An 81,296-nucleotide genomic window follows, 5' to 3' on the forward strand; every position below is an offset into this window, starting at 1 on the left:
TGCCAGGAATCGCGTCGAGCAGCGTGCGCGTGTACGGATGTTGCGGTGCGCGCCAGATATCCCGATGATGCCCGCTCTCCACAATGCGCCCTGCCTGCATCACATGCACGCGGTCGGCGATATAACGCACCACTGACAGATCGTGCGAGATGAACAGATACGCGAGGCCGAGATCGCGTTTCAGATCGACCAGCAGGTTGAGAATCTGCGCCTGAATCGATACATCGAGCGCCGACACCGGCTCATCGCAGATCAGCAGATCCGGTTCGAGCACCAGCGCCCGCGCAATCCCGATACGTTGCCGCTGCCCACCGGAGAACTCGTGCGGAAAGCGGCCCAACGCCGAGCTGGGCAAGCCCACGCGATCCAGCATGCCGGCGATCCGCGCACGGCGCTGCTGCGCGTTGCCGATGCCGTTCACCACCAGCACAGTATCGAGAATCTCCGCGACCGTGCGGCGCGGATTGAGCGACGCGTACGGGTCCTGAAACACCATCTGCACGTGGCGCCGCAGCGGCCGCAACTCGCGCTCGCCCAACCGCACGAGATCGGTGCCGCGCAAACGGATCGCACCGCTCGCGGTCGGCACGAGCCGCAGGATCGCTTTGGACAGCGTCGATTTTCCGCAACCGGATTCGCCGACAAGGCCGACCGTCTCGCCGCGAGCAATCCGCAGCGACACCCCATCGACCGCGCGCAGCGTGCTTTTGCCGTGACGCTGCGGATAATCGATACGCACGTCCTGTAGTTCGAGCAACGGAGCCGCGTTGGCCGCCGTCAACCGATCGGTGGAATCCGAGTCCGCGACGTACTGCCCCGTGCGTACCGAGCGCGGCACCACCGCAAAAGTCGGTTTGCCGTCTTCGCCGAAACCGTGGCGGATTTCCGGCAGTTTCCAGCCGCGATAATGCAGGTCGTCCGCGAGATTCAGCGACGCGCCCAGCAAGCCGCGTGTATAAGCATGCTGCGGCGCGGTGAAGAGCCGCGCGACCGGCGCCTCTTCCACCTTCTCACCCGCCAGCATCACTGCGACCCGATCCGCGTGTTTCGCGACGATGCCGAGGTCGTGCGTGATCAGCAGCAACGACATCGACAACTCGCGCCGCAAACCGTCGAGCAGATCGAGAATGTGCGCCTGAATCGTCACGTCGAGCGCGGTGGTCGGTTCGTCCGCGATCAACAGACGCGGCCGGCATGCCACTGCCATCGCGATCATCACGCGTTGGCGCTGTCCGCCGGACAGCTCGTGCGGATAATCGAATACGCGCCGCTGCGGCTCGGGAATCTGCACCAGTTCGAGCAACTCGACCGCCCGCCTGAATGCCGCTGCTTTCGACAAACGCTCGTGCTGGCGCAGCGTCTCGACAATCTGCGCGCCGATCGACAGCACCGGATTGAGCGACGTCATCGGCTCCTGGAAGATCATCGAAATCTGTTGTCCGCGAATGTCGCGGATCTCGCGCGGCGACAGATCGAGCAGTTCGCGGCCGTCGAAACGCAGGCTGCCGGTCACGCGTCCCGGCGTCGGCACGAGGCGCATCAGCGACAGCGCGGTCGCCGATTTGCCGCAGCCCGATTCGCCGACCAGCGCCAGCGTCTCGCCTTCCGCGATATCGAAACTCAGGCCGCGCACGGCTTCGTGCGCGCCGAAACTGACGCGCAGGTCGCGTACTTCAAGCAGGTTTGCCACGGTGCTTCCTCGAATACGTTTATCGGTGCCGTTGTGATGCGCATCAGTCAGGCGGATCAGTCAGGCGGATCAGCCAGCGGCGCTTCTTCGTCAAACCCGTTCGCGCAGACGCGGGTTCAGCGCGTCGTTCAAGCCGTCGCCGAGCAGGTTCAACGCGAGCACTGCGAGCACGATCGCGGCGCCCGGCACCGCGGTCAGATACCACGCGGTGCGCAGCGAGTCGCGGCCGGAGCCGATCATGCCGCCCCAGCTCACCACGTTAGGATCGCCCATGCCGAGAAACGACAACGCCGACTCGATCAGAATCGCGCTCGCCACCATCACCGAAGCGGTCACGATCACCGGCGGCAAAGCGTTCGGCAGAATCTCGCCGAAGATGATGCGCGCGTTGCTGAAGCCCTGGCTGCGCGCGGCAAGCACGAAGTCCGACTTGCGCAACGTGCGGAACTCGGCGCGCACGATCCGCGCGACGGTCGGCCATGACGCAATGCCGATCGCCAGCGCGATGACCGTCACGCTCGGCCGGCCGATCGCGACGAGCACGATCACCAGCAGAAACGACGGCACCGTCTGAAAGAGTTCGGTGATCCGCACCAGCACATCGTCGATCATGCCGCCGAAGAAGCCGCCAGTCGCGCCGACCAGCGTACCGATCACGAGCCCGATTCCCGCCGACGCCGCGCCGATCAGCAGCGATACGCGTGTGCCGTGCGCGATGCCGGCGGCGACGTCGCGCCCCAGCGAATCGGTGCCGAGCCAGTATTGCGGATCGGCGCCCGGCCATTCGAACGGCGCCGCGACCATATCGAGCGGGTCGCCGGGAAACAGATGCCCCGCGCCAAGCGCAAGCGCAATGAAGGCCGCGAGCAGCACCAGGCCCGCAAGCGCCGACGGATTGCGCAGCAGCGCGCGCCAGACACCGCGTCCCGCGCCACGGGAGCCCGGCGTTGCGTTTGCGGTTGCGCTCGCGTTGCCACGGCGCAAGCCGAACAGCGTACCGGCCAGTTGACGCCGCCACGGCGAAGCCGCGGGCTCGGGCGGCGTCGAAATCAGATTTGAAGAATCGGAAGACATGTCATTCCTCGGAGAAGAAACGGGTGGCCTGAGCGTGGGCTAAGCGAGGCTCATCGTGACATCAGGCAACGCGCGGATCGAGCCACGCCTGCAGCAGATCGACCAGCACATTCGCGACGATCACGAGCAACGAAGACAGCAGCAGCACGCCCAGCAACACGCTGAAGTCGCGCGCCATCACCGCGTCGAGCGCGAGACGGCCGAGGCCGGGCCAACTGAACACAGTCTCCGTCACCGCGGCGCCGCCGAGCAGCGTGCCGAAATGAATCCCGACGATCGTCGTGAGCGGCATCAGCGCGTTGCGCAATACGTGGCGCACGGTCACGCGCCACGGATGCAAGCCCTTCGCCTGCGCGGTGCGCACAAAGTCCTGGCGTTGCACTTCGAGCATCGCGGCCCGCGTGAGCCGCGCGTAGATCGCGACGAAAAACGTCGCCAGCGTGGCCGCGGGCAGCAGCACGTGTTTCGCCGCGTCGACGAAATACGCGAAGCCGTGCAATTGCACGCCGAGCGTGATGTTGCCGCCGCTCGGCAGCCAGCCCAGGTGCACCGAGAACAGCACGATCGCGAGCAGGCCGATCCAGAAACCCGGCGTCGAATAGAACAGCAACGCCAGCACGGACAGCACGCGGTCCGGCCACTTGCCGGCCCAATGCGCCATCACCGCGCCGAGCACCACGCCCGCGACGATCGCGAACGACAACGCGACGCCCATCAGCAACAGCGTATTGGGCAGGCGCGACAGGATCAGTTGCATCACCGGCATGTCGTAGCGCGGCGAATAGCCGAGGCTGAAGTGCGACAGATGCGCAAGATACGACCACAACTGGTGCAGCACCGGCTGATCGAGGCCGAACTTGGCGCGCAACACCTGCATCGTTTCCGCCGTCGCCGAACCGGATTCGCCGGCGAGCACGTCGGCGGCGTCGCCCGGCATCAGCTTCAACAGGAAGAAATTCAGGATCACGATGCCGATCACCGTCGGCAGCGCCTGCCATGCGGTGCGCCGGAGAATCGCACCAAACCGCAAACCTCGACTCATCGTGCCGCTCCTGTCATGCGCTCAGATAGACATCCGCGAGATTGCCTTCGAGGCCTTGCGCGGACACGGTGTGGTTGTGGACGCGCCGGTTCGCGAGCGTGATCATGCGCGGCGCAACGAGATTCAGAATCGGCAGATCGCGATACACGATCTGCTGGAACTGCTGATACAGCGCGACGCGTTTGCTTTCGTCGGTTTCGATCGCGGCGCTTTCGAGCAGACGATCCACCTCGGGGTTGCTGTAATGCGGCGCGTTCGAAAACGGCACGCCGGGGCGAATGTTCTTCGACCAGTAAAGACGCTGAACGCCGACGCTCGGATCGAACAGCGTATTCACGCCGATGCTCGTGAAATCGAACTGACGGTCCGCATACACGCGCTTGAGGAACGCGGGCAGATCCTGCGAGCGCACGGTGACGTCGATACCCACGCGCGCCAAAGCCGACTTCACATAGTCGGCCTGGCGGCGGTACATGTCGCCATACGGCAGGAAATCGTGCGTGAGGCCGAAGCGCACTCCGCCGTCCTTGCGCGGATAGCCCGCGGCGTCGAGCAGTTTTTCCGCGTTGCCGGTATCGAACGCATAGGGTGCGATTTTCGCGTCGTGATAGGGCGAGCCCGGCGTGATCGGCGTGGGTGACAGATCGGCATAACCGTATGCGACCGTGCGTTGCACGACCTGCGGATTGATCGCATGCGCGATCGCCTGGCGCACGCGCAGGTCCTTCAGAATCGGATGATCGAGATTGAAGTCGATCTCCGACAGCGGTTCGAGAAAGCGATAACCACGCGTTTCGACGGCCAGTTGCGGCAATTGCGTGAGACGCGGCAGATCGGTGAGCGGCACCGGATTCTCGCCGCCCAGATCGAGCGCGCCGGTTTCGAACGCGGCGGAACGCGCGGCGGCATCTGGAATCACCTTGAAGACGAGTCCGTCGATATACGGCTTGCCGGCGTCCCAGTAGTCCGGATTGCGTTCGTAGACGATATTCGCGCCACGTGTCCACGATTTGAAGCGGAACGGCCCGGTGCCGATCGGTGCGTTGTTGTGCGGATTGGTCAGCGGATCGCCTGACTCGTACAGATGCTTCGGCACGATCGGCGATTCGCCCGCGGACAGCGCTTTCAGCAGATACGGCGCCGGCTTCGACAATTCAATGATCGCGGTACGCGCGTCCGGCGTCGCGACTCGTGTGACGTTCGCGAACGTGCTGCGGCCGCGCGGATGCACCGATTTGAGCAGGTCGATCGAGAACGCCACGTCGGCCGACGTGAACGGCTGGCCGTCGTGCCATTTGACGTTCTGCCGCAGCGTGAACGTGTACTTCAGACCGTCCGGGCTGACCGTCCATGCGGTAGCCAATTGCGGCTTCGGGCGCAGATCGAAGTCGTACGCGAGCAGCCCTTCCAGCACCTTGGAACTCGCGACGAGCGCGGGCCCGGTGGTCTGGAAGATCGACACGAGCACGGGCGGCTCCGGATTGATCAGCATGTTCAGCGTGCCGCCCCGTTTGGGCGTTTCGCCCTGCGCGAACGCCAGCGCCGGCATCCCGGCGGCCGCCAGTGCCGCGCCCGATGAAATCAGAAAACCGCGTCGATTCAGCCCTGCCATGTGATCCAGATCCTTTTTGCCGAGGGGTTCGGCCAGTAGTGCGGCGAGGAATCGCCCCAAGCCGGCCGAATGAAATGTCGTAGTGATGACGTCGGCAATGCTGCTGCCGCAGCGCTCACGATAAAGCCGCTGCGACAGCAAAAGAACCAATCGTTAAGCATATGCAAAGCACGGAGCGGACGAAAGGCTGCGCGACGACTGCCGGCTCGGTTCTGAGCCGCTCACGCTTCGTTCACGTCACGCGAGAAACACGTCGGCGAGATTGCCGTCGAGACCGTCCGCGGTGACCGTATGGTTATGTACCCGTTTGTTGTAGAGCGTCACCTGCTTGAGCGTGACCAGATCGACGATCGGCAGATCGCGCCCCACCACCTGCTGGAATTTGCGGAAGTACTCGACCCGCGCGCGGGGATCGTTCTCCACCGCTGCCGCTTCGAGCAAACGGTCGACCTCGGGATTGTCGTAATGCGACGCGTTGGAAAACGGCACGCCTTTCCTGAAGTTGCGCGACCAGTAGAGACGCTGCACGCCCACGGTGGGATCGAAGGTATTGCCGAGAAAATTGGCGTCGAGATCGAAATCGCGGTCGGTGTAGATCCGCTTCACGTAGGTGGCGAAATCCTGCGAACGCACGGTCGTTTCGATTCCGACGCGCCGCAAGGTTTGCCGCAAGTACTCGGCGAGGCGCGCGAACGTCGGATCGTACGGATTGAAGTCGATCGTCAATGGAAAGCGAAAGCCGTTGGCCTCGCGCGGCAAACCTGCCGCGTCGAGCAACTGCCCTGCTTTCGCGAGATCGTACGGCAAGGTCGGTGCATTCGGATCGTAGAACTGCGTCAACAACGGACTGATTGGCGACGGCGCCACGATCCCATAGCCGTACCACACCGATTTCAGAATCGCCTGCCTGTCGATACTGTGCGCGATCGCCTCGCGGACCTGCTGCTTCGCGAGATAGCGATTGTCGAGATTGAACTGCAACTGTGTTTGCGCGGCGTCGTAGCTATATCCGCGTGTTTCCAGCGCAAGATGAGGCAACGCTTGCAAACGCTGAATGTCGAGCAGCGGTACGGGATTTTCGCCGGCCAGATCCAGCTCGCCGGTTTCGAGCGCCACCGCTCGCGCGGCCGGATCGCCGATGAAGCGCACCACCAGTTCGTCGATATACGGTTTGGGCGCGTCCCAGTAGTCGGGGTTGCGCACGAACACTGCGTGACTGCCACGCTCCCAATGCTTGAAGCGATACGGCCCGGTGCCGACCGGATCGATGTTGTGCGGATTCTCCAGCGGATCGCCGCTGCCGTACAGATGAGCCGGCACGATCGGCGATTCGGACGCGGCGAGCGCATAGATCAGATACGGCGCCGGCTTCGACAACTTCAGCACCGCGGTGTGCGGATCGGGCGTCTGCACCTCGACGACGTTCGCGAAGGTCGAGCGCCCGCGCGAATGATATTGCTTGAGCAGGCCGATCGACAACGCGACGTCTTTCGATGTGAACGGCTGGCCGTCGTGCCAGCGCACGCCTTCACGCAATCTGAACGTGTACTGCAAACCGTCCGGACTGATCGACCACGCGGTCGCGAGTTGCGGTTGCGGGCGCACGTTGAAATCGTACGCGAGCAAACCTTCGGTGACCTTCGAACTGATCTTCTGTTCCGCGCCCGCCGTGGTCGCGAAATTGATCAGCACGTTCGGCTCGGGATTCACGAGCAACGTCAGGCGGCCACCCTGCCGCGGCACGGCACTGCTGCGTTGCGAAGCGGCATGCGCGAGCGGCGCGAGCGGCGTAAAAGGACCGAGCGCGATGCCAGCCGCACCGCTCGCGATACCCAATAACGCGTGACGACGCCCGGAGGCAAATCCCTTTCGATGGCTCATGCGCCTTTCCTTTCTATTGCGAGCACCTTGCATTTTCGCCAAGGCCGGTCGCGATGTGCGATGTGAATTGAACTGGATGCGTCGAAAGATATCAACCGGCGCGCGGCAAAAGAACAAATCAATTCAGGATTGCATATCTATCGACGAACATTGGTGTTATCGCTCAATTTCCGCCGTTTTAGCGGGTAATGGATGCAGATTGCCGATATCCATATCGAATTTGATTATTTGTTCGGTCGATTCGTTTTGCTTATCGTTTCTCGCCGACCTCACGGTGTTCTTCAGGCAATCACTTCTTCGCAGCTTCATCCATAACGATTCACACAATCATGAAAAAACTGCTTTTCGCTTTTAGCGTGTCCTCTCTCGTGATGGGCACGGCCAGCGCCCAGAGCAGCGTCACGCTGTATGGGATCGTGACCGGCAACGTCACGTACTCGAACAACTCGCAAACCGCCGCAACGTCGGCGTCGGGCAAACCGAAAGGCGGCGCACAGGTGGCGCAGCTCGACAGCGGTTCGTCGGGCCTCGCGTCGAGCCGTTGGGGCCTCAAGGGCATCGAAGATCTGGGTGGCGGAGTGAAAGCCGTGTTCCAGCTCGAGAACGGCTTCAGCGTGAATAACGGCGCACTCGGCCAAGGCGGCGCGGAGTTCGGCCGTCAGGCATGGGTCGGCGTCAACGCGAACCGCTACGGCACGTTCACGCTCGGCCGCCAGGGCGACGCGGCGGTCGAATTCGTGTCGCCGCTGCTGTACGGCTGGTACTGGGGCAATCTCGCGATCCATCCGGCCGACTACGACAACCTGAACTTCACGCACCGCATCAACAACACGATCAAGTACCTGTCCGACTCTTACAGCGGCTTGCGTTTCGGCGCGGTGTATAGCCTGGGCGGCGTGGCCGGCAACGTCACGCAGAATCAGTTCTGGTCGGGGGGCGCGAGCTATACGGGCGGCGCTTTCGCGATCGCCGCGTCGATCATCAACGCGCGCAATCCGAATGCCTCGCTGTACGGCACCAACCCGAATGCGAGCGCGACAGGCAATAACATCGGCTCGGCCGGCTCCGCGACCGGCGCCGAATCCAATCCGGCAATCGCCGGCTTCGCGTCGGCGAACACGCAGCAGACGGTGTCGGTGGCGGCCACGTATACGGCGGGCGGTGCGATCTTCGGCGCGGCGTATTCGAACACGCAGTTCCGCGGGCTGGGTGCGAACTCGTCGCTCAATACGCAGCACTACACGGGTTCGGCTGTGTTGAGCACGATCAGCGCGAGCCTGCGTTATCAACTGACGCCGTTCCTGCGTTTCGGCACGTCGTTCGACTATACGGACGGCCGCGCCACGACCGGCAAGGAAGGCGCGAAGTACGAGCAGTTCAATCTCGGCGCCGCGTATTCGCTTTCCAAAGCGACCGATCTCTATGTAACCGGCGCGTTTCAACATGCTAGCGGAACGGATTCGCTAGGACGTCCCGCGGTCGCGGCGATCGGCTATCTGACACCGTCCGCGACCAGCAAGCAGGTGGCCGTGTCGGCCGGTATCAAGCATCTGTTCTAACAAGACTATAAATGCGACGCCCCGGCACGCTGACGCGGCCGGGGCGTGATTGCATGTTGCTTCTCGATCAATGATCAATGCACTTTCGGGAAGCCGTGACGCTGCGCAAGCAGATCCAGAATGCGGCGCGTGTCGGTCACGAACCGCTTCTCGCCGAGCGTCTGTGCATCGGCGGGCGCCGGTTGTTCGTCGCCGAGAATCAGCACCGGCAAACTCTGGTGCTCGGCGTCGAGCGCTTCGACCACCGCGGCGCGCGGACGCGGAAACGGCAGCCGGCGAACGTCGAGGCGCGCGTTGAGCGTGGGATCGCTCGCGAGCAAGCCTTCGATCGGCGCCCCATCCGGGCAGATGAAACGCTCACCGGGATGATTCGGATCGGTGAAGCCCGGCTCCAGCAGTAACAGCAAATCTCGGCTCATGGTCTTGAAGGCTCGATGAATGGGTGAATGGAAAGCGGCGCACTGGCAGAGCCGCTCGTAGAACTTTTCAGAAGAACGTCAGAACACGCGCCCTTCGGTCAGATGCGTAGTAACGCCGTTCAACTCGTAATCGCCGATCACGCGCGCTTTGTGCAGCAGCGGGTTGTGGCTGAAGATCGTGCGCAGATTGCGCCAGTGACGATCGAAGTTATGCGCGCGCCCAGTGGCAGACGCACCACCCACTTCGAACAGACGCTCGCCCGCGTAGAGCGCGAGCTTGCTCACCACCAGTTGCGTTTTGGCGGTGGTCAGCGACCCTTCCAGCACGAGTTCTTCGGCATTGGCCGCGCCGCTGCGAATCGCATTGGCGGAACGGTCCAGCGTGCGCGCGTTCTGCGCGACCAGCGCGTCGATCGACAGGCTGTGCGCCGCGAGATCGCCTACCACCTGCTGCACGAAGCCGTCCTCGCGCGCCGACGGCGCCGGGCTATGCAGCACCGGCCGGCCGTATTGCGTCACATAGCGGCGTGCGTCCGCGAGAATATTGCGGACGATGCCCGCGGCTACAGTGACCAGATGCAACTGCCGCAGCGAGCTGCCATGACGGCCGGCAAGGCTCGTGTAGCCGCGCGTCGCGATCTCGTGAGCGAACACCTGCACGTTGTCGAGCACGAGGCTGCCGCTCGCGGTCATCCGTTGGCCCATGCCGTCCCAATCGTCGACCACCTTCAGCCCTTCACGCGAAACCGGGATCACGATCGACACTTTCTCGTCGTTCTCGTCCTGCACGTTGATCCGCGCATAGTCGGAAAACGCAGTGCCCGTCGAATAGTATTTCTTGCCCGACACGCGGTAATGCTCGCCGTCGCGCACGAGTTTCGTGACGATCTCGCCGGGCCGTGACGTACCCAGTTCCGTCGACGCACCGCCGAAAATCGCGCCGCCGCGCACGCGCTCGATCTGCGTGTCGTTGAAATCGGAACGCGGCGACAGCAGCAATTGCTCGGTCAGATCGTAGTGAATCCGCAGCGCGTGCGCGACATTCGACTCGTGCGCGCCGAGCGTCGCGATCACGTGAATCAGATCGTCGACCGAGCCGCCGAGACCACCCCACTCGACCGGAAAACGGAGTACGCCCAGACCGGATTCGCGAAACAGCGTGAAGCGGTCGAACGGCAACTCGCGCCGCACTTCCCGTTGCGCGGCGTCTTCGCCGATCGCCTGAGCGAGCGCCGGCAGCGCGGCGAGCGCCGCATCGAGTTTGGCCCGCGCCGCGGTGTCCTGAGAGGTCATGCGTAGATTCCTTGTAAGAGCGCACGGATCGCAGCGGATCCGGCGATATGCCCGAGAGTGCTTTGAAACATGCAACGACGCCCACGCGGGACGTGCCGATGCGACGGATCAGTATAGGGACGCGGCGGATCGCGCAAAACCAGCGATTCGAGCTATGCATATGCGCGATTCTGAAATGCGAATCGCCGATAAGGATCGATGAATCCGTTATTGGAGCAATGCACGCGCTTTTTTCTATACTCGATTCCGGTCAGCACTCACCAACGACGAGTGCCAAACTCACACGCGGAATTCGAACCATGAGCCTACGTCCCTTGCATGACCGCTTGATCGTCAAGCGTCTCGACCAGGAAACCAAAACAGCTTCGGGCATCGTGATTCCCGAAAGCGCGGCAGAGAAACCCGACCAGGGCGAAGTGATTGCGATCGGCCCGGGCAAGCGCGATAGCGACGGCAAGCGCATCGAACCCGATCTGAAGGTCGGCGAGCGCGTGCTGTTCGGCAAATACGCAGGACAGTCGGTCAAGGTCGACGGCAACGAGTTGCTCGTGCTGCGCGAAGAAGACGTCGTCGCAGTCGTTACTCAATAAAGAACGGAGCGTTCAATCATGGCAGCAAAAGAAATCATTTTCAGCGACATCGCCCGCTCGAAACTCGTCGAAGGCGTCAATATCCTCGCCAACGCGGTCAAGGTCACGCTCGGTCCGAAGGGCCGCAACGTCGTGCTGGAGCGCAGCTTCGGCTCGCCGGTCGTGACCAAGGACGGGGTATCGGTCGCGAAGGAAATCGAATTGTCGGACCGCGTGCAGAACATCGGCGCGCAGCTCGTGAAGGAAGTCGCGTCGCGTACCAGCGACGCCGCCGGCGACGGCACCACGACGGCAACCGTGCTCGCGCAGGCCATCGTCCGTGAAGGACAGAAATATGTAGCGGCGGGTCTGAATCCGCTGGACCTGAAGCGCGGTATCGACAAAGCCGTGGTCGCCGCCATCGAAGAGCTGAAGAAGATCAGCAAGCCGACCACCACCAGCAAGGAAATCGCGCAGGTCGCGACAATCTCGGCGAACGGCGAAGAGTCGATCGGCCAGCGCATCGCGGAAGCGATCGACCGCGTCGGCAAGGAAGGCGTGATCACCGTCGAAGACGGCAAGTCGCTCGATGACGAACTCGACGTAGTGGAAGGTTTGCAGTTCGATCGCGGCTACCTGTCGCCGTACTTCATCAACGACCAGGACAAACAGGTCGCCGTGCTCGACAACCCGTTCGTGCTGCTGCACGACAAGAAGGTGTCGAACATTCGCGATCTGCTGCCGATTCTGGAGCAGGTCGCGAAAGCCGGCCGCCCGTTGCTGATCATTGCCGAAGACGTGGAAGGCGAAGCGCTGGCCACGCTCGTGGTCAACAACATTCGCGGCATTCTGAAGACGGTTGCCGTGAAGGCGCCAGGCTTCGGCGATCGTCGCAAGGCGCTGCTCGAAGACATCGCGATTCTGACCGGCGGCCAGGTGATCGCTGAAGAAACCGGCCTGACGCTCGAAAAAGCCACGCTGGCCGAACTGGGCCAGGCGAAGCGCATTGAAGTCGGCAAGGAAAACACCACGGTGATCGACGGCGCCGGCGACAGCAAGAACATCGAAGCACGCGTTAAGCAGATCCGCACGCAGATCGAGGAAGCGAGCTCCGATTACGACCGCGAAAAGCTCCAGGAGCGTGTTGCGAAGCTCGCTGGCGGCGTGGCCGTGATCAAGGTGGGCGGTGCGACCGAGATCGAAGTGAAGGAAAAGAAAGACCGCGTCGACGATGCGCTGCACGCCACGCGCGCCGCGGTTGAAGAAGGCATCGTGCCGGGCGGCGGCGTCGCGCTGATCCGCGTGAAGCAGGCGATCAGCGGCCTCAAGGGCGTGAATGCCGATCAGGACGCGGGCATCAAGATCGTGCTGCGCGCACTGGAAGAACCGCTGCGCCAGATCGTCACGAATGCCGGCGAAGAAGCCAGCGTGGTGGTCGCGAAAGTGGCCGAAGGTACGGGCAATTTCGGCTACAACGCGCAGACCGGCGAATATGGCGACCTCGTGCAATCGGGCGTGCTCGATCCGACCAAGGTCACGCGCACCGCGCTGCAAAACGCGGCATCGGTTGCGGGTCTGCTGCTGACCACCGACGCGACCGTGCATGAAGCACCGAAGGATGCACCGGCAGCGGGTCAGCCGGGCGGTCCGGGCGCAGGCGGTCCGGGTCTGGACTTCTAACCACTGAGCTTCTAACAGCCTCACGAAAAGACACACGCCGGCATGCACCGGCGTGTGTCTTTTCAGCTTCGTTCACTTCGGAAAGAAACGGTTCTCCGGCCGCGGTAAACCGAGATTCTCGCGCAGCGTCGCGCCTTCATACTCGCGCCGGAACAACCCGCGCTTCTGCAATTCGGGAATCACCTTGTCGACGAAATCGTCGAGACCGGCCGGAAGATGCGAGAACATCACGTTGAAGCCGTCCGAGCCCTCTTCCACCAGCCACTGTTCCATCTGATCCGCGATCGTCGCGGCAGTGCCGACCATCTCCAGTCCCGAATAGCCGCCGATGCGTTGCGCCAATTGACGGATCGTCAGACCGTCGCGCTGTGCCCATTCGACCACCCGTTGACGCGCGGTACGGCTCGCATTGGTCTCGGGAATCTCGGGCAATGGGCCGTCCGGATCCAGACGGGACACGTCGTGCCCCAATGCGATCGACAACGACGCAATGCCGCTTTCGTAATGGACGAACGTATCGAGCCTCTCGCGTGTTTCGCGTGCCTCGTCCACCGTATCGCCCACCACCACGAAAGCCGCCGGCAGAATCTTCAGATGATCGCGTTGCCGGCCGAGCTTCTCCATGCGGCCTTTTACGTCGGCATAAAAGCGCTTGCCGCCGGCGAGATCGCTTTGCGCGGTGAACACCACCTCGGCGGTTTCAGCCGCGATCTGCCGCCCCGCTTCCGACGAACCCGCCTGCACGATCACCGGCCAGCCCTGCACCGGTCGCGCGATATTCAACGGCCCGCGCACCGAGAAGTTCTCGCTCTTATAGTTCAGCACATGCAGTTTCTGCGGATCGAAGAATGTGCCGGTGGCCGTGTCGCGAATAAACGCGTCGTCCGCCCAACTGTCCCAGAGGCCCGTGACCACGTCGAAGAACTCGCGCGCGCGACGGTAGCGTTCGTCGTGCTCCACATGTTCTTCGAGGCCGAAATTGAGCGCGGCATCGGGGTTCGACGTCGTCACCAGATTCCAGCCGGCGCGGCCGCCGCTGATATGGTCGAGCGACGCGAAACGCCGTGCGACGTGATAAGGCTGATCGAATGTCGTCGATGCGGTCGCAACGAGCCCGAGCCGTTCGGTGACCGCCGCGAGCGCGGGCAGCAGCGTGAGCGGTTCGAACGACGTGACCGTGTGACTGTGTCTGAGCGCATCGAGCGGCATGTTGAGCACCGCGAGATGGTCGGCCATGAAGAACGCGTCGAAGCGGCCGCGCTCGAGCGTCTGCGCGAAACGCTTCAGGTGTCCGAAATTGAAGTTGGCGTCCGGATAGGCGCCGGGATAGCGCCATGCGCCGGTATGAATCGTCGTGGGGCGCATGAACGCGCCGAGGCGAAGCTGACGTGACATGAAACGATCTCCATCGCGAAGTGGGTCGCGCCAGTGTAATCGTGCTTTGTCATGTCTGCTGGCAGCCTCGCCTGCTTGCGTGCTCAGGTCTGCGCGGCGTGTCTCACGCGATGCGCGGGGCGCCGCAAACCGAGGTTCTCGCGCAATGTACTGCCCTCGTATTCTTCGCGAAACAGCCCGCGCCGCCGCAATTCCGGCAACACCAGCTCGACGAAATCGTTGAGTCCATTCGGCAATACCGGCGGCATCACGTTGAAGCCATCCGCCCCATAGTTCACGAAGCGTTCTTCGAGTTGATCGACGATCTGCGCCGGTGTGCCGACGAGTTGCCAATGACCGCGTGCGCCCGCCACTCGCAAATAGAGCTGACGTATCGTCAGATTCTCGCGACGCGCGAGTTCGAGCGTGAGCAATTGCCGGCTCTTGCTCGCATTCGTTTCGGGCAACTCGGGAATCGGACCGTCGAGCGGATAGCCGGACAGATCGAAGCCGCCAGTCAGTCCCGACACCAGCGCGAGTCCCACTTTCGGATCGACCAGCGATTGCAGCTCTTCGAACTTCTCTTTCGCTTCGCTCTCGCTGCGCCCGACGATTGGAAACACGCCGGGCATGATCTTCAGATCGTCCGGATGACGGCCGTAGGATTCCAGCCGCCCTTTCACGTCTGCGTAAAAATCGATCGCGTCCTGCAAGGTCTGCTGCGCGGTGAAAATCACTTCGGCGGTTTTCGCGGCCAGCTCGCGCCCCGCTTCGGACGACCCCGCCTGCACGACTACCGGATGCCCCTGCGGCGAACGCGCGACATTGAGCGGCCCGCGGACCTGGAAGAAGCGTCCCTTGTGATCCAGCACGTGACGCTTCTGCGGATCGAAGAAACGGCCCTCAGCCTTGTTGCGAACGAACGCGTCGTCTTCCCAGCTATCCCATAGGCCCGCGGTGACTTCAGCGAATTCGGCGGCGCGCTCGTAGCGCTCGGCGTGGTCGAAATGTTTGTCGCGATTGAAGTTCTTCGCCTCGTGCTCACTCGACGACGTGACCAGATTCCAGCCCGCGCGACCGCCGCTGATGTGATCGAGCGACGCGAATTTGCGGGCGATGTGATACGGCTCGTTGAAGCTCGTCGACGCGGTGCCGACAAGGCCGATGCGTTCGGTGAGCGCCGCCAGCGCCGACAACAGCGTGATCGGCTCGAACTGCGCGACATAGCTGTGCGCGGTGCGGCTCAGAAAATCGACGTTGTCGCCGCGCGTGCCCACGCCGTCGGCGAGAAACACCAGATCGAACTTCGCGGCCTCGGCCGTTTGCGCGAGCTGCACATAGTGGCGGAAATCGACACCGGCGTCGGCTTTCGCGCCAGGGTGACGCCATGCGGCGATGTGATGCCCGGAAGGATAGAGAAATGCGCCGAGGCGCAGGTGCCCGCTACGTCTGCTCATGGAAGTCCGCGAATAGGAATGACGACAGGTGCGGTGCGCGGCGTCGAACCGGCCGCGCGCGCGATCTGTACGATTTTCGTTGGCCGCGCCGCTTCGCGCCACGAACAAATCCGCAGAACCATATTCGGCTGGGAACTAAAGAAGCTGGATTGAAAGGTGGGCAGGCGTGAGTAACATGGGTGGGGGAAATTCCCGACTTGGGTCAGCAGGTCTGAATCGGCCGGCCGGGTTGCGGAGCCACGCATGCGGCAATAACCCGGCACAACTGGTCATTCAGGAACGGGTTGGATCGCCTAACTCATCCGGTAAAAAAGCACGAACAAGCAGATCACCAAAACGATCCAGAAGACAACCGAAGCAATGAAGGCAAATTTTCTGGTTCCGACAACCCGCTTCCACCAATAAGTCGACCATTCGGACGCCAAGCCCCCTAGCACGAATATCACCAGCGTAAGAACGACAACGTAGACCCCCGTCTTGCCGGAATGATGGTACTGAATCGCGAGGCTTATCAAAGCAGCAGGAATCGACCACATCAAGGCTCGTTTGAAGAATACGCCAGGCATTGCTATTTCCTTATTTTGTTGAAACACGACTGGATTGTATGGTTTTGATTCCACTTGGCAAGGTAGCGAACCTTCGACAACCGCACGCTGACGCTGTCGACAGCGTCGAGAAATCGGCGCTGCCCCGCAGTTCCACCGATGAAATCCGCATGAAACGCCAGCATTCAATTTTTATCAGTAGAATGCTCCAATCGCAAAGGTCTGGATTGTTCCGAAACCGTCCTTCAGACCCGCCGGGCTAAAGAGAACGGGGCAACAACTGAAATACCGATGGCGACGCTTATTCACCAGGACCTGGGAAACCATCGACGCTGAACTGGCCGACCGACTGGCCCGGGTATGGCTCCAGATTTCAAACCAACTTGTCGTGGTACTTACCTGGCCGCAATTAATACTGTGTATTCCAAAACGCAAATCGATCCGGTAGTGAGCTTCCGCAACTCGCAAGGCGAGCAGGTGCGGGGCACGATTGTCAATCTTCAGCGAAAGTCGCTGGTGATGGAAGTCTATAACCCGTACTCGATTGTCCAGGTCAGTGAGGTGCTGAGCGAGCTATCGGTCAAGATGGGCGTGGAACACGCCTATTCGGGCAAGGCGGTCGTCATCAGCATGGTCAATACCGGTCTGACAGCCATTGTCTCGGTAACGCTGATCGACGAGTGGCGCGAACTGAGTAGCGGCGCGCTGGAAGCGCGCACGGTGGGGGAAGAAGCCAGCCGGTTCGTGCAGGACTGGTCCGAGCGTTTCAAGATTCGCCGTGACTACCAGATCACGGTCAACCAGATTCGGGCTTTTCTGTCGGACATGTCGCGCTGGGTCGAGCAGGCGGACCTCGCCGACACCATGCCGAAGGAAGGCAAAAGCCTGCGCGAGGACTTCTTCCTCGAACTGGCATCGCCTTTGATGGAAAAGACCAAGTCCTACTTCGACGAATTCGAAGGCGAAGCGCGCCTCGTCGACGAAGAACTGGCGCCGGCACACCGTGCCTTTGCCCAGGCCGCGCTACATCCGCTGCTGCTGCGCTCGCCGTTCGTCTTCCGCACCTTCACGAAGCCGCTGGGCTATGCCGGCGACTACCAGATGGTGAATCAGATGCTCGACGATCCGCGCCAGGGCCCGAGCACGTACTTCCAGATCGTCAACGCGGCGTTCCTGCAAACGGCCGTGGCGCGCGCGCACCGCAATCGCGTCGAACTGCTGGTGGACTATCTGACCCGGATGGCCAATGAAGCGCGCGCCGCGCAGCGGCCGTTCCGGGTGCTGAACGTGGGTTGCGGCCCCGCTCAGGAGATCCAGCGCTTCATCCATGAATACGACGAACCGGAGTGGCTGACGTTCGAACTGCTCGACTTCAGTCAGGAGACACTGGACTGGACGCGCGAGCGCCTCGCGGCCATCGCGCAGAAAACGGCGAGGCGCATGACCATCAGCTACACGCATGATTCGGTTCACCACCTGCTCAAGCGCCGGATAGATGCGGACGCAACGGACGTCCGCGAGTTCGATGCGGTCTATTGCGCCGGCCTGTTCGACTACCTGTCGGACAAGGTCTGTGCGCGGCTGAACCAGCATTTCGCGAGTCGCACCCGACCGGGCGGCCACCTGCTTGTCACCAATGTCCACGCCGACAACCCGGAACGCTTCAGCATGGAGCACGTGCTGGAGTGGTACCTGATCTATCGCAACGAGGCACAGATGGCCGAAATCATGCCGGAGAACTGCGGCGAGCCGCGTCTGTACACGGACTCGACCGGCGTTAATGTGTTCGCCGAGGTGGTGATCGGCCCGCAACACGTCGCCTGAGATGACAACGTCTCTCGCTGCGCTGCGTTCGAACTATCGTGACGAGTTGCGCGACTACCGGTTGCTGTGCAGCAAGGCTGGCGGCCTGACCGTGATCGTGCTGGTGCTGATGGGCGTGGCGCTGGACTATGTCGTGTATCCGGACGAGCAGACGCGCTTTGCCATCGTTCGGGTGCTGACCAGCGCAGCCATCGGCATCGCATTGCTCGCGCTCTACACGGAAGCGGGCAAGCGCCACGTGCAGGTCATCACCTTCTTCTGGCTGCTGCTGCCGCAGGCAATGATCTCGTGGATGATTTATGTCACGCAGGGCGGCGAGTCGCTGTTCTATGCCGGGCTGATGCTGACGATCTTCGCGGTCGGGATCCTGTTTCCTTCCGGCTACTGGCAGACGCTGGCATTCGGACTGGCCACGGTCGTGCTCTACTACATCGCGTGCAACGCACATCCGGGCGGCATACTGAACCCAAGCAAGTTTCAGTTCCAGCTCATCCTGATCTTCTTCTGCGCGTTGGCCAGCTCCATTTACACTTACTTCAACGAGAAGGGTCGTTTCCAGCTGTTCCGGCTGAAGGATGAGCTGGCGCACAAAAACGACCAGCTTGCGCGCACCAATGAAAGCCTCGCGCAGATCAAAGGCCAGTTGCTGCAGCAGGAGAAGATGGCTGCGATCGGTACGCTGTCCGCGGGGCTGCTCCACGAGGTCAACAACCCGGTGAACTTCTGCCTGATGGCTATCGAAATCGCAATGGAAGAACCGCTGGCCAAGGACAGCCCTTCGCTGATGGAGTGTCTGACCGATGTCAAACAGGGCATGCAACGCATCCAGCATATCGTGTCGGACCTGAAGACCTTCGCCTATCGCAAACCCGGCGCGGTGGCGGACGACGTCCCGTTCCTGTTCGAGAAGGCGCTTGATTCGTCGATCCGGCTGAGTGCCCATGAACTGCGCGGCGTGACGGTCACGCGCGAGCTGCCCGCCGACACCCTTGTGCTGGGCGATGAAGCTGCGATCATCGGCGTGCTGATCAACCTGTTCTCGAATGCCGCACTGGCCATGCACAAGGCCGCCACCGTGTCGCCGCAGGTCCATGTCACAGCGCAATGGCGCGACGAACGGCTGCACGTGAAGGTGCGCGACAACGGTCCGGGGATCGCCGCGGACAATCTGGCGCGGGTGTTCGAACCGTTCTTCACTACTCGCGAAGTCGGCCAGGGCCTCGGCCTTGGCCTGTCCATCAGTTACGCAGTGGTGGAGCGGCACGGCGGCACACTGTTTGCGGAAAGCCAGTTGGGCGAGTGGACCGCGTTCAACTTCGATCTACCGCGTGCCGAGTGATGTTGACATGACAGAAACCCAGCCAGCGCGACAGACTGTCGTCTATGTCGACGATGAGGAGTTGGCGCGCAAGTACTTTGCGCGCGCGGCCGGCAGCGATTATGAGGTGCTGCTCGCCGGCGGCGCGGACGAGGCCGAGTCGATCCTGCGTCGCGAAGGGGCACGCGTGGCGATCCTGGTGACCGACTTCCGCATGCCGGGCCGGCACGGCGACGACCTGCTGCGACAGGTCTCCCAGGAGTTTCCGCATATCGTGCGGATCCTGGTGACAGCCTACGCGGACAACAACGCGCTGCCGGGAGCCATCCATTCCGGCGAGGTGTTTCGAATCCTGGAGAAACCGCTAGGCGTGGGCACGGTCCGCGAGGTGCTGGCATCGGCGACAGCAGCTTCGGTGTTGCGTCCGAAGTGATGCAGCGCCTGCTGGCCGCCCCAGTTAGTACGAACGCCGGCGTGAGCGGCTTCGGCATGATTTTATGCAATCGCGTGATGCAATCCTTTGGCGGGAGTATGAGGATCGCATCCGCGTTCGGCGCCGGCACGACCGTGACGTCGGAATACTCAAATTTCAAGAATCGAATGCACAGGAGTTACCCATGAACGATACGATTGCCAACCAGGCACCGCCCCCGGCGATTCTGTTCGTTGACGACGAAGCCCACGCGGTCAAATACTTCGAGCGCGCCATCGGCTCCATCGCGCCGGTGGTGACGGGCGCCTCCGTGGAGGACGGCAAGGCCATGCTGGATGCCCACGCGGGCAGCCTGGCCGTGCTGGTGTCCGACCAGCGCATGCCCGGCGAACATGGCAACGAACTTCTGCGCTATGCGCGCGAGCGCTATCCCAACATCGTCCGGATCCTGACGACGGCCTATTCGGAGCTGGATCAGACCGTCGAGGCCGTCAACCAGGGCCAGATACATCGCTATATCAAGAAGCCGTGGGACATCACCGCGCTGCGTATGGAGATGAAGCAGGCGCTGGAGTTGGCGGGACTGCGCAAGGAACGCGATCAACTCGTGCGCGAGAAGCTGGGGGTGATGCAGACGCAGACGCTGGCTACCCGCATCGGCACGGTGCACACGCTGTGCGCGAGCCTGATCGGCCCGGGCCGCTTCCAGCCGGTGGAAACCTACCTGGCCGGCGCGGGATTGGCCGGTACGCGCAATGTGGAGCCGGACTGGCAGCGGATGGACTACGCCGATCTGGTGCATGCCGAGAGTGAATGCAGCGGCAGCTTCGGCCACGCGGTCAGCACGCGCCTTGCGGCATTGCGTACGCAGTATGCGGGGCGCAGCGCTGTCGATGCGGTGCAGGTCTTCGCTGAGGTGCTCGGCGCGACGATACGCGGCGGTGACGATGCGCTGATCTGGACTTCGCCGGCCACGCTGAGCGAGTTCCTCGCACGGCCGGTGGGTCAGGCCGTGTCGGCGGAGCATGCGGGCTGGCTGGCGGGTCTGCTGTGGCTGGAAGAAGCCGGCGGCGCGCTGCAGTTCGTGCGTGAAGGCGATGCCATCGTCAGCCGCGCCGGGACGCGCACGGCCAGTTTTGCAGCCGACCGCCTGGCGGTCTGGATCGAGCGGTTCTCGGAGCCGGCGTTCGAGCCGGCGAAGTAGATGACGATGCGGGGTTCGCTCACGCCTGGTCGTTGACGAGTCCCCCGACGGTTTGTCCCAGCTCCACCATCTTCGCAGCGGCCGCGGAAATCTGGCCTTGAATCGCGGACGCCTCGGTTTGTAACGCGCCGAGCGCCGGATCCGGCGAGCCTCCGGGTCCGTGCCGGGTGGCGGCCGCCGCGATTTGAGCCTCGACCTTCGCCAACATTTGCTGCAGACGCGCGATCAGTTGCCTGAGCATCTGGGCCGCAGCAGCCCCGGAACTGGAACTGGAGCCGCCCCCCGCGCCGCTCGCCCCCGCCGATGCGGTATGGGTACTCACGGCGTGCGGGCCTGACGTCGTGCCCGATGTGCCCGATGCGCCCCCTGATGTGCCCCCCGATGTGCCCCCACTCGCCGCCGTCGTCGTGGACGTGGTATTGCCAGAGAGAGGGTCGGTCGCGGTCGTTCCCGGAATGGATGCGCTGGCGATTACAGTGTCGATTGTTGTCATCGGTTAGTTCTTTTAACGTGCGATATATATTTATCGGACGGTACTGTACTTTCTGTAGTGCTGCGCGTCGCTCATTTCAAACCAGCGACTAAAATCAAACGCCCCTCCGCCCGCCCCCCCAAAAGCGCACCCGAAGAAAAGCAAAGCACAAAATCTTCGTTCGTCCGGCAACGCTCCGTCACTAGACTGTGACTCAACTTGTTATAACAAGTACCCAACCACCCCACTGTCATGACGAAATCCGACCCCGCCACGGTGCTGCCGCTCGCCGCGCCGCCGCTTTACGAGCAGATCAAGACTGAGTTGCGCGCGCGCATTCTCAACGGCACGTATGCGGCCCATTCGCAGATGCCGTCCGAAAACGACCTGTGCGCGATGTTCGACGTGAGCCGCATCACCGTGCGCCAGGCGCTCGGCGATCTGCAGAAGGAAGGTCTCGTGTTCAAGCTGCACGGTAAAGGCACCTTCGTTTCGAAGCCGAAAGCGTTCCAGAACGTCAGCGCATTGCAGGGCTTCGCCGAAGCGATGTCGTCGATGGGCTATGAAATCGTCAACCAGCTCAAACACATCCGCTTCATCCCGGCCACCGCGCAGATCGCGCAGCGTCTCGCGCTGCCCGTGGGCGCGAAAGTCGCCGAGATTCATCGCGTGCGGCTGCTCAATCGCGAGCCGGTGTCGCTGGAAATCACGTGGGTGCCGGAAGCATTGGGCAAGCGCCTCGCGAACGCGGACCTCGTCACGCGCGACATTTTCCTGATTCTCGAGAACGACTGCGCCGTGCCGCTCGGCCACGCCGACGTGTCGATCGACGCGATTCTCGCCGACGAAGACATTGTCGAAGCGCTGAATGTCGAAGAAGGCAGCCCGGTGCTGCGCATCGAGCGTCTCACGCATAGCGCGGACGGCACGCCGATCGATTACGAGTACCTCTATTTCCGCGGCGATGCGTTCCAGTACCGCTTCCGCATCGATCGTCAGAAAGAGAAGAAGAGCACGAGGAAGACGAAATGAACACACATGTAATCGAATACGACCTGATCGTCGTGGGCGGCGGCACGGCCGGCCCGATGGCCGCCGTGAAAGCGAAAGAGCAGAACCCGAATCTCAAGGTATTGCTGCTGGAAAAAGCCAACGTGAAACGCAGCGGTGCGATTTCGATGGGGATGGACGGCCTGAACAACGCGATCATCCCAGGGCACGCGACACCCGAGCAATACACGCGCGAAATCACGATCGCCAACGACGGCATCGTCGACCAATCCGCGGTCTACGCCTACGCGCGGCACAGCTTCAAGACGATCGAGGAACTCGACCGCTGGGGCGTGAAGTTCGAAAAAGACGGCACCGGCGACTATGCGGTCAAGAAAGTGCATCACATGGGTTCGTATGTGCTGCCGATGCCCGAAGGCCACGACATCAAGAAAGTACTGTACAGGCAGCTCAAACGCGCGCGCATCGCGATCACCAACCGGATCGTCGTGACCCGCGTGTTGACCGATGCGCAAGGACGCGCGTGCGGCGTGCTCGGCTTCGATTGCCGCACCGCGGACTTCTACGTGGTGCGCGCGAAAGCGGTGATTCTGTGCTGCGGCGCGGCGGGCCGGCTCGGCTTGCCGTCGTCGGGATATCTGATGGGCACTTACGAAAATCCCACCAATGCCGGCGACGGCTACGCGATGGCGTATCACGCCGGCGCGGCGTTGGCGAATCTCGAATGCTTCCAGATCAACCCGCTGATCAAGGACTACAACGGCCCCGCGTGCGCTTACGTGACCGGTCCGCTCGGCGGCTTTACCGCCAACGGCAAGGGCGAACGCTTCATCGAGTGCGATTACTGGAGCGGCCAGATGATGTGGGAGTTCTATCAGGAACTGCAAAGCGGCAATGGCCCCGTGTTTCTGAAGCTCGATCATCTCGCCGAGGAAACCATTCAGACCATCGAACAGATCCTGCACACGAACGAGCGCCCGAGCCGCGGACGTTTTCACGAGGGACGCGGCACCGATTATCGCCAGCAGATGGTCGAAATGCACATCTCGGAGATCGGCTTCTGCAGCGGTCACAGCGCGTCCGGCGTGTATGTGAACGAGCGCGCGGAAACCACGGTCGCGGGTCTCTATGCAGCCGGCGATATGGCGGCCGTGCCGCACAACTACATGCTCGGCGCGTTCACCTACGGCTGGTTCGCGGGCCAGAATGCCGCGCAGTACGTGGCGGGCCGCGACCATGCCGCGCTCGACAGCGAACAGATCGAAGCCGAACGCGCGCGCATCTACGCACCGCTCGAACGGGACACCGGGCTCGCGCCGGCGCAAGTCGAATACAAGCTGCGCCGCATGGTGAACGACTATCTGCAACCGCCGAAGGTCACGCGCAAGATGGAAATCGGCCAGCAGCGCTTTGCCGAAATCGCCGACGACATCGCGCTGATCAAAGCGGATAACCCGCACGAACTGATGCGCGCCGCCGAAGTGCGCGCGATCCGCGACTGCGCCGAAATGGCCGCGCACGCTTCGCTGTATCGCACCGAAAGCCGCTGGGGCCTGTACCACCATCGCGTCGACTTTCCGCAGCGCAACGACGATGAATGGTTTTGCCACACGCATCTGAGCAAGGACGCGAACGGCCGCATGGTGAGCGAAAAACGCGCGGTCGAGCCCTACGTCGTGCCGCTCGACGAACACGACAGCCACGCGTATCAGAACCTGCGCATCGGCGAGCCCGCGCTTGCCGAAGCCTGAGGAGCCACCATGCCTACGACACCGCACGACATTTTCCAGCGCAGCGCCGCGCCCGTCACGATCGACGAAGACAAATGCATTGCCGACAAAGGCTGCACCGTCTGCGTGGACGTGTGCCCGCTCGACCTGCTCGCGATCGATCTGACGAAGGGCAAGGCATATATGAAGTTTGACGAATGCTGGTACTGCATGCCTTGCGAAAAAGATTGCCCGACCGACGCGGTCAGGGTCGAGATTCCTTATCTGCTGCGCTAGTTGCCCATCGTCTAAAACGCGCGGCCTGTCATCAACCGGGGTTTAACTCATGAATATCCGTCATCTGCTGGCCACCACGCTCGTCGCGAGCGGCCTCTTCACGCTGACCGCGCTGACCGCGAGCGCGGCGCACGCCGAGACCCTCCGCATTGCGATCGGCACTCAGGACACGACGATCAACTGCGCGACCGGCGGCCTGCTGATCCGCGAACTGCATCTGCTCGACAAGTATCTGCCGCACGACGGCAAGTACAAGGACGTCAAATACGACGTGCAATGGAAGGACTTCACGTCCGGCGCGCCGATCACCAACGAGATGGTCGCAGGCAAGCTCGATTTCGGCTCGATGGCGGAGTTTCCCGGTTCGTTGAACGGCGCGGCGTTCCAGAAGGCCGGCAGAAAGAGCGAGTTCATCACGGTCCTGTCGGGCAGCATCGACGGTAGCGGCAACGGCATCGTCGTGCCGGACGACTCGCCGATCCGCTCGTTCGCCGACCTCAAAGGCAAGACAATCTCGGTGCCGTTCGCTTCCGCCGCGCACGGGATGTTGCTGCGGGCCGTCAAGGCACAAGGCTGGAATCCCGACACCGACGTGAACATCATCACGCAGTCACCCGAAGTGGCCGGCAGCGCGTTGAAGGCGCACAAGATCGACGCGCATGCCGACTTCGTGCCGTTCGCCGAACTGTTCCCGTTCCGCGGCTTCGCACGCAAGATTTACGACGGCGCGCAAACGCATGCGCCGACCTTCCACGGCACGCTGGTCGACGCGGACTATGCGAAGCGTTATCCGGAAGTGGTGGTCGCCTATCTGCGCGCGGTGATCGAAGCGAATCAGCTGTTCGCGCAAGACCCGGAGAAGTACAGCCAGTTGATCCAGAAAGTGACCGGCATCGACGCTGAAGTCGATTACCTGTTTCATGGGCCGCTCGGTCTGCAAACACGCGATCTGACCTGGAAGCCCGAATACCGTCAGGCGCTGGTCACCGCGATCGACACGCTCAAGCTGCTGAAGAAGACCGATGTCGATCTGGACGTGAACAGTTTCGTCGACGATCGCTATATCCGCGAAGCGTTCAGGCAATCCGGCCTGAACTACGACGCGGCGCTGAAGAACTACGCGAAAGCGCCGCTGGTCGCAAACGATGCGCAAACCGGCAAGCCGATCACGGATCTGCGCAACGTCACGCAGGTGTGGGTCGACGGCGAAAGCAAGGTGCGCGATTACGCGTCGGCTCAACAGGCCTTCGCCGCGATCAATACCCTTGAAAAAGGCGGCAGGAAAGTACGCGTCGTCTACGCGCAGGACCATTCGAGCGGACTGAAACTGTTTGCGAACCAGGCGTGGTTCGTGAAGGACGCCAAAGGCAATCTGAGCGCGTTCCTGCTGAAGGAAAGCGCGGACGGCTACGCGAAGCAGATCAACGGCAACGTGGTGGATTTCGCCGCCGCGAAAACCGATGCAGCACAGGCCGTCGCGGCGCGCTGAGCGCCCGCTTGCGGCGGGTCTTATCGAGTATTCGAGTCTTGAGGAGAGTCTCCGATGTCAGCCACTCTTGAAGCCGTGAACGGCGCGAGCGTTCAGCGCAGCACTGCCGGCCCGCGCATCCGGCAACCGGCGCGCATCGCGCGCGCCCTGGCCAGGGTCGTCGCCGTGCTGGTCTGCGTGGGCGTGTGGCAACTGCTCGCCGAACATCATGTGTCGTTCGGCTTCGTGACCTTCGCCAACGTGCCCGCGCCGAGCGACGTCGTACCGGCCGCGTGGGCCCTCCTCCATTCGCCGAAGCTGCCGATGCATCTGTTTTCCAGTGTGGTGCGCGTGCTGGTGGGCTTCGTCGCGGCGAGTGTCGTCGGCATCGGGCTGGGACTCGCGATCGGCCGCTATCGCGCGTTCGAAGACACCCTGCTGCCGCCGCTCGAAGTATTGCGGCCGATCCCTGCGGTCGCGTGGATTCCGCTCGCGATCCTGATGTTTCCTTCGTCGGAGATGAGCATGATGTTCATCACCTTCATTGGCGCACTGTTTCCGATCCTGCTCAACACGATTCACGGTGTGGAAGGCGTCGACCCGCGGCTCGTGGCGACCGCGCGCTCGCTCGGCACGCGCGGCGGCGCATTGTTCAGCGAAGTGATCCTGCCGGGCGCCGCGCCCGCGATCGTCACCGGCCTGTCGATCGGCATGGGCACTGCGTGGTTCTGCCTCGTGAGCGCCGAGATGATCGCCGGCCAGTACGGGATCGGCTATTTCACCTGGGAGTCTTACACGTTGCAGAACTACGCGGACATCGTGGTCGGCATGCTGCTGATCGGCGCATTGGGGATGGGCAGCAGCATGCTGGTGCGGCGCGTCGGCCTCGCGCTGATTCCGTGGTACCGGATGGAGGCGTCGCAGCGATGAGCATCGGACTGGAAGCGAAGCCACAAGCCGGGGCGCAATTGAAGCCGGAATCGAAACCGGCGGGCCGCGTCGACGTGCGCGCGTTGAGTGTCGAAGTCGGTCTGCGCGAAGAGCGTTTCACCGCGTTGGAGCACCTGGACTTCAGCGTCGAAGCGGGCGAGTTCGTGTGCGTGCTGGGTCCGTCGGGATGCGGAAAATCCACGTTGCTGGCGGCGCTCGCCGGCCACGTCGCGGCCAGTTCGGGCGAGATCGCCGTCGACGGTGAACGGGTGCTGCGCCCTCACCCGGAGCGCGGTCTCGTGTTCCAGCAGCACACGCTGTTTCCGTGGAAACGGGTGGTCGACAACGTCGCGTTCGGCCTGAAAATGCAGGGCCTCGGTGCCGACGAGCGGCGCCGGCAAGCAGGCGAGCTGCTCGATCTGGTCGGCCTAAGCGGCTTCGGCACGCGCTATCCGGCGCAGTTGTCGGGCGGCATGCAGCAGCGCGTGGAAATCGCGCGCGCGCTGATCAACCGGCCGCGCGTTCTGCTGATGGACGAACCGTTCGGCGCGCTCGACGCGCAAACGCGCCGGATGATGCAGGCGCTGCTGCTCGACATCTGGACCCAGGTGCCGACCACCGTGCTGTTCGTCACGCACGACATCGACGAAGCGCTGTTTCTCGCCGACCGGATTCTCGTGCTGTCGCAACGGCCCGCGCGGATCGTCGCCGATCTGCGAGTCACGCTGCCGCGTCCGCGCGACGACGAGACCACCACCGACGCGCAATTTGTCGAGATCAAGCGCCGCTGTCTTGCGTTGCTGCGCGAAGCGGCCGCTTGACGACCCGCATGATGGCGTCCACTCGCGCGACCTGCGTCGCCGGCGTACCGACTCACCCCGTAGCACACCCAACCTCATTGCACTCATGACCGATTTTTCGTTGCCGCTTCCGCTGACGTTCGACCCCGATTCCCTCGACCCGGAAGCCGCCGAACTCCTGCCGCGCCTCACGTCCCCGGACGCCGCCGTGCGCCGCATCGCGCTGCTCGCGCTCGCCGATCTCGAAGACGAAACGCTGCTCGGGCCGCTCGTCGCCGCGTTGCGTCAGGACCCGTCCGACGATGTGCGCGCCGAAGCGGCTCAGGTGCTCGGCGCATGGGAACGCGCGGACACGGTCGCCGCGCTTTGCGCCGCGTTGGCCGATCCCGACGCGAATGTGCGGGAGGCGGCCGCGCAGAGTCTGTCTGGTTTGAAAGACCCGCAATCCGGGCCGCTGCTCGTCGGCTGGGCCGCGCATCAGGACCCGTTCGTGCGCCAGGCGGCGCTGCGCGGACTTCGTGAATTGCGTTACGCGGGCGCGCTGGAGCCGGCGCTGAACGCGCTTGGCGCCGGCGAAGACCTCGTGCGGCTCGAAGCAGTGAGCGTGCTCGGCTGGTTGAAGAGCGAGCACGCGCTCGGCCCGCTCAGCAGGATTGCCGCGCACGATCCGAACGCCGCGGTGCGGCGCGCGGCCATCGGCGCATTGGGCGTCGGCGCTGCGGCGACGGAACGAACCGTCGACGCGCTGCTCGGCGCGCTGGGCGACAGCGCGTGGCAGGTCCGCGAAGAAGCGGCGGCCACGCTCGGCAAACTGCGCGCGGCGGCCGCACGCGACGCGCTGCTCGCCGCGCTCGGCGACGATTACTGGCAAGTCCGTCTGCAAGCGGTCCGGGCGCTGGGCAAGCTGCGCGACTCGGGCACTGGCACTAGCACTGACGCGAGCAACGCGAACACGAGCGCGGCGGTCGCGCAGTTGCTGACCCATGCAATCAGCAATTTGCGCAAGGAAGCCGCGCTGTCGCTCGGCGAACTGGGCGATGCCGCGTCGCTGCCGGCGTTGCAGGCAGCCGCCGCGGACCCCGATCCGGAAGTCCGCAAGGCGGCGCGGATCGCCGTCACGCAAATCGAAAGCGCGGCACGATGAACGCGCCCGAACAGATCACGGTCCACGCCGCGAGCGGCCGGCTGTCGCTGAGCTGGGACGACGGCCGCTCGCAATCGATCGGCAACGCGACGCTCAGGGCAATGTGCCCGTGCTCGAGTTGCCGTCGTCAGAAGCTGTCCGGCGTGCCGCGTCAAATCGCCCCGCCGGACCTCGCAATCGTCGACATCCAGCCGATGGGCTACGGCATCCAGATCGCCTTCAGCGACGGTCACGCACAAGGCATCTATCCGTGGGCGTATCTGCGGGACATGCCGGAAAGCGGCGAGACACGCGCCGCCTCCATCACCCGCCCGACGCTGCTTCCGCACGCCCCGCGCTGAAATTCCAGCGCAGCGCCGCGCCCGTATCGACCGGCGCAGGCAGCAATTTCGCCTTGTAGAACGTGTCGGCGATCTGCTGCTGTTCGCCGAAATTCTGCGCATCCACCGCGCGGACCGCATAGCTGCGGCGGCCGTTGGCCCGTTCGATCGTCGCCGCGTCGAGACCCCAGATCGGCGCGAGCAGCTTCGCGGCGTCGTCCGGATGTGCGCGGACCCACGTGCCCGCCGAACCCAGTTGCGCGAACAACGTCCGGATCACGTCGGGATGCGCGGCGGCAAAGCTGCTGGACGCGAGGTAGTAGCGCTGATACGACGCCAGCCCGTCGCCGTTGGCGAGGATGCGCACGTCCGGCGCCTTGTCCACCGAGGCGACATACGGATCCCACGTCACCCATGCATCGACACTGCCGCGTTCGAACGCCGCGCGTCCATCGGCGGGCGTCAGATAGCTGATGCGCACGTCGGCCGGCGCGAGCCCCGCCTTCGCGAGCGCCGCGAGCAGCAGATAGTGGCTGCCGGCGGCCTTGGTCACCGCGATGCGCTGGCCCTTCAGATCGGCCAGCGTATGCAGCGCCCCGTCGCGCTTGACGATGATCGCCTGCGCACCTGGCGACGGCGCTTCCTGCGCGACATAGACGAAACGCGCATGCGCGGCCTGCGCGAAAACCGGCACGGTATCGGCGACGTCGGCGCTGAAGTCGACCGCGTCGGCATTGAGCGCTTCGGTCAGCGGCAAGCCGCTCGCAAACTCGTTCCACGTGATGCTGACGCCGAGCGGCGCGAGCGCCTGCTCGAGCGACCCGCGCGCTTTCAGCACCGTGATGAGCGTCGACGATTTCTGATAGCCGATCCGCAGCTTCACGGGCGCGGGCGGCGTGCCAGGCTGAGTAGCGGTCTGAGTAGCGGTCTGAGTAGCAGGCTGAATAGCAGTCTGAGTTGCGGTCTGCGCATGAGCCGCACTCGCGATGAACAGCGAAGCGAGCGCCGGGCGCACGAGCAGGCGAACGAAGCGAACAAGGGATACGGTCACGGCGTGTTATTCCAATTGGGTAAAACGATCGAATCGCGATCGTAGCAATGCCCAATGCAATGGATAAACGAGCGTTTTATCTATGCTTAGCTGACGCGTGCATAAAGGACCGAAATGAGGTCCCCAATCAGCACCGGAATAAAGCGCCGAATGCATCGCTATGCCGGTGCGCACGAACACACGGACATCGCCCTGCGGATTTCTCTAGAGTTGAAGGGTTGCCAGTCAATTCCGACTGGCGGCATTGCGCTGACTTCTCTCAACGCGAATTCGACCCCAAGGGAAAAACCAATGAGAACTTCCGTTCAACAGCTAGCGTTGACCGGCCTGGAAGAGCCGGCCAGCCCTATTCTGCACGCCACCAGCGCGCCTTTGGCGCTCAAAAACACCATTCACCCGGAACAGATCCGGGACAGCCTGCCCGCCGGTCAAGGCGGAATCGGCTTTCTGTTTCACGCTACCGACTGGGATACGCTTTCATTTTCATTTCATAATGTAAAAACCCGCAATACCGCATTCGAAGAAGAGCTGTGGAAAACGCGGCCTTTTATTGCATCGCCGATCTATCAGGGCTCTCAGGTGATCGGCGCGAATATCGCGTGCCCGGTGCCGCTCGAGTTATGGCTCGGCAGTCCGCGCGGCATCAAGCGCTTTCGCGAAACGCAATTCTTTCCGGCTCTCGAACTGGCGCGACAGGCGGGCCTGAACATGGTGGCCATGGGTGCGTCCACCCCTTATGCGTGCAATTACGGCGCCTTGCCGCGTCCTGTCAAACCGCCCCATATCACCACCGGCCACGCGGCGACCGCGGCGATGCTGAAGGACTGGGCCGTGCATTGCTGCAACGAGCTCGACCTCGAATTCGGCAACACGCGGCTCGCGCTGTTCGGCGCAGCCGGCCGGCTCGGCACGACGGTGGCCAAGTATCTGCTGTACAAGGACGTGCCGAAGGAGCTGATCCTGATCGATCTGCCGGACAAGGTGAACCTGCTGAAGGAACAGGCGCGCGAGCTGCTGGCGGCGGACCTGCTCGCGCGCACGCGGATCTCGGTGCACACGTTCAGCCCCGACACGCCGTTGCCGAAGTTCGACGGTGCGATCCTCGCAAGCAGCACCAGCGTGCCCTACCTCACCGCCGCCGACCTCAAACGCGCGCAGTTCTGGATCGACGACTCGCATCCGCGGGCCGCGAGCGTCGAGGCCGAACTCGCGTCGCGCGGTCATACGCTATATATTGAGTGTTTCGCAAGGGGGCCCGCCGGCCTGAACACGCTGTTCCCGTTCCGGCTGCCGAGCACCCGCGACTGCTACACCTGTTTCGCCGAAGGCTACGCCGCCTGGCAGGAAGGGATCGCTTCCGATTTCATCATCGGCAGCCCGCCCGTGTGGTCGGTTTCCTATACCCACGGCCTGCTGAAGAAGTACGGGTTTTCGGTCGGACCGTTCCACGGCAAAGACGGTTCGCCGATCGTGCGAGAATCCCATCAGCGCGACAGGCATGAACTGATAGGGTCGTGAACATCATTGGAGGCCTGATGACGACACCGCGCGAGAGCATGCGGGACGTACTGGAACGAAGCCGGTTTGCAATTCGATGGGGAGGCGCACTGGGCCTCCTGTGCCACCCCATCTATTACATCGTGTGGACCTATGTCCTGCCGCAGCCTTACGACAATCTGCTGCTGCGCCTGAGCGCGGCGCTCGTCTGCATCCCGCTGATCTTTCAGGCGCGCTGGCCGAAGCGCTTCAACAGCTATCTGCTGATCTACTGGCATTGCTGCCTGATCTACGTGCTGCCGTTCGTCTGCACGTTCCTCGCGATCAGAAATTCATTCTCCACCATGTGGATGATGACCGAGGTCATGATGCTGTTCATCATGGCGCTGTGCATCGACAACCCGTTCCTGCTGATCGGCTGTATCGGTGCCGGGGTGTTGTCCGGCTCACTCGCCGCGATGTTCAGTTCGCCCACGCCGATCGTTCTCACCGCGGCCAATCAGTCGGATCTCGCGGTGCTGCCTGTCGTCGTGCTATGCAGCATGGCGTTCAGCCATGCGATCAGCAAAGGCCGCATCTTCGTCGAAAAAAATCGTGCGCTGAAGGCGCTCGCCGGGTCCATCGCTCATGAAATGCGCAATCCGCTCAGCCAGCTCAGGCACGTGCTGGATCGCGTGGAAGAGGCGCTGCCCGCCACCGCCGAATCGAGCCGCTCGCCGGTGTTGACGCAGGAGCGGGCCGCGTCGCTGTACCGTCATCTCGCGCACGGGCAGTTGTCGATCGAGCGCGGGCTGCGCATCATCGCGATGACACTCGACGAAGTCAGCGCCAAACCGATCCGCTCCGATCACCTCACCTATCTGGGCGCCGCGGCGACCACCCGCAAGGCGCTCGACGAATATGGTTTCGCCGACCAGAAAGAGCGCGCGAAGGTGCGGCTCGTGGTGATCGAAGACTTCACGTTCAAGGTCGACGAAACCGTCTATCTGTTCACGCTGTTCAACCTGATCAAGAACTCGCTGCATCATATCGCCGCGCATCCGTCCGCGACGCTCACGCTGACAGTCGATCGGCAAACGGTGATCGTGCACGACACCGGGCCCGGCATCGCGCCGGAGATCCTGCCGCATCTGTTCGAGCCGTTTCGCACCGCGGGCAACTCGGCCGGCACGGGGCTCGGGCTCGCCTACTGTCAGCGCGCGATGCGCGCGTTCGGCGGCAATATTGCCTGCCGCTCGGAAGTCGATAAATACACGCAATTCACGCTGCAATTTCCGCTCGTGTCGGAGAGCGAAGTCGCGCAGCACGAGCAAAAAATCTTCGACCACGCAAAGCCGTTTTTCAGCGGCAAGCACGTTCTGGTCGTCGACGACGAAGCCAGTCAGCGCATCCGCACGCGCCGCGCGCTGGAGAAGGTCGGCGCGCAGGTCAGCGAGGCGGAAGACGGCGAGCGCGCGCTCGCGATGCTGCGGCAAGCGGTGTCTTACGACCTCGTACTGATGGACATCAATATGCCGCTGCAGGACGGCTATACCACCGCGGAGACAATCCGCGCCGACCACCGCCAGCCGAACTGGAACGTGCTGATCGCCGCGTACACGGCGGAGCCCGGCAACGTGGCGCGCGTGCTTGCGCGGCGCGCCGGGATGGACGGCATGATCAGCAAATCGTGCACTGTGGTCGAGCTGATCACCGCGGTGCAGGCGCTGTTCGAAAACGGCAACCGCCATCAATTGAGCGAGCGCTTCGACGGCTTCGCCGACAAGACGATCCTCGTCGCGGACGACGACACCTACAGCCGCCTCATGGCCAAAAGCTATCTGGAACGCTGCGGTGCGAGCGTGATCGAAGCCGAACATGGGCGCGCCGTGCTGGCCCGACTGCACGAGCACAGCGGCATCGACGCGATCGTGATGGACATGAACATGCCGGGCATGGGCGGCGTCGAAACCACCGCGCTGATCCGCGTGCGTGCCGATGCGTACGCCAGAGTGCCGATCATCGCGCTGACCAGCCAGTCCGATATGGAAGCCGTGCAGACCTGCCTCGCGGCAGGCATGAACGAGGTGATGATCAAACCCGTGCAGGTCGGCGCGCTGTACGGCAGCCTGACGAGGCAGTTCGCGCAGCAGCGCGCGACGAACGCGCCGGCATTGAATGCGCCGACGCTGGCCGATCGTTCGCAGACCTCGTCCGAGCGGCCGGCGGCGAGAGTTGCACCGGTGACCGAAGGCCCGTTGCTCGACGACAAGCATCTCGAAGAACTGGTGTCGCTCGATCTGCTGGACCAGACTTTTCTGAACGGCATCGAACAGATTCGCTCGACCGTCGCGCGACTCACCACCAGCGCGGCTGCGGACGATCTGCAGACCGCGCACGCCGCGCTGCATCTGCTGCTCGGCGTGAGCGGCAATATCGGTGCGAGGGCGTTGCATCAGTTCGCGCGGCAGATCTATCCGCGTGTGGTGGAAGGCGAATGGCCCGCGGAAGCCGACTGGCTCGCGCGCATCGACTCGCTGGCCGCGCGCTCGGCCGATGCATTGCTGATGTATTTCGCGTCAGCGAAAGCGCACCAGGATCACCGGGACGCGTTGAGCGACTGACGGGCGCCGCACGGTTATTCGTCGTCTGTTGCGCTCAACCGGCCGTTGAGGTTCGGGAAACCCATCGTGACCGTTGTGCCCTCGCCCAGCGCGGAATCGATCCGCAAGCTGCCGCCGAAGGACTGCATGATGCGGTTGCAAAAGATCATCCCCATCCCGTGTCCACCCGAACCGGCGTGCGTCGTGACGGGGTCCAGCAGCAGCCGCGCCCTGATCTCCGGCGCGATTCCCGGACCGTTGTCGCACACGCGAATCTCGAGTTCGGGCTCGGCGACGACCTCGATACGCAACGAAGGATGAGGCGTGCCGGCCAGCGCGCGCAACGCATTCGACAACAACGAAGACAACACCAGCGCCACGCAATTGGGCATGGCATACACGACGAAATCGCCTTTGACGTCGAGCGTGATCCCGTCGCGCTGCGCAGCGGCGAACGGATAGGTGTCGAGCAACGTGGCGATCAGGCGCGTCGCGCGCACCGCGCGGCTCTCCACTGCCGCCGCCGATTGCGCCGCGCCGCTCTTGTGAACCGTCGCCCAGAAAGACGAAATCAGCGTCAGGCAGTACTGCGCGTTATTGAGCATCGACGCGGCCGCGCGGCCGATCTCTTTCTGGCGCTCGGGATCGTATTGCTCGGCCACGTCGGTTTCGACGGAGCGCGCGAACAGCGAGATCGTCGCGAGCGGCGTATTCAGTTCGTGGGCCAGAAACGCGAGTGTCTCGTCCATCGCGAGCAGTCGCTGCTGACGCGCTTCCCGTTCGGTGTAGCGCGCGATCGCCAGTTGCAGCACTTCGCGCACCGTATCGGTTCGGAGCGGCTTTTCGAGGATGCGGAAGATGTCGCCGGAATTGACCGTTTGCAGCAGCATGTCCTTGTCGGCGTAGGCGGTCACGAGTATGCGCACGATCTGCGGATACGCGTGCGCGACTTCGCGCAGCAGATCGTCGCCGTCGCGGCCCGGCATCCGGAAGTCGGTCACCAGCACGGCAATCTCGGCGCCATGTTCGCTCAGCACGGCCATCGCATGATCGGCGCCGTGCGCGACGTGCACGCGGTAGTCGCCGCCGATCGCTCGGGCAAAGTGGTTGCGCGACATCTCGTCGTCGTCGACGAAGAGAACGGAAAACGGCGCTTGCAAGGTGTCACTCATCGTATTCCCGGCAGATCGGCATTGTTCGCAATGACCGGTGTCGTTCAGGCGCCGCATGCCCGCTTTCATTGTGCTTGAATGGCGAACGGCTCGGTGAACGCAGACGATGTCACTGGACTGGCGCGGAGGGAAACGATTCTAGCATTGGGGTCCGGCGATACACGATGCGCGAAGCCTTGCCGCAGCGGCCTTACTCGGTGATCGAAAAATGCGCCGGCTTGCGTTCCGGCGCTTTCGCCGGACGCTTGACGCGCGGATTCGCGCCGCGGATGAACAGGATCGCGCAGAAGGCCACCATGGCCCAGATGCAGAGAAATACGGTTAAAGCGCTCATTTCAATCTTCTGAAGTAACACACTGCGATGAGTTCCGTCCGGCCGGTCGGCCAGCCCTTGCGTCTTTGTCAGGCCGGCACGGTGTAGCGGAAGCTCATCGGTCAGGCACACTTGGCACGATGTCAGTGTGCGCCGGTCCGGCCCCGTCCAATTGGCGGAACAGAGGCCGGTTTTGCGGGCAATCCCGCGCGGGTCGGGGCGAGGCCCGTTTCCTACGCGCCGCCGCAAGCCGTTTAGCGGCTTCGGCCCAGATGGTAACAGCAGCGCCGCGCAAAAACTGTCAAAGATCGGCTTGGGCCTGTGCTATTCGTCGCCGGTAAGCCGTGCTGCTAATAATCGTTGAGCGGCGGAAGCGGCCGCGTGGCGCGTCGCCGCGATTTCGCCTTTCTCTGCATGCGGCGCAAAGCGCGTGCCGTCGCCGCCCAATTCAACGGCAAAGCCGCGCCTCCCGCATAGTGCGCGTTCACGGCGAGCGCGAGTTGCGCGGCCGCGGCGTCGTCCGACTGCGTGAGATTTTCCAGCCGCGCCGGCCGGCCGAAGTCACCCGTTCTGTCCATCCATCGATACAGCGCCGGAACCATGCCTCGCAGTTCGCCGTTGCGCGCCACGGCTCGAAGCTTTCGCCACGCCATCGCGGCGCTCTCGCGGTAACGCCGTCTCGCCTCGCGCGCCCGCGCGCGGGTACCGCGCACGAACGTCGTGATCCGCGAACGCGCCCACAGCAGCACGCCGACCGCCAGAACGAGCGCGCAGCCAAGCAGCACCTCGCGGCTATGAATCACGACGATGCGGTGCGGAAAGCCCTGGCTCATCGCATCGGCGGGAATCTCGAACAACGGCTTCTCACGCGCCTTCGACGCGGAAAACGTCACGCCCGGCAACACCGCCGTTTCCTTCTTTTGCGTCTTCGTGTTCCACCACTCGACGCTCACCGGCGGCAGTTTGAAGCGGCCGTCGCGATCGGCGCTATAGGTCACGCTGTCGGTCCGCTCGCCGGCCACGAGACCGACCCGGTCCTGCACGATGTTGCGGGTGGTCGGCGGTTTTGCGTAGCGCTTCAGTCCTTCCACGTCGCCGAGACTGGCCGGCGGAATCAGCATCGCTTCGGTGCCCGCGGCGCGCTGCACGATCGTGCGCGTGATCGATTCGCCGACCTTCAGATGCGCGCTCGACGGCTCGATGTTCTGCGTGACCGTCAACGCGGAGGTCGCAAAAAACGTGGCCATCCCTTCGGCGCCGGGCGGCAGCGTCGCCACGAGTGTCAGCGCGGGCGTCATCACTTGCGCGGGCGCATTCGCGCCGCCGGGATACACGGTGATCGCGAACGGCGCGATCCGATAAGTTTTCCCGGCTTGCGGCGCGATCCGGTAGGCACGGCTCACGCCGAACCAGTGCACGCCGTCGATCTCTTCCGAAAGGTTGTCCGCCTGCTCGTCCGGCAAACTCACGATTGCGTCCGGCACGGTGAAGAGAGGCCAGTTCGGCGCTTCGGTGAACCACGTGGTGGTCAGCAGGTCGACTACGAGCTTGACCTCGCTGCCCGCGACCACCGGGCCAGCCGGCTCCAGATGCGCGCGGACCAGAAGCTGCGGCGCGGCATCGGCGAAAACGGGGGCGGCAGGCGCGAGGCCGAACAGTACGGCGAACGAAGCAAGCCGCACGTGTCGCATGAGCCAGAGCATCCAAAGACCCCGCGAAAACCGCAAAACCCGCAAAAATCCCGCTGTCATCGCGCCCCCGCTCCTTTCGCGTCCGACTCCTGCGCAAAACGTTGCTGCAAGAACACGGCCGGCGACGTGTTCAGGCTGCGCATCCAGACCTCTTCGCTCGGACGCGGCGCGCCCTCGATCACGACCGATGTGCCTCGTCCCTTCTTCTTGTCGACCTGCACCTGATCGGGCTGCTCCTCTTCCGGATCGTTCTCGTCCTGGTTGTCTTTCGCCAGCAGCCGAAGCAGATAAGCGCGGTTCGCCGCAGCCTCCGACAACCCCGGCTGAAGCGCGAGCGCATTGTCGTAAGCCTTGATCGCGCCGTGGTAATCGTCGAGATGCGCGAGCGTATTGCCGATGTAGAAATACGCGTGCGCGCTCTTCAGATGCGAAAAGCTGTCGAGCGCGCCCTCGTAATCGCCGGCCAGATATTGCGCGCGGCCCTTCCACATCGGGTCGTCGAAGCGTTGCGCCGCGGCCTTGTAGTCGCCGTGTTCAAAATGCCAGCGACCCTGCTGGTCGTGCGTCGCGAACAAGTCGAGCCATTGCCATTCGGCCGCCTGCGCGTGACGCGGCAACCCGCCGAACGCGAGCGAAAGCAGCAGCACGGGCAGCCATTTGACGGTCCAGCCGCGCCGGAAACTCCACAGCGCGAGCAGCAGCAAAAGCGGCAGCAACCAATAGCCGCTCTCCTTCCAGCGCGGCACGATCTTCGACTCTTCGGCCTGCTCGAGCCAGGTCTGCGCGCGATGCTGAACCCACACCACATCATCGTCGTCCGCCCGCATGCTGGCGAGCGGAATATTGGCCGCGTCGGCGGCCTTGCGGATCGCGCCCGCGTCGAACGTGCCCAGCAGCGGGTGCCCTTGCTCATCCATCGCGATCCTGCCGTCCGCGCTGCGGATCGGACCGCCCTGCTCCGTGCCGACCGCGAGCCACAGCAGTTGATGACGCAGCGACTTCGCCCTCTGCACGAACGCGTCCTGCTGGTTCGTATCGAAGCCGTCGCTCATGAACACGATCGTGCCCGCCGCCGGATCGTTCGCGAGAAGCCGCTCGGCGGCATCGAGACCGGCGGCGGCGTTCTTGCCGTCGCGCGGCATCAGTTCAGGCGACAGCGCCGGCACGTACAGTTCGAGCATCGCCGGATCTTCGGTGGGCGGCACGACGAGATGGCCGGTCGCGGCGAACACCACGAGTCCGGTGCGCGCGCCCTTGCGGGCACGCGCCAGATCGAGCACCTTCTGCTTCGCGCGTTCGAGGCGCGTCGGCGCGACGTCGGTGGCCTCCATCGAATGCGCGAGTTCCAGCACGACGACGAGCGGCGCCTTGTCCTGATTGAACGGCGGACGCTCCTGCTGCCAGGTCGGGCCGGCGGCGGCCAGCGCGCCGATGCCGAGCAACAGGCCGAGCGTGTGCACAGGCTGGATCACGCGCCGCTTCGTATCGCCGACGATCAGATGCTCCAGCAACGCGGGCTCGATGACATGGCGCCAGCGGGCTCGCACGTTGTTGCGGCGCAGCCATAAAAGCGGCAACGCGACTGCGGGAATCAGCAGCAGCAACCACAGCGGACGCAAAAAATGGAAGGCCGTCAGATCAATTTCCATCGCGGCCTCCGGTCGCCTGCGCGATTGCCGCTTCGTCGGCACGCGCTAAGGCCGAAGGCGAGCGACGCGGCGCGCGCAACCACGCAATCAGCAACGCGAGCACGTGGTACAACGCGAAAATCGTCACGGCCGCCGCGACCGGCACCCAGTAGAAATCGCGCTGCGGCCGGTAGATTTCGCGCTTCACCTTGTCGGGCGTGAGCTTGTCGAGCGTCGCGTAGACATCGGCGAGATCCTGCTGCCGGCCGAGCGCGCGAAACGCGCGGCCGCCGGTGATCTGCGAAATGCGTGCGAGCGCATCGAGATCGACCTTGTCTTCGCCGGTGGTATTCGGGTCGCCGATGCCGATCGTATGCACCACCAGCTTGTGACTCTTCGCGATCCCGGCCGCGCGCTCGGGCGGAATCGCGCTGCTGGTGTCGTTGCCGTCGGTCAGCAGGATCAGCACTTTTTCCTGTGCCTGCGACGGCGCCATCAGCTTCACCGTGAGGCCGATCGCGTCGCCGATCGCCGTGCGCGGCCCCGCCATGCCGATCTGCATCTGATCGAGCAACACCTGCACCGCGTCGTGGTCGAGCGTGAGCGGCGCCTGCGGATACGCGGCGTCGCCGAACACCACGAGGCCGAGCCGGTCGCCTTTGCGTTTTGCAATGAAGTCGCTCACCACGTGCTTGACCGCGCTCAGGCGGTCCATCCGCTCGCCGGTCGCGGCGACGAAATCGCGCGTCGCCATCGAGCCTGACAGGTCGATCGCCAGCATCAGATCGCGCGCGGGCTCTTCGCGCACGATCGGCGCTTCCACATAAACCGGCTTGGCCGCGGCGATCACGAGCAGCGTCCACAGCAGCGGCATCAGCAGACGCTGCAGCCCGTTGCGGCGCAGTCGCACGCCGCCCGGCGCCGGCTTTTCTCCCGCCGCCTCGGCCATTTCGTGAAAGAACGGCACGCGCACCGCGGCGGCCGTCGTGCGATACGCGGGGATCAGCCACCACACGAATAGCGGCAGCGGCAGCAGCGCGAACAGCCACGGAAAATCAAACTTCCACATGGTGATGCTCGATCCAGTCGCGCGCATGGGCGATCAGCGCCGTGGTGTCTTCAGCGGAAATCGCCGCAACCTGTTGTGCCGGCGCGTAGCTCGTGAGCGCGAGCAGCGCGCCGCTTCTCGCGTCGAAGCGGCCGCGTGTGCGTTGCAGAAACGCGAGCCATGCGTCGCCGCTGAGCGAGGCCACCTGATCGCGCGGCGCGACCGCGAGCGAGGTCCGTTTGAGCAGGCGAGCTATCGCGGCGAGCGCGCTTGCGCGTTGCACGGCATCCGCGCGCGCCGCGGCGAGGCTCGCTTCGATACCGGCCAGTTCCGCCAATGCGACGCGCCGGTACAACTGCCGGCGACGGCGCCGCCACACCAGCCATCCCGCGACGGCAAAAGCCGCGACCAGCAACACCGCGAGCACGATCCAGCCGACGGTCTGCGGCACATACGACACCACGTCGGGCAGCGGCAACTCCTTGAGCGGCGCGAGTTGCCCGGACCCATCCGGAGGCACCGGACCCTGCCCCGCGACCGAAGCGACCACGGCACTCATAACCCGCTCCCCGCCGACGGCCGCGCGCGTTCGCCGAACAGGCGCCTCACTTGCCCAACGGTCGGCTCGGCCGTCGACAACGCCATCAGCGGCACGCCGCTCGAACGCAACAACTCGGCGACTTGCGCGGTGCGGCCGCTGAACAGGCTCGACAGCGGCGCGCGCACGCGCTCCTGTTCGATCCGCAGCTCCACTTGCAAACGCCCTTCGCTGACCACGAGCGCGCGGTGCCCCGCATCGCGCTGCCGCAATAGATCGAACGCCGGATCGAAGACCATCGCCGCGACGACGTCGTTATGCGCGCAGAGCTGCCGCAACAGCCGCTGCGTGCGTTCGCTCGCGCCGGCAAAATCGCTGACGACGCAAATCAGATAATCGTGACCGGCCAGTTGCAGCACGCCTTCGAGCGCCGCGTCGAGTTGGGCGTAATTCGTGCGGATTTCGCTGCCGGCGTTGAGCGCGCGGTTCATCGTCGCAAGCGCGCCGAACAGCATCTTGATGCGGCTGCGGCTGCGCAACGGCCTCACGCGCACGACGCGGCTGTCGTCGAACAGCACGCCGCCGACGCGATCGCCCGCGGCGAACCCCATCCACACCGCGAGCGCGGCCACTTCGGCGGCGACCACCGACTTGAATGCGCGGCGCGACCCGAAGAACATGCTCATCCGCTGATCGACCACGACGAGCAATGGCCGGTCGCGCTCCTCCGTATAAGCGCGCACCTGGGGCTTGCCGAGCCGCAGCGAGACTTTCCAGTCGAGATGACGGACATCGTCGCCGGGCAGATACGCGCGGATCTCTTCGAAGTTCAGGCCGCGGCCGCGCAGCCGCGACGCGTGATTGCCGGACAACACGCTCGCCACCGGCGCGGGTGCGACGAAGCTCAGCCCGCGCGCCTGAAACTCGAGCCGCGCGAGATGCGCCGCGTCGACATACACGCTGCCGAGCGCGGAACTTGCAGTTTCGGACACCACGGCCACGCTGCTCCTCCCGCGTTGATGCGCTGCTTGATACGCTGCTTGATGCACGCGCCGTCAGGCCGGCACGGCGACCTTTTCGATCAGACGGTCGATCACCGCGTCCGCGCTGACGTTCTCCGCGTTGGCGTCGTAGGACAGGATCAGCCGATGCCGCAGCACCGGATGAATCACCGCGCGCACGTCGTCCGGCGTCACGTAGCTGCGCTCGGCGAGCCACGCCTGCACACGGCTCGCGCGATCGAGGCCGATCGAGCCGCGCGGACTCGCGCCGATCTCGATCCATTTGCCGAGCTCCGCGTCGAGCTCCTTGCCATGCCGCGTCGCATTGACGAGCGACACGATGTAGTCGTCGATCGCCGGTGCGACGGCAATTCGCCCGATCTCTTCGCGCACCGCGAAAATCACATCTTGCGCGAGTAAGCCGCTTGCATTCGCCGCCTGAGTACGTTCACTTCTAAGTAATCGCAACATGTCCGTTTCGCTTTGCGGCGACGGATAAGTAATCAGCACTTTGAGAAGAAAGCGGTCCATTTGCGCTTCCGGCAATGGATAAGTGCCTTCCTGCTCAATGGGATTCTGCGTTGCCATCACGAGAAAAAGATCAGGCATCCGATGTGTTTTTCCCGCCACGGAGATCTGCCGCTCTTCCATCGCTTCCAGTAATGCGGATTGCACTTTTGCGGGTGCGCGATTGATTTCGTCCGCGAGAATCAGATTGCCGAAGATCGGTCCCGGTTGAAAACTGAGCGAACGTTCGGTACCGCTTTGCAATAGCGTTTCCGCGCCGGTGATATCGGACGGCAATAGATCGGGAGTGAACTGGATACGGCTCATGGTGGCCGCGAGCCGCGTGGCGATCGCCTTGACGGTACGCGTTTTCGCGAGTCCGGGCAGGCTTTCGAGCAATACGTGGCCGTCCGCCAGCAGCGCGATCAACACCTGGCGGACTACGGCCTGCTGCCCGACTATTGCTTCATTGACGCCCGATTCGAAACGCAGGATGGTTTCGCGCATAGCCCTCGATTTCCCCAATCATTTTGTGTTGGACGACATGGGTGTCAATGCTTGCCGTCCCACACGTTAGTGCACTAGCGTCAATTCGTCAAAGTTTCGCGTGTGCTCAAAAAAAGCGTGAAATGTGCGGGAAAAGTTGTTAGCCTCCATGTGACGCATTATTACCGGCATCGAAACATTATTCCGTATCGCTAAGTTTCTTCTGTGCAAATTAGAACCGGACCCGCGCTTTTACGTGGCGCAAAAGGCGCAATACGCATAACGCGCGCTAGTGGACCGGCAGCAGTATCTGCCTACGAGAAAGGATGATGAGCACACGAAAACGTGAGTCGGTCAAAGCCGCCTCCGCCGGCGGCATGTCGTCTTCCAGCCGCCCTCCGGCCAATCGCTATCGCAAGCTCGCTTTATGGGCGGTGCTGCTCGTCATGCTCCCCGCATGCATCGGCGCGGCGGTCAGTTGGGCCGTTGCCGCGCGCACGCCGGCTCATCCGCCAATCGTCTATGGCGACGGCACGCATGGTCCGCGTGGCATGGCCTGGGTGCCCGGCGGCGAATTCCTGATGGGCAGCGACTCGAAGCAGGCGCAACCCAATGAGCGGCCCGCGCACAAGGTGCGCGTGCACGGCTTCTGGATGGATCGTCATCACGTCACCAATGCCGAATTCCGCAAATTCGTCGACGCCACCGGTTACGTCACGACTGCCGAAAAGAAGCCCGACTGGGACACGCTGAAAGTGCAATTGCCGCCGGGCACGCCGCGTCCGCCCGATAGCGCGATGGTGGCTGGCGCGATGGTGTTCGTCGGCACGAACCGTCCGGTGCCGCTGGAAGACTATTCGCAGTGGTGGCGCTATGTGCCGGGTGCGAACTGGCGTCATCCCACCGGACCGGACAGCAACATTGCCGGCAAGGACGATCACCCGGTCGTGCAGGTGTCCTACGAAGATGCGCAGGCATATGCGAAATGGGCGGGAAAACGCTTGCCCAGCGAAGCCGAATGGGAATTCGCCGCGCGCGGCGGCCTCGAGCAGGCCACTTACGCGTGGGGCAATCAGTTCACGCCGGACGGCAAGCAGATGGCCAACGTGTGGCAAGGCCAGCAGGTGCAGTCGTTCCCGGTGGTGAGCCCGAAAGCGGGCGGCGCGCTCGGCACGAGTCCGGTCGGCACGTTTCCGGCCAACGGCTACGGGCTCTCCGACATGACCGGCAATGCGTGGCAATGGGTCGCAGACTGGTATCGCGCGGACCAGTTCCGCCGCGAAGCGGTCGCCACCCGCGTGATCGACAACCCAGCCGGTCCGCGCGAATCGTGGGACCCCGCCGACCAGGGCGTGCCGGTGGATGCACCCAAGCGCGTCACGCGCGGCGGATCGTTCCTGTGCAACGAAGACTACTGCCTGAGCTACCGCCCGAGCGCGCGGCGCGGCACCGATCCGTACAACAGCATGTCGCATCTGGGCTTTCGCCTCGTGATGGACGAAGACACCTGGAAGGAGCCGCTCGCCCGCCAGGCGTCGGCCCGCGCCGCCGGTGCGGATAGCGCTAGCGCTGCCAGCGGGTAGGCCGCGTTTTCCTTGCGGGCTTTTTGGGCTAGGGCTATCTGCTTTTCGTGCCTGTTGCGCGCGTCTTCTGCCGTATCGCGGTATGCAGTTCATCGAATCGTACAAACCGGAATGGAGGTTGGATGCAATCGGACTGTGTGTCGGGAATGCAGCAACGCGCCACGCGTGCGACGCGCGCCGGATTAGCAGGCAAATTCACGGCTGGATTGGGCTCGACGTTTAGCGTAGCGCTTGCTGCGCTTCTTCTGGCGCTCGGCGTTGCCGGATGTACCGCGCCGGGCAACAACACGAGCGCGACGTCATCGCCGTCTTCATCTTCATCGACACCCGGTCAGGCGCCCGCACTGCCCTCCTGGCGCGACGGACCGGCGAAACAGACAATCGTCAAATTCGTCGCCGACGTGACGACTCAGGGTTCACCGAACTTCGTGCCGCCGGCCGAGCGCATCGCCGTATTCGACAACGACGGCACGCTGTGGAGCGAACAGCCGCTCTACTTCCAGTTCGTGTTCCTGCTCGATCAGGTGAAGGCCGCGGCGCCGAAGCATCCCGAATGGAAAGACAATCCGGCGTTCAAGGCGCTCGTCGCGAAAGACTATCCGGCGCTCGCGAGCCAGCAGAAACAGCTGCTGCAACTGGTGGCCGTCGCCAACAGCGGAATGACCGTCGACGACTACGACAAGACCATTCGCAACTGGCTCGCCACCGCGCGTCATCCGAAACTCAATCGCCCCTACACCGAGCTCGTGTATCAGCCGCAACTCGAATTGCTCGCGTATCTGCGCGCCAACGGCTTCAAGACCTTCATCGTGTCGGGCGGCACCATCGAGTTCATGCGTCCGTGGGTCGACAAGGTGTATGGCATTCCGCCCGAGCAGGTGATCGGTTCGAGCCAGCGCGTGGAGTACCAGATGCGTGACGGGCAGCCCGCGCTAGTGCGCCTGCCGAAACTCGATTTCGTCGACGACGGTGCCGGCAAACCGGTCGGCATCTATCGCAACATCGGCCGCAAGCCGATTCTCGCGTTCGGCAATTCCGACGGCGATCTGCAAATGCTGCAATACACGACGTCCGGCAGCGGCCCTCATCTCGCGCTGCTCGTGCATCACGACGATGCGGTGCGCGAATTCGCGTACGACCGCACGTCGAAGGTCGGCAAGCTCGACCGCGCGTGGGACGAAGCAATCGCCGACGGCTGGACCGTGGTGAGCATGAAGGACGACTGGCAAACCATTTATCCCGCGCCGAAGCAGTGAGTCTTAATGAACAGCAGCCGGACGCGGGAAAACGCGAGTCGCGCGCAGAGCGCGGCCGCTACGAGGCAACCCGGCGCGCAGGGAACGTGCAACGGGTGAACCGAAGTCAACTCCATTGGAGCGACACGATGAGAAAGTTCCTGCGCAAGGGGCGCTACGCAGTGGGGGCGGCAATCGTCGTCCTCGGTGCGTTTGCCGCACTGATTTTTCCATCCATCAACGCACCCGCGCAGACTCAGGCGCCGCCCAAAACCGCCGCGGCACCCGCCACCAGCGCGCCGCAACAACAGCAACAACCGCAACAACAGCCCGCCGCCAAAAATTCGGCCAAGCCCAACATCCTCGTGATTTTCGGCGACGACGTCGGCCAGGCGAACATCAGCGCGTATACGCGCGGCGTGGTCGGCTACAAGACGCCGAACATCGACCGCGTGGCCAACGAAGGGATGATCTTCACCGACTACTACGCCGAGAACAGTTGCACGGCCGGGCGCTCGTCGTTCATCACCGGACAGGTGCCGCTGCGCACAGGCTTGTCGAAGGTCGGTGCGCCGGGCGCGCCGGTCGGCCTGCAAAAGACCGACATGACGATCGCCCAGGCGCTCAAGCCGCTCGGCTACGCGACCGGCCAGTTCGGCAAGAACCACCTCGGCGACAAGAACGAATATCTGCCGACCAACCACGGTTTCGACGAGTTCTACGGCAACCTGTACCACCTGAACGCCGAGGAAGAACCCGAGCGTCCCTACTGGCCGAAAGACAAGAACGACCCATATGTGAAGAACTTTTCGCCGCGCGGCGTGATTCACAGCACGTCGGACGGCAAGGTTCAGGACACCGGTCCGCTGACGACCAAGCGCATGGAAACCATCGACGACGAAACCGGCGCGCACGCGGAAGAATTCATCCGCAAGCAGGTGAAGAACGGCACGCCGTTCTTCTTGTGGATGAACTACACGCGCATGCACGTATTCACGCATGTGCGGCCCGAGTTCAGAGGCAAGAGCGGGATGCCCGGCAACGAATACGCTGACGGCATGTGGGAGCACGACCAGGACGTCGGCAAACTGCTCAAGCTGCTGGACGATCTGAAGATCGCCAACAACACGATCGTCATCTACACGACCGACAACGGGCCGAACCAGTTCTCGTGGCCGGATGCGGCGACCACGCCGTTCCGCAGCGAGAAGGACTCCAACTGGGAAGGCGCGTTCCGGGTGCCCGCGATGATCCGCTGGCCGGGTCATATCAAGCCGGGCTCGACCTCGAACGAGATGATCTCGGGTCTCGACTGGTTCCCGACGCTGCTCGCCGCGGCGGGCGACACCGCCGTGAAAGACCGGCTACTGAAAGGCTGGGCGCCGAAAGCGGGCGGCGCGAGCTTCAAGAATCACCTCGACGGGTATAACCAGTTACCCCTTCTTACCGGTCAGACGACCAAAAACCCACGCACCGAGTTCTACTACTTCGACGACGACGGAGATCTGGTGGCAATGCGCTGGGATCAGGACGGCAACGCGTGGAAGGCGGTGTTCTGCGAACAGCGCGCGAAGGGCAACCTGAACATCTGGCAGGACCCGCTCATCTGCCTGCGTCTGCCGAAAATCTTCAACTTGAGGATGGACCCGTATGAGCGCGCCGACATCACGTCGGATCAGTACAACGACTGGGTCACGAAGAATGCCTATCTGACGGGCATTGCGACGATGAAAGCGTCGACATTCCTGCAGACTTTCGTCAACTATCCGCCGAGCCAGCGGCCCGCGAGCTTCAGCGTGGACGGCGTGCGCCGCCAGGTCGACCGGAAGATCGACGAGTCGTTCAAGAAGCGCGGACTCGAGTAGCGAGAGCGTGGCGTTGCGCCCGCCGGCCTTTAGCGGCGGTGGGCGCAACGCGCTGTGTGTTCGTTATCACTCGTGGTGCCGCTCGAAGTCCCCCTATCCCGCCTCGACGCCTTTTCCATCCGATGACCCAAACGCTGGCCCAACGTGCCAAAAGCTCACGCCGTGAGCGCCGCGCCGATGAGCGCGCACAACGTCGTGCCGAGCCGCATGAGCCAGGCTCGTCCGGGCCTTCCAGCCGCCCCGCGTCTTCTGATTTATCGATCGTGTGGCCGATGCTGTTGCTGTTCGTCTCGGGAGCGGCGTCGCTGGTTTATCAGGTGCTGTGGATCAAGCAGCTCGCGCTTGTGGTCGGCGTCGACGTGCTGGCCGTCACGACAGGTGTCAGCGCGTTTTTCGCGGGGCTCGCCGTGGGCGGCTGGTGGTTCGGGCGGCTCGCCGACCGGCACGCGCAGCCGCTGCGGCTCTATGCGTTGCTCGAAGCCGGCGTACTGGTGCTCGCCGTTGCCGCTACGTGGTTGCTGCCGCGTGCGGCGGCGCCCTTCGCGTTATGGCAGGACCATGTCGGGGCGCTCGCGTGGATCTTGCCGTTTGCGCTGGTCGGCCTGCCCGCCGTGCTGATGGGCGGCACGCTGCCGGTGCTGATGCGCTCGCTCGGTCCCGCCGCTGCGCAGATGGGCCGCACCGGCGCGCGTCTCTATGCGGCTAATACGGCCGGTGCGATCGCCGGTACGCTGGCGGCGAGCTTCGTGCTGATTGCGTCGCTCGGCGTGCAGCGCAGCGCGTGGATCGCCGCCGCGTTGAATGCAGGCGCGGCGTTGCTGGCCGCGCTGCTTGCGCGTGCGCGGCCGGCGTTGGCGCCTGCATCGACTTCCCTTGCCGCAACCACGGACGAGCCTTTGCCGACGCGCTTAGCCGCTGAAGACTCCCCCGCTGACCGCGCGACGGCGTCGAAAGCGCGTCTTGCGCTCGCACTGTATGCGATTGCCGGCGGCGTCGCGCTCGGTTACGAGGTCGTGTGGTCGCAGGTGATCGTGCAGTTCATCAGCACCCGCAGTTTCGCTTTCGCGGTCGTGCTCGCCACCTACCTGCTCGGCCTCACGCTCGGCAGCGCGTTCGCGTCGCGTTACGCGGACCGTGCCCGCGATCCGTGGGGGATGTTCGGCATCCTGATCGTATCGGCGGGACTGGTCGCGTTGCTCGAAGTGGCTGTGCTGGGCGAATGGCTGCCGCACTGGCAGAGCGTCGCGCGCGAAGCCGCGCTCGACGCCACCGGCAGTCTTCTCGCCGCGATGTGCGCGGGGTTCGCGGTGGCCGCGCTCTGCGTGGTCTTCATTCCGACGCTGCTGCTCGGCGCCGCGTTCCCGTTCGCATTACGCCTGAATGTCGACGCGCGGCACACCGGGCGCGATGTCGGCACCGTGGTGGCGCTCAATACCGCCGGCGGCATTGCGGGCACGCTGCTCGCGGGCTTCGTACTGGTGCCGCGACTCGGCGTGATCCATGCGCTCGCCGTGCTTGCGGCGGTGGCGGCCGCGCTGGGTATCGTCGCCGTGCTGCGCGGCGTGAACGTGCGGCGCGGCGCACGCTGGGGTGTCGCGGTGCTCGCTGTCGCGACACTCGCGAGCGTACTGCTCACGCCGACGAACCGGCTCGCGACGCTGCTCGCGCAAGCGCGCGGCGGCACGCTGAGCTTCTACGAGGAGAGCGCGGGCGGCACTGTCGCCGTGATCGAACAGAACGCCGGCAAGCGGCCGTTCCACCGGCTTTATATCCAGGGTGTCTCCAATTCCGGCGACACGCTGACCTCGCTGCGCTACATGCGCCTGCAAGCGCTGCTGCCGCTGATCATTCACCGTGACACGCCGCGTAGCGCGCTGGTCATCGGGCTCGGCACCGGCATTACCGGAGGAGCGCTACTGACGTGGCCCGGACTCGACCATCGTGTGATCGCGGAACTGCTACCGGCCGTGGTGCGTGCCGCGCCGCAGTTCAGCGGCAACTACGGGATGAGTACCGACCCGCGCATGGATATCCGTCTGCGCGACGGCCGCCGCGAATTGCTGCGTCATACGCAACGCTACGACCTGATCACGCTGGAACCGCCGCCTCCATCGGCGGCGGGCGTCGTCAATCTGTATTCTTCGGATTTCTATCGAATCGCGGCGGCGCGTTTGCAGCCGGGCGGCATCGTCGCGCAATGGCTGCCGTTGCCGACGCAAAACGAGGACGACACGCGCTCGCTGATCCAGAGTTTCATCGAGGTGTTTCCGCACGCCGCGTTGTGGACCACCGAGTTGCACGAGATGATGCTGGTGGGTTCGATGGAGCCGCTGGAGCTGGACGTGCCGCGCATCGAGGCGCGCTTTGCGCAACCGCCGGTCGCGGCGGCGCTGCGAGAGGTCGGCATTGCGTCGCCGGCCGCGCTCCTTGCGACGTGGATCACCGACCGCGCGGGCCTCGCATACTACGCGGCGGATGCACTGCCCGTCACCGACGACCGGCCGCGAATCGAGTACGCGCCATGGGTGCGCCGCGACGCGTTTCCGACGACGCTCGCTCATTTGCTCGCGTTGCACAGCGAGCCGCCGTTGCAGCATGCCGACGCGGCATTCCGTGCGGCGATGCGGGACTCGCGCGGCGCGTTGCAGAGCTTCTATGCAGCGGGACTGGATGCGTATCAGGGCGATCGCGACGCGTGGGCGCGAGACTTGGGCGAAGCATTGCAGGTGGATCCGGACAATGCTTATTACAGGTGGTTGGTCGGCGATAGAGGGTGAGTCGCGCGAGGGGCGCAAGCACCCCAAGTCCCCCCTCAAAAAAGCCAGGTGACGTCACCAAAGCACGACACCCGTTGCAAACCACTGGTTTGGGGAAGAACCGTTCCGGCGAGCACGAAGTGCGAGACGGGAAGAGCGATAGCCTTGTCACTCACGCGGAGTGCGCGACGAGCCGGATGCTCCGGGGCCACTACGGCAAACTTGCCGCTGATAACACATAGCACTGGCGGTGTGAGCGGCTTTCTTTGCTTACTTTCTTTGCCGCGGCAAAGAAAGTGAGTGCCGCCCCGCACAGGGGCAACACGAATAGACCACAAATCCCAGAAGAACCAGAACACCAGAAAAACCAGACCCGCCAACACGTCCCCGCGCCCCACCCCCACCCCGCATCCCCCTCCCAGGTAAAAACACGCAAATCAATCGCATTCCGATCACTTGCATTTCAATGCGATTTTTTTACTCCTATGCTTTTCCTCACGCGCAGCTAGCAGCCCCATCAGCCAGCAGCAGCCACCGCCCGACCAAGGAACTCTCAATGCCCTCAACCGCGCCTTTGCTAGCCCTCCTCCAGACCGAACTCGGCGCGGACGCGATCCTGATCGCCGAGGCGGACCTCGAAGGCTTCACCGAGGACTGGCGCGGCCGCTACAAGGCCCCTGCGCTGTGCGTCGCGCTGCCATCCACGACAGCGCAAGTAGCAGCAGTCGTCAAGCTATGCGCGGCCCACAACGTTCCGGTCCTGCCGCAAGGCGGCAACACCAGCCTATGCGGCGGCGCAGTGCCCGCGAGCGACGGCCCGCGCCCGGTGATCGTCAACCTGTCGAGAATGCGCCGCATCCGCTCGATCGACGCGGCCAACGGTTCAATGGAAGTCGAAGCCGGCTGCGTGCTGAAAACGGTACAAGACGCAGCCGCGGCCGAACAGCGTCTCTATCCGGTCAGTCTCGGCGCCGAAGGCTCGTGCCAGCTCGGCGGCAATCTGTCGACCAATGCGGGCGGCACCGGCGTGCTGCGCTACGGCAATACGCGCGACAACGTGCTCGGCCTCGAAGTCGTGCTCGCCGACGGCACCATCTGGAACGGCCTGCGCGCGCTGCGCAAGGACAACACCGGCCTCGATCTGAAACATCTGTTCATCGGCACCGAAGGCACGCTCGGCATCATCACCGCGGCGACGCTGAAGCTGCACCCACTCCCGACACACCATGCGCTCGCGTGGTTCGCGCCAGTCGACCCGGCCGCCGCGTTGCGCATTCTCGGCCTCTTCCAGGCCGCCTGCGGCTCGCGCCTCAGCGCGTTCGAAATGATCAACCGCCGCCAGCTCGAACTCGTGATCGAACACGTGCCCGAACGGCGCAATCCGCTCGGCGAACTGCACGAGTGGCACGTGCTGGTCGAACTCGCCGATACGCGCGGCGGCGATGAAATGACGGAACTGCTGCAACACACGCTGGAACAGGCGGCCGAAGCCGGCCTCATCGTCGACGCGGTGCTCGCGAGCAACGACACCCAGCGCGCGGCGCTCTGGGAAATCCGCCACAGCGTCTCCGAAGCGAACAAGAAAGGCGGCGTGGGCCTGACCACCGACTGTGCGGTGCCGGTGTCGGCAGTGCCCGCCTTCATCGAGCACGCGACTCGCGCAGTGCGCGCCATCGTGCCCGGCCTCGACGTACTAGTCGTTGCGCATCTCGGCGACGGCAACGCGCACTTCATCCCGTTCTTCAGCTTCGACGCGTGGCGCGAGCTCGCCGACCCCGCCGCCATGGCCGCCGCGCTGCGCCGCTCGGTCAACGACATCGCGCACGAATTGCACGGCACGTTCAGCGCCGAACACGGCGTCGGCCAGACCGGTCTCAGCGAAATGGCGCACTACAAATCGGCCGTCGAACTCACGCTGATGCGAGCGGTGAAGCAGGCGCTCGATCCGCAGCAGTTGTTCAACCCGGGGCGCCTGCTGCCATGACGTGCCGCCCTCCGCGCTACCCGAGCCCGATTCTTCGCGCAGCCGTTTAGTCGGCCTGAAGTCCCGCTTTCATCGCTTGCCACCTTCCCTGGAGTCGTCATGAAAAAGCAGCCCATCCGCGATCAGATTCAGCAACCCGGCCGTCGCACGGCCATCAAGACGGCGCTGGCAGGCACGGCGGCGCTCGCGTTTCCGTTTGTCTGGACACCGTCGCGCGCGGCCAGCAAACGGATCGTGATTCGCGACGACGGCGGCATCTACACGAAGGCCTACGGCGCGGTGTTCTACCGGCCGTTCACCGAGAAGACCGGCATCGAAGTGGTCGGTGTGCAGGCGAACGCCGAGCCGACCGCGCTGATCAAGAGCATGGTCGAGACCGGCAGCTACACGTGGGACATGGCGAAAATCAGCCAGCCGGCAATTCTGCTGCTGACCGGCGGCGGCAAGGACTACCTCGAAAAACACGGGCTCGAATCCGATCCGACGATCGCGAGGATTCCCAGGCAATACATGTCGCCGTACGGCGTGGGCACCAACATCTACACGACCGTGCTCGCCTATCGCACCGACGCGTTCAAGGGCCGCAAAGCGCCCACCTCATGGGCCGACATGTGGAACGTGAAGGACTTCCCCGGCCGCCGCGGCCTGCGCAAATACCCGTTCGACACGATGGAGCAGGCACTGATGGCCGATGGCGTGCCGACCGGCCAGGTCTATCCGTGCAATCTCGAACGCGGCTTCGCGAGTCTCTCGAAGATTTCGAAGCACGTCGACGTGTGGTGGACCACCGGCTCGCAAGTCGAACAGATGCTGGGTTCGGGCGAAGTCGACATGATCAGCACGTGGGTGTCGCGCGCGCAATCGGCGATCGCGAACGGCGCGCCGGTCGGCATCGTGTGGAATCAGAACATCTGGGGCGTCGACAACTGGTCGATCCTGAAAGGCACGCCGAACGCCGATGCATGCCGCGAGTTCATCAAGTTCGCCGCCGATCCGAAACGCCAGGCCGCGCTCGTCGAATACTTCCCGGCCGGCCTCACGCAGCCCGACGCGTTCAACTACGTCAAACCGGAAATCGCGAAAAACTGCCCGACGTTCCCGCCGAACATGACCAACGGCCTGCATATCGATGCGAAGTACTGGCAGGAAAACCAGAGCGTCGCGCTCGAACGCTTCAACCGCTGGATCCTCACGTAAGCGCGCCGCTGTTCCCTGCCACTTTTTCACGGAGGCCGATTCCATGTCTGCTTCGAATCTACAGATCGCGGGTCTTGGCAAACGCTATGGCGACTTCGTCGCGCTCGCGCCCACCACGCTCGACGTCGCCGAGGGCGAGTTCCTGACCCTGCTCGGCCCGAGCGGTTCCGGCAAGACCACGCTGCTCAGCCTGATCGCCGGCCTCGCAGTGCCCGACGAAGGACAGATCCGCATCAACGGCGCGGACGTGACCTATGGCGCGCCGTACGAACGCGACATCGGCATGGTGTTCCAGAACTACGCGCTGTTTCCGCACATGACGGTCGCGGAGAACATCGCGTTTCCGCTGCAAATGCGCAAGACCGACGCGAAGACGATTCAGGCCAAAGTGAAAGACGCGCTGGAGATGGTGCATCTGCCGCATGTCGCGCAACGCTATCCGCGCGAATTGTCCGGCGGCCAGCAGCAACGGATCGCGCTCGCGCGCTGCATGGTCTACCGGCCGTCGATCATTCTGATGGACGAACCGCTCGGCGCGCTCGATAAAAAACTGCGCGATCACATGCAGCTGGAGATCAAGCGGATTCATCGCGAGCTCGGCACGACGATCGTCTACGTCACGCACGATCAGGAGGAAGCGATGACGATGTCGGACCGCATCTGCCTGATGAACGCCGGCTCGATCGCGCAACTCGGCACGCCGGCTGATCTGTATTTCCGGCCCAATAGCGTGTTCGTCGCGGACTTCCTCGGCGAATCGAATCTGCTCGACGCGGTCGTCACCGGCCGTGCCGGCGATCAGGTGCAGATCAGCGTGCAAGGCGTTGCGAAAGGCGAAGCAATGGCCTACGACCCGGTGATCGCCAACGGCAAACCGGTCAAGCTGATGCTGCGTCCGCAGAACCTGCGCGTGCATGCCAGCGCGAACCATGTTGCGGATGCAGCGGGTGCGGCGAATGCGGGCAATGGCGGCGGCCTGTCAGCGAAACTCACCGACATCATGGTGACCGGCAGCATGACCAAGCTCTATCTTCAGCCGCATGCCGCCGATGCCGCGCCGCTCGTCGCCGCGTTCCCGACCAACCGCTTCGGCAGCCAGTACGAAGTCGGACAGACACTCGGCCTGTCGTGGCTCGCCACCGACGCCGTCGCGATCGCGGGGTAAGCGATGAATCATTCCGCCCTGAGCGCACAGCCATCGCAACCATCGCAGCCCGCGCAACCGCTCCAGCCCGCGCCGCGGCGTGCTGCGTGGCGCACGTGGTTGCGACCCGGCGCGAAAGGCGCGCCGCTCGTCGTGCTGCTGCTCGTGATGCTGGTCTACCCGGTCGGTCAGTTGCTGCTTCTCAGCATTCACAACGACACCGGCTTCACGCTGATCGAATACAAGCGGCTGTTCGCGTCGTCCGTGTATGTGGACGTGCTGCTGATCACGCTGAAAGTATCGCTGTGGACCACGTTTTTCTCGGTACTGACTGGCTATCCGATCGCGTACCTGATCTCGTCGACAACCCGTGCGCGCAAGAACCGCCTGCTGTTCTGGGTGCTGCTGTCGTTCTGGACCAGCTTTCTGGTGCGCACGTTCGCGTGGGTCGTTCTGCTCGGCCGCAACGGCGTGATCAACCAGCTTCTGTTGAAGCTCGGCATCATCGACGAACCGTTGAGCCTGCTTTATCACTTCGGCAGCGTGATCGTCGGCATGGTGCATGCGCTGATGCCGCTCGCGGTGCTGACCATGCTATCCGTGATGGAGAATATCGACCGGCGCCTGCCGAGCGCCGCGGCCACGCTCGGCGCTCGGCCCGGCACCGTGTTCTGGAAGGTGTATTTTCCGCTGTCGTTGCCGGGCGTCGCGGCGGGCGCGCTGATGGTGTTCGTCACCGCGATCGGCTTTTTCATCACGCCCACGCTGCTGGGCGGCCGTCATCAAACGATGATCACGCAACTGATCATCGATCAGGTGATGCAGGCGCTGAACTGGGGCTTTGCCGGCGCGATATCGGTGCTGCTGCTCGCGGTCGTGCTGGTCGTGTTCCTCGTGTACGACCGCATGGTCGGCCTGTCGACGATGGCGGGCGAAAGCACCGGCAAGACAGGCCCACGCGCCGGCCGCGGCTGGAGCCGCAAGCTCGGCGACCTGATTCTCAGCATGCTCGGCCATGCGACCGATGCGGTGCTTGCGGTGCTGCCCCGCTCACGCGATGGCCGCAAACGCGCTGCCGGCAACGGCGACAGCCTCACGCTGCGCGTGGTGGTGTTCCTGCTGCTGGTGTTTCTCAGCGCACCCGCGTTCCTGATGATCCCGCTGTCGTTCGATTCGGCGTCCGGGCTCGCGTGGCCGCCGCACGGATTTTCGTTGCAGTGGTATCGGCAGATCCTCGATTCGCCGCTGTGGATGCAGGCGATCACGCGCTCGATGCTGGTCGGCGTGGGCACCGGTTTGCTGTCGATGCTGATCGGCACGCCCGCCGCGTTTCTGCTGGTGCGCGGCGGCCTGCGCGGCAAGGCGGCAATGCTCGCTTTCGTGCTGTCGCCGATCGTCGTGCCGCGCATGATCATCGCGGTCGGCATCTTCTATTTCTTCGCGAAGATCGGCCTCGTGGGCTCGTCGCTCGGCCTCGTGCTCGCGCATACGACGGTCGCCGTGCCCTACGTCGTGATCACGATGATGGCCGTGCTGCGCAACTACGACACCCGTCTCGATCTCGCCGCGCAGAGCATGGGCGCGCGGCCGTGGGCCACGTTGCGCCGCGTGACGTTCCCGATTCTCGGCGCGGGCCTGATGTCGTCGTTCCTGTTCGCGTTCGCGACTTCGTTCGACGAACTGACGATCGCCCTCTTCACATCCGGCGGCTTGAGCACGACGCTGCCCAAACAGTTCTGGGACGAAATCACCATGCAGATCTCGCCGGTGATCGCGGCCGTCTCCACGTGCCTGTTCATTTTCATCGCCGCGCTCATCTGGGTCGCGGACCGTTTGCGCCGGCGCAGCCTCGCCACCTGAACCCATTCAATCACAGAGACTTCTTATGCTTTCAGCACAACAACTGCGGGGCGTTTTCCCGGCCATTCCGACACCGGTCAACGCCGACGACAGCATCGACGCCAGCGCCGCCCGCGCGTTGATGCAGTACCTGCTCAAGCAAGGCGTGGACGGCATCGTGCCGCTCGGCGGCACCGGCGAATACGGCGCGCTGGCGCGGGCCGAACGCATCCGCATGGCCGGCATCGTCGCCGAAGAGGCCGACGGGCGCATTCCGGTCATTGCCGGCGTGCTCGATCCGGGCTATCACGACGCGATGCAGGCGGGCAAGGAGTTCGCCGCCGCGGGCGCGGACGGCCTGCTGGTGTTGACGCCGTACTACACGAACCCGACCCAGGGCGGCATCCGCGATTACTTCCTGCGCTACGCCGACGAATCGCCGTTGCCGATCCTGATCTACGAGATTCCGTATCGCACGCGTATTTCGATCGCACCCGAAGTGCTGCACGAACTGTCGAAGCACGAACGCATCATCGGCATGAAGGCGTGCAATACCGACATGTGGCACTTCCTGCGCACGGTGGCTGGCGTCGACGATTCGTTCGCGGTGCTGAGCGGTGAAGACACGCTGTTTCCGCTGCACGTGGCGGCGGGCGCGCGCGGCGGCATCGTCGTGACGGCGAGTCTGTTGCCGAGCGCGTGGCGCGCGATCTACCAGCTCGCGGCCGACGGCAACACGCAAGACGCGCTCGCGCTGCACCGCTCGCTGATTCCGCTGATGAACCTCGCGTTCGCCGAAACCAACCCCGGCCCGATGAAATCGGTGATGGACCTGATCGGCGTGCATGCGCCGACGATGCTCGCGCCGCTGGTCCAGGCGGCGCCCGACTTGGCGGCGAGCCTGCGGATCGAACTGGACAAGCAGCTCGACGTGTTCGAGCGCCGGCTGTGATCGATCAGCGCTGATAACCGGTGAGCCGCGATTTCGAAATCGACGTCGCGGCCACCTGCACGTGCTGCGCGAGTTCGGCCTCTACCTTGTCGCGCGACCAGCGTGACGTGGGCACCGAAATATTGATTGCGGCCACGCCCATGCCGCCGTGATCGGTGACCGGCGCGGCCACCGAAATATCGCCGAGCACCGTTTCGTTTTCGACGACCGCATAGCCGCGCCGCGCGACCCGGCGCACGCGTTCGAGCAGTTTGTCGGGATCGGTTTCGGTGTAGTGCGTGAGCGGGTCGAGGCGCGTTTGCGCGAGGATGTCGCGCACGCGATCGTCGGACAGACGCGAGAGGATCGCGATGCCCGCCGCGGTGAACATGGCCGGCAAACGCGCGCCGACCACGATGTCGATGTTCACCAGATGCTGGCCCGGAAAGCGCGCGACGAACACGATCTCGTGACCGTCGAGCTCCAGCAGATTGGTGGTCTCGCCCAGACGCCGGCTGATGTCGAGCAGATACGGCGACGCTTTGTCGATCAGTTCGTTGGCGCGCACGTAGTTGTAGGAGAACTGCAGCACTTTCGTGGTGAGGCCGTAGCTGCGCGTATCGGGCACGCGGTACAGATAGCCGAGCACTTCCAGCGTATGCACGAGACGCTGCGTCGCGCTGCGGTCGAGCCCGGAGGCTCGGGCGATATCGACCAGCGTCATGTGCCGGTTCGGGCCGTCGAAAGCGTGCAGCACCTGAAACGCTTTTTCGGTCGAGCCGACGAACAGCGACGAGCGCGGCGTGTCGGTTTCAACCGAGTTGGGCTTGCGGGATGGGCGTGCGGCGTGTTCGGCCATGATGGTGTCGCGCTCTGTTGAAAGATCGGATAGCAGTTGTCTCGATTGTAATGCGATTGAATCGCACCTCAGCAGCAAATTTCGAATCCGTGGAGCGTTCATGCTTTCATGCGTAGCTGATTACCGGATCGCGGCACAGAAGCGTTTGCCGCGCTTGGCCTTCGACTATCTCGACGGCGGCGCGGAAGACGGCGATGCGCTGCGGCGCAACGCGCAGGTGTATCGCGAGTGGCTGTTCAAACCGCGCGTATTGACCGACGTGTCGCGCTGCTCCAGCGCCACGCGTTTTTTCGGGCGCGACGCGGCTGCGCCGTTGATCGTGGGGCCGACGGGTTTGAACGGGTTGTTCTGGCCGCGCGCCGACGAATTGCTCGCGCGTGCCGCGAGCGAAGCGGGCCTGCCCTTCGTGTTGTCGACCGCATCCACGTCGCTGCTCGAAGACGTGCGCGCGGCAGCGCCGCACGGCGACCTGTGGATGCAACTCTATGTGCAGCAGGACCGCGGCATCGCCGAGGATCTGATGCGGCGCGCGAGCGCGGCCGGCTATTCGACGCTCGTGCTGACCGTCGACGTGCCGGTCCACGGCAAACGCGATCACGATACGCGCAACGGTTTCGCGTTGCCGCTGCGTCTGTCGCCGCGACTGATCGCCGATTGCATCCGTCATCCGCATTGGTGCTGGCAGATCGCGCGGCACGGTTCGCCGCAACTGATGAACATCGCGCGCAGCGTCGGCGAGCGGGCCGATCTGTCGCGTCACGCGGCGATGCTCAGCCGGCAGATGGATCTGACGCTCGGCTGGGCGGATCTCGACTGGGTGCGCCAGCACTGGAGCGGCAAGCTGATCGTCAAAGGCATACAAGGGCGCGACGACGCATTGCTCGCGCTCGCACGCGGCGTGGACGGCATCGTGTTGTCGAATCACGGCGGCCGGCAATTGGGCAGCACGTTCGCGCCGCTGGAACTGTTGCCCGGTATCGTCGACGCGGTCGGGCAACGGCTCGATGTTTTCATCGACGGCGGCGTGCGGCGCGGCAGCGATGCGCTGAAGGCAGTTTCGCTCGGCGCGCGCGGTGTATTGCTGGGGCGCGCGCCGCTCTATGGGCTCGCGGCGCGCGGCGGCCCCGGCGTCAGCGAGGTGCTGACGCTGCTGATGCAGGAGATGGAGATTGCGATGCGTTTGCTCGGGTGTCGCGCGCTAAGCCACCTCGGGCCGGAGTCGGTCGAACGTGCGGCATGCCGGAGTAAGAATCGCTTTGAAACCGGAGATGAAACTCGGGTTGAAAGTGTGAGGGCTGCTTGAGTCAGACTGAATCTGCGATCCGCGTTTTCGATCCGTATCGGCGACGCGCCAATCGTTACCGTTACCGTTAGCGACCACCGCGGCCAGCGACGTGTTTGCGCGGCTCGTTTGTGCACACGCGGAAGTCGAAAGCAAGCCCGAGAATTCAGGCCTTCTCGCCGGCCCGCGCTTTCGCGCTGCCGCGGGTTCGAGTCGCAGCGGGCGCATTCTTCTTCAGGTTCTTGCGGTTGTAATCGATCGCGGCGCGCACCAGATCTTTCAGCGCCCGCGCATTGACCTTGTCGCCCTCGAAAATATCGATTGCCCGTCGCGCATTGCCTTCGAGACCCGCGTTAAACAGCCCATCAGGATCGGCAAGCTGCGCGCCGTGCGCAAAGGTCACCTTCACCTTGCCTTTATGCGCATTCGCAACCGCGATCATGCCGTCGCACGACCACACCGGGCTGCCCATCCATTTCCATTCCTCGATGATCTCGCCGTCGGCGTCGAGAATGCTCTTGCGGACGCCGGCGAAAATCTTGCCGCGCCAGTCCGTGAGTTCCGCGATCATCTGGTCAATACGTTCCGATGGATTCATGGGATTTCGCACCTTTTTTCTTATTGCGCATTTGTCGCCGTATCACGCGGCTCTGTAGCGACTAGACTGGCAAAAGTGAGACTCCGATAGTTCCGATAGTTCCAATAGCGAGGCATAGCGTGTCACAGCTCAGCCCTGATCGCAAGACGACGTTTGGCCGGCGCCTTTTATGGTTCGTCGGCTTGTGGCTGCTCGGCGTGGCGGGAGCGGTGTTGCTCGCGCTGCCGTTTCGTCTTCTGATCGCCGCGGCCATGCATTTTCAGCATTGAGACCCTGGCGGCCGCACGCTGCACCGCCCGCTCAGTGATAACCCGCGTCGCCTTCACGCACCTTGCCGCGGAAAACGCGATATTGCATCGCGTTATAAACCAGAATCACCGGCAGCACGATCACCGTGCCGACCAGCGCGAACAACTGGCTCGAATGACTCGACGACGCCTCCCAGATCGTCAGCGAAGGCGGCACGATATTCGGCCAGATACTGATCAGAAGCCCGCTATAGCCGAGAAAACACAACGCGAGCGTGAGCAGAAACGGCATCGCTTCATGCGTGAGACGCAGTGATCGAAAAATGCCCCACACGCATGCGACCACCAGAATCGGCACCGGCAGAAACCATCCGAGAAGGCCGCTGCCGAACCAGCGGTGCGCGACGGCGGGCAATCCGATCACGGTCCACAGACTGACCACGGCCATCGCGCCCAGCAGCACGCCGACGAGCGGCCGCATCACTTCGCGCATCTTGCGCTGCAACTCGCCGTCGGTCTTCAGGATCAACCAGCCGCAGCCGAGCGTCGCATACGTGGTGAGCACACCGATCCCGCACAGCAAACTGAACGGCGAGAGCCAGTCGAACGGATCGCCGGCAAAGCGGCCGTCGACGATCTTGATCCCTTGCAGCAACGAACCCAATACGATCCCCTGGCAGAACCCCGCGAGCGCGGAACCGGCCATGAACGCGAGATCCCACGCATGCTGGGTGCGCGTGGCTTTCGCGCGCAACTCGAAAGCCGCGCCGCGAAAGATCAGCCCCACCACCATCAGGATCAGCGGCAGATAGTTGGCCGGCAGCAGCGTCGAATAGACGACCGGAAACGCACCGTAAAGGCCCGCGCCGCCGAGCACGAGAAAGGTTTCGTTGCCGTCCCAGACCGGCGCGATGGTATTGAGCATCACTTGCCGGTCGGCTTTCTGCTCGAAGAACGGAAACAGCAGCCCGATCCCGAGATCGAAACCGTCCAGCATCACGTAAATGAACACGCCGAGTCCGATGATCGCGGCCCATACCACCGGAAGGTCGATTTGCATCGTGTTACTCCTTCTCCAATGCGTCGAGCGGACGATTGCGCAGCACCGGATGTTTGACGGACTCCGGGCGGTCGACATTCGCTTCCGGTCCGCGCGCCATCATCTTCAGCATGTAGTACACGCCCATGCCGAACACGAGGAAATACACCAGCACGAAGATCAGCAACGAAACGCCGGCCTGCTGCGCGCTGATCGGCGACAGCGAGTCTTCGGTGCGAAGCACGCCGTAGACCGTCCACGGCTGACGGCCGACTTCGGTGGTGATCCAGCCGGCCAATAGCGCGACGATTCCAGACGGCCCCATGCCCAGCACGAAAAGCTGAAACCAGCGTGTGTCGTACAACCGGCCGCGTACTCTCAACAGCAGGCCGAGCAACGCGGCGAGCAGCATCAGCATGCCGAGACCGGCCATGATCCGGAACGTCCAGAACACGATCGGCGAATACGGCCGATCCCGCGCGGGAAAATCTTTCAGCCCGCGAATCTCGCCGTCCCAGCTATGCGTGAGGATCAGGCTGCCCAGATGCGGCACTTGCAGCGTGTAGCGCGTCACTTCCGCGTTCATGTCGGGCAGGCCGACCAGATTGAGCGCGGTGCCGCCCTTCTCGGTCTCCCACAGTCCTTCGATTGCCGCGATCTTGGCCGGTTGATATTCGCGCGTATTGAGGCCGTGCGCATCGCCGACAAAAATCTGGACCGGCGTGAGCAGCAGCAGAATCCACAACGCCATCGAAAAACTGCGCGTGACGGGCGCGTCGCGCCGCCCCTGCAACAGATGCCACGCGCCGCACGCGGCGACGATGAAGCCCGCGACGATAAACGCGGCGATGGTCATATGCGCGAGACGATACGGAAACGACGGGTTGAAAATCACCTTCATCCAGTCGACCGGCACGAGGCGGCCGCTCTCCATCGCGAAACCTTGCGGCGTCTGCATGAAGCTGTTCGACGCGAGAATCCAGAAAGTCGAAATCAGCGTGCCCGCCGCGACCATCAATGTTGCAAAGAAATGCCCGCGCGGACTCACACGCTCCCAGCCGAACAGCATCACGCCGAGAAAGCCGGCTTCGAGAAAGAACGCGGTCAGAACTTCATAAGTGAGCAGCGGCCCCGTGATGTTGCCGGCAACCGACGAAAAGCCGCTCCAGTTGGTGCCGAACTCATAGGCCATCACCACGCCGGAAACCACGCCCATTCCGAAGCCGACCGCGAAGATCTTCGACCAGAACAGGAACATGTCCTTGTAGACCCTGTCGCCGGTGAGCAACCAGCGCCATTCGAGCACGGCGAGAAAACTCGCCATGCCGATGCTGATTGCGGGGAAAACAATGTGAAATGAAACGGTGAAGGCGAACTGTAACCTGGCGAGATGGAACGCATCGAAGAGGTTCATGATCGATCAACGACTCCGCCGCATCGACTGGCGGTAGCCGTAGTCGCAGATCGACCGGGATGTTCGTTCGCCGTTCTGCGCCACCGCGACACGGGCGACAGCAGGACGGGCATCGCAGATTGCGCAGAAAGCGGGCATCGTAGCGTCACCTTTTCCGGTGGGTTGAATCATCCGGCCTCGTGAAGGCGCAGAGAACACGCATGCCCGGTTAATTCTATGAGGTGAGAGCGGATCAGGCGATATTGGATTTTTCGATGACCGGCATCGGTGAGTGTGATCGACGCTATCGCTGGCGACTGGTGTCAGCGCCATATCCTGTTCATTGAGCGAGCGTATTGATTCGTCATACGAGTGCACGCTTTCACGCGCGATATATCGGCGCGGCCGCCGCGTATCGTGTCTATAGTGAATTGAGTCGCGCCCCGCGCTGCAACGCTAATGGAGAAAACGATGCCCGACAACACGGCTTTGTACGGCGGTTTCGAAATAGTCGTGCGCACCGAACTCAACCCGCGAGGCGCGTGGGTCGCGAAAGTCAGCCTGAAAAATGGCGAGCATGCCGTCGTCGACATTCGTCCGATGACGGTCCAACCCGAATGGCTCAATGAAGACGAAGCGATCCGGGATGCCGTCGACTGGGCCCGCCGTTATATCGATCGGGATCTCGACGCGCAGCCGCCCGAATCGTGGGTGGCGACGCGATCGCGAGCGGAAAACTGGTTCCGCGACGAGCAGGAACGATCGCGGGGTCCGGATATCAGCATGTAATCGCTACCTGATCGCACCTCGCCGCAATACGGGCCCTGCAAAGCGAGCCCCGCAAAGTTCTCCGCTTAAAGATTTTCCCGCATCCATGCTTCCATCCCGCTCACCGGAATGCCGCGTCGGGCATTGAAAGTCTCGTTCTTATCCCACGCGACACCGACGCCTTGCGCAAACACAGCCCGGTATTTCCTGAGCGAATTGCCGGGCTCGCGGGCCAGTTCGCTTTTCAGTTGCGGCACGCTCCATTCTTCGCGGTGCACGTTCAGATTCAATAGCGAGTCGACCGCATCCGCCACCTGCCGATAAGTCACGGTGTCGCCGGCCACGTACACCACCTCTCGCGCAATGCGCGGTTCGGCGAACACGATTTCCGCGGTCAACGAACCGATGTCCGCTGCGGTCGTGATGGTCACCGCGGTGTCCCAGCTTCCCAGCGCGCGGACGGTACGGTTCGCGAGGTCCACCACGCCGAACGACGGCTCGAACAGAAAGCTGGTGAACATGCCGGTCGACACGATCACCCATTCCGTGCGGTCTTGCGAGCGCAGCAGATCGCGCACGTCGAGTTGCTCGTCGAACAGATCCTGCGGGCTGCCACGACCGATCGCGTCATAGTCGACCCCGAACTGCCACGGGACATAACGGCCGACCTCGGCCGCGAGCACTGCCTGCGCGATCTTCACCTGCACCCCGCGGCCACCGACGAAGCCGGTGCAGGAGATAACCGTGTCGAAACGACGGAACACTTCGGCGAGCGCGTCGACCGATTGTTCGGCCAGATCGCCTGGCACCAGTTCGATGCCGAGCGAGCGCAACCCCGCGATGTCTTTCTGTTTGACCGGATCGCTCGACGCGATAGTCGATGCACGCACCAGTACCGCTAGCGACACAGTGGGTTGTTCCGCGGCGCGGCGCGCGAGACTGCGCAGGACGGCCATGCCGAGTTCGCCTGCGCCGAGAACGAGAATGGATTGATCTTGAGACATGAGTTTGAGCCTTTCGAAACCTGAATACAGTGGTCGGTAGCGTCCGCTTGCGCGAGCCGCCATCGCCGGCTCGATGCTTCGCGAGGGCTTCGGATCGAAGTCAGCCGGACGATCCGGAGTGTAGGTGCGCGACGCCGTGGCATTGTTCGCAGTAACGGAAATGACAACACGCGGATTTCGAATCGTGCGGTTTCAGCCGCGGTTTCAGGTGCGGCTTCAACGATCGTGGCGATGCCGCAATGCAAATCCCAGTGCGGGTAAGATGAACGCCCTGTCGCACAGGTACCCTTCTCATGGACAAGCTGCAAGCGATGACGATCTTCGTGCGTGTGGTCGACGCGCAAAGCTTCAGCAAGGCGGCCGAGACGCTGTCGATGCCGCGCTCATCGGTCACGACGACGATCAAGAACCTCGAACGTCATCTCGGCGCGGTGCTGCTACGGCGCAGCACCCGCACGCTCAGCGTGACCGATGCGGGCGAACGCTATTACGCGTCGTGCCGCGCGATCCTCGCTGAAATCGAGCAGGCGGAAAGCGCGGTCTCCACCGAAGCGACTGTGCTGCGCGGACGCGTGCGAGCCGACATGCCCGGCGTGATCGGCCGCGCGCTGCTGATCCCGAGGCTGCGCGAGTTCGAGCAGCGCTTTCCAGGCATCGAACTGGTGCTGGGTCTCAGCGACCGCCCCGCCGACCTCGTATTCGACGGCATCGACTGCGTGATCCGGACGGGAGAACTCGCGGACTCGACACTGGTTGCGCGGCGCGTCGGCCAGTTGAACTGGATCACGTGCGCATCGCCGCTATATCTGAAGGAACATGGCGAGCCCCAAACCGTCGGCGAGCTGGAAGCACACCGCGCGGTCAACTATCTGTCGAACGGGACGGGCCGGCCGCTCGACTGGCGCTTTCGTGTGGACGGCGAAAACCTCGTCCGGCCGATGCAAAGCCGCTTTGCCGTCAATGAAACCGAAGCCTATCTGCAATGCGCGCTGGAAGGTTTGGGGCTGATCCAGTTGTCCGAATTCGTCGCGTCGCCGTATCTGAAAACAGGACGGCTGCGTGAAGTGCTCGCCGAAGCGCGATCCGCACCGATACCGATTTCGATCGTCTATCCGAATGGCCGCAATGCGAGTGCGGCGACGCGCAGCTTCGTCGACTGGGTTGCGCAGATTGTCAGCGAAGACAACCTGCTCAACACGCGTTCAACGCGATGACGCGATGCGTTCCAACGCACGCGCAAGACGCACGGCGCCTTGCCCGATTGCGTCGACATCGACAGCGGCAAAGCCCAGCACCAACCCAGGAGGCACCGGACGCTCGAACCCGTAGTAAGACAGCGGGCGTGTTTCGACACCTGCCGCTGCCGCCTGCCGCGCGGCCAGCGTATCGTCCGTTTTGAGCGGCAGAAACGCCGGGGTATCGAGTCCCGTAGTGATCGCGGGCAACTCCAGCAGGCCGCCGAGATGTTTGTCGAGCGAATATTTGAGCGCTTGCGCGCGCTCGCCGTATAGCAAACGCATGCGCCGGATATGGCGGCCGAAATGCCCTTCGGCGATGAATGCATGCAGGATCGATTGCTGGTCGAGCGCGAGATGGCGCGAAGTCAGCGAAAGCGCGGCGACGAACGGGTCCACCAGCCGGTCCGGCACGACCGCATAGGCCGTGCGCAATGCCGGGAACAACAGCTTGCTGAACGTACCGCAATAGATCACGTGGCCGCTGTCGTCGAGGCTCTTCAGTGCGGCGAGCGGCCGGCCCTCGAAGCGGTATTCGCTGTCGTAGTCGTCCTCGAGGATCAGCGCGCCTTTTTCACGCGCCCACGCAAGCAGCGCGAGGCGGCGTTCGAGCGCGAGCGGTGCGCCGAGCGGTGCCTGCCTGCCGGCCGTCACGTAGGCGAGGCGCGCGTCGGGTGCATGACGGCGCGCCCAGGTCACGTCCATGCCGTCGCTGTCCACCGGCACGCCGACGATCTGCGCGCCGGCCGCTTCGAGCACGAATCGCGCGCCGGGATAGCCGGGGTCTTCCATCCACGCACGATCGCCGGGATCGAGCAGCAGGCGCGCGCTCAAATCGAGCGCCTGCTGGACGCTGGCGAGCATCACGACATTGCCGCCAGAACACGCGATGCCGCGCGCCGTGCGCACGTGTTCGGCGATCGCATCGCGCAACGGCGCGTAGCCTTGCGCTTCGCCGTCGGTCAGCAGATCGCCGCTAAAACGTGGCGCGCGACGCGAGCGGCGCGCGGCGAGCCTCGCCCACAACGCAAAAGGAAACGCGGCGAGATCGGGCTGGCTCGGCCGGAACGCCGGCGCGGGCACCGCACGCCCCTCAACCTGAAACGGCGTGCGCGACAGCAGTTCACCGCGCGCCGATAAACCCAGATGCGCGACGGCACTAAGCGCGGCGGGCTGCGGCGCCTGCGGACGACGTTTGCGGGCCACGAGACGCCGCTCGGGCAATTCCGCGGCGACGAAGCTGCCCCGCCCCACGGCCCCCGACACATAGCCTTCTGCGGTCAGTTGCGCGAAAACGCCCAGTACCGTGCCACGCGAGATCGTGAAGCGCGTGGCGAGATCGCGCGTCGCGGGCAAGCGGCTGCCGGGCGCGAAGCGGCCGGTGAGGATCGCGTCGCGGATTTCGTCGTACAGCCACTGTTGCAGCGAAACCCCGTCCGGCCGCGGCGCAAGCGCGATCTCGATGTCTTTGGCGCGTCTCAACGTTCACCTCAAAATGGCTCAATCAATTCTTCAATATTGGCTCTTTTGTCTCGCCAATATGATAGCTAATCTGCGAGTCAGGTTCTTGCGGCTTACGGATAAAGGAAAAGTCATGGCAGACACAGTCTTTCTCGCAGGCGCGACCGGTGCAGTGGGCAGCACGCTTGCGCCGCTGCTGATCGACGCGGGTTTCACCGTGTACGGCAGCACCCGGAAAGCACAGCGCGCGGGGCAACTGGAAGAGGCCGGCATCGTGCCGGTGGTCGTCGACGTATTCGATTCGGCGGCTTTGACAGGCGCACTGATGCGCATCAAGCCGCAAAGCGTGATTCATCAGCTAACCGACCTGCCGCGCGGACTCGATCCTTCGCAAATGGCGCAGGCGGTCGTCAACAATGCGCGCATCCGCAATGAAGGCACGCGCAATCTCGTTGGGGCCGCTCGCGCCGCCGGCAGCCGTCGACTGGTCGCGCAAAGCATTGCGTGGGCTTATCGCGCGGGTACGCGGCCTTACGACGAAACCAGTCCGCTCGACGTCGATGCCCCCACGCCGCGCAGCATCAGCGTGCAAGGTGTGGTGGCGTTGGAGAAATGGGTGCTCGAAGCGGACGGCGTGATCGGCACCGTGCTGCGTTATGGGCAGATTTACGGTCCGGGCACCGGCGCCGACGCACCCAACGGCGCGAGCCCGCTGCATGTCGAAGCGGCCGCGGCGGCGGCGTTGCTGGCATTGCAGCGCTCGCACGGCGGCATCTACAACATTGCCGAAGACGAAGCCGACGTGAGCAGCGCGAAGGCCAAACGGGAGTTGGGATGGTTGCCGTCGCTGCGCTCGGCGAGCGTCGCACGAACATGAGCGGGCTCGAGTCCGCGCGGCCGACGGCCCGATGAGCCGCTTGCCGGGTTAGCTTCAGGCCGCCTTCGCAAGCTCGGCGTCGATCGCGGCGACGAGGCGCGGATCGTCCGCGGCGACATCCGGCGAGAATCGGCCGACCACTTCACCATTGCGGCCGATCAGGAATTTTTCGAAATTCCACAGCACGTCCGTCTGATTCTCCGGATTCACGCCATAGCCTTTCAGTCTTTCGCGGAACGGGCCTTCGCCGGTTGCGGCAGGTTGCGCGTTGACGAGGCTCGCGTATAACGGATGGCGATCGTCGCCAAGCACCGAAATCTTCGAGAACAGCGGGAAATGCACGTCGTAATTCGTCGAGCAGAATGAAGCGATCTCGCTGTCGCTGCCCGGCTCCTGGCCTTTGAAATTGTTGGCGGGAAACCCGAGTACTTCGAGGCCCTTCGCGCGCTTGTCCTGATACAGGCTTTCGAGCCCGGTGTATTGCGGCGTCAGTCCGCATTGGGATGCCACGTTGACCACCAGCAATACCTTTCCTCGATAACTGCCGAGGCTCGTTTCGTTGCCGTCGATTGTCTTCAAAGGAATGTCGTACAAAGCCTGTGCCATGAATGAAAGCTCCTGGTGGTTGAGAGGTAGACCGCGACGTGCGCGAGCCAGCGGCAAGACTAACGGATTCGGCGCAGCGCTGCTGGCGCGTCCGAAACGCCGCGCGAGCTACCGGCCCAGCCGCTCCATCGGGAAGTCAACGAAACTGCGCACGCGCGCGGACAGGTGATCGGCGTGGCGCTCGGGCTGCATTCGGCGTTCTTCGTCACGGGGACGCTGCTGGTTGCCTGTGCGGGATGGTGCTCGCGGCGCAGCGGTCTTCGGCCGCTCAAGCGGTTTAAGGCGCCTTAAAAGGCACCTTAAAAGGCACCCTAAAGTGGTTACCTGAAAATAGGAAAAATCGGTCATTTAATCAAGCCAGTCGAGCGTTTAATCTGCACTCACCGCCTGACACGCAGGCGTCCATTCAGACCACGGAGTGCATCATGGAACAACGTCTCGACTTCTACAAAGCCAATCCCGCCGCGATCAAGGCGATGCTCGCCGTCGAAGAACGCATCGGCAAATCCGGGCTCGAAAAATCGCTCGCGGAACTGGTCCGTCTGCGGGCTTCGCAGATCAACGGCTGCGCGTTCTGCGTCGACATGCACGTCACCGACGCCCGCAAAGGCGGCGAAACCGAACGCCGTCTGGCCACGGTCGTGGTGTGGCGCGAAACGCCCTTCTTCACCGACCGCGAACGCGCGGCGCTCGAATGGACTGAAGCGCTGACGCTGGTCTCGCACGAGCACGTGCCCGATGCCGTGTGGCAAGCAGTACGCCCGCATTTCAGCGACGAAGAACTGGTCGACCTGTCGCTGCTGATCGCCGCGATCAACGCGTGGAACCGCTTTTCGATCGGCTTTCGCAAAATGCCGGCCTGAGCGCGCCACACCCAGCGCCGCTACTAATTTCCAGATTGAACCGGTTTGCCGAGGAAGCCAGTCATGAGAATCCTGCACGTCGACGCGAGCGCCAAACGCGAGCGATCCAACTCACGCGCGCTCGCCCGCTTTTTCCTGGAGCGCCTGCGCGATGAACACGTGAACGTCGAAGTCGATTATCTCGACGTCACAGTCGATACGCCGGCCCACGTGAACGAAGCGTTCGCGATCGCGACCTACACGCCGGCGGCGGAGCGCACGCCCGAGATGAAAGCCGCGCTGGCACCGTCGGATGCGTTGTGCCGGCGTCTGCTCGAAGCCGACGCGTGCGTGTTCGCGATGCCGATGTACAACTGGTCGATGCCGTCCGCGTTCAAGGCCTATGTCGACAACATCACGCGCGCCGGCCTCACGTACGTGAATGGGCCCGATGGCCGGATTCACGGCGTGCTGACACGGCAGAAAGTGCTGTTCATCACGAGTCGCGGTGCCGATCTGCGCGTCGAGCCGTATTCGTCGATGGATGCGTTGACCCCTGCATTGCGCGCGGCTTTCGGCTTTATCGGCGTGGCCGAGCCGGGTTTCGTCGATGCACAGCCATTGCAGTTTTCCGAGCCGGCCGCGCGAATGGCAGCGCTCGAACGCGCGCGCGCCGAGTTGTCGACGGTGGCGGCCAAATGGGCGGCGGCTGTCGAAGCACAGCCGGCTTCGCCGGTGCAAACGAACCAGGACGCGATGGCGTCAAGCGTCGCATGACACGCGGCGCGCGACTGTGCTCATCTCACCGTCGCCACGAACCGTGCGGCTGTTCGGCATCGCGGGTTGCGGCCGCCAGGCCCCCGATGAGTCCCGCGCGATTAAACGGAATGCAATACACCGGCTTCGCGCGCTCGAATCGCCAGCTCTCCGCGAGCGCACCGGCATCCACCGGATCGAAACCGAATTCATCGACGAGCGCGCTCACGATCTGGCGGGCGTCCGCGTAGTCGCTCGCGAGCGGTAGCGCGCGACGGTTCGCCGTGCCGGCAGGTTGACCGCTGCGGCTGATTTCACCGCGCTCCGACGCTGCGCCGTCGGCACTGCTGCGCGGATCGAGGTCCTTCGCGAGAATCGCGTTGAATGCCTTCACCACCCGCGCTTGCGGCAAAGCCGCGGCGAGCAACTGGCTCGTGGTGGTCTCGCGTTTGTCGAGCGCTTCGATCTGCCCGTCACGATCGGGGTAGTAGTTGCACGTGTCGATCACGATCTTGCCGGCCAGCGCTGTGGCCGGCAGCCCATTCCTCCGGTTGAACGGCACCGCGATCACGACCACGTCGCCGAATCGCGCGGCCTCTTCCGCGCTGCCGGCTTCGCAGCCCAGTTCCGCGGCCGTGTCCGCCAGCGTGCGTGGATCGCGCGAATTGCTGATCATCGCCTGATGACCCGCGCGCACCGCCAGCGCGGCCATCGCGCTACCGATGAAGCCCGCACCGAGAATTCCGATTTTCATTGCTCACACTCCGTATTGTCAGAGGCGGCGCCCGGTCGGGCGCGCTTGGGAACACTATGATTCAAAACCCGAACCGGATAAATGTGCATAATTCGACGGGTGTCGAAACCATGAGTGGGGAATGATGGATCGTCTGACCAGCATGGCCGTGTTCGTCAAAACCGTCGACAGCGGCTCCTTCGCGGCCGCAGCGCTCGCGTTCGGCATGTCGTCGCAGATGGCGGGCAAGCACGTCAGCACGCTGGAAGAGCGGGTCGGCGCACGGCTCCTCAATCGCACCACGCGCCGCCAGAGCCTCACGGAAATCGGCCAGATCTTCTACGAGCGCTGCAAGGCGCTGCTCGCCGACGCCGAAGCCACCGAAGCGGTCGCGCACGATCTCTCCGCCGCACCCCGCGGCCGCTTGCGGATTACCGCGCCGGTCACATTCGGCACCTGTTGTCTCGCGCCGATGATCACGCGTTACCTGAAGGCCAATCCGGAAGTGCGGGTCGAGCTTGCGGTGACCGACCGCTTCGTCGATCTGATCGACGAGGGGTGTGAAGCCGCGATCCGGCTGGGATCGCTCGCGGATTCCACGCTGATTGCCCGGCAATTGATGCCGTACCGGCTCGTCGCGTGCGCCGCGCCCGCTTATCTCGCCGAGCGTGGCGAGCCGCACACGCCGCAGGATCTGATCGGGCACGAGTGCCTGAGCTTCGTGTACACGAGCTTGCCGGTCGCGACCGAGTGGCAGTTCAGCGACGCGCGCGGCCACTACACGGTGCCGGTCGCGGGCCGCTTTCAGGCCAACGACGTGAAGGCGCTGCTCGCCGCGGCGCTCAGCGGCGGCGGCGTGATGCTCGCACCCGAGGTCGCGGTGCGCGACGAGCTGGCCACCGGCCGGCTGGTGCGCGTACTGACCGGTTATGAAACGCCTGCGCGGCCGATGCATCTGGTGTTTCCCGCAAGCCGCGTGACGCCGAAACTGCGCGCGTTCATCGATCAGGTGGTCGCGGAATTCGGGCCGGCCGCCGTGTGAACCGGATACCGCGAGTCTGGACGCGCAACGCTGCCCGGTGCGGCCCGATCCGCCAATCTGCACCCATTGCCCGCTAGAATGGCCGGCTTTGTCTGCTTCGGGCGCGCTTCATGATCAACGCGCGACCAACATTTGAACAACACAAGGCAAAATACGGGTTTTGCACGGCCGAAACGCGCCGTGCAAGCGGATCCGGATGGATCAGACCTCGGCGGCGAGTGCTGCCACCGACCTTCGCCAGGACGCACGACAACGGCCCAGCGTAACTTTCAGGCCCGTCGCGTGCGCCACCGCCAGGACAGCTCGTCCTTTAACAGAGCCCCTCAGGAGCATTGATGACCGATTCGAACCCTTCTTTTCTCGGCAGGATTTCCATTGCCGTCAGCACGTTTTTCAGCATTCTCGGCGATGGTGAGTTCGCCGCCGGGGTCGTGCGTCTGCGTAACGGCGCTGTAGCGCCCGCAGCGGCGCCGACACCGACACCCGCGTCGGCTCCCGCGCCCGCTCCCGTTGCGCCCACACTGAAAGAAGCCGGCCCCGAAGCCGCGCTGCAACTGCTCGGCCTGCTGCAACGCGACGCGCGCCTGATCGATTTCGTCGAAGAAGACATCAAAAGCTATAGCGACGCCGACATCGGCGCCGCCGCGCGTCTCGTGCACGAAGGCTGCCGCGCGACGCTGCGCGAGCATTTCACGATCCGCCCGGTGCGTGACGAGGCCGAAGGCAGTCGCGTCACGCTGTCCGAAGGCTTCGACGCCACCGCCGTGCGCCTGACCGGCAACGTGGTCGGCCAAGCGCCGTTTACCGGCACCATCAGCCACCGCGGCTGGCGCGTGGATGAAGTGCGTCTGCCGAAGCTCACGCAGAGCCACAACGCGAAGATCGTCGCACCGGCCGAGGTCGAGCTATGAGCGACGCAGCGAACGCAAACGCATCCCGCTATTCGATCGGGATCGATCTCGGCACGACCCATTGCGCGCTGTCTTATGTAGACACGGCGGTGGACCCCACAACAGGCGACGCCGAAAAAATCGCGCAACACGTATTGCCGATCGCACAACTCACCGGCCCCGGCGCAATCGACAACCTCGATCTGCTGCCATCGTTTCTGTACCTGCCGCATCCGGACGAACTCGCGTCGGGCGACCTGTACCTGCCGTGGACCGGCCAGCGCGAATTCGCGGTCGGCGAATTCGCCCGCAGCCGCGGCGCGGCCACGCCGATCCGGCTCGTGTCGAGCGCAAAAAGCTGGTTGTGCCATCCGGGCGTCGACCGTCGCGCGGCGATCCTGCCGAACGACGCGCCGCCCGAAGTCGCGCGCGTGTCGCCGCTCGAAAGCTCGGTGCGCTATCTGACGCACTTGCGCGAAGCGTGGAACCACGCGCATCCGGACGCACCGTTCGACCAGCAGGACATCACGGTGACGATTCCCGCGTCGTTCGATCCGGCCGCCCGCGAGTTGACCGCCGAGGCCGCGCAAGCCGCCGGTTACACGCGCATGACGCTGCTCGAAGAGCCGCAAGCCGCGCTCTATAGCTGGATCCAGAAGAGCGGCGGGCAATGGCGCAAGCAGGTCAAGGTCGGCGATATCCTCCTCGTGGTGGACGTCGGCGGCGGCACCACCGATCTCTCGCTGATCGCGGTGATCGAGCGCGACGGCAATCTGGAACTGCACCGCGTCGCGGTCGGCGAGCACATTCTGCTCGGCGGCGACAACATGGACCTCGCGCTCGCGCACGGGGTCGCGCGCAAGCTCGCAGCGCAAGGCACGCAGGCCGATGCATGGCAATTGCGCGCCCTCACCTACGCGTGCCGCTCGGCGAAGGAAACGCTGCTCACCGATCCGTCGACGGATACCGTGCCGCTCGTCGTGCCGAGCCGCGGCTCGAAGCTGATCGGCGGCTCGATCCGCACCGAACTCACGCGCGCCGAACTCACGCAGACAATCCTCGAAGGCTTCTTCCCGCATGTCGACAGCGCCGCGCGGCCGGTGAGCCGCGCGCGTGCCGGCCTCACGCAACTCGGTCTGCCGTATGCGCAGGACGCGGGCATCACGCGGCATCTGGCAGCCTTCCTCGGCCGTCAGGTCGGCGCGCTCGCCGAGCTCGAAAGCCTGCGCGGCCAGGTCGATGAAAACGCGAGCTTCCTGCATCCGACCGCCGTGCTGTTCAACGGCGGCGTGTTCAAGTCGCCGTTGCTGGTCGAGCGCATCATGGGCACGCTCAATACCTGGCTCGCGGCCGAAGGCGCGGCGCCCGCGCGTCTGCTCGAAGGCGCGGACCTCGATCTGGCGGTCGCGCGCGGCGCGGCCTATTACGGCTACGTGCGGCGCGGCAAAGGCGTGCGGATTCGCGGCGGCACCGCGCGTGCGTACTACATCGCGATCGAATCGGCGATGCCCGCCGTGCCGGGTCTGGAGCCGCCGATCCAGGCGCTGTGCGTCGCGCCGTTCGGGATGGAAGAAGGCACCGATGCCGCGTTGCCCGCGCAGGAATTCGGTCTCGTGGTCGGCGAGCCGGTGCACTTTCGCTTCTTCGGGTCGTCGGTGCGTCGGCAGGATCAGGTCGGCACGTTGCTGGACTTCTGGGGTCCTGATGAATTGCAGGAACTCGAAGAAATCGAGGCAACGCTGCCCGCTTCCGGCCGCAGCGCCGGTGAAGTCGTGCCGGTGAAACTGCATGCGCGCGTGACCGAAACCGGCACGCTCGAACTCGAAGCCGTGCCGCGCGGTACCGACGAACGCTGGAAAGTCGAGTTCGACGTGCGCGGCAGCGTCAATGCATGACCGCGATGAAGCGCTTCAGCGTCGGGATCGATCTCGGCACCAGTAATACGGTGCTCGCCTATGCCGAGGCGGGGTCGGCGGAGATTCGCGTCTTCGAGATCGAGCAGCTGGTCAGTCCCGGCGAGGTGGCCGCGCGGCCGCTGCTGCCGTCGGTGCGGTATCACGCGGCGGCGGGCGAACTGAGTGCGGGCGATGTGCAGTTGCCGTGGGATCCCCGGCTCGACGTGCCTGGGCTCGACGTCCCTGACAACGCGCAAACGCCGCCCGTCGTGATCGGCCGGCTCGCCCGCACGCTCGGCGGCCAGGTGCCGGGGCGGCTGGTCGCGAGCGCGAAGAGCTGGCTCTCGCACGCGTCGGTGGACCGGACCGCGCCGATCCTGCCGTGGGGCGCCGCGGACGAAGTCCGCAAGGTCTCGCCCGTCGAAGCCAGCGCGAGCTATCTGGGCCATGTGCGTGCGGCCTGGAATCAGCGCTTTCCAGATGCCCCGCTGGAAGACCAGCACGTGGTGCTCACCGTGCCCGCCTCGTTCGACGACGGCGCACGCGCGTTGACCGTCGAAGCCGCCCGCCTCGCGGGACTGCCCTCGCTCCGTTTGCTGGAAGAGCCGCAAGCCGCGTTCTACGACTGGCTGTTTCATCATCGCGACCATCTCGCCGACGAACTCGCGCACACGCGGCTCGTGCTGATCTGCGACGTGGGCGGCGGCACCACCGACCTCACGCTGATCGAAGTGAATCTGCGCGACGCCGGCGAGCCAGTGCTTACGCGCATCGGCGTGGGCAATCATCTGATGCTCGGCGGCGACAACATGGACCTCGCGCTCGCGCATCTGGCCGAGGCGCGGCTGTCCGGCGGCAGCGGCGGCGAGCGCGCGCGCTTGTCGGCAGCGAGTCTGTCGCAACTGGTCGAGCGGTGCCGCGGCGCGAAGGAACAACTGCTCGGACCGCAAGCACCCGACTCCGCATCGATCACGCTGCTCGGCGCGGGCTCGAAGCTGATCGGCGGCGCGCGGACCGCACAGGTCACGCGCGAAGAAGTCGAACGGGTGATTGTCGACGGTTTCTTTCCGGCCGTGAATGCGGACGCGCGGCCCGGCCGCCCGCGTGGCGCGATTGTCGAGTTCGGGCTGCCCTATGCGAGCGACGCTGCCGTCACCCGTCATATCGCGGCTTTTCTGAGCCGCTTCGCGGCGCAGTCGCGCAACGCGCTCGCCATGACGCCCGAAGACAGCGACGCTTCAACGCTGCCCGTGCCGGACACGCTGCTGCTGAACGGCGGCGTGTTCCGCGCTGAAGCCCTCACGCGGCGTCTCGCCGACACGCTCGGCAACTGGCGTGGCGAGCCGCTCAACGTACTGCGCAACGACAACCCCGACGTCGCCGTGGCGCGCGGCGCCGTCGCCTATGCGCTGGCCCGCTCGGGCAGCGCGCCGAAGATCGGCGGCGGTTCGCCGCGCAGCTACTTTCTCGTACTCGACGAAGCCGGCGCCGATGCGTCGGCCCAACGCGGCATCTGCCTGCTGCCGCGCGGCACCGAAGAAGCTCACGAAATCCTGATCGAAGACCGGACGTTCGCGTTGCGGCTCGGGCATCCGGTGCGCTTCCATCTGGTGTCGTCGAGTGCGGACACGGTCTATCAGGCCGGCGAACTCGCCGATCTCACGGGTAACGATTTCGTCAGGCTGCCGCCGGTCGCGACGATCGTGCAGCCGCGCGGTTCGAGCCAGACGCGCGAAACCGCGGTGCGCATCGCCACGTCGCTGACCGAAGTCGGCACGCTCGAAGTCCATTGCATCGAGCGAGACGATCCAGGCGAGCGCTGGCTGCTCGAATTCCAGTTGCGTCGCGAAGACGCACCTGTCGATCTTCCCGGTGCTCCCGCTGAAAAACGCCACCCCGCACTCGATGAAGCGATCGAACACATCGAGCGCAGTTTCGGCTCGCGTGCGCAGAAAATCGATCCGAAGGAAGTCAAACGCCTGCGCGCGCAGCTCGAACACCTGCTCGGTCCGCGAGAAACATGGAATAGCGCACTGTTGCGCGAGCTGTTCGGCGCGCTGTGGGAACGCGCGCGACGTCGCCGTCGTACGGCCGACCATGAACGACTGTGGCTCAATCTCGCAGGCTATTGCGTGCGGCCGGGCTTCGGATATCCACTCGACGAATGGCGGGTCGAGCAACTCTGGTCGCTGTTCGACGACGGCATTCAATATGTTCAGGAAAGCCAGGTCTGGTCCGAATGGTGGACACTGTGGCGCCGCGCCGCCGGTGGCCTCGACGAAAACGCGCAATTGCGCGTGCTCGACGCGATGACGTATCTGCAAACCGCCGCGCAATCGCGCCACAGGCTGCCGTTCGACGTGTCGAAAACCGGCATCACCGATATGGTGCGGTTGAGCGCGTCGCTCGAACGGATTCCGGTCGAACGCAAGATCGAGCTCGGCGAATCGGTGCTGGCGCGGCTACGCAAGCCCGCGGAAAATCACCAAAGCTGGTGGGCGGTGGGCCGGATCGGCGCGCGGCAACCGTTCTACGGCAGCGCGCATACCGTCGTGCCGCCCGAAGTCGCCGAGCAATGGCTGAACGAAATCCTCTCGCTCGACTGGAAGAAGGTCGACCCTGCCGCGTTCGCCGCCGTGCAAATCGCGCGCATGACCGGCGACCGCTCGCGCGACCTCACCGAGGATCTGCGTCACACGGTAGTGCGCCGGCTCGAAGCCGCCAATGCGCCGCGGGCGTGGATCACGATGGTGAGCGAAACGGTCGCGCTCGATAACGCCGACGAAGGCCGCGTGTTCGGCGAATCGCTGCCGGCGGGATTGAAGCTGATCGTGAGTTGAGACGCGCGGGGCGTTAGCGCGCTAGTGGCGGCCGCCGCTCGACCCAGGCGAGCTGCGGGAGATTGATCGGGATTCCGTATGAAAGCGCACTACGCCAGCGTCACCCGGTTCCTGCCGCTGTGCTTCGAGCGATACAGCGCCCGGTCGGCACTCGCGAAACCGTCGCGATGCGCAGTCCGCGACGCTTCGCCGATCCGCGTGAGCGCAGCGCCCACGCTCACCGTCACCACGCCGAGCGGTGAAGCGCTATGCTCGATCGCGAGATCTTCGACGCCCTGCCGCATCGTCTCCAGCGTGCGTTCGAGCACCGAGGGCTCGGCGTGCAACACCAGCAAGCCGAATTCTTCGCCGCCCATGCGCCCGACGATGATGCGTTCGCCGTCCGCCGCCGCCTGCATCACCGAGGCGACCTTGCGCAGGCAGTGATCGCCGGCCTGATGGCCGTAGGTGTCGTTGTACTGCTTGAACCAGTCCACATCGACGACGACCGAACCCATCAAATCGCCGTCGTCCGCTTCTTTCCATTTGAGCGTGATGCTCTCAAGCAGGAAACGGCGGTTGTACAACTGCGTGAGTGGGTCGATCGCGGTGGCCGTGCGCATTTTCAGATCGTTCTCGATCATCGCGCGCAAGTGATAGAACACCGCGCGCTGCCCGGCGTCGAGGCGTCCCGGCGACGGATCCATCGCGCACAGCGCACCGACGATCTCGCCGTTCGGCGCACGCAGCGCTATCGCCGCATAAAAGCGCACGAACGGGTAGCGCTGCACGAGCAGGCATTCGCCGAAGCGGGTGTCGTCGCGGGTATCCTCGATCACGAACAGCTCGCCGTCGCGCACCGCGTAATCCGCGAGCGAATGCGCACGCGTGATCAGCGGCATCGCCATGCCGACTTCCGCGCGATAGTGCTGGTGCTCGGCATCGAGCAGCGTGATCGCGGTGATCGTCGCGCCGGTCACGCTCTTCAGGATTTCCGCGGCGTGCGTGAAGCATTCGCGCATCACCTGATCATCGTGCAGCAACCACTCGATCACCGACGACTCCACTTCGGGTTCGCCCGTGGGCGAATCGGCCATCACGCGACTGGACAGGCGGTCGTTACTATAAGCAAGGTGCACGGCTGGGCTTCCCGAGTGGCATTGGCTGGTATCAACGGCAAAAATGCCCGGAACTTGAGTGGGCACAATGCGCTTTAGCAGGAATTTCCGTTCAGCGCATAGGGACCTATTCGCGTTTCCAGCGAACCGATAAACCAGCATTGCAGCAAGTACAATCGGCGCGCAAGCCGTGCGAGCCTTGGTGCACGGCCCTAACGCAATTCAACAGACAATTGGAAATCGCCTGCCGTGCAAATTTGCCTGCGCGCCGCGCGCCCCACCTGCTTATGACTTCGACTGGTACATCGGCACTCGCTGAACGCCTTTCCGATTCTTTACTCATCGCCAACGTCCGTCTGCCCGACGGCACGCGCGTCGATGTGTCGATTTCTGGCGGCCGCATCGCGGCAATCGGCGCGGACCTGCCGCGCACGCCCGGCGTCGCGATCGAGCACGGCATGGGTGCGCTGCTGCTGCCGGGTTTCGTCGAAGGCCACACGCACCTCGACAAGACCCACTGGGGCCTCGACTGGTATCGCAACGAGGTCGGCCCGAAGCTCACCGATCGCATCGAAAACGAGCGGCATTGGCGCGCGGCAAGCGGCCACGACGCGGGCAAGCAGTCGCTCGCGCTGGCCCGCGCATTTCTGCAACTGGGCACCACGCGGTTGCGCACTCATGTCGACGTCGACACCGACGCGGGTCTGCGTCATCTCGAAGGCGTGCTCGCCACGCGCGAGACGTTGCGCGATGTGCTCGATATGCAGATCGTCGCGTTTCCGCAATCGGGGCTGCTCGGCCGGCCGGGCACCGACATGCTGCTGGACGCCGCATTGAGCGCGGGCGCCGACGTGCTCGGCGCGCTCGATCCCGCGTTGATCGACGGCGACCCGGTGGCGTCGCTCGACCGGACCTTCGAGATCGCGCAACGTCATCACAAACCGATCGACATTCACTTGCACGAACCCGGCGAGGTCGGCGCGTTCACACTGGGGCTTCTGCTCGATCGCGTCGCCGCGCTCGGCATGCAGGGACAAGTGGTAGTGAGTCACGCGTTCTGCCTCGGCGCGCTACCCGAACGCGAACGGGACGCGCTGCTGGCACGGCTCGCCGATCTGCGCGTCGCGCTGCTGACCACCGCGCCGCCTGCGACGCCTGTGCCTCCGCTCAAAATCTGTATCGAACGCGGCGTGTCGATTTTCGGCGGCAACGACGGCGTGCGCGATACATGGACGCCCTATGGCTCGCCGGACATGCTCGAACGCGCGATGCTGATCGCGATGCGCTTTGGTCTACGCCGCGACGACGATTTAGCGCTTGCATTCGACTGCGTGAGCACCTATGCCGCACGCGCGTGTGGATTCGACGATTACGGCTTGCGCCCCGGCGCACGTGCCGATCTCGTGCTGGTTGACGCGGATACCGTCGCGCATGCGCTGGTGGCGCGGCCGCCTCGCAGGCTGGTGGTCGCGCACGGGAAGATCGTCGCGCGCGATGGTCAGGGCGTTGGCTATTAAGCTCGTTTTTCGCACTCGGATAATCGAGCTGGCCTGTTGACTCGTCAATCAAGTATGGCCATGCATCGATCACGATGCCTTTATCTTCTGGGTAACGCCTTGCTCCAGATCGGCCTCGGTAGTGAGGACGCCGACCGCAGTGACAGGCACAGCAGCACTTAACGTGATCGGAACGGTCACCGACGCATACAACGACAAGCGCGGCTTGTTGCCGAGCGATTGCCAGAAATTGCCAAGGCTGTTCAGCTCGTCTTTCGGCGCGATCATTCGCGTGTAGGAGCCGGTCAGTCCCGGCAACGTACGATTGTTCACCAGTGCATTGACCACCTGATTCATGACTTTAATCGCCTGATTGTCCGGCGCACTCGCAGGACTATCTCCGCCGCCGCCCCCCTGAGTAGAGTCCCAATAGGTGATCAGGTAGTTGCAATTCACATTGACCCAGCCGGGGGAAATAGTGACGGCATTTGTCGTCTTGTCAGGTACTGAACTCGTTCGCGACTGACCCGTTCTCAACCGCAGATCCTCATGAATTTCGTACAGGAATACGCTCAACGTCGGTTCACTGGGTAAGTTGTCGAGATCAGGGAGATCAAAAGTAATAATAACGCCCTTGGTAACATAGGACAGCAGGATCGTGTTCAACGAATTATTCACATTGATGATATTCGTATCAGATGTTATTGGAGTGCTCATGGTGACTTTCTCCGCATAGATGAATCACATAATCAACCGGCCGACCTTCGCCAGTTCGCGTTTAAGTGCAACTTCGATATGCGCAAGCGTCACCCTGCCATCGGGGTTCTCTGAAGCCAACCAGCTCGCCAGCAACGCAATATTCCGGATACTTGCTCCGGTGATGTCGGTGCGACGCGCGAGGGCACCGAAATCGAGATCGTCGGACAATGGGATGCCCTTCGGCCAGATCGTGCGCCACATCGTTTCGCGCAATGCGACATCCGGAAAAGTGAATCGGGTGATGAACGTGAACCGCCGGCTGAACGCATCGTCCAGATGACTGCGGTTGTTGGTGGAAAGGATCACGAGTCCCGGGTAGTTCTCGAGGCGCTGCAACAGATACGAGACTTCAATGTTAGCGTGCCGGTCTTGTGCATCTTTCGCCTCGCTACGCTTGCCGAAC

Annotated in this window: 69 protein-coding genes and 1 pseudogene; 38 read left to right on the top strand and 32 right to left on the bottom strand. The window is 63.8% G+C overall.

All coding sequences use genetic code 11. From position 1 onward, the window contains the following. The 5 genes from PQQ51_RS26915 to PQQ51_RS26935 all read right to left on the bottom strand — a co-directional run. The coding region (locus tag PQQ51_RS26915) for an ABC transporter ATP-binding protein (RefSeq protein ID WP_408500066.1) at positions 1–1,690 on the bottom strand (1,690 nt) is incomplete at its 3' end. 90 nt (positions 1,691–1,780) lie between these two features. Beyond that, positions 1,781–2,764: an ABC transporter permease gene (locus tag PQQ51_RS26920; RefSeq protein ID WP_408500068.1), complete on the bottom strand. Its 984-nt coding sequence runs from the start codon at positions 2,762–2,764 to the stop codon at positions 1,781–1,783. Positions 2,765–2,825: 61 nt separating this feature from the next. Next, positions 2,826–3,806: an ABC transporter permease gene (locus PQQ51_RS26925; RefSeq protein ID WP_408500070.1), complete on the bottom strand. Its 981-nt coding sequence runs from the start codon at positions 3,804–3,806 to the stop codon at positions 2,826–2,828. Positions 3,807–3,819: 13 nt separating this feature from the next. Further along, positions 3,820–5,418 (bottom strand): ABC transporter substrate-binding protein, encoded by a 1,599-nt coding sequence (locus PQQ51_RS26930; protein ID WP_408500072.1) that lies wholly within the window; start codon positions 5,416–5,418, stop codon positions 3,820–3,822. A 237-nt stretch (positions 5,419–5,655) separates the two neighbouring features. After that, positions 5,656–7,299 carry an ABC transporter substrate-binding protein gene (locus tag PQQ51_RS26935; protein WP_408500073.1) on the bottom strand — a complete coding sequence of 548 codons (1,644 nt, stop codon included), beginning with the start codon at positions 7,297–7,299 and terminating at the stop codon, positions 5,656–5,658. A gap of 329 nt (positions 7,300–7,628) precedes the next feature. Between PQQ51_RS26935 and PQQ51_RS26940 the strand changes: the two genes are divergently transcribed. Continuing rightward, positions 7,629–8,858 (top strand): porin, encoded by a 1,230-nt coding sequence (locus tag PQQ51_RS26940; protein WP_408500074.1) that lies wholly within the window; start codon positions 7,629–7,631, stop codon positions 8,856–8,858. A 74-nt stretch (positions 8,859–8,932) separates the two neighbouring features. Here the strand turns inward: PQQ51_RS26940 and PQQ51_RS26945 are convergent, their stop codons facing one another. Next, positions 8,933–9,277, bottom strand: coding sequence for a DUF3088 domain-containing protein (locus PQQ51_RS26945; RefSeq protein WP_408500075.1), 345 nt, complete (start codon positions 9,275–9,277; stop codon positions 8,933–8,935). Positions 9,278–9,355: 78 nt separating this feature from the next. Further along, positions 9,356–10,570 (bottom strand): acyl-CoA dehydrogenase family protein, encoded by a 1,215-nt coding sequence (locus PQQ51_RS26950; protein ID WP_408500076.1) that lies wholly within the window; start codon positions 10,568–10,570, stop codon positions 9,356–9,358. A gap of 299 nt (positions 10,571–10,869) precedes the next feature. Between PQQ51_RS26950 and PQQ51_RS26955 the strand changes: the two genes are divergently transcribed. Beyond that, positions 10,870–11,160: a co-chaperone GroES gene (locus tag PQQ51_RS26955; RefSeq protein ID WP_007177123.1), complete on the top strand. Its 291-nt coding sequence runs from the start codon at positions 10,870–10,872 to the stop codon at positions 11,158–11,160. A gap of 18 nt (positions 11,161–11,178) precedes the next feature. Then, the gene (gene groL, locus PQQ51_RS26960; RefSeq protein WP_408500078.1) at positions 11,179–12,819 is read left to right on the top strand and encodes a chaperonin GroEL; all 1,641 of its coding nucleotides are present in this window, start codon (positions 11,179–11,181) and stop codon (positions 12,817–12,819) included. A 72-nt stretch (positions 12,820–12,891) separates the two neighbouring features. Here the strand turns inward: groL and PQQ51_RS26965 are convergent, their stop codons facing one another. The 3 genes from PQQ51_RS26965 to PQQ51_RS26975 all read right to left on the bottom strand — a co-directional run bounded on the left by PQQ51_RS26965 (position 12,892) and on the right by PQQ51_RS26975 (position 16,216). Continuing rightward, on the bottom strand, positions 12,892–14,214 hold the full coding sequence (locus tag PQQ51_RS26965) for an LLM class flavin-dependent oxidoreductase (protein ID WP_408500079.1): 1,323 nt from the start codon (positions 14,212–14,214) through the stop codon (positions 12,892–12,894). 83 nt (positions 14,215–14,297) lie between these two features. Next, positions 14,298–15,650, bottom strand: coding sequence for an LLM class flavin-dependent oxidoreductase (locus tag PQQ51_RS26970; RefSeq protein ID WP_408500080.1), 1,353 nt, complete (start codon positions 15,648–15,650; stop codon positions 14,298–14,300). Between the two features lie 293 nt (positions 15,651–15,943). Then, the gene (locus PQQ51_RS26975; RefSeq protein ID WP_408500081.1) at positions 15,944–16,216 is read right to left on the bottom strand and encodes a hypothetical protein; all 273 of its coding nucleotides are present in this window, start codon (positions 16,214–16,216) and stop codon (positions 15,944–15,946) included. 396 nt (positions 16,217–16,612) lie between these two features. Here PQQ51_RS26975 and PQQ51_RS26980 point away from each other — a divergent pair, with 396 nt between their 5' ends. From PQQ51_RS26980 to PQQ51_RS26995, 4 genes are all read left to right on the top strand, one after another. Next, positions 16,613–18,019, top strand: coding sequence for a class I SAM-dependent methyltransferase (locus PQQ51_RS26980; protein WP_408500082.1), 1,407 nt, complete (start codon positions 16,613–16,615; stop codon positions 18,017–18,019). Between the two features lies 1 nt (position 18,020). Beyond that, positions 18,021–19,358 (top strand): sensor histidine kinase, encoded by a 1,338-nt coding sequence (locus PQQ51_RS26985; RefSeq protein ID WP_408500084.1) that lies wholly within the window; start codon positions 18,021–18,023, stop codon positions 19,356–19,358. A 7-nt stretch (positions 19,359–19,365) separates the two neighbouring features. After that, a complete protein-coding gene (locus PQQ51_RS26990) occupies positions 19,366–19,770 on the top strand; it encodes a response regulator (RefSeq protein WP_408500086.1) in 405 nt (134 codons plus the stop codon). A gap of 184 nt (positions 19,771–19,954) precedes the next feature. Further along, complete coding sequence (locus PQQ51_RS26995; protein ID WP_408500088.1) at positions 19,955–20,974, top strand: response regulator; 1,020 nt, start codon at positions 19,955–19,957, stop codon at positions 20,972–20,974. A 19-nt stretch (positions 20,975–20,993) separates the two neighbouring features. Here PQQ51_RS26995 and PQQ51_RS27000 read toward each other — a convergent pair whose 3' ends face one another. After that, positions 20,994–21,296 (bottom strand): hypothetical protein, encoded by a 303-nt coding sequence (locus PQQ51_RS27000; RefSeq protein WP_408500090.1) that lies wholly within the window; start codon positions 21,294–21,296, stop codon positions 20,994–20,996. A gap of 402 nt (positions 21,297–21,698) precedes the next feature. On the opposite strand from PQQ51_RS27000, the gene PQQ51_RS27005 reads away from it, so the two are divergent. From PQQ51_RS27005 to PQQ51_RS27040, 8 genes are all read left to right on the top strand, one after another. Beyond that, positions 21,699–22,478 carry a GntR family transcriptional regulator gene (locus tag PQQ51_RS27005; protein WP_408500092.1) on the top strand — a complete coding sequence of 260 codons (780 nt, stop codon included), beginning with the start codon at positions 21,699–21,701 and terminating at the stop codon, positions 22,476–22,478. After that, positions 22,475–24,208: a fumarate reductase/succinate dehydrogenase flavoprotein subunit gene (locus tag PQQ51_RS27010; protein ID WP_408500094.1), complete on the top strand. Its 1,734-nt coding sequence runs from the start codon at positions 22,475–22,477 to the stop codon at positions 24,206–24,208. The genes PQQ51_RS27005 and PQQ51_RS27010 overlap by 4 nt, the downstream gene beginning before the upstream one ends. Before the next feature lie 9 nt (positions 24,209–24,217). Continuing rightward, positions 24,218–24,463, top strand: a complete 246-nt coding sequence (locus PQQ51_RS27015; RefSeq protein ID WP_168793924.1) for a 4Fe-4S dicluster domain-containing protein — start codon at positions 24,218–24,220, stop codon at positions 24,461–24,463. 67 nt (positions 24,464–24,530) lie between these two features. Continuing rightward, positions 24,531–25,952: an ABC transporter substrate-binding protein gene (locus PQQ51_RS27020; protein WP_408500169.1), complete on the top strand. Its 1,422-nt coding sequence runs from the start codon at positions 24,531–24,533 to the stop codon at positions 25,950–25,952. 54 nt (positions 25,953–26,006) lie between these two features. Beyond that, positions 26,007–26,861 carry an ABC transporter permease gene (locus PQQ51_RS27025; RefSeq protein WP_408500096.1) on the top strand — a complete coding sequence of 285 codons (855 nt, stop codon included), beginning with the start codon at positions 26,007–26,009 and terminating at the stop codon, positions 26,859–26,861. Beyond that, positions 26,858–27,682, top strand: a complete 825-nt coding sequence (locus PQQ51_RS27030) for an ABC transporter ATP-binding protein (protein WP_408500098.1) — start codon at positions 26,858–26,860, stop codon at positions 27,680–27,682. Before PQQ51_RS27025 ends, PQQ51_RS27030 begins: the two co-directional genes overlap by 4 nt. Before the next feature lie 85 nt (positions 27,683–27,767). Continuing rightward, complete coding sequence (locus PQQ51_RS27035; RefSeq protein WP_408500099.1) at positions 27,768–28,805, top strand: HEAT repeat domain-containing protein; 1,038 nt, start codon at positions 27,768–27,770, stop codon at positions 28,803–28,805. Beyond that, positions 28,802–29,146 carry a DUF971 domain-containing protein gene (locus tag PQQ51_RS27040; RefSeq protein WP_408500100.1) on the top strand — a complete coding sequence of 115 codons (345 nt, stop codon included), beginning with the start codon at positions 28,802–28,804 and terminating at the stop codon, positions 29,144–29,146. The genes PQQ51_RS27035 and PQQ51_RS27040 overlap by 4 nt, the downstream gene beginning before the upstream one ends. On the opposite strand, the gene PQQ51_RS27045 is transcribed toward PQQ51_RS27040, so the two are convergent. Further along, positions 29,109–30,071, bottom strand: coding sequence for an aliphatic sulfonate ABC transporter substrate-binding protein (locus PQQ51_RS27045; RefSeq protein ID WP_408500171.1), 963 nt, complete (start codon positions 30,069–30,071; stop codon positions 29,109–29,111). The genes PQQ51_RS27040 and PQQ51_RS27045 overlap by 38 nt on opposite strands. A 396-nt stretch (positions 30,072–30,467) precedes the next feature. Between PQQ51_RS27045 and PQQ51_RS27050 the strand changes: the two genes are divergently transcribed. Together PQQ51_RS27050 and PQQ51_RS27055 are read left to right on the top strand one after the other, a co-directional pair. Then, entirely contained in the window at positions 30,468–31,694 is a 1,227-nt protein-coding gene (locus PQQ51_RS27050) for a hypothetical protein (RefSeq protein ID WP_408500101.1), read from the top strand. Positions 31,695–31,711: 17 nt separating this feature from the next. After that, positions 31,712–34,276: an ATP-binding response regulator gene (locus PQQ51_RS27055; protein ID WP_408500172.1), complete on the top strand. Its 2,565-nt coding sequence runs from the start codon at positions 31,712–31,714 to the stop codon at positions 34,274–34,276. Positions 34,277–34,290: 14 nt separating this feature from the next. On the opposite strand, the gene PQQ51_RS27060 is transcribed toward PQQ51_RS27055, so the two are convergent. The 8 genes from PQQ51_RS27060 to PQQ51_RS27095 all read right to left on the bottom strand — a co-directional run bounded on the left by PQQ51_RS27060 (position 34,291) and on the right by PQQ51_RS27095 (position 42,660). Beyond that, positions 34,291–35,427, bottom strand: coding sequence for a hybrid sensor histidine kinase/response regulator (locus tag PQQ51_RS27060; RefSeq protein WP_408500103.1), 1,137 nt, complete (start codon positions 35,425–35,427; stop codon positions 34,291–34,293). A gap of 190 nt (positions 35,428–35,617) precedes the next feature. Beyond that, positions 35,618–35,872, bottom strand: coding sequence for a hypothetical protein (locus tag PQQ51_RS27065; protein WP_408500105.1), 255 nt, complete (start codon positions 35,870–35,872; stop codon positions 35,618–35,620). A 218-nt stretch (positions 35,873–36,090) separates the two neighbouring features. Next, entirely contained in the window at positions 36,091–37,443 is a 1,353-nt protein-coding gene (locus PQQ51_RS27070) for a hypothetical protein (protein ID WP_408500107.1), read from the bottom strand. Positions 37,444–37,487: 44 nt separating this feature from the next. After that, complete coding sequence (locus PQQ51_RS27075) at positions 37,488–39,080, bottom strand: vWA domain-containing protein (protein WP_408500109.1); 1,593 nt, start codon at positions 39,078–39,080, stop codon at positions 37,488–37,490. Next, positions 39,070–40,128, bottom strand: a complete 1,059-nt coding sequence (locus PQQ51_RS27080) for a vWA domain-containing protein (RefSeq protein WP_408500111.1) — start codon at positions 40,126–40,128, stop codon at positions 39,070–39,072. The genes PQQ51_RS27075 and PQQ51_RS27080 overlap by 11 nt, the downstream gene beginning before the upstream one ends. After that, complete coding sequence (locus tag PQQ51_RS27085; RefSeq protein WP_408500113.1) at positions 40,115–40,666, bottom strand: DUF4381 domain-containing protein; 552 nt, start codon at positions 40,664–40,666, stop codon at positions 40,115–40,117. The genes PQQ51_RS27080 and PQQ51_RS27085 overlap by 14 nt, the downstream gene beginning before the upstream one ends. Beyond that, complete coding sequence (locus tag PQQ51_RS27090) at positions 40,663–41,637, bottom strand: DUF58 domain-containing protein (RefSeq protein ID WP_408500115.1); 975 nt, start codon at positions 41,635–41,637, stop codon at positions 40,663–40,665. Before PQQ51_RS27090 ends, PQQ51_RS27085 begins: the two co-directional genes overlap by 4 nt. Before the next feature lie 63 nt (positions 41,638–41,700). Continuing rightward, positions 41,701–42,660, bottom strand: coding sequence for an AAA family ATPase (locus PQQ51_RS27095; RefSeq protein WP_408500117.1), 960 nt, complete (start codon positions 42,658–42,660; stop codon positions 41,701–41,703). A gap of 425 nt (positions 42,661–43,085) precedes the next feature. Between PQQ51_RS27095 and PQQ51_RS27100 the strand changes: the two genes are divergently transcribed. The 4 genes from PQQ51_RS27100 (at position 43,086) to PQQ51_RS27115 (ending at position 50,099) form a co-directional block, all read left to right on the top strand. After that, a complete protein-coding gene (locus tag PQQ51_RS27100) occupies positions 43,086–44,222 on the top strand; it encodes a formylglycine-generating enzyme family protein (protein WP_408500173.1) in 1,137 nt (378 codons plus the stop codon). A gap of 146 nt (positions 44,223–44,368) precedes the next feature. Further along, complete coding sequence (locus tag PQQ51_RS27105; RefSeq protein WP_408500175.1) at positions 44,369–45,478, top strand: HAD family hydrolase; 1,110 nt, start codon at positions 44,369–44,371, stop codon at positions 45,476–45,478. A 128-nt stretch (positions 45,479–45,606) separates the two neighbouring features. Then, positions 45,607–47,322 carry an arylsulfatase gene (locus PQQ51_RS27110; protein WP_408500119.1) on the top strand — a complete coding sequence of 572 codons (1,716 nt, stop codon included), beginning with the start codon at positions 45,607–45,609 and terminating at the stop codon, positions 47,320–47,322. 272 nt (positions 47,323–47,594) lie between these two features. Further along, positions 47,595–50,099: a fused MFS/spermidine synthase gene (locus PQQ51_RS27115; protein ID WP_408500121.1), complete on the top strand. Its 2,505-nt coding sequence runs from the start codon at positions 47,595–47,597 to the stop codon at positions 50,097–50,099. 35 nt (positions 50,100–50,134) lie between these two features. Here PQQ51_RS27115 and PQQ51_RS27120 read toward each other — a convergent pair whose 3' ends face one another. Continuing rightward, positions 50,135–50,461 carry a hypothetical protein gene (locus tag PQQ51_RS27120; protein WP_408500123.1) on the bottom strand — a complete coding sequence of 109 codons (327 nt, stop codon included), beginning with the start codon at positions 50,459–50,461 and terminating at the stop codon, positions 50,135–50,137. Positions 50,462–50,634: 173 nt separating this feature from the next. Between PQQ51_RS27120 and PQQ51_RS27125 the strand changes: the two genes are divergently transcribed. The 5 genes from PQQ51_RS27125 (at position 50,635) to dapA (ending at position 57,194) form a co-directional block, all read left to right on the top strand. Continuing rightward, the gene (locus PQQ51_RS27125; protein ID WP_408500125.1) at positions 50,635–52,062 is read left to right on the top strand and encodes an FAD-binding oxidoreductase; all 1,428 of its coding nucleotides are present in this window, start codon (positions 50,635–50,637) and stop codon (positions 52,060–52,062) included. A 99-nt stretch (positions 52,063–52,161) separates the two neighbouring features. Continuing rightward, positions 52,162–53,259: an ABC transporter substrate-binding protein gene (locus tag PQQ51_RS27130; protein ID WP_408500127.1), complete on the top strand. Its 1,098-nt coding sequence runs from the start codon at positions 52,162–52,164 to the stop codon at positions 53,257–53,259. Positions 53,260–53,302: 43 nt separating this feature from the next. Then, positions 53,303–54,424 (top strand): ABC transporter ATP-binding protein, encoded by a 1,122-nt coding sequence (locus PQQ51_RS27135; RefSeq protein ID WP_408500129.1) that lies wholly within the window; start codon positions 53,303–53,305, stop codon positions 54,422–54,424. Positions 54,425–54,571: 147 nt separating this feature from the next. Next, the gene (locus PQQ51_RS27140; RefSeq protein WP_408500177.1) at positions 54,572–56,263 is read left to right on the top strand and encodes an ABC transporter permease subunit; all 1,692 of its coding nucleotides are present in this window, start codon (positions 54,572–54,574) and stop codon (positions 56,261–56,263) included. Between the two features lie 25 nt (positions 56,264–56,288). Then, on the top strand, positions 56,289–57,194 hold the full coding sequence (gene dapA / locus PQQ51_RS27145; protein WP_408500131.1) for a 4-hydroxy-tetrahydrodipicolinate synthase: 906 nt from the start codon (positions 56,289–56,291) through the stop codon (positions 57,192–57,194). A gap of 4 nt (positions 57,195–57,198) precedes the next feature. On the opposite strand, the gene PQQ51_RS27150 is transcribed toward dapA, so the two are convergent. Continuing rightward, positions 57,199–58,032, bottom strand: a complete 834-nt coding sequence (locus PQQ51_RS27150; protein WP_408500133.1) for an IclR family transcriptional regulator — start codon at positions 58,030–58,032, stop codon at positions 57,199–57,201. Between the two features lie 100 nt (positions 58,033–58,132). Here PQQ51_RS27150 and PQQ51_RS27155 point away from each other — a divergent pair, with 100 nt between their 5' ends. After that, the gene (locus tag PQQ51_RS27155; RefSeq protein ID WP_408500135.1) at positions 58,133–59,335 is read left to right on the top strand and encodes an alpha-hydroxy acid oxidase; all 1,203 of its coding nucleotides are present in this window, start codon (positions 58,133–58,135) and stop codon (positions 59,333–59,335) included. Positions 59,336–59,480: 145 nt separating this feature from the next. Here PQQ51_RS27155 and PQQ51_RS27160 read toward each other — a convergent pair whose 3' ends face one another. Further along, positions 59,481–59,912 (bottom strand): DUF1801 domain-containing protein, encoded by a 432-nt coding sequence (locus PQQ51_RS27160; RefSeq protein WP_408500137.1) that lies wholly within the window; start codon positions 59,910–59,912, stop codon positions 59,481–59,483. Positions 59,913–60,031: 119 nt separating this feature from the next. Between PQQ51_RS27160 and PQQ51_RS27165 the strand changes: the two genes are divergently transcribed. After that, positions 60,032–60,181, top strand: coding sequence for a hypothetical protein (locus tag PQQ51_RS27165; protein WP_408500139.1), 150 nt, complete (start codon positions 60,032–60,034; stop codon positions 60,179–60,181). 31 nt (positions 60,182–60,212) lie between these two features. Here the strand turns inward: PQQ51_RS27165 and cydB are convergent, their stop codons facing one another. Beyond that, complete coding sequence (gene cydB, locus PQQ51_RS27170) at positions 60,213–61,220, bottom strand: cytochrome d ubiquinol oxidase subunit II (RefSeq protein WP_408500141.1); 1,008 nt, start codon at positions 61,218–61,220, stop codon at positions 60,213–60,215. Between the two features lie 4 nt (positions 61,221–61,224). Further along, a complete protein-coding gene (locus PQQ51_RS27175; RefSeq protein WP_408500143.1) occupies positions 61,225–62,613 on the bottom strand; it encodes a cytochrome ubiquinol oxidase subunit I in 1,389 nt (462 codons plus the stop codon). 450 nt (positions 62,614–63,063) lie between these two features. Between PQQ51_RS27175 and PQQ51_RS27180 the strand changes: the two genes are divergently transcribed. Beyond that, a complete protein-coding gene (locus PQQ51_RS27180; protein ID WP_408500145.1) occupies positions 63,064–63,381 on the top strand; it encodes a DUF6566 family protein in 318 nt (105 codons plus the stop codon). A 65-nt stretch (positions 63,382–63,446) separates the two neighbouring features. Here PQQ51_RS27180 and PQQ51_RS27185 read toward each other — a convergent pair whose 3' ends face one another. After that, the gene (locus tag PQQ51_RS27185; RefSeq protein ID WP_408500147.1) at positions 63,447–64,364 is read right to left on the bottom strand and encodes an aromatic alcohol reductase; all 918 of its coding nucleotides are present in this window, start codon (positions 64,362–64,364) and stop codon (positions 63,447–63,449) included. Between the two features lie 293 nt (positions 64,365–64,657). On the opposite strand from PQQ51_RS27185, the gene PQQ51_RS27190 reads away from it, so the two are divergent. After that, entirely contained in the window at positions 64,658–65,578 is a 921-nt protein-coding gene (locus PQQ51_RS27190) for a LysR family transcriptional regulator (RefSeq protein WP_408500149.1), read from the top strand. On the opposite strand, the gene pdxR is transcribed toward PQQ51_RS27190, so the two are convergent. After that, complete coding sequence (gene pdxR, locus PQQ51_RS27195; RefSeq protein ID WP_408500151.1) at positions 65,567–67,081, bottom strand: MocR-like pyridoxine biosynthesis transcription factor PdxR; 1,515 nt, start codon at positions 67,079–67,081, stop codon at positions 65,567–65,569. The genes PQQ51_RS27190 and pdxR overlap by 12 nt on opposite strands. A gap of 112 nt (positions 67,082–67,193) precedes the next feature. On the opposite strand from pdxR, the gene PQQ51_RS27200 reads away from it, so the two are divergent. Further along, positions 67,194–67,937, top strand: coding sequence for an NAD-dependent epimerase/dehydratase family protein (locus PQQ51_RS27200; RefSeq protein WP_408500153.1), 744 nt, complete (start codon positions 67,194–67,196; stop codon positions 67,935–67,937). A 54-nt stretch (positions 67,938–67,991) separates the two neighbouring features. Here PQQ51_RS27200 and PQQ51_RS27205 read toward each other — a convergent pair whose 3' ends face one another. Next, positions 67,992–68,543, bottom strand: a complete 552-nt coding sequence (locus PQQ51_RS27205) for a glutathione peroxidase (protein ID WP_408500154.1) — start codon at positions 68,541–68,543, stop codon at positions 67,992–67,994. Positions 68,544–68,968: 425 nt separating this feature from the next. On the opposite strand from PQQ51_RS27205, the gene PQQ51_RS27210 reads away from it, so the two are divergent. Both PQQ51_RS27210 and PQQ51_RS27215 read left to right on the top strand, forming a co-directional pair. Then, a complete protein-coding gene (locus PQQ51_RS27210; protein ID WP_408500155.1) occupies positions 68,969–69,406 on the top strand; it encodes a carboxymuconolactone decarboxylase family protein in 438 nt (145 codons plus the stop codon). A gap of 63 nt (positions 69,407–69,469) precedes the next feature. Continuing rightward, positions 69,470–70,162 (top strand): FMN-dependent NADH-azoreductase, encoded by a 693-nt coding sequence (locus PQQ51_RS27215; RefSeq protein WP_408500156.1) that lies wholly within the window; start codon positions 69,470–69,472, stop codon positions 70,160–70,162. A gap of 25 nt (positions 70,163–70,187) precedes the next feature. Here PQQ51_RS27215 and PQQ51_RS27220 read toward each other — a convergent pair whose 3' ends face one another. Then, entirely contained in the window at positions 70,188–70,895 is a 708-nt protein-coding gene (locus tag PQQ51_RS27220; protein ID WP_408500157.1) for an NADPH-dependent F420 reductase, read from the bottom strand. A gap of 124 nt (positions 70,896–71,019) precedes the next feature. Here PQQ51_RS27220 and PQQ51_RS27225 point away from each other — a divergent pair, with 124 nt between their 5' ends. The 4 genes from PQQ51_RS27225 to PQQ51_RS27240 all read left to right on the top strand — a co-directional run bounded on the left by PQQ51_RS27225 (position 71,020) and on the right by PQQ51_RS27240 (position 77,541). Next, a complete protein-coding gene (locus PQQ51_RS27225) occupies positions 71,020–71,916 on the top strand; it encodes a LysR family transcriptional regulator (protein ID WP_408500179.1) in 897 nt (298 codons plus the stop codon). 335 nt (positions 71,917–72,251) lie between these two features. Then, positions 72,252–72,827 carry a DUF2760 domain-containing protein gene (locus tag PQQ51_RS27230; protein ID WP_408500159.1) on the top strand — a complete coding sequence of 192 codons (576 nt, stop codon included), beginning with the start codon at positions 72,252–72,254 and terminating at the stop codon, positions 72,825–72,827. Continuing rightward, the gene (locus PQQ51_RS27235; protein WP_408500160.1) at positions 72,824–74,701 is read left to right on the top strand and encodes an Hsp70 family protein; all 1,878 of its coding nucleotides are present in this window, start codon (positions 72,824–72,826) and stop codon (positions 74,699–74,701) included. The genes PQQ51_RS27230 and PQQ51_RS27235 overlap by 4 nt, the downstream gene beginning before the upstream one ends. Beyond that, positions 74,698–77,541 carry an Hsp70 family protein gene (locus PQQ51_RS27240; RefSeq protein WP_408500161.1) on the top strand — a complete coding sequence of 948 codons (2,844 nt, stop codon included), beginning with the start codon at positions 74,698–74,700 and terminating at the stop codon, positions 77,539–77,541. Before PQQ51_RS27235 ends, PQQ51_RS27240 begins: the two co-directional genes overlap by 4 nt. Before the next feature lie 89 nt (positions 77,542–77,630). Here PQQ51_RS27240 and PQQ51_RS27245 read toward each other — a convergent pair whose 3' ends face one another. Then, positions 77,631–78,659: a GGDEF domain-containing protein gene (locus tag PQQ51_RS27245; RefSeq protein WP_408500163.1), complete on the bottom strand. Its 1,029-nt coding sequence runs from the start codon at positions 78,657–78,659 to the stop codon at positions 77,631–77,633. 266 nt (positions 78,660–78,925) lie between these two features. Between PQQ51_RS27245 and PQQ51_RS27250 the strand changes: the two genes are divergently transcribed. Further along, complete coding sequence (locus PQQ51_RS27250) at positions 78,926–80,155, top strand: amidohydrolase family protein (protein ID WP_408500165.1); 1,230 nt, start codon at positions 78,926–78,928, stop codon at positions 80,153–80,155. 69 nt (positions 80,156–80,224) lie between these two features. Here PQQ51_RS27250 and PQQ51_RS27255 read toward each other — a convergent pair whose 3' ends face one another. Both PQQ51_RS27255 and PQQ51_RS27260 read right to left on the bottom strand, forming a co-directional pair. After that, complete coding sequence (locus tag PQQ51_RS27255; RefSeq protein WP_408500167.1) at positions 80,225–80,851, bottom strand: Pvc16 family protein; 627 nt, start codon at positions 80,849–80,851, stop codon at positions 80,225–80,227. A 24-nt stretch (positions 80,852–80,875) separates the two neighbouring features. Next, positions 80,876–81,296: pseudogene (locus PQQ51_RS27260) on the bottom strand (ATP-binding protein); the annotation flags it as partial.

Origin of the sequence: Paraburkholderia xenovorans (genome assembly GCF_046030735.1) — a bacterium.
Classification (GTDB): domain Bacteria; phylum Pseudomonadota; class Gammaproteobacteria; order Burkholderiales; family Burkholderiaceae; genus Paraburkholderia; species Paraburkholderia xenovorans_A.

Excerpts from the sequence above, each read along its gene's own strand:
- PQQ51_RS26920 (WP_408500068.1), bottom strand. The coding sequence starts at position 2,764 with ATGTCTTCCGATTCTTCAAATCTGATTTCGACGCCGCCCGAGCCCGCG.
- PQQ51_RS26925 (WP_408500070.1), bottom strand. The coding sequence starts at position 3,806 with ATGAGTCGAGGTTTGCGGTTTGGTGCGATTCTCCGGCGCACCGCATGG.
- PQQ51_RS26930 (WP_408500072.1), bottom strand. The coding sequence starts at position 5,418 with ATGGCAGGGCTGAATCGACGCGGTTTTCTGATTTCATCGGGCGCGGCA.
- PQQ51_RS26935 (WP_408500073.1), bottom strand. The coding sequence starts at position 7,299 with ATGAGCCATCGAAAGGGATTTGCCTCCGGGCGTCGTCACGCGTTATTG.
- PQQ51_RS26940 (WP_408500074.1), top strand. The coding sequence starts at position 7,629 with ATGAAAAAACTGCTTTTCGCTTTTAGCGTGTCCTCTCTCGTGATGGGC.
- PQQ51_RS26945 (WP_408500075.1), bottom strand. The coding sequence starts at position 9,277 with ATGAGCCGAGATTTGCTGTTACTGCTGGAGCCGGGCTTCACCGATCCG.
- PQQ51_RS26950 (WP_408500076.1), bottom strand. The coding sequence starts at position 10,570 with ATGACCTCTCAGGACACCGCGGCGCGGGCCAAACTCGATGCGGCGCTC.
- PQQ51_RS26955 (WP_007177123.1), top strand. The coding sequence starts at position 10,870 with ATGAGCCTACGTCCCTTGCATGACCGCTTGATCGTCAAGCGTCTCGAC.
- groL (WP_408500078.1), top strand. The coding sequence starts at position 11,179 with ATGGCAGCAAAAGAAATCATTTTCAGCGACATCGCCCGCTCGAAACTC.
- PQQ51_RS26965 (WP_408500079.1), bottom strand. The coding sequence starts at position 14,214 with ATGTCACGTCAGCTTCGCCTCGGCGCGTTCATGCGCCCCACGACGATT.
- PQQ51_RS26970 (WP_408500080.1), bottom strand. The coding sequence starts at position 15,650 with ATGAGCAGACGTAGCGGGCACCTGCGCCTCGGCGCATTTCTCTATCCT.
- PQQ51_RS26975 (WP_408500081.1), bottom strand. The coding sequence starts at position 16,216 with ATGCCTGGCGTATTCTTCAAACGAGCCTTGATGTGGTCGATTCCTGCT.
- PQQ51_RS26985 (WP_408500084.1), top strand. The coding sequence starts at position 18,021 with ATGACAACGTCTCTCGCTGCGCTGCGTTCGAACTATCGTGACGAGTTG.
- PQQ51_RS26990 (WP_408500086.1), top strand. The coding sequence starts at position 19,366 with ATGACAGAAACCCAGCCAGCGCGACAGACTGTCGTCTATGTCGACGAT.
- PQQ51_RS26995 (WP_408500088.1), top strand. The coding sequence starts at position 19,955 with ATGAACGATACGATTGCCAACCAGGCACCGCCCCCGGCGATTCTGTTC.
- PQQ51_RS27005 (WP_408500092.1), top strand. The coding sequence starts at position 21,699 with ATGACGAAATCCGACCCCGCCACGGTGCTGCCGCTCGCCGCGCCGCCG.
- PQQ51_RS27010 (WP_408500094.1), top strand. The coding sequence starts at position 22,475 with ATGAACACACATGTAATCGAATACGACCTGATCGTCGTGGGCGGCGGC.
- PQQ51_RS27015 (WP_168793924.1), top strand. The coding sequence starts at position 24,218 with ATGCCTACGACACCGCACGACATTTTCCAGCGCAGCGCCGCGCCCGTC.
- PQQ51_RS27025 (WP_408500096.1), top strand. The coding sequence starts at position 26,007 with ATGTCAGCCACTCTTGAAGCCGTGAACGGCGCGAGCGTTCAGCGCAGC.
- PQQ51_RS27030 (WP_408500098.1), top strand. The coding sequence starts at position 26,858 with ATGAGCATCGGACTGGAAGCGAAGCCACAAGCCGGGGCGCAATTGAAG.
- PQQ51_RS27035 (WP_408500099.1), top strand. The coding sequence starts at position 27,768 with ATGACCGATTTTTCGTTGCCGCTTCCGCTGACGTTCGACCCCGATTCC.
- PQQ51_RS27040 (WP_408500100.1), top strand. The coding sequence starts at position 28,802 with ATGAACGCGCCCGAACAGATCACGGTCCACGCCGCGAGCGGCCGGCTG.
- PQQ51_RS27050 (WP_408500101.1), top strand. The coding sequence starts at position 30,468 with ATGAGAACTTCCGTTCAACAGCTAGCGTTGACCGGCCTGGAAGAGCCG.
- PQQ51_RS27055 (WP_408500172.1), top strand. The coding sequence starts at position 31,712 with ATGACGACACCGCGCGAGAGCATGCGGGACGTACTGGAACGAAGCCGG.
- PQQ51_RS27060 (WP_408500103.1), bottom strand. The coding sequence starts at position 35,427 with ATGAGTGACACCTTGCAAGCGCCGTTTTCCGTTCTCTTCGTCGACGAC.
- PQQ51_RS27070 (WP_408500107.1), bottom strand. The coding sequence starts at position 37,443 with ATGCTCTGGCTCATGCGACACGTGCGGCTTGCTTCGTTCGCCGTACTG.
- PQQ51_RS27075 (WP_408500109.1), bottom strand. The coding sequence starts at position 39,080 with ATGGAAATTGATCTGACGGCCTTCCATTTTTTGCGTCCGCTGTGGTTG.
- PQQ51_RS27080 (WP_408500111.1), bottom strand. The coding sequence starts at position 40,128 with ATGTGGAAGTTTGATTTTCCGTGGCTGTTCGCGCTGCTGCCGCTGCCG.
- PQQ51_RS27085 (WP_408500113.1), bottom strand. The coding sequence starts at position 40,666 with ATGAGTGCCGTGGTCGCTTCGGTCGCGGGGCAGGGTCCGGTGCCTCCG.
- PQQ51_RS27095 (WP_408500117.1), bottom strand. The coding sequence starts at position 42,660 with ATGCGCGAAACCATCCTGCGTTTCGAATCGGGCGTCAATGAAGCAATA.
- PQQ51_RS27100 (WP_408500173.1), top strand. The coding sequence starts at position 43,086 with ATGCTCCCCGCATGCATCGGCGCGGCGGTCAGTTGGGCCGTTGCCGCG.
- PQQ51_RS27105 (WP_408500175.1), top strand. The coding sequence starts at position 44,369 with ATGCAGCAACGCGCCACGCGTGCGACGCGCGCCGGATTAGCAGGCAAA.
- PQQ51_RS27110 (WP_408500119.1), top strand. The coding sequence starts at position 45,607 with ATGAGAAAGTTCCTGCGCAAGGGGCGCTACGCAGTGGGGGCGGCAATC.
- PQQ51_RS27115 (WP_408500121.1), top strand. The coding sequence starts at position 47,595 with ATGCTGTTGCTGTTCGTCTCGGGAGCGGCGTCGCTGGTTTATCAGGTG.
- PQQ51_RS27125 (WP_408500125.1), top strand. The coding sequence starts at position 50,635 with ATGCCCTCAACCGCGCCTTTGCTAGCCCTCCTCCAGACCGAACTCGGC.
- PQQ51_RS27130 (WP_408500127.1), top strand. The coding sequence starts at position 52,162 with ATGAAAAAGCAGCCCATCCGCGATCAGATTCAGCAACCCGGCCGTCGC.
- PQQ51_RS27135 (WP_408500129.1), top strand. The coding sequence starts at position 53,303 with ATGTCTGCTTCGAATCTACAGATCGCGGGTCTTGGCAAACGCTATGGC.
- PQQ51_RS27140 (WP_408500177.1), top strand. The coding sequence starts at position 54,572 with ATGCTGGTCTACCCGGTCGGTCAGTTGCTGCTTCTCAGCATTCACAAC.
- dapA (WP_408500131.1), top strand. The coding sequence starts at position 56,289 with ATGCTTTCAGCACAACAACTGCGGGGCGTTTTCCCGGCCATTCCGACA.
- PQQ51_RS27150 (WP_408500133.1), bottom strand. The coding sequence starts at position 58,032 with ATGGCCGAACACGCCGCACGCCCATCCCGCAAGCCCAACTCGGTTGAA.
- PQQ51_RS27155 (WP_408500135.1), top strand. The coding sequence starts at position 58,133 with ATGCTTTCATGCGTAGCTGATTACCGGATCGCGGCACAGAAGCGTTTG.
- PQQ51_RS27160 (WP_408500137.1), bottom strand. The coding sequence starts at position 59,912 with ATGAATCCATCGGAACGTATTGACCAGATGATCGCGGAACTCACGGAC.
- cydB (WP_408500141.1), bottom strand. The coding sequence starts at position 61,220 with ATGCAAATCGACCTTCCGGTGGTATGGGCCGCGATCATCGGACTCGGC.
- PQQ51_RS27175 (WP_408500143.1), bottom strand. The coding sequence starts at position 62,613 with ATGAACCTCTTCGATGCGTTCCATCTCGCCAGGTTACAGTTCGCCTTC.
- PQQ51_RS27180 (WP_408500145.1), top strand. The coding sequence starts at position 63,064 with ATGCCCGACAACACGGCTTTGTACGGCGGTTTCGAAATAGTCGTGCGC.
- PQQ51_RS27185 (WP_408500147.1), bottom strand. The coding sequence starts at position 64,364 with ATGTCTCAAGATCAATCCATTCTCGTTCTCGGCGCAGGCGAACTCGGC.
- PQQ51_RS27190 (WP_408500149.1), top strand. The coding sequence starts at position 64,658 with ATGGACAAGCTGCAAGCGATGACGATCTTCGTGCGTGTGGTCGACGCG.
- PQQ51_RS27200 (WP_408500153.1), top strand. The coding sequence starts at position 67,194 with ATGGCAGACACAGTCTTTCTCGCAGGCGCGACCGGTGCAGTGGGCAGC.
- PQQ51_RS27205 (WP_408500154.1), bottom strand. The coding sequence starts at position 68,543 with ATGGCACAGGCTTTGTACGACATTCCTTTGAAGACAATCGACGGCAAC.
- PQQ51_RS27210 (WP_408500155.1), top strand. The coding sequence starts at position 68,969 with ATGGAACAACGTCTCGACTTCTACAAAGCCAATCCCGCCGCGATCAAG.
- PQQ51_RS27215 (WP_408500156.1), top strand. The coding sequence starts at position 69,470 with ATGAGAATCCTGCACGTCGACGCGAGCGCCAAACGCGAGCGATCCAAC.
- PQQ51_RS27220 (WP_408500157.1), bottom strand. The coding sequence starts at position 70,895 with ATGAAAATCGGAATTCTCGGTGCGGGCTTCATCGGTAGCGCGATGGCC.
- PQQ51_RS27225 (WP_408500179.1), top strand. The coding sequence starts at position 71,020 with ATGGATCGTCTGACCAGCATGGCCGTGTTCGTCAAAACCGTCGACAGC.
- PQQ51_RS27230 (WP_408500159.1), top strand. The coding sequence starts at position 72,252 with ATGACCGATTCGAACCCTTCTTTTCTCGGCAGGATTTCCATTGCCGTC.
- PQQ51_RS27235 (WP_408500160.1), top strand. The coding sequence starts at position 72,824 with ATGAGCGACGCAGCGAACGCAAACGCATCCCGCTATTCGATCGGGATC.
- PQQ51_RS27240 (WP_408500161.1), top strand. The coding sequence starts at position 74,698 with ATGACCGCGATGAAGCGCTTCAGCGTCGGGATCGATCTCGGCACCAGT.
- PQQ51_RS27250 (WP_408500165.1), top strand. The coding sequence starts at position 78,926 with ATGACTTCGACTGGTACATCGGCACTCGCTGAACGCCTTTCCGATTCT.
- PQQ51_RS27255 (WP_408500167.1), bottom strand. The coding sequence starts at position 80,851 with ATGAGCACTCCAATAACATCTGATACGAATATCATCAATGTGAATAAT.